This is a genomic window from Streptomyces sp. NPDC088810, assembly GCF_044750305.1.
Lineage (GTDB): Bacteria > Actinomycetota > Actinomycetes > Streptomycetales > Streptomycetaceae > Streptomyces.
On sequence record NZ_JBIVJQ010000004.1, the window covers coordinates 239,830 to 351,107 of the forward strand.

Genomic DNA, 111,278 nt, shown 5'->3' on the forward strand with positions numbered 1-111,278 from the left:
TCGCGGAGATGCTGGAGGGCCGCAGGGAGCAGTTCGTCCGGGAGGTGGCGGACGCGGAGGGCCTGTCGAAGTCGAAGGCGGCCGCGGTCGTGGACGCCACGATCGACCGCTGGGTCTGGTACGCCGGCTGGACCGACAAGATCGCCCAGGTGATCGGCGGCGCCAACCCGGTCGCGGGCCCGTACTTCAACCTTTCCTCCCCCGAGCCGACCGGCGTGGTCGCGGTCCTGGCCCCGCAGGAGTCGTCCTTCCTCGGCCTGGTGTCGGCGGTGGCGCCGGTGATCGCCACCGGCAACACGGCGGTCGTGGTCGCCTCCGAGAAGGCCCCGCTGCCGGCCCTGTCCCTGGGCGAGGTGCTGGCCACCTCCGACGTCCCGGGCGGTGTGGTCAACGTGCTGTCCGGCCGGACGGCGGAGATCGCGGCGCCGCTCGCCGCGCACCAGGACGTCAACGCGATCGACCTCGCGGGCGCGGACGAGGAGCTGGCGAAGGAGCTGGAGATCGCGGCGGCCGACAATCTGAAGCGGGTGCTGCGTCCACAGGCTGTGGATTACTTCGAGACGCCGGGGACCGAGCGGATGACGGCGTTCCTGGAGACGAAGACCGTGTGGCACCCGACGGGGTCGTTGGGCGCGTCGGGCTCTTCCTACTGACGGGATCCCGGGTGGGGAACTGCTGCGGTTCGCCGGCTGCGGGTTCGCAGCGGCTCGTCGCGCAGTTCCCCGCGCCCCTCCGGGGGCGCTGTCAGTGGCCCAGGGCCTCGAGGGCCTGTCCCAGCACCGGCATGCTGCCCACGGACGGCGCTTGGGCCACGGGGCGGGTCAGCGTCTGGGAGCCGACCGGCTTGAAGTCGGCCAGCTGGGTGCCCACCCCGTTGTCCAGCGGGTCCACGCCCGTGCCCGCGAGCGGGTTGGGCTTGAGGGCGGCGACCGGGCCGGTGACGTAGTGGACCATGCCCGTCGTGGCGCGCAGGCCCGACTGCGGGTCGATGCGGCCGACGTCCATGGGGCGGTGGTTGACGCCCAGACCGGCGGGGATCGAGTCGGCGGACGCCGTGGCCGCGCCCGCGCCCAGGGCCGCTCCGGCGGCCACCAGGGTGATCAGGGCGCGCTGCGCGGCGGGGTGCTCGGGAGAGGTGTGTCGGGCCATCGCTGGTGCCACCTTCTGGTGCGCAGGGTAAGAGGATCGACACACAGGGTAGTTGAGGTGAGACTCACGCTCAAAAGCCGACCCGCGGGGTCGGCAGGGCGCCCCCGATGCGTCAAACTGGTGTTCCGTGAGCCTTCATCCTCCGGTCCCCGCCCGTGTCGTGCTGCTGTGCGGCCCTTCGGGCTCGGGCAAGTCACTCGTCGCCGCCCGCTCCGGGCTCCCCGTGCTGCGCCTGGACGACTTCTACAAGGAGGGTGACGACCCGACTCTGCCCCTGGTGCAGGGGAGTTCGGACATCGACTGGGACCACCCGGAGTCGTGGGACGCGGACGTCGCGGTCGAGGCCATCACCCGGCTGTGCGCGACGGGTTCGACCCCGGTGCCGGTGTACGACCTCTCGCTGAGCGCCCGCACCGGCGAGGAGACCCTGCACATCGGCCGTACCCCGCTCTTCATCGCGGAGGGCATCTTCGCCGCGGAGATCGTCGAGCGCTGCCGGGACCTGGGCGTGCTGGCGGACGCGCTGTGTCTGACCCGCGGCCCGGTCACCACCTTCCGGCGGCGCTTCCTGCGCGATCTGAAGGAGGGCCGCAAGTCGGTGCCGTTCCTGCTGCGCCGCGGCTGGCGGCTGATGCGGGCCGAGCGCGCGATCGTCGCCCGCCAGGTGTCCCTCGGCGCGCATCCGTGCGACCGGGACGAGGCGCTGGGCCGGCTGGCGGCAGCGGCGACGGGCCGGCGGGTACGGCAGGAGACGGCGGCGTAACGCCCGTACGCACGGCAACGGGACCGGCAGGGCCCCCCGGCCTGCCAGTCCCGTTCCCGTTCTTCCCCCGTTCCCCCGTTCCCCCGAAGGCCCACCCCCCAGTGGTCCCCCGTGTTTCCCCCGTTGCTCCCCCGTTTCCCCCCGGCCTTCAGGCGACGAGCTCGCCGAAGGCGTCCTCCTGGTCACGGCCGAAGCTGAGGACCTCGTCCTCGCGCAGCCGGCGCAGCGAACGCCAGATGCTCGACTTCACCGTGCCGACACTGATGCCGAGGATGTCCGCGATCTCCGGGTCCGTGCGGCCCTCGTAGTAGCGCAGGACCAGCATGGTGCGCTGGAGTTCGGGCAGCCGGGCCAGCGCCTGCCACAGGACCGCGCGCAGCTCGGTGCCGCGCATCGCGTCCGTCTCTCCGGGCGTCTCCGGCAGTTCCTCGGTCGGGTACTCGTTGAGCTTGCGGCGCCGCCAGGCGCTGATGTGCAGGTTGGTCATGGTGCGGCGGAGGTATCCGCCGACCGCCGCCTTGTCGCTGATCCGGTCCCACGCCTTGTACGTCGAGAACAGCGCGCTCTGCAGCAGGTCCTCGGCCTCGAAGCGGTCACCGGTCAGGTGGTAGGCGGTGGCGTACAGGGAGGCGCGGCGCTCCTGGACGTAGGCGGTGAACTCCGCCTCGGTCAGCGAACGACGCTCCCCCGGGTCCTCCCCGTACGCGGCTCCCCCGTGAGTTTCCCCCCGTGCGTCAACCACCGTCATGTAGGCGGTGTGCTGACGCCCGGTGCCGCGAGCGCACCCCCGCCCGCTCACGGCACCGGACTTCTCGGATCCCCGGTGCACGTCGTGCAGACGCGTGACCACTGCGCTGGTGCTGATGCTGTGCAGCGTGTTCATCTCGCGCTCCCCGTCGTGGACTTCCGGTGATTCGGTCTTGCCGGGCCGGTCTCCGGCTCCCCCGTCCGGCCCGTGCCCAAAAGACTGCCGGGGTGACTTCATCGCCGTGTCCGCCGACTGTCACAGACCTGTCACAGGGGTCCGGCCCAGGCGCGTCACAGACGGTGCACAGGTGACGACGGTAGGGACGGCCTGGTGCCGGCAGGTCGTACGGCGGCCCCTCCATGGGCCAGAATGAGCCCGTGCCTTCCCTGTTGCTGATCGAGGACGACGACGCCATCCGTACGGCCCTGGAGCTCTCCCTGACGCGCCAGGGACACCGGGTGGCCACCGCTGCCAGCGGCGAGGACGGTCTGAAGCTGCTGCGCGAACAGCGGCCGGACCTGATCGTGCTGGACGTGATGCTGCCCGGCATCGACGGGTTCGAGGTGTGCCGGCGCATCCGGCGCACGGACCAGTTGCCGATCATCCTGCTGACCGCGCGCAGCGACGACATCGACGTCGTGGTCGGCCTGGAGTCGGGCGCCGACGACTATGTCGTCAAGCCGGTGCAGGGACGGGTGCTGGACGCCCGGATCCGGGCCGTGCTGCGGCGCGGCGAGCGCGAGTCCAGCGACTCGGCGGCCTTCGGCAACCTCGTCATCGACCGGTCGGCCATGACCGTCACGAAGAACGGCGAGGACCTCCAGCTGACCCCGACCGAGCTGCGGCTGCTGCTGGAGCTGAGCCGGCGGCCCGGTCAGGCGCTGTCCCGGCAGCAGCTGCTGCGGCTGGTGTGGGAGCACGACTACCTCGGTGACTCGCGCCTGGTCGACGCCTGTGTGCAGCGGCTGCGCGCCAAGGTCGAGGACGTGCCGTCGTCCCCGACGCTGATCCGTACCGTCCGTGGTGTCGGCTACCGCCTGGACGCGCCTCAGTGACCGATACGCAAGGGGGGCTGCGCGGCTGGGCCGCGGGGCGCAAGGGAAGTCTGTCGCGGCTGCGGTTCACCAGCCTCCGGCTGCGCCTGGTGGTGGTCTTCGCGCTGGTCGCGCTCACCGCCGCGGTGTCGGCGTCGGGCATCGCCTACTGGCTCAACCGGGAGGCGGTGCTCACCCGCGCCCAGGACGCGGTGCTGCGCGACTTCCGGCAGGAGATGCAGAACCGCGCCGGCGCGCTGCCTGAGCATCCGACACAGGACCAGTTGCAGCGTGCCGCGGGCCAGATGGCCGCCAGCAGCCAGCGTTTCAGCGTGCTGCTGGTCGCCGAGGACGCCGACGGCAAGACGGTGTACGGCAACTCGGGCGGCATCAACGGCTTCGCCCTGGAGGACGTGCCCGAGTCGCTGCGCGCCGCCGTGACCAAGCGGCAGAAGGTGACCGGCACCAACAAGGAGCCGTACCACCTGTACTGGCAGCGGGTCGTGGACCACGGCACGCCCTACCTGGTGGCCGGTACGCGCGTGATCGGCGGCGGTCCCACGGGCTACATGGCGAAGTCCCTGGAGCCGGAGGCCAAGGACCTCAACTCGCTGGCCTGGTCGCTGGGCATCGCCACCGGGCTCGCGCTGATCGGGGCCGCGCTGCTCGCGCAGGCCGCCGCCACAACCGTGCTGAAGCCGGTGCACCGGCTCGGGGTGGCCGCGCGGCGGCTCGGCGAGGGCAGGCTGGACACCCGGCTTCGGGTCTCCGGCACCGATGAACTCGCCGACCTGTCCCGGACGTTCAACAACGCGGCCGAGGCGCTGGAGCAGCGGGTCGCGGAGATGGCCGCGCGGGACGAGGCGTCCCGCCGGTTCGTCGCCGACATGTCGCACGAGCTGCGCACGCCGCTCACCGCCATCACCGCCGTCACGGAGGTGCTGGAGGAGGAGCTGGAGGCGGAGACCGGGAGCATGGACCCGATGATCGAGCCGGCCGTCCGGCTGGTGGTCAGCGAGACCCGGCGGCTGAACGACCTCGTCGAGAACCTGATGGAGGTCACCCGCTTCGACGCGGGCACCGCCCGGCTGGTCCTGGACGACGTCGACATCGCCGACCAGATCACCGCCTGCATCGACGCCCGCGCCTGGCTGGACGCGGTCGAGCTGGACGCCGAGCGCGGCATCCACGCCCAGCTGGACCCGCGCCGCCTGGACGTCATCCTCGCCAACCTGATCGGCAACGCGCTCAAGCACGGCGGCTCGCCGGTGCGGGTGTCGGTCCGGGAGACGGACGACTCGATCGAGATCCAGGTCCGCGACCACGGCCCCGGCATCCCGGAGGACGTCCTCCCGCACGTCTTCGACCGCTTCTACAAGGCGAGCGCCTCCCGGCCGCGCTCCGAGGGCAGCGGGCTCGGCCTGTCCATCGCCCTGGAGAACGCCCACATCCACGGCGGCGAGATCACCGCGGCCAACTCCCCGGAGGGCGGCGCGGTGTTCACGCTGCGGCTGCCACGGGACGCCTCACGGCTCACCGAGGAGGGCGGCGGGGACGCCGAGGACAGCAGGACCGACACGGACAGTTCAGGAGAGGAGGGGTCATGACCGTACGACGGCTGCTGGCGCTGCCCCTCCTGGGCGTGCTGCTCACCGGCTGCGGCATCCGGGCCACGGAGGTGCCGACCGACTTCGGGGCGGCGCCCTCCCGGGTGCCGTGTTCGCTGGCCGGGCCCGACGAGTCCGTGCAGTCCGCGCACGGGGTGCCGGTTCAGGTCTTCCTGCTGTGCGGGGCGTCCCTGGTGGCCGTCGACCGGACCGTGCCGGTCCCGGAGGGCACCGCGGACGCCCGGCGCCGGGTGATCGTGGCGCAGGGGCTGCTGGACCAGCTCGCCAAGCAGCCCTCGCCCGCGGAGCGCTCCGCGGGCTATACGACGTACGTACCGGGCGGCCTCGGGGTGACCGGACCCCGCCCGAAGGACCCCGAGGAGACCCTGCGCCTGAGCACGGCGCCCTCGCGTCTCACCTCCTACGCGCTGGCCCAGCTGGTGTGCACCCTGTCCGACTCGGCGGCGACCGAGGACGACGGCTCGGTCATCCTGGGCGGCCCCGCCCCGGACCCCCTGCGCCGCTACGAGTGCACGGACGAGCTCCGCGACCACCCGGGCAGCACCCAGCCACCGTCCAGCGAGGTGACCACCTAGCTGCGGGCGGTCGTGCCGCTCCGCCGCGGCACGGGGCCCAGGGCAAAAGCTTCCGTGGCGGAACCAATCACGCCGGCCCCCGCGTCTAGGGGGTCGTGCAGCGTCAAGGCTCCATCGGCGGCAGCGCCGCGATCAACGTCCGTGTGACAGGGGGTGTCCTCCTCGTCGCACACCTCGCCCTCGTCGCCTGGCTGATGCTGCGCCCGCTGGACGTCCCCTGGGTCACGCCCCCGAACCTGCGCCCGCTGGCCGGTATCCGGGCCGACCTGGCGCTGGGCTGGCCGCACGCGGTCAGACCCCTCGGCGAGGGACTCGCGCTGCTCGCGCCGCTGGGCGTGCTGCTGCCGGCGGCGCACGGCAGGCTCTGCGTCTCCCCGCTGGCGTCCCTGCTCCGTACGGCCGCGGCCGGCGCCCTGATCTCCCTCGGCATCGCGCTGCTGCAGACCGGCGTACCCGGCCGCGTCGTGGACGTCGACTCGCTGCTGCTGAACACGGCGGGCGTCATCCTGGCCCACCTGGCCGTCGTACCGGCGGGCCGGGCCTGGCTGCGGCGGCGGGAAGCGCGGGAACCCGGGGCGGCCGGGCCGGCGGTCACCGTCCAGGAGGAGCTGTCTCAGGGCCGTACCCCGACGATTCCCAGGGTCGGGATCGCCCCGTAGAGGGACGCTTCGTCCTCTTCGTCTCCGTACTGTGGAAGACAAGTGAGGGGTCCCACCGGGGCCCCGCCACCGGCTCGGACGAGCCGACGACCACGGAGGAGCCGACATGAGCGCCCTTACCCGCCCCACCCACGGCCGCATGATCGGCGGAGTCTGCGCAGGACTGGCCCGGCGCTTCGGCACCTCGGCCACCACGATGCGAGTGATCTTCCTGGTGTCCTGCCTGCTGCCGGGCCCGCAGTTCCTGCTCTACATAGCGCTGTGGCTGCTGATGCCGTCCGAGGACAAGGCCCGTACGGCCTGGTGAACGCGGGCGTGGACACGCCACGGGGGCGCATCCGGACATACCGGAGCGCCCCGCGCAGTAGGGAGGACCGGGGTCAGCCGACCGGGATCCCGTTGATCGGCACGCCGTGCGTGGGCAGGCCCTTCAGCGGCAGCCCGCCCAGCAGGCCGGCCACCGGCTTGGTCGGGCCCTTGGCGACGACGCTCTCGGCGACAGGCCGCGCGGCGGACGCCCCCTTGCCGACGGCCGGCATCGCCGTGGCGACACCGCGCTTGGCCACGGGCTTCAGCGTCTTCACGGCGCCGCTGTCCGGCAGTGCCTCGATGACCTGCTCGGGCGGCAGCGTCCTGGTGACGGTGTCCAGCGTCTGGCCGGCGTTGGGGCTGGCCGGGGCCGCGCTGGCCGCGCCCGCACCGGCGGCGGCGAAGGCGGCGCCGAGGGCGGCGACACCGAGGGTCTTGGCAGCAGACTGCTTCATGGTGAATGCGTCCTTGCATGCGGAGACGGGAGATCACGAACGATCTGAGCGGTCCACGACCGTAAACATCCCAGGCCACCCGCCGCAAACAGCGAAATGCGGGCGCCTTGTGAAAGTGCGTCCGTTTTCCGGGCCGGGAAACGCCGGGTGACTACGCCTCCGAACCCCCGGAACCGCTGGTAGACGCGGTCTGCCGGAACAGCCATTCGGATTTCAGCTCGGCGTATCCGGGCTTGACGACGTCATTGATCATCGCGAGTCGTTCATCGAAAGGAATGAACGCTGATTTCATCGCATTGACGGAGAACCACTGGAGATCGTCGAGCGTGTAACCGAACGCCTCGACGAGGTGCTCGAATTCGCGGCTCATGGTGGTGTGCGACATCAACCGGTTGTCGGTGTTCACGGTGGCCCGGAAGTGCAGCCGGCGCAGCAGTCCGATGGGGTGCTCGGCGTAGGAGGGCGCGGCCCCGGTCTGCAGGTTGGAGCTGGGGCACAGTTCCAGCGGGATCCGCTTGTCCCGCACGTAGGAGGCGAGCCGGCCCAGCTTGACCGAGCCGTCCTCGCGGACCTCGATGTCGTCGATGATCCGCACCCCGTGGCCGAGCCGGTCGGCGCCGCACCACTGCAGCGCCTGCCAGATGGACGGCAGCCCGAAGGCCTCCCCGGCGTGGATGGTGAAGTGGTTGTTCTCCCGCTTGAGGTACTCGAAGGCGTCCAGGTGCCGGGTGGGCGGGTAGCCGGCCTCGGCGCCCGCGATGTCGAAGCCGACCACGCCCGCGTCCCGGTAGCGGTTGGCGAGTTCGGCGATCTCCAGGGAGCGGGCCGCGTGCCGCATGGCGGTCAGCAGGGCGCCGACCCGGATCCGCCGGCCGTTCTCCCGGGCCAGCCGCTCCCCCTGCCGGAACCCCTCGTTGACGGCCTCGACCACCTCTTCCAGGGTCAGGCCCCCGTCGAGGTGCTGCTCGGGCGCGTAGCGCACCTCGGCGTAGACGACGCCGTCCTCGGCGAGGTCCTCGGCGCACTCCCGGGCGACCCGGACCAGGGCATGGCGGGTCTGCATGACACCGACGGTGTGCCGGAAGGTCTCCAGATATCGTTCCAGCGAGCCGGAGTCGGCGGCCTCCTGGAACCAGATCCCCAGCTTGTCCGGGTCGGTCTCGGGAAGCTCGGCGTAGCCGCTCTCGCGGGCGAGATCGACGACGGTGCCGGGGCGCAGTCCGCCGTCGAGATGATCGTGCAGCAGTACCTTGGGCGCCCGGCGGATCTGGTCCGTGGTGGGGGCGTTCCCGGTCGGTGCGGTCTGGCTCGTCATTTCCGCACTCTAACGCCTACGCGCGTAGAAGGCCCGGTGTGCGCGGCGGCTGTTTTCCGGCGCTTTTCCGTCGATACGCAAAGGTGACCCCCCGGACGGGTTTCGTACACCGCGCCTTCTGAGACTGTTCTGTCATGGGACAGCAAGCGACGCCGGTCCGAACGGCCAGGCTGGGGAAGGCAGTCGGCCCGGAGCCGACGTCGGTGAGCGGAGCGGTGCTGCTGCTCCCCGGCGGAGAGGAGGTCTCCGCCCGCCGGCCGTCCCCCGTCCGGTCGATGAGCCTGCTGCGCTCCCTGGGCCGCGCCCTGGCGCGCGCGGGCCGGTCCGAGGGGCTGGCCGTGCATCCCGTCCACTACCGCTACCGCGGCTGGAACGGCACCCAGGCCCATCTCGCGGCGGACGCCGAGTGGGCCGCCGACGAGGTGGTACGACGGTACGGGGACGTTCCCGTCTGCCTGGCCGGCGTCGGCATGGGCGGCCGCGCGGCGCTCCGGTCCGGCGGCCACGAGGCCGTCAACTCCGTCGTGGCCCTCGCCCCCTGGCTGCCGGAGGAGGACGTCGCCGCGCCCGCCGAGCCGGTGAAGCACCTCGTGGGACGCCGCGTGCTGATCGCCCACGGCACGAACGACGAACGGACCGATCCCGAGCTGTCCTTCCGCTTCGCGGCACGGGCGAAGAAGGTGAACCGGGAGGTGTGCCGGTTCGAAGTGCACTCCGACGGACACGGGTTGCAGGGCTACCGGGACGAGGTGGTGTGCCTGGCGGTGGATTTCGCCATGGGCGCGCTGTTCGGGCACTGCGTGTCCCGCCCCGTGGAGGACGCGCTGGCCGCGCCGCCGCCGATCGGGCTCCGGATGCCGTTGGCCGCGGGGTTCGGAAAGTCGTTGAAGCGGTAGGGCCCGGGACCCCTAGGCGGGCAGCAGGTTGCCCCTCCTGGAGAGCAGGAACTTCTTGAACGCGGCCACCGGGGGTGTGTCCGGGCGGTCGGCCAGCCAGGCCACGCCGATCTCGCGGGCCGCTCTCGGGGCCGTGACCGTCAGTTCCACCACGCCCGGGCGGGGGACGGTCGGGGGTGGCAGGAGGGCCACCCCGAGACCCGCCGCCACCAGGCCGCGCAGGGTCTCCGCCTCCTCGCCCTCGAAGGCGATGCGGGGTTTGAAGCCGGCCTCGCGGCACAGGTCGTCGGTGATGCGGCGCAGGCCGTAGCCGGGTTCGAGGGTGACGAAGGTTTCCTCGGCCGCCTCGGCCAGGCGGATGCGCCGGCGGGCGGCCAGTCGGTGGTCGGCGGGCACGACCAGGCGGAGCTTCTGCTCGTCGAGGCGGCGGGCGACCAGGTCGGGGGCGTCGGGAACGGGTGAGGTGAGGCAGAGGTCCAGCTCGCCGGCGCGCAGCCGCTCGAGCATCGCCTCGCCGTAGTTCTGCACCAGGCTGAAGCGGACGCGCGGGTGGTCGGCGCGGAAGGCGTGCAGCAGGCCGGGTACGGTCTCGGCGCCCATGGTGTGCAGGAAGCCGAAGGCGACCTTGCCGGTGGCCGGGTCGGCGTCCGCGCGGACCTCCTCGGCGGCCCGCTCGATCTCGCCGAGGGCCCGCTCGACGGAGGCGAGGAAGGTGCGGCCGGCGGTGGTCAGGGAGACCGTGCGGCCGTGCCGGGCGAAGAGGTCGACGCCCAGGTCCCGCTCCAGGCGGGCCATCGCGCGGGACAGGGTGGACTGCGGCACGTTCAGCTCCTGCGCGGCCCGGGTGACGTGCTCCGTGCGGGCCACGCCGGCGAAGTACGCGAGCCGCGGCGCGAGCAACAGCGCCATGTCTTCTGTGTCACCGGACGGTGACAGACGAGCCTGTGAGCTTTGCTGATGCGCCATGGGAACGATTATCGCCGTTCCATGCATTGGACGCATGAAAGAGGTCGTACGTACGGTCGAGGCATGTCTCCCGCCAGTACCGGGGCGTCCACCCGCGTGGGCGCCGCCTCGCCCGTCCCTGCTCCCGACTCCGACTCCCGGCTGACCCCGGGCGGCCCCGGCTACCGCCGGATGAGCCTCGCCCTCTTCCTCGCCGGAGTCGCGACCTTCGCCCTGCTCTACTCCACCCAGGCCCTGCTGCCGCTGATCTCCGGGGAGTTCGGGGTCGCGGCGAGCGAGGCGAGCTGGACCGTGGCCGCCGCGACCGGTGGGCTGGCGCTGTTCGTCCTGCCGATGAGCGCGCTGTCGGAGCGGTTCGGCCGCCGTACGGTGATGACCGCCTCGCTGGCCGTCGCCGTCACGGTCGGCATGCTCGTGCCCTTCGCGCCGTCGCTCGGCGCGCTGGTGGTGCTGCGGGCGGTGCAGGGTGCCGCGCTGGCCGGGCTGCCGGCCTCGGCGCAGGCCTACCTGGCCGAGGAGGTGCGGCCGAAGGCGCTGGTCACGGCGATCGGGCTGTTCGTGGCCGGCAACAGCGTCGGCGGCATGAGCGGCCGGGTGATCACCGGCTGGGTCGCGCAGGAGTGGGGCTGGCGGATCTCGGTCGGAGTGATCGGCGCGCTCGCGGTCGCGTGCGCGGTGGCGTTCCGGCTGCTGCTGCCGGCGCCGAAGCACTTCGCGGCGGGTTCGCTGCGCCCGCGGGTCCTGCTCGGTACCGTCCGCGGTCACCTCGCCGACCCGCTGCTGCGCCGCCTGTACGCGATCGGCGCGCTGTTCATGACGGTGTTCGGCGGTGTCTACACGGTGATCGGCTACCGGCTGACGTCCGCGCCGTTCGGGCTGCCGCAGGGCATCGTGGGCTCGATCTTCCTGGTCTACCTGGTGGGTACGGTGTCCGCGTCCACGGCGGGCCGGCTGGTGGGCCGGTTCGGCCGCCGGGGCTCGCTGTACCTGGCGGGCGGTACGACGGCGGGCGGGCTGCTGCTGTCCCTGACGCCCTCGCTGCCGCTGGTCCTGCTGGGCCTGGTGCTGATCACGGCGGGCTTCTTCGCCGGGCACGCGGTGGCGTCCTCCGCGGTCAGCAAGACGGCCACGCGCGGCCGCGCCCAGGCGTCGGCGCTGTACCAGTCGGCGTACTACATCGGCTCCAGCGTCGGCAGCACGGTCGGCGCGCTGGCCTTCCACGCGGACGGCTGGACCGGCACGGTCGGCGTCGGCCTCCTCGCGATCCTGGGTGTCGTCACGATCACCGTCCTCGGTTCCCGGGCGGCCCGGGTGGCGGCCCGGCGGGGGCCGGTGGCCGCGCACTGAACCGGCGCACGCCGCTCATTCCCGTACAGCAACCGCTCTGAGCTGGGCTTTTTCAGACTCCGGGGGCCATTGTCAGTGGGCTGCGGTAGCTTCCAAGGTGCTGGGCGCGAAGGCGCGCCAACAGGGACGGCCACAGGGGTGGGTGGACGATGGGCAACAGCACGGCGACGCCGGATCTCGACGTCGCACTGGAGAAGCACCGGACCGAGCTGACCGGGTACTGCTACCGGATGCTCGGCTCCTCCTTCGAGGCCGAGGACGCGGTGCAGGACACCCTGGTGCGGGCCTGGCGGAGCTACGACAAGTTCGAGGGCCGCTCCAGCCTGCGCTCGTGGCTGTACCGGATCGCGACGAACGTGTGCCTGGACATGCTGACGGCGGGCAACAAGCGGGCGCGGCCCATGGACCTGACGGACTCCACCCCGCTCGCGCAGGCGGCGCTCTCGCCGCGCCCGGACAACACCTGGCTGGAGCCGATGCCGGACGCGCGCGTGCTGCCGACCGTGGAGGACCCGGCGGAGGCGGCGGTCGCCAAGGAGTCGATCCGGCTGGCCTTCATGGCGGCGCTCCAGCAGCTGCCGCCCAGGCAGCGGGCGGTGCTGATCCTGCGCGAGGTGCTCGCGTGGAAGGCGAGCGAGGTGGCCGAGCTGCTGGACACCACCGTCGCGTCGGTGAACAGCGCCCTGCAGCGGGCCCGGGCCACGCTCGCGGAGCGCGGGGACACGGGCGCCGAGGGGGCGGTGTCCGACCCGCTGGACGAGGAGCAGCAGAAGCTGCTGGAGCGGTACGTCAAGGCCTTCGAGGGCTACGACATGACGGCGCTGACGGCGCTGCTGCACGAGGACGCCGTCATGACGATGCCGCCGTTCGACCTGTGGCTGCGTGGCACCGCCGACATCACCGGCTTCATGACCACCCTCGGTGCCTCCTGCGCCGGCTCCCGGCTGCTGCCGGTCCGGGCCAACGGCCTGCCGGGCTTCGCGCACTACAAGCCGGACCCGGAGAACGGCGGGTTCACCCCGTGGGCGGTGCAGGTGCTGGAGATCTCAGACGGCCGGATCACCGGTTTCCACTGCTTCCTCGACACCCAGCGGTGGTTCCCGCTCTTCGACCTGCCCCTCCACCTGGAAGCGGAGCCCGACGAGATCGAGAAGGGCGTGTAGCGCGGGGTCGGCGTCCCGCAGCCGGATCCGCCCGCCGGCCCGGCGGGCGGTCAGCTCCAGCCCGGCCAGCAGGTCGACGGCCACCAGCCCCGGCGGCCCGAGCCCGCCCACGTCGCAGACGACCACCCCGGCTCCGCCGCCCTCCAGCAGGGCCCGCACCCGGGCACACAGCCCGGGCACCTCGTCCCGGCGAACGGGCCCGGGCAGCACCAGCACGGCGGGGGTCTCGGCATCCACGTGCGGTAGACCGGCGGGGCGGGCGGAACTCATCGCGGGCGCGGGCTCACCGTGTCTCCGGGCGCCGGAGATCACATTGACCGGTGCCCCTGCTTCCTCGCAGGGTTGGCCCTGTGGCGGGGGTGCTGAGCGGGTTCGCGGTGATCGCGGTCGTCATCGGGGTGGGCTATGTGCTCGGGCGGCGCGGGACGCTCGGCGCGCAGGGCGGGGAGGTGCTGACGCGGCTGGCCTTCACGCTGGCGGGCCCGGCTCTGCTGTTCACCACGCTCGCCCGGGCCGACCTGTCGGTCCTCTTCTCCAGCCGGCTGCTGGTGACGGCGCTCAGTACGGCCGTCGTCGCGGGGGTCTTCGTCGCGGTCGGTGCGGTGCGGCAGTGGGGCGTGGGCCGTACGACGATCGGCGCGCTGTGCTCGGGGTACGTCAACTCGGGCAACCTCGGCATCCCGATCGCCGCGTACGTCCTGGGCGACGCGTCCCTGGTGGCGCCGGTGCTGCTCTTCCAGGTCGTCCTGGTCACACCGGTCGCGCTCACCGTGCTGGACCTGTCCGGGACGGGCGAGAAGGGGACGGTGGGGCGGCGCCTGCTGACTCCGCTGCGGAACCCGATCGCGGTGGGCTCACTGTCGGGGGTGCTGGTGTCGGCGGCGGGCTGGCAGCTGCCCGGTCCGCTCCTGAATCCGCTGACCGCGCTCGCCGGCATGTCCGTCCCGGCGGCCCTGCTGGCCTTCGGCATGTCCCTGCACGGCAACCCGGCACCCGGCCGGGGGCGGGACAGCCGGCTGGTCCTGCTGTCCGTCACACTGAAGTCGCTGGGCCAGCCGCTGGTGGCCTGGGTGCTGGCGCGGGGCGTCTTCGGCCTGCACGGCGCCACACTCCTGGACGTGGTGGTGACCGCGGCCCTGCCCGGCGCCCAGAACCTCTTCACCTACGCCAGCCGCTACCGGGTCGCCGAGTCCCTGGCCCGCGAGTCGGTGCTCCTGTCGACAGCGGTGTCGGTTCCGGTGCTGGTGGGGGTGGCGGCGGTGCTGGGCTGACGCCGGGTCACTCGACGGGGAACTCGCTCGTGTCGATGGTGAGGCTGAACGGCTCCGGCAGCCTGATCGGGTCACCGAACTTCACTGCGGAGAGCACGCGGTAGACCTCGCCCTTGGGCTCGCCGTAGAGCGTTGCGGTGGGTCCGCCGGGCGCCCAGCGGTCGACCAGGAGGTACAGCGGGATGCCGGCGGTGGCGTAAGCAGCGGGCTTGCTGACGCGGTCGTGGCCGGCATTGGACCTGGAGGTGACCTCGACGACGAGTTCGGCGAGGGCGGCGGGGATGTGGGAGTCGGCCTCGGCGCATTCCCGCACGGGTGCCACCAACAGATCCGGGATGAGCATGCCCAGACGCGATGGCACGGCGATGGCCAGTGTCTGGAAGATCCCCCAGTCTTCGGGGATCACGGAGTAGAGGCGACGCTGGATACGTTCCGCGATCACGTTGTGACGGGACGCGGGAGCAGGTGACACGGTGATGATCCCCTCGATGATCTCCACCTTGCTGCCCTCGGGCCATTCCATCTCCTCCCAGTACCGGACGAGGTCGTCCCAGTTCTGGTCGGAGTCCTGGCTGACGGTGAGTGCGCTCATGGCGGTCTCCTATCGGTGCGTCACCGATCCCAGCATGCCGAACGGGACCGGTGGCGGTCCACCGATCCCGTTCACCCGAAAGAGGAAACCGCAGGTCAGGCGATTCGTTCCAGCACCACCGGCGTGGCCTGGAAGGCCGTGCCCGGGGCCGCGATGTCGTACGAGTCCGCCACCGCCTGGAGCGCGTAGTCGAAGCGCTCGGGCGTGTCGGTGTGCAGGGTCAGCAGCGGCTGGCCCTCGGTCACCGTGTCGCCCGGCTTGGCGTGCAGCTCGATGCCCGCGCCCGCCTGCACCGGGTCCTCCTTGCGGGCACGGCCGGCGCCGAGACGCCAGGCGCCGACCCCGATGCCGTACGCGTCGAGACGGGTCAGGACGCCGGAGGCCGGGGCCTTGACGACGTGCTGCTCCTTTGCGGTGGGCAGCGGCGCGTCCGGGTCGCCGCCCTGCGCCGCGATCATCCGGCGCCAGACGTCCATCGCCGAGCCGTCGGCGAGGGCCTTCGCCGGGTCGGCGTCCTTCACCCCGGCCGCGTCGAGCATCTCGCGGGCCAGGGCGATGGTCAGTTCCACGACGTCCGCGGGGCCGCCGCCGGCCAGGACCTCGACCGACTCGCGGACCTCCAGGGCGTTGCCCGCGGTCAGGCCGAGCGGGGTGGACATGTCCGTCAGCAGGGCGACCGTCTTCACGCCGTGGTCGGTGCCGAGGCCCACCATCGTGGACGCCAGCTCCCGGGCGTCCTCGATGGTCTTCATGAAGGCGCCCGTGCCCACCTTCACGTCCAGGACCAGGGAGCCGGTGCCTTCGGCGATCTTCTTCGACATGATCGAGGAGGCGATCAGCGGGATCGCCTCGACCGTGCCGGTGACGTCCCGCAGGGCGTACAGCTTCTTGTCCGCGGGGGCCAGGCCGTCGCCCGCCGCGCAGATCACCGCGCCCGTGGTGTCCAGCACGTGCAGCATCTCCTCGTTGGAGAGCAGGGCGCGCCAGCCGGGGATCGACTCCAGCTTGTCCAGGGTGCCGCCGGTGTGGCCGAGACCCCGGCCGGAGAGCTGGGGGACGGCCGCGCCGCAGGCCGCGACGAGCGGGGCCAGGGGCAGCGTGATCTTGTCGCCGACGCCGCCCGTGGAGTGCTTGTCGGCCGTCGGGCGGGACAGCGAGGAGAATTCCATGCGCTCGCCGGAGGCGATCATGGCCGCCGTCCAGCGGGCGATCTCGCGGCGGTTCATGCCGTTCAGCAGGATCGCCATGGCGAGCGCGGACATCTGCTCGTCGGCGACCTCGCCGCGGGTGTACGCGTCGATGACCCAGTCGATCTGCTCGTCGGTCAGCTCGCCGCGGTCCCGCTTGGTGCGGATGACGGAGATGGCGTCCATGGCCATGGCTGAGGGCTTCCTTCCGGGAGGTGCGAAGTGTGCGGCCCCCCTGCGAGCGGGGCAGGGGGGCCGTACGGCGTTACGTGGTGAGATGGTCCGGGCCGAAGGCCTGGGGCAGCATCTCGGAGAGCGGGAGAACGCCCGCGGGGGTGTCCAGGAGCAGGTCCGGGCCGCCGAACTCGTAGAGCAGCTGGCGGCACCGGCCGCACGGGACCAGCAGGGCGCCGGTGCCGTCGACGCAGGTGAAGTGCGTCAGCCGGCCGCCGCCCGTGCGCTGCAGGTGGGAGACCAGGCCGCACTCGGCGCACAGGCCGAGGCCGTACGAGGCGTTCTCGACGTTGCAGCCGGTGACGGTGCGGCCGTCGTCGACCAGGGCGGCCACGCCGACCGGGTAGCCCGAGTAGGGGGCGTAGGCGTGGGACATGGCCTCCCGTGCCTCGGCGCGCAACGCCTCCCAGTCGAACTCGGCTTCCGGCGTCACTTGCCCTGGCCCTTCCGGTACCGCATGCCGTCGGCCTTCGGCATCCGCAGGCGCTGCGCGGACAGCGACAGCACGAGCAGCGTGACGACGTACGGGGTGGCGCCCACGAAGTCGCTCGGGACCTCGTCGGTGAGCAGGTACCAGACCAGGACGAGCGCGGCCATGACGGCGCTGACCACGCCCTGCAGCAGGGCCTTCTTGTACAGCTTCCAGCCGGCCAGCAGCGCGAGCAGCACGACCAGGAGCAGCAGCAGGGCGTGGACCGTCACACCGCCGTTGCGCAGCTGGAGCGCGTCGGAGTAGCCGAACAGGCCCGCGCCCATGGCCAGCCCGCCGGGGCGCCAGTTACCGAAGATCATCGCGGCGAGACCGATGTAGCCGCGGCCGCCGGTCTGGCCCTCCAGGTAGGTGTGCGAGGTGACCAGCGCGAGGAACGCGCCGCCGAGGCCGGCGAGGCCGCCGGAGATGGCCACGGCCGCGTACTTGTACTGGTAGACGTTGACGCCCAGGGACTCCGCGGCGACCGGGTTCTCACCGCAGGAGCGCAGCCGCAGCCCGAACGGGGTGCGCCACAGCAGCCACCAGCTGCCGATGAACAGCAGCACGGCCAGGATGGTCACCACGGACAGGTTGGTGATCAGACCGCCGATGATGCCGGCGAGGTCGGAGACCAGGAACCAGTGGTGCTTCTCGATCGAGGCGAGGCCGTCCGAGAGGCCGGGGACGGTGACGTCCGGCAGCGTGTCCGCGGGCGGGGACTGCTTGGGGTTGCCGCCCGCCTCCGCGGCCTTGCCGTCGGCGAAGAACAGCTTGGCCAGGTACTGGGTGGCGCCGAGCGCGAGCAGGTTGACGGCGACACCGGAGACGATGTGGTCGACGCCGAAGGTGACGGTGGCGACGGCGTGCACCAGGCCGCCGATGACACCGAAGCCGATGCCGCACAGCAGGCCGAGCCAGGGGCTGGACTGCCAGCCGATCCAGCCGGCGCCGAAGGTGCCGAGGATCATCATGCCTTCGAGGCCGATGTTGACCACGCCGGCCCGCTCGGACCACAGGCCGGCGAGGCCGGCGAGGCCGATCGGTACGGCGAGGCCGAGCGCGGCGGCGACCTGTCCGGCGGAGTCGAGCTGGTTCGCGCCGGTGATGACGCGGACCGCGGCCACGAGCAGCAGTGCGCCCGCGACGATCATGAGGATCAGGCCGAGGGAGCGGCCGGAGCGCTGCGGCGCGCCCGCCGCCTTGGGGGCCGCCGGCGGCGGCGCGTCGGTCATCGTGGCAGTCATCACGCCACCTCCTGCTTCTTCGTCGGGGCGGCGGCCTGGGCGGCGAGTTCGGCACCGACGCGCTGCTGCTGGCGCTTGAGGCCGTAGCGGCGTACGACCTCGTAGGCGATGACGACGCACAGCACGATGACGCCCTGGATGACGCCGAGGATTTCCTTGTCGTAGCCCTGGAATTCCAGGTGGTTGGTGGTGCGCTCCAGGAAGCCCCAGAGCAGGGCGCCGAGCGCGATGCCGATCGGGTGGTTGCGGCCGAGCAGCGCGATGGCGATGCCGGTGAAGCCGATGCCGGCCGGGAAGTCGTTGCTGAACTGGTGGCTGTCGTTCAGCAGGGTCGGCATGCCGATCAGACCGGCCACCGCACCCGAGATGATCATGCTGGTGGCGACCATCTTCTTCACCGAGACGCCGCTGGCGCCGGCCGCGCTCTCGGACTGGCCGACGGTGCGCAGGTCGAAGCCGAACCGGGTGCGGCCGAGCACGAACCAGTACGCGATGCCGACGATCACCGCGATGACGATGAATCCCCACAGGACACCGGCCGGGCCGGTGTCGAAGCTGAAGAAGTACGAGGAGGACGGCAGCGGCTTGGTGGAGACCAGGGTGCCGGCCTGGTCCAGCTGGCCGAGCTTTCCGGGCTGGAGCAGGTAGGCGATGATCGCGGTGGCGATCGAGTTCAGCATGATGGTCGCGATGACCTCGCTGACGCCCCGGGTCACCTTGAGGATGCCGGCGATGGCCGCCCACAGGGCACCGGTCGCCATGGCGCAGAGGATGATCAGCGGGATGGCGATCCAGCCGGGCACGGTGAGCGCCCCGCCGAGGACGGCGGCGATGAACGCGGCGAGCCGGTACTGGCCGTCGACACCGATGTTGAACAGGTTCATGCGGAAGCCGATGGCCACCGCGACGCCCGCGAGGTAGTACGTCGTCGCCTTGTTCAGGATGTAGACCTGGCTGTCGCTGGCGAAGCCGTAGGTCACCATGTCGCTGAAGGCGTCGCCGGGGTTCTTGCCGGTCGCGAGGATCACCAGGGTGGTGACGAGGAGCGCGGCCACGACCGCCAGCAGGGGGGCTGCGATCCCGAGGAGCAGCCGCTCCTTGTCGATCCGTGAGGTCAGCTTGTTCATCGCTCGTCGTCCTCTGTGTGCTCCAGGTGGCCGGTGGCCGCACCCGTCATGGCGGAGCCCAGCTCCTCGGGGGTGATCGTGGCGGGGTCGGCGTCGGCGACCAGGCGGCCGCGGTACATCACCCGCAGGGTGTCGGAGAGCCCGATCAGCTCGTCCAGGTCGGCGGAGATCAGCAGCACGGCCAGGCCCTCGCGGCGGGCCTCGCGGATGTAGTCCCAGATGGCCGCCTGCGCGCCGACGTCCACACCGCGGGTGGGGTGGGCGGCGATGAGCAGCTTGGGGTTGTGGCTCATCTCCCGGCCGACGATCAGCTTCTGCTGGTTGCCGCCCGACAGGGAGGCGGCGGTGACGTCGATGCCGGGGGTGCGGACGTCGTAGGCCTCGACGATCCGCTGGGTGTCGGCGCGGGCCGCCTTGAGGTCGAGCAGTCCGCCGCGCGAGTTGGGCTTCTCGGTGACGTGGCCGAGGATGCGGTTCTCCCACAGCGGTGCTTCGAGCAGCAGGCCGTGGCGGTGGCGGTCCTCGGGGATGTAGCCGATGCCGGACTCGCGGCGGTCGCGGGTCGGGGCGTGGGAGATGTCGGTGCCGTCGAGCGTGATGACGCCGGCGTCCGGGTGCCGCATGCCCATGATGGCCTCGACCAGCTCGGACTGGCCGTTGCCCTCCACGCCGGCGATGCCGAGGACCTCGCCCTTGTGGATGGTGAAGGAGATCTCGTCCAGGATGATCCGCTCGACGCCGTCGAGGTCGGTCTGCGTGAGGTGCAGGCCGTCCACCTTCAGCATCGGGACGTCCGTGACGGTGGACTCCTGGGTCTCCGGGGTGGGCAGTTCGCTGCCGACCATCAGCTCGGCGAGCTGCTTGGGAGTGGTGCCGCGCGGATCGACCGTGCCGACGGTGGTGCCGCGCCGGATGACGGTGATCTCGTCGGCGACGGAGAGCACCTCGCCCAGCTTGTGCGAGATGAAGATGACGGTGAGGCCCTCGGCCTTGAGTTCGCGCAGGTTGTCGAAGAGGGCGTCGACCTCCTGCGGCACGAGGACGGCGGTGGGCTCGTCCAGGATGAGGGTCTTGGCGCCGCGGTAGAGGACCTTGAGGATCTCCACGCGCTGGCGGTCGGCGACACCGAGCTCCTCGACGAGGGCGTCGGGCCGCACGCCCAGGCCGTAGGCGTCGGAGATCTCCTTGATCTTGGCGCGTGCCTTGCCCCCGATGCCGTACAGCTTCTCCGCGCCGAGGACGACGTTCTCGAGGACGGTGAGGTTGTCGGCGAGCATGAAGTGCTGGTGCACCATGCCGATGCCGCGGGCGATGGCGTCGCCGGGGTTGTGGAAGACGACCTGTTCACCACTGACGGTGATGGTGCCCTCGTCCGGCTGCTGCATGCCGTAGAGGATCTTCATCAGGGTGGACTTGCCGGCGCCGTTCTCGCCGCACAGGGCGTGGACGGTGCCCGTGCGGACCGTGATGTCGATGTCTCGGTTGGCGACGACGCCGGGGAAACGCTTGGTGATGCCGCGCAGTTCGACGGCAGCGGGAGGGCTGGACGCGTTGATGGCGCACTCTCCTCGGGGAAAGGGGCTGCGGGGAGGGGGCAGGCGTCGGCGACGCTAGCGCGGCAACTCCGCGCTACACGCGTAGAGTTGACACATTGTTATGGCTCGGCGGGGGCTCCGGGAGGTGCCCCGCGCCGAGCCTGGGTCCGACGGGACCCGTCAGGTCACGGGGTGGTCTTGACCTTGATCGAGCCGTCGACGATCTTCTTCTTCGCGGCGTCCAGCTTGGCCTGGATGTCGTCGATGAAGCCGCCGCTCTTGGACAGCGAGACGCCGTCCTTGGCGAGGGAGTAGGAGTTGGTGCCGGTCAGCGGCTTGCCGTCGTGGACCGACTTGACGAAGTCGTAGACACCGACGTCGACGTTCTTGACCATCGAGGTCAGGATCGCGTTCTTGTACTTGCTCAGACCCGGGATGTTGTACTGGTCCGAGTCCACGCCGATCGCCCAGGCGCCCTTCTTGCCCGCGACGGCCTCGATCGCGCCGTTGCCGGAGGAGCCGGCCGCCGTGTAGATGACGTCCGCGCCGTTGTCGAGCATGCCCTGCGCGGCCTCCTTGCCCTTGTCGGGGCTGGCGAAGCCGGAGGTGTCCGAGCCGTGCGACAGGTACTGCGTGTCGACCTTGACCTTCTTGTTGGTGTCCTTGACGCCCTGGACGAAGCCCGCCTCGAACTTCTTGATCAGCGGGACGTCGACACCGCCGATGAAGCCGACGTGGTTCGACTTGGTCTTCAGGGCGGCGGCGACACCGGCCAGGTAGGAGCCCTGCTCCTCGGTGAAGGTGATGCTGTCGACGTTCTTGCCGTTCACCACCGAGTCGACGATGCCGAAGCTGGTCTTGGGGTACTTCGCGGCGACCTTGGTCATGGAGGCGGCGTAGGCGTAGCCGACACCGATGACGGGGTTGTAGCCCGCGTCGGCCAGGTCGGACAGGCGCTGCTCGCGGTCGGCCTCGGTGTCCGAGGTCTTCGCGGTCAGCTCCTTGATCTCGCCGCCGAACTCCTTCTTGGCCTGGTCGGCGCCGCGCGCGGCGGAGTCGTTGAACGAGCGGTCGCCACGGCCGCCGACGTCGAAGGCGAGACCGACCTTGACGCCCTTGCCGTCACCGGACGAGGACGAGCCGGTGTTGTTGTCGGAGGAGGTGCTGCCACAGGCTGTGGCAGTCAGTGCGAGAGCTGCGGAGGCGATACACGCAGCGGAAAGCTTGGCTACCCGGCGCACGGGAAGGCTCCTTCACCTGACCTGAGCGCCTTGGCGGCGCTTGATGTGAGCACCTTGGCAGTGCTCCGGCCGAGACGCCCCTTCGGCGTCGGCTTCGCGGCATCGTAACGCGCGTAGATGTCGCAAAAAACCCTCTCGCGAAGCCGTTATCGATTCGAGGCAAACAGTGTCTGAACTCGGGCTCTCGGCCCTCTCACGCCGGTGTTGCGCACCGTGCACGAATGGCTTGCATCCGTGTTGCGCCGGTCAGGGGAACGGCCCCCGAGGGGGCCGCCGGCTCAGCCGCGGGCCCCGTTGGCGTCCAGGAAGGCCACGGCGGTGAACAACTCCACACCGACAGTGATCGCGTGCTCGTCGGCGTCGAAGTCGCCCTGGTGGAGATCGCGCACGGTCCGCTCGCCGGGCCGGCGCACCCCGAGGCGGGCCATCGCGCCGGGCACGCGCTCCAGGTACCAGGAGAAGTCCTCGCCGCCCAGGCTCTGCTCGGTGCTCTCCACGGACTTCATGCCCCGCCGGGCGACCATGGCCCGGCGCAGCAGCTCGGTGGACTCCCGGTCGTTGACGACCGGCGGCACCCCGCGCACGTAGGTGATCTCGGACTTGGCCCGGTGCAGGGTGGCCACCTCGTCGATGGCCGCGTGCACGATGTCGGGGGCCTGCCGCCAGGCCTCCAGGTCCAGGCAGCGCACGGTCCCGGACAGCTCGGCGTGCTGCGGGATCACGTTCGGCGCGTGGCCCGTCTCGATCCGGCCCCAGGTGAGGGCGAGACCGGCGCGGGTGTCGACCCGGCGGGCGATCAGCGCGGGGACGTCGACGGCGACCCGGGCGGCGGCGGTGACCAGGTCGGTGGTCAGGTGCGGGCGGGCGGTGTGCCCGCCGGGGCCGTCCAGCGCGATCTCCAGCCGGTCGCAGGCGCTGGTGATCGGCCCGTGCCGCAGCCCGACCTTCCCGGCCTCCACCCTGGGGTCGCAGTGCAGGGCGAGGATCCGGCCGACCCCGGCGAGCGCGCCGTCCTCGAGGGCGTCCAGGGCGCCGCCGGGCAGCACCTCCTCGGCGGGCTGGAAGAGCAGCCGCACCGGGCGGGGCAGCAGGCCCTTGGCGTGCAGGTCGGCGAGGACCAGGCCGGCGCCGAGGACGACGGTGGTGTGCACGTCGTGACCGCAGGCGTGGGCCCGGTCCGGCACGGTCGACCGGTACGAGCAGTCGGTCTTGGTGTCCGGGATGGGCAGGGCGTCGATGTCGGCGCGCAGCGCGAGCAGCGGTACCGACGGGCGCTCACCCTCCGCGAGGCCGATGTCACAGACGAGTCCCGTTCCGGTGCTCAGGACGCGGGGCTTGAGCCCGGCCTGTTCCAGCCGCTCCTTGATCGCGGCGGTGGTACGGAACTCCTGGTTGCCCAGCTCTGGGTGCATGTGCAAGTCGCGCCGGAAGGCGACGAGTTCGGCGTGCAGGGACTCGCTCAGCACGCCGGGGAGCACATCACCCGGGAGGCCGGCCTCGGACTCTAGGGACATCAATTGCTTCACCCTCTGCAGGGTAGGACGCCCGGCTGGTCGACTACCCCTCGATCAACAAAACTTCAGCCCGTTAGGGGAAGAAAATCTGACCGGCGGACGCATGGCGGCGGACTTTGGTGGGTAAAACCCATGTTTCCTCTTCCACGGATACCACGGCTCGGCCGGGTCACGCGCGCGGTGTCCACGAACCGGACCCCCCGCCGGGCCCCCCGATGGACCCTCCGCCTGACGGGTGTACCCGGCGTCGTCAGCCTGTCGTGCCGTCGGGCTCGCTCCGGAAGCAGTCGGACACCACGGTGACTTCGATCATGGACGAGCGCTCGCTGTCGGCGGGCTCCCGCCACAGGCGCAGGTCGGCGGACAGATGGCCGTCGGACGAGTTGGCCACGATCTGCGGAAGCTTCGCCCGGCTCTTGTCGGGACCGTCCTTCACGATCTTCCACCCCTTGGCCGGCAACTGCTTGCGCAGGCGGTCCATGGCCCTTTCGAGATCGTCCCCCGGCACACCGTAGACGCTCCACGGGTGCCGCATGCGGTGCACCTCGCTCTCCTCCGGGTACGACGAGCACGGGGCGGCCACGGCACCCGACCGGGTCACCTTGCCCTTCACCGCCAGGATGTCGAGGATCTCGCTGGACGCCCGCTCGACGCTCTGCTTGACGGCTCGCTCGTCGCGGATGTCGGCCTTCTTCTCGTCCTTCTCGTCGCTCACCTGAGAGCAGCCTCCCAAGAGGATGGCGGTCAATGCCGCGCTGACAGCGGTCGCGTATTTCTTATTCAAGGGTCACCTTGTCGTACTGGCCTGCCATCACGAGGGCCTGGTTGCGCAGGCTCGTCGAGCCCTCGTCCCAGAAGGCGCCATGGTCCTCGGCGTCCGACTCCATGATGTTGGCGCCGAACTCCGGGTCGGTCGGAATCGTCCAGTCGTCACCGAGGCCGGCCAGGTACTTCCCGCCGATCCGCACCGCCGAGTCGTTGCCGCCGCCCTGCTCGGCCCACATGTGCCCCTGCGGGATGCCCAGGTCCGCGGCGTGCTTCGCCTGCATGCCGGGGCTGCCCACCGCGATGACGTCGTCCACCGGCAGCGCGCCCTCGGGCCACACCCGCGACTTCGCCGCGTCGCCGATGAGCGTGGTGCCGTAGCTGTGGCCCATCAAGGTGGTGTGCCCCGGGTGGGCGTTGCCGGACGCCATGCGGTGCGCTTCGAGGTTGCCGTCGAGGAAGTGCGACAGCCCCGGTCCGCCCTTGGCCGCCCACTCGTCCGACATCGCCTCCGGGAACAGGCCACCGCCCTTCTCGAACGGCTTCGCCTGCAGTGGCGCGTCGTAGTCGAACCAGGTGATGGTGGAGACCTTCTGCCCCTGTGCGTACCGGTTGGTCTCGTGCCACAGGATCTCACCGCGGCCCATGTCCTTCTCGATGTCCTGCAGGAGGGTGCCCGTGCCGGGGACGTAGATACCGGTGTGGTCGGCGGTGTCCGGGTTCCCGTTGGCGATGACGACCTTGCCGTCATGGCCCTTGCCTTCGGGGTCGAAGCCGAGCAGGTAGGCCTCGGGCAGGCCGTCGGTTCCGGTTCTGTCGAAGCGCGACTGGATGGCGTCCATGCCCCGGATACGGCCCTCCAGCTCCTGCTTCTTCTTGTTCCACTCCTTCCATTCCTCGGTCTCGATCTGAGCGCCCTTCACCTCACGGCCGGTGATCGGGCTGATGTAGGGGGTGTAGCGATCGGGCTCCTTCTGCAGCCAGGCGTCCAGCTTGTCCTGGTACGCGGCCCGGCTCTCGGCCAGCACCAGACGGTTGGCCTCGTCCCGCACGGTGGCGGGGAGGCCGTCCATGGCGCCGATGGAGTCGGGGTGCAGGGAGACGTAGGCCGTCTTCTGCTCGTCCGTCAGGTCCGCCCACCAGTGGGCGACCAGCTCCGGATCACCGTCCTTGGGCGGCTTCGGAAGGGAGCGGGCGTAGGCGTCGGCACCCTGCACGACGCCGTCCGTGTCGCTCTTGACGTCGGTCCAGTCCCGGCCGGACACCACCAGGTCGTCGTCGGCCTTCAGCGCCCGCAGCTTGGGCGCCCACTTGGCGTCCGCGTCCGCCGCTTCCTTCAGCGCGTCCCCGATGCGGTTCGCCAGTTCCACGGCCTTGCCGAAGTGGGGGTTCGGGTGCATGTTCACGGCCTGGCGCTCCATCGCCGCCGCCGTCGGGTCGGTCGCGCTGGTACCGGCCGACACGGTGCCGCCCTCGGGCACCTTGCCGTCGGTCTCCTTGCCGCCGGCCGGGAAGGTGACCGAGCCGTCCGCGCCGACCGTGCAGCCGGCCGCCTCGGCGTCCGCCAGGGCCGCCTCCAGCTTCCGCTTGGCCGCGGCCATGTCGTACGCGAACGCGTTCAGCGCGGTACCGGCCAGCGCGCACTCGGTCTGGACGTAGTGGAAGTCCTTGCCCAGCTCCTTCAGCTCCCGCAGCGCGGCGTCCGCCGTCTCGCCCTTGAGCTGGTCCCGGATGCCGGCGGAGATCTGGTTCTCGACGGTGTCCTTGGCGGTGCTCGCCATGTCGCTCGTGGCCCGGAACCCGTCGGCCGCCTGCTCGAACTCGGCGGGCTTGAGGGCCTTCAGCGTCGCGATGTCCATGCCACCGTCACCGGCCCTTGGCCTGGCCACCGACGGCCTCGGTGTCGTGGTACTTGGACCTGATCTTGTCCAGCTCCGCCTTGACCTCGGCGTCCGACATGGCCAGGTCGCGCCCGGAGCGCTCCAGTAACCCGCCCAGCTCACCGCAGCGGCCGTTGACGTCCGTGACGTACTTCTTCCAGGACTCGTACAGCTCCTGCTGCGCCGCCGCCGACTGCACGCCGGACATCTCGCCGAGTCCGCTCTGCCCGTCGTCCAGCTTGCCCAGCGCCTTGCCGACGGCGTCCTGTAAGCCCTTGGTGTCCTCGCCGGCCTTCGCCCAGACCTTCTTGTCCGACTTCAGGTCGCCGGCCCCGCCGCCGCCCGGCTCCGACGGCACGTGGTTCAACTGCATCCCCGTGGACCCGCGCGCCGCGGCGTCCGCCTTCAACTGCTCCCACTCGTCCCAGGACATGGGTGTGGTCCTCCCCGTTTCCCCGTTGCCGGCAACCCCCGCCGGCCGAGCCATGCTCCCCACGGCTCGGGCAAGAAATCAAGCAGAGGAGGGCAATTGCCCCTAATTTACTTTTAGTCCGCCCTTCGAGTGACGGTCTATCTCGTATCGCGCGTATTTAATCGGGCGCACCCCGGCCTGGATAACCTGCGAGCCCATCCGCACGCCACACAGGGGAAGAAAAGATGTGGAATATGCTCGTCTGGACCATGATCACCTGCACCTCCCTCTGCACCGCGGGGTCCATTTTCCTACGACCGCACCAGTGCCGAATGCGGCAGACCGACACCATTGAATTGCGACGCCGGCGCCGCATGGTGGAAGTGCTGCAGCGTGAGGTGCGGGCCATGAGTGACGCACCGGGCTGCTCCGATGGCAGGAAATCCTAACAATCGCTCCAGGGGCTGCCGTCGGGGGAGGAACAGCCCCTACGCTGTGGAGAAACTTTTTTTCAGACCGCGCCCCCATCGCGTACCACCTGTTTTTCCATTTCTCATACAGGATGGGCATAGGGCCGAACGACACCGGGAAAAGGTGTTTGTCCGGCTACTTTCTTCACTCGTTTGCCGCACACCCATCGCCGCATGGTGCCGTTAGTTGCAGCATGACGAAGGCTCTGAGGGGTCAGGTACTCGATTCTGTTGCGGAGCGGTCCCACTCGACCGCCAGGCGACCCGTGCGACTGGGTTCTTACACCTACCTGCCGGCGCCCGCCGAAACGCACAGCGCCAAAGGAGTTCTGATGAGGGGTGGCCTCCCTGTCACACTGGAGGCGACCGAGGAGATCCTCCAGGAATTCATGGACAGAATGAACTCACTGGAGAGTGACATCTCCCAACGCTGGGTGGGCGCGGACACCTGGTTCCGTCTTTCACCGGCGGAATGACATCACCCATGCAGCACGAGACAATGGGATCGTACCCGGATTTCCCCGCCGGCTATGCGGACGACTATCACCGCGGCAGGGGGCGGCACCGGTCGCCCACCGAGGATTTCTCCTATCCTCTGGTCCCCCCGGACTCGGGCTGGGACCCTGCGGAAGAGCTGGCCTACATGCTCCGGGACACCATGGAGCAGCAGGCGAGGATCCCGGGCGCGCGCAACGAGGACCACCCCGTGGATCCGGAGCCGAAGACGCCCCGCGAAGCCCTGGTGGAACTCACGGCGGAGCTGCCCCCGGTGAAGGCGGCTCCACGGGGCCACCGCAAGGACCGCCGGAGGCAGCGTCCCGGCAGGATCCGGATCGTCAGCTACCTCATCGCCGCCGCCGTGACCGTCATCGCTTCCGGCGTGAGCATCTTCGGCGGCCTGATCGCGTACGACCCGCTGCGCTTCGTGGCGGCGGCCCGGACGGACAGCGGCGTGGTCTCCTGGTGGCCGCTGCTGGTGTTCGGCCCCTGGCTGGTGGCGTCGCTGTCCATCCTCCGCGCGGCGCTGCACCAGCGCCGGGCCTTCCACTCCTGGTCCGTGCTGCTGGTGTTCTCCGCCATCGCCATGGCGCTGTGTGTGGCGCAGGCACCGAAGAACATCGTGGACACGGTGGCCGCCGCCCTGCCGAGCCTCGCCTCCCTGGCCAGCTTCCAGCAGGTGGTGCGCCAGGTCACCCTGACCAGACCGCCCCGGCGGACCTTCCCCCGACACCGGTCCCAGCCTTCCGAGAAGGCGGCCGCCGAGGAAGCGGCGGCGCCCCAGGAGGGCACGCTGTACGCGAGCGGCAGCCTGCCACGGGAGGGCTTCGCGACGCCGGCGGCAAAGGCGGGTGCCGGCGGTCCGGCGGCCCATGAGCGGCTCTCCGACCATCCGCGTCGCTTCGGGTGGCCCGGCGACCGTCCCTGACCGTTCACGGCGGCGTCACTCGGCCGGAATCCGGTTCCGCCTGGCACAGCTGGAGGTTCCACATCGATGAGCAGTTTCCGTACGCCGGTTCAGGCAGCCGCCGTCCGGCCCGCCCGGGGCCGGACGGTCGGGGGCGACACGTGAACACCCTTGTCTCGGCGCCCCCGCTCCTGCCCGATGTCGCCCGGCTCCGGCCCCGCCAGCAGATGGGCATCGACTGTGCCGTCTGCGGCCTCCCGCTGGGACCGAGCGGCCGGGTGCTGGGCGAGGTGCGCTACCGCGGACTGCCGTTCCGGCTCTGGGTCTGCACGGCCGGCTGCGACACCGCCTCGTCCGCCCCCGACATCTAGCCCGGGCCGTCCGTCACGCCGGGGCGACCGCCGTCAGCCGGTGGACGTCGCGGGCGGTGCCGGTCACGCCGGAGAGGAAGCCCTGGGCTCGGGGGGAGGCCGTGTCGGTGAGCCAGGTGGGGTCGATGTCGCAGACCGCGACGCGGACACCCGTGCCGGCCAGGGCCAGCGGGAGGGTGTGGACGACCGTGGAGGGGAAGCTGAGGATCGTACGGCCGATGGGGCCGCGCCGGGCGATCAGCTCCAGGGGCAGGTCCGGGCGGACTATCTCCAGGCCGGTCTCGCCCGCCAGGCGGTGCAGTTTCCCGGTGCTCTCGCGGCGGTGGGCGAAGTAGCGGGTGACGCCGTGGGCCTTGGCCAGGTTGCGGACGGCCTCCAGGTAGCGGTCGCCGTCCACCACCCCCGTCTCCACCAGCGAGGTGCCGACCATGTCCGCGCCGTTGGTGAGGCGCGGCGGCCCGAAGCGGGCCCGGGTCCAGGCGAAGTCGTTCGCGGCGACCGTGACGCCCTCCGGGGTCTCCGTCACCGGCATGGAGGAGAACACCTCGACCCGCCGGCGCGCGCTGGGCGTCAGCCTGCGGCGGGCGGAGGAGGACACCGGCGCGAAGAGCAGGTCCCGGGCGCCGGGCCGGCCGCCCTTGCGGTGCCAGCGGACCAGGCGTTCGCCGCGGGCCAGCTGGGCGACGAACTCCATCGTCGCCGTGCCGTCGTCCACGACCACCAGGTCGCGGGCGCGGGTGATGGTCAGCAGGAGCTGTACGTATCGGGAGAACGGGTCGCCCATGACGACCCGGTCGGCCCGGCGCAGGGAGCCGGCCAGCCCGCCGATGGTGTGGAAGGGCGCGGTCGTACCGCCCCGTGCCTCCTCCCAGCGCACCCGGTACCCCTCGTCCCGGGCGAGGTCGGCCATGCGCCGCAGCTGGCCCCGGGTCATGGGGTCGGTCGGGGCGAGCACGACGACGGTCAGCTCCGCGCCGGCCGCCGCACCGGCCGGCAACCGCCGGACCTGCGCGGGCACGGCGGGCGGGGGCTGCGTGGGCAGAGCCGGCAGGGGCACGGAGGGCATGACCGGCCCCGCGTCGCCGGCGCCGAACGGCACCTCCCCCTCCGCGCCGCCCGGGACGGCCGACCGCACGTCCGGCCCGGCGCCGCCGAAGCCCGGCGACGCGATCCGTTCGGCGTCGTTCCCGGGCGGCGGGACGGCCGGGCCTCGGACGGGCGGGGCCGACGGCGCGGCCGAGTGGGCCGGTGTGGCGTCGGGCAGGCCGTGCAGGTGTGCCCACTCCAGTACGTTCAGCAGCTGTACCGGGCTCTCCACGAAGGCGAGCGTGCGGGCGGGGTGGCCGGCCTGGCCGGCGCGGGGGCTCATCGGCGTACGACCGTCCCGTCGTCAGTGACCTGGATTCACACCGCGACCGGCTCGCCCGCCGCCGCGGCGATCTCCGCCTCGGCGACGACGCCGGCGACGCGGCGCAGCTTCTTCATCGGGCCCAGCTCGGAGTCGTAGACCTTCTTGACGCCGTCGCCGAGGGAGGCCTCGATGGTGCGGATGTCGCGGACCAGGCGCGTGAGGCCCTGCGGTTCCACCGACGCGGCCTGGTCGGAGCCCCACATGGCGCGGTCGAGGGTGATGTGGCGCTCGACGAACGTGGCGCCCAGCGCGACCGCGGCCAGCGTGGTCTGCAGGCCCGTCTCGTGGCCGGAGTAGCCGATCGGGACGTTCGGGTACTCCTTCTCCAGCGTGTTGATCACGCGGAGGTTCAGCTCCTCGGCCTTCGCCGGGTACGTCGAGGTCGCGTGGCACATCAGGATGTTGTCGCTGCCCAGGACCTCGACCGCGTGCCGGATCTGCCGCGCGGTGGACATGCCGGTGGAGAGGATGACCGTACGGCCCGTGGCGCGCAGGGCGCGCAGCAGTTCGTCGTCGGTCAGGGAGGCGCTCGCCACCTTGTGGGCGGGGACGTCGAACTTCTCCAGGAAGGCGACGGCCTCGGTGTCCCACGGGGAGGCGAACCAGGCGATCCCCTTCTCCTTGCAGTACTCGTCGATCCGGCGGTACTCGTCCTCCCCGAACTCCACCCGGTGGCGGTAGTCGATGTACGTCATCCGGCCCCAGGGGGTGTCGCGCTCGATGTCCCACTGGTCGCGCGGGGTGCAGATCTCGGGGGTGCGCTTCTGGAACTTGACGGCGTCGCAGCCGGCCTCGGCGGCCACGTCGATCAGCTTGAAGGCGTTCTCCAGCTCACCGTTGTGGTTGATGCCGATCTCGCCGCAGATGTAGACGGGCCTGCCGGGGCCGACCTCGCGCGAACCGAACGTACGCAGACGGGAGTTGGTGCTCATCAGGGGGTGTCCTTACTTGGGGAGGGAATCGAGAGAGGGGCCGAGGATCCAGCTGGCGATCTCTCGGATCGCGCCGTCACCGCCGGGGACGGTGGTGACCGCGCGTGCGGCGCCGCGTACGACGTCGTGAGCGCTCGCGACCGCCACGGGCCAGCCGACGAGGGCGAAGCACGGCAGGTCGTTGACGTCGTTGCCGACGTAGAGCACGCGCTCCGGCGCGATGCCCTGCTCCTCGCACCACTGCTTCAGCGCGAGGTCTTTCCGGTCGATGCCGTGCAGCGCGGGGATCTGCAGCTTCCGTGCGCGGGCGGCGACGACCGGGTTCTGTTCCGTGGACAGGACCAGCAGCTTCAGGCCGCTCCTGCGGAGGGCCGCGACGCCGAGTCCGTCGCCGCGGTGCACGGCGACGAACTCCCGTCCGTCGGAGTCGATCAGCACCCGGTCGTCGGTCTGGGTGCCGTCGAAGTCCAGTACGACCGCGTCCACGTCGTCGGCGGTCGGCAGCGAACCGGGGCGGTCCGCGTCGAAGAGGGGCGCGAGGGCCCGGGCCCGCGCGAGGTCGTGCGGGTCGTCGATCTCCAGCACCCGGGCCGGGTCGGTGCGGACCAGCTCGGTGTGGCCGAAGAAGCGGTGGCGGTGCTCGCGGAAGCCGGCCGCGTCCATCGCGTAGGCGGCGCCGGTCTCCAGGAAGTCCTGGGGGCGGTCCTGGCGGCGCGGTCGGTAGGACTTGTCGTGGTTGACGCCGTAGCCTCCGGCGGTCGGCGCGGGAACGGCGTGGCCGCCGCCGGTCACCGCTCCGGTGGCTGACGGCACGCCGTGCGCGGTGAGTTCGTCGGCCGCTTCCCGCCAGACGAAACCGTGGAAGGGCGCGACCGTCAGCGCGGTGTCCGCACCCTCTTCGATCACCGCCGACGCGACACCGTCGATGTCCTCGCGGACGACGAAGGGGCTGGTGCACTGCACGAGCAGCACCACGTCGACGGCGGAGCCGTGCAGTGTCTCGTGGGTGTCCATGGCGTGCAGGACCGCGGCCTCGGAGGTGGCGGTGTCCCCGGCGATGGCGGCGGGCCGCAGCACGACCTCGGCGCCGGCCTCCCGGGCGGCGGCGGCGATGGCCTGGTCGTCGGTGGAGACGACGACGTCGGTCACCAGCCGGGCCGCCCGGCACTCGCGCACCGCGCGGGCCACCAGCGGGACACCGCCCACGGGGGCGAGGTTCTTCGCGGGCACGCCCTTGGAGCCGCCGCGCGCGGGAATCACCGCGAGCACCCGGCGGACCGAGGCGCCCGGGCCCGCTTGCGAGTGGGACATGGGGTCTACTCCTTGGAGTGAGGTCACAGCTCGCCCATCCGCCGGATCACGGGGGCGACCCGCTGGACGCCGTGCCGGTAGGCGCCGCGCGCGGCCCGGCGCACGATCTGCCGGACGGGACCGGGCGCCTTGTCGGCGGCGGGCGCGCCGGGCAGCGGGACGCCGTCGGGGCCGAGGTGGTGGCGGGCGAGGATGCCGGGCAGATAGCCGGGCGCGGTCTCGGGTGTGTAGTAGGGGTTCAGGGGCGGCAGACCGCCCGGCCGGCCGAGCAGCCGGGCGATGCGCTCGCGGGCGCTGTCGAACGCCGTGTCGTAGGTTCCGTCGGCGGACACGCCCTGCCGGGCCACCCACTCCTCGTCCGGCACCGGCCGGTGCCCGGCGTCGAGCTGGTCCCAGGAGGCGAGGCAGCCGGAACCGGTGAAGTGGTGGTTGCCGAGCACCTCGCGCACCCCGAGGTCGGTGAGGACCGCAGTGGGGACACGGCGGTGCAGGGCCTCCAGGGCGGCCGTGGAGCTGACCGTGACCAGCAGGTCGGTGCGGTCCAGCACCTCGCCCATGTGCCCGTACACCAGGCGGAAGTTGGCCGGCAGGTCCTGGTTCTGGACCAGTTTCTGGTACGGCAGTTCCTCGATGTGGGTGGTGTGCTCGCCGGGCTTGGAGCGCAGCTTGAGCAGCACCTCGCGCTCGGGGTGCTTGCGGGCGTGCTCGATGAGCCGGCCCAGCAGGTAGGTGCGGTCCCGGCGGTTGTCCGGTACCGACGGCTGGGCCGCGAACACCACGGTGTAGGGCTCGTGTCCGCCGGTGTAGGGCGCACCGCCGAGGAAGGGCAGTGCGACCTCGGTGACCGCGGAGGCGTCGGCGCCGACGCCCTCGTACACGGCCCGGAACCGGTCCGCGTCGTGCCGGGAGTTGGCGAGGACGAGGTCCGCGCCGTGCCGCAGCAGCAGCCCGTCGGCGAGCTTCTCGTAGACGACTCCGACATAGCCGGTGACGACCACGGGACGCGGCCCGGAGCCCCAGGCGGCGCGCAGCCCATGCAGCATCGCCTGGACGCCGCCGCCGACCAGGGCGAGGACGAGGACGTCGTACGACTCCTCGGTCACCGCGCGCAGGAACTCGACGCCGGTGACCTCGCGCAGGGAGTCCGCCCGGACGCCGACCTCCCGCAGCTGGCGGGCGGTGGGGGTGGCGCGTCCCCGCAGGAGGTAGCCGTCGAGCCGGACCCCGGCAGCCGTGGGAGTGAGCCGCTGCGCGGTGAGCGCGCCCCACTTCCACCGGGTGTCCGAGTCGGCGAGGACGGCAACTCGCAGGGAATTCGTTGCACTTGCTGGCACGCGGAAGACGCTAGGAAGCGATTCCGAGGTTCCGCCCAACCTGAACGCAACAAACGGTTAACAGCACATCGCCGAATGGCGAATCGGGCCCCGATCGCCTTGTGAAACAGCCTGGTTCACGGCTTCGCCATGTGTCGTTCACCCGGCATCAAGCAGGCCGTCAAGACGAATGGCGGGCCACGCCCTAACGTCCTTGACGTGGTCAAGCTCTCCGTCATCGTGCCGTTCTACAACGTGCAGCAATACGCGCCCGACACTCTCAGGAGCCTGAAGTCGAACGCGCGTGAGGACTTCGAATTCATTCTCGTCGACGACTGTTCCCGCGACGGGACGCCAGAGATTCTCGCGCGTGCGGAGCGCGAGCTGCCGGGTGCGGTCCTGGTCCGGCACGAGCGGAACGGAGGGCTGGCGACCGCGCGCAACACCGGTATCGACCGGGCGCGCGGCACGTACCTGACGTTCCTGGACGGCGACGACTGGCTCGCCCCCGGCTACCTCCCGCGGCTGCTCGCCGCGATCGAGCAGCTGGGCTGCGACTTCCTGCGCACCGACCATGTGCAGTGCACCGGCCGGTCGCGCAGCGTGCACCGGGTGCCGGTGGGCCGGCGCAACACCGTGCTGAACCCGCGGGAGGCGATCCTGCCCGCCGACCGGTCCACCTCGGTGGACTACGCGTACGCGTGGGCCGGCGTCTACCACCGGCGGCTGGTGGACCAGGGGGTGCTGCACTTCACCGACGGGCTGCGCACGGCCGAGGACCGGCCGTGGATCTGGAAGCTGCACCGGGAGGCGGAGTCCTTCGCCGCGGTGAGCCTGCTCGGGGTGTTCTACCGGCGCGGGGTCGCGTCGTCCCTCACCCAGATCGGCGATGTGCGGCAGCTGGACTTCATCCGGGCGTTCGACCAGGTCGTCGCGGAGACCGCGGCGGACCGGGAGGCCGGGGTCCTGCTGCCGAAGGCCGTCCGCACCTATTGCGCGATCATCTCCCATCACCTGGGATCCATCGAAAGGTTCGAGCCGGCGGTGGCGAGGAAACTGAAATCCCTGAGCGCCGCCGCGCTGCGGCGCATGCCGCAGGACGTGCTGGACGAGGCGCTGGACTCCATGGACCTCCAGCGCGCCACCCGGCTGCGCCGGCTGCGCCGCCGTCCCGCCCCCGCGGGAGCCGCCGCGTGACCACCCAGATCTTCCAGGCGTCGACGCTGTACGGCACGGCCACGCTCGCCGCCGCCCTGGACTCCGGCTGCTTCCGCCCGGCCGACCGGCGGATCCTGCTGGTCTGCAACAACGCGGCCACGCCCGAGACCTCGCCGGCGCTGGACACGGTGCCGGGCTTCGAGCGGCTGCGGGACCGGTTCGACGACGTGGTGTCGTACAACGCGGCGATCTTCCCGTTCCACCCGGGCGGCTGGGCGCCGCGCGGGGACGATCTGCCGCTGTGGGAGCGGTACCTGCGCCACGAGTGGCAGCTCGGCACCGACGACGTCGAGCTGGCCGTCGAGTCGATCCAGGTGAACCCCTCGCTGGCGCTCGCGCAGATCTTCACCGGCGCGCCGGTCACCGTCTACGCCGACGGCCTGATGAGCTACGGCCCCACCCGCAACAAGATCGACCCGTTGGTCGGCACCCGGGTGGACCGGGTCCTGCACCTGGACCTGGTGCCGGGTCTGAGGCCGCTGCTGCTCACCGAGTTCGGGGTGCCCGGCGAGCTGGTGCCGACGCCCGCCTTCACCAAGGTTCTCGCCGAACTCGCTGCGCCGGGAGAGGAGTTGCCGGTGGTGGACGAGCCGGCTCTGCTGCTCGGCCAGTACCTGTCCGCGCTGGACATCCTCACCGCCGAGCAGGAGGAGGACCTGCATGTGCGGATGCTGAGGGGCGCTGCCGCCCTCGGCCACACCACGGTGGTGTTCAAGCCGCACCCGTCCGCGCCGGCCGGCTTCACCCGATCCCTGGAGCAGGAGGCGGAGCGGCTGGGGGTCGAGCTGACCGTGCTGGCCACGCCGGTGCTCGCGGAGGTGCTGTACCAGCGGATGCGTCCCGCGCTGGTCGTCGGCTGCTTCTCCACCGCCCTGCTCACCGCCTCCGCCCTGTACGGCCTCCCGGTCGCCCGGGTGGGCACCGAACTGCTGCTGGAGCGGCTGACGCCCTACGAGAACAGCAACCGGATCCCGGTGACGATCGTGGACGCGCTGCTGCCCGAGCTGGCCGACCAGCGGGCCGTCACCGAGCAGCGGCAGGGCATGGACGTCGAGGCGCTCGGCGCGCTGATCCGCACGGTGGGCTTCGCGATGCAGCCGAAGATCCACCCGAGGCTGCGTCCGCAGGCCGAGACCTGGCTGGCGCGGCACCTGGACCAGCACACCGTGCGCTACTTCAAGCGCCGGCGCCTGTCCTCGCTGGCGCTGCCCGGCGGGGTGCCCGCCCAGCTGGCGTTCATCCCGCGCAACGCCACGGTCCGCCGGGTGGCCCGCAAGGCGCGCAGCCTGCGCCGGGGCGCGCGCGGTTGACCACGGACCAGGAAGGACACCGCACATGGCCGCTTCCCCCGCCGGCGTCGCGCCGGCGCCTGACCCCCTCATAGGCCGGGCGGCCGGAGTCCCGGCCGCCCGGACCCCGCGCCGGGGCCGCCTGCTCGCCCTGGACGGTCTGCGGCTCGTCGCCGCGCTGATGGTCTGCGTCTACCACTACACCGGCCGCGGCGGCGCGGTCTCCGCGTCCTGGCACGCGAGCCCGGACCACCTCTTCCCGTCTCTGTCCCGGGCAGCCGTGTACGGCAACCTCGGCGTGCAGTTCTTCTTCGTCATCAGCGGTTTCGTGATCTGCATGAGCAGTTGGGGCCGCACCCTCGGCGACTTCTTCCGCTCCCGGGTCGCCCGCCTGTATCCCGCGTACTGGGTCGCGCTGGCCCTGGTCACGGCGGCGTCCCTCGCGCTCCCGGTCGTCGTCCGCCCGGTCCGCCTGGACGAGTTCCTGGTGAACCTCACCATGCTGCAGCAGCCGATGGGCGCCACGCGGGTCCTCGGTGTGTGCTGGACGCTCTGGGTGGAGGTGCGCTTCTACGTCCTGTTCGCCCTGTTCGTCGTGGTGCGGGGGGTCACCTACCGCCGGGTCGTGCTGTTCGCCTGCGTCTGGACGCCGGCGGCCGTCCTGTGCCAGTCGTCCGGCAACGAGCTGCTGCGCCAGGTGGTCATGCCCGAATACGCGCCCTTCTTCGTCGGCGGTCTGGCGCTGTACCTGATCCACCGCTTCGGCAGTGACCTGCTCGCGTGGGGCATCGTCGCGATGTCCTGGCTGCTCGCCCAGAGCGAGGCCACCCGCGGACTGTGGGGCCCGCACCCGCACCGCGACCCGTACGTCGTCATCCTGGTCGTCACCGTCGCCTACGGGGCCGTCGCCGCCGTGGCGCTGGGCTGGACCCGCTGGGCCTCCTGGTCCTGGCTGGTCACGGCCGGCGCGCTGACGTACCCGTTCTACCTGGTCCACGAGCACCTGGGCTGGTTCGTCATCCGGGTGCTGCACCGGGGGCTCGGCCTGCCCCCGTGGCCGACGCTCGCCGTGACCGTGCCGGCCATGCTGGCGCTGGCCTGGCTGATCCACCGATTCGTGGAGAAACCGTTCGGCCCCCGGCTGAAGAGGGCGCTGAAGAAGGCCGGTACGCCGGGGACGACCGCCCTCAGCTGATCCCGTACCGCGCCCCGATGCCGGCGACGACCAGCGCCAGCCCCTCCTCGAACTGCCGGTCGTAGTCGTCGAAGAGCAGCGCCCCGGCCTCGGCCGCGAGCGGGAAGCCGGCCATGCGCCGGGCGCGCTCCCCGACGTCGTACCCCTCCCGGCGCTCCCCCGGGAGGGGCCGTACGCCCTGCTCCTCGGTGACGAAGCCGAGGGTGTACGCGTGCGCCGTGCGCCCCGCGTCCACCGCCTGCGCGAGGCTGAGCCCGGCGCCGGTGAGCACCCGCAGGTTCGCCTCCATCTCCGAGGCGTGGTCGATGCCGGTGAAGCGTGAGCCGCTGAACACCTTGGCGCCGTCGCGGTAGCCGAGCAGCGCGGCCCGCAGCCCGCGCTGGGTCCTCAACAGCCGCTCCCGCCAGGTGTCGGCGGGGTCGAGGGTGGTGCCGGCGACCATCCGCCGGTACATCTCCGTCGCCATCTCGTCGAGCAGCGCCTGCTTGTCCTTGAAGTGCCAGTACAGGGCGGGCGCCTTGACGTCCAGCTCGCGGGCGATGGCGCGCAGGGTCAGCCCGTCGAGACCGACCTCGTTCAGCAGCCGCAGCGCGGTGTCGGCGACTCGTGCGCGATCCAGGGGCGCGCGCTTCTCGGAACTCACGCTTGACAGCTTAACACCGTTAAGGGCACGCTCGTCGGCGACGGAGCTTAACGACGTTAAGGAGACTGGCGATGGATGTGGTGATCGTGGGCGCGGGCCCGACGGGTCTGACACTGGGCATCGATCTCGCGCGGCGCGGGGTTCAGGCGCTGGTGGTGGAGCGGTCGGAGGCGCTCTTCCCCGGCTCGCGGGGCAAGGGGATCCAGCCCCGCACCCAGGAGGTCTTCGCCGACCTGGGCGTCCTGGACCCGATCCGGGCGGCCGGCGGCCCCTACCCGCCCCGGCTGCTGTGGCAGAACGGCGAGCGGCTCGGCACGCAGCCGATGTTCGAGGAGATCCCGGCGGACGAGGGCACGCCGTACACCGAGCCGCTGATGGTCGCGCAGTGGCGGACCCAGGAGGTGCTGTACGCGCGGCTGACCGAGCTGGGAGGCCGGGTCGTCTTCGGCCGCGAGGTGACGGGCCTGACGCAGGACACGGACGGTGTGACGGTGGTCTTCGCGGACGGTACGACCCTCCGCGCGGCGTACGCGGTCGCGGCCGACGGCGGACGCTCGGCGGTCCGGCGGGCCCTGGGCGTCGGCATGACCGGCGAGACGGTCGACCCGGTGCCCTTCCTGGTGGCGGACGTACGGCTGACGGGGCTGGACCGGGACCACTGGCACACGTTCCCGGGGCCCGACGGCACCGGCCTCGCCCTGTGCCCGCTCGCCGGCACCGACGACTTCCAACTGCAGGCGCGGCTGCCGGAGTCCGCCCGGGTCGACCCGTCCCTGGACGGCATCCGCACCCTGGTCGCCACGTACACGCACCTCGACGCCGCGGACGTGACGGAGCTGCGCTGGGCCTCCGGCTTCCGCCCGCGCGCCGCCCTGGCGGACCGGTTCCGGGCGGGCCGGGTCCTCCTCGCCGGGGACGCGGCCCACGTGCACTCCCCGGCGGGCGGCCAGGGCCTGAACACCAGCGTGCAGGACGCCTACAACCTGGGCTGGAAGCTGGCCGCGGTACTCCGGGGCGCCGCACCGGAGGCCCTCTTGGACACCTACGAGGAGGAACGCCGCGCGAACGCCGCCGCCATGCTGGACCTGACGACGGGGGTCCACCGCGGGGAGGTACGACGGGGCAGGGCGACGGTGCAGCTCGGCCTGGACTACCGGGACTCGTCCCTCAGCGTGGACACGCGAGGCGAGCCCGAGGGCCTCCGCGCAGGCGACCGCGCCCCGGACGGCACGGTGACGGGCGTCCGCCTCTTCGACGCATTCCGGGGCCCCCACTGGACCCTCCTGGGAGCGACGACGCCGGGGCTCCGCTCGCTCCGCACGGCCCCCGAGTCGTACGGCGAGGGCGTCTTCCTGATCCGCCCGGACGGGTACGTGGGCTGGGCGGGAGAGACAACGGAGGGCCTGCGGGAGTACGCGGAACGAACGGGAGCCTTCGTGACCACCTAGGGCGCAATGAGCGACAGCTTCACCGCGAACCCCAGGAACAGCGCCCCCGCTGCCGAAGTGGCCATGGCCGACAGCCGCTTGCGGCGACGGAACGCGGCGGCCAGGCGCGTGCCGCCGAATATCAGCGCGCTGAGATAGAGGCAGCTGGCGAGCTGGGCGAACGCGCCGAGCACGACGAAGGAGAGGGCGGGGTAGGCGTAACCGGGGTCCACGAACTGCACGAAGAAGGCGACGAAGAAGAGGATCGCCTTGGGATTGAAGAGGCTGACGACGAGCGCACGGCGGAAGGGCCGCTCATCGGCGCCCTGGGCGGCCGCGGCCTCCTCGGCGGAGGGCTCCCGCCGGGTCCGCCACATCTGCCAGGCGGCCCGCAGCATCCCGATCGCCAGCCAGCTCAGATATCCGGCCCCGGCGTACTTCACGATCCCGAACAGCAGCGCCTTCCCCTGGAGCAGCGAGGCGACCCCGGCGGCGGACAGCGTCATCAACACGGTGTCCCCGCACCAGACCCCGGCGGCGGCGGTGTACCCGGCCCGCACGCCACGGCGGGCGGCCACGGAAAGGACGTAGAGCGAGTTGGGTCCGGGCAGCAGGACGATCAGGGTCAGGCCCGCGAGATAGGTGGGGAGGTCGATGACGCCGAACATGCCAGGGAGTGTCGCACGGGGGCACTACAGTCGGTCTTCGCCGTCCGGAACCGCCCCGCTCAGAACGCATCCGCCGGCACATGACTCCCCCAGACCTCGCGGAGCGCCCCGCACACCTCGCCCACCGTCGCCCGCGCCCGCAGCGCCTCCTTCATCGGGTACAGGACGTTGTCCTCCCCCTCCGCCGCCTTGCGCAAGGCGTCCAGCGCCGCGGTCACCGCGCCCTGGTCGCGCTCGGCCCGCAGCCGGGCGAGGCGCTCGGCCTGCCGGGCCTCGATCGCCGGGTCCACGCGGAGCGGCTCGTACGGCTCCTCCTCGTCCAGCCGGAAGCGGTTGACCCCGACGACCACCCGCTCCCCGCAGTCCGTCTCCTGCGCGATGCGGTACGCGTTCCGCTCGATCTCGGCCTTCTGGAAACCCTGTTCGATCGCCGCCACCGCCCCGCCGAGGTCCGCCACCCGCCGCATCAGGGCGACGGCGGCCTCCTCCACCTCGTCCGTCAGCCGCTCGACCGCGTAGGAACCGGCGAAGGGGTCCACCGTGGCCGTCACGTCCGTCTCGTGCGCCAGCACCTGCTGCGTCCGCAGCGCCAGCCGCGCGCTCTTGTCCGTCGGCAGGGCGATCGCCTCGTCGAAGGAGTTGGTGTGCAGGGACTGCGTGCCGCCGAACACCGCGGCCAGGGCCTGCACGGCGACCCGGACGAGGTTCACCTCCGGCTGCTGCGCCGTGAGTTGCACCCCTGCCGTCTGGGTGTGGAAGCGCAGCATCAGCGACTTGGGGTTCTTCGCGCCGAACTCCTCCTTCATCACCCGGGCCCAGATCCTGCGCGCGGCACGGAACTTGGCGACCTCCTCCAGCAGTGTCGTACGGGCCACGAAGAAGAACGACAGGCGCGGGGCGAAGTCGTCGACGTCCATGCCGGCCGCGATCGCCGTGCGGACGTACTCGATGCCGTCGGCGAGGGTGAAGGCGATCTCCTGCACCGGGGAGGCGCCCGCCTCGGCCATGTGGTAGCCGGAGATCGAGATCGTGTTCCACTTCGGGATCTCGGCGGTGCAGTACCGGAAGATGTCCGCGGTCAGCCGCAGGGAGGGCTTCGGCGGGAAGATGTACGTGCCGCGCGCGATGTACTCCTTCAGCACGTCGTTCTGGATCGTGCCCGTCAGCCGGTCGGCGGCCACGCCCTGCTCCTCCGCCACCAGCTGGTACAGCAGCAGGAGCAGAGCGGCGGGCGCGTTGATCGTCATGGACGTCGAGACCTGGTCCAGCGGGATGCCGTCGAACAGCAGCCGCATGTCCTCGATCGAGTCGACGGCCACGCCGACCTTTCCGACCTCGCCGTGCGCGAGGGGCGCGTCGGAGTCGTGGCCCATCTGGGTGGGCAGGTCGAAGGCGACGGACAGGCCGGTGGTGCCGTGGGCGATCAGCTGCCGGTAGCGGGCGTTGGACTCCGCCGCCGTGCCGAAGCCGGCGTACTGGCGCATGGTCCAGGGGCGGCCGGTGTACATGGTGGGGTACACCCCGCGGGTGAACGGGTACGTGCCCGGTTCGCCCAGCTTGCGGTCCGGGTCCCAGCCGGCCAGGCCGGCCGGGCCGTACACCGGTTCGATCGGCAGGCCCGACTCGGACCGACGTGCCGACTCCTGTGCCATGGCTGCCTCCGCGGTACGACCGGTACACCGGTACTCCTCACCATGCCCCGTAGTTCGGCGCGGGTCACGCGGGGAAGCATCCCGGGCATGAGGATCCCGGGGAGACCTGCCGTCCTGCTCGCCTCGGCCGCCGTGCTCGCCGCGCTCTGCGGGTGCACCGTGCAGCCCACGGACGCCGACGGGAAGCGCGGCCTGCCGGTCCAGGTGCCGGGCGGCCGCAGTGCCGGGCCCGCCCGGCCGGCACCGGCCGCCACGCCGACGAGGCCGGCCGTCACGCCGGCCGCGCCCGCGCCGCGGGTGCTGTGGTCACGCGGGGACAGCGGGCCCCGCGTGCGGGAACTCCAGGCGCGGCTGCGCCAGGTGGGCTGGCTGCCCGTCGGGCCGACGGGGTCGTACGGCGAGCTGACCGAGCGGGCTGTCAGGGGCTTCCAGGGCAAGCGCGGGCTGCCGCGGACCGGCGCGACGGACGCCGTCACCTGGCAGCGGCTGGTGGCGATGACGCGTCCGCCGGGCACGTGGGAGCTGTACCCGATGGGCGGTCAGCCGGCCGCCGCGCCGGACCCGCGCTGTCTGACCGGGCGGGTGCTGTGCATCGACAAGACCAGCCGGACGCTGCGCTGGATGGTGGACGGGCGGACCCTGTCCACGATGGCGGTGCGCTTCGGCGCGCAGTACACCCCCACCCGCGAGGGTGTGTTCCGCGTCTACTGGAAGTCACGGCACCATGTGTCCACCCTCTATGACTCGCCGATGCCGTACGCGATGTTCTTCAGCGGTGGCCAGGCGGTGCACTACTCGTACGACTTCGCGGCGCGCGGGTACGCGGGCGGCTCGCACGGATGCGTGAACGTGCGGGACGAGACGGCGATCGCCCGGCTGTTCGCTCAGGTGCGGGTGGGCGACAAGGTGGTCGTCTCCTGGTGAGGATGCGGGGCGCGGGCGGGACCGGGGGAACGTGTCCCGCCCGCGCCAGGTGCACGAGCCGTGGGTACGGGGGGAACCCCGGCTCAGTGCGACGGCCGATGACCAGTCGGCTCACTCAGTACTGCGCCGCGGGCTCCAGAAACGTCACACCTCGCGCCGAAAATTTTTCGGCGAGTTGAAAAGCGCAGGTCAGACGGGGTGTCCTCGGGTCAGAACGCGGTGTACGTCGGGGACGGTGACGGGGACGCGGGGGCGTTGCCCGGTGCGCCGGGGTGCGCCGGGGCGAAGGCGGAGGGAGCGGGGGCGGCGCCGCCGCGGTGCCGGACGCCGCCCGGGCCGTGGTCATCCTTGCGCCCGTCCCGGTCCTTCCCTCCGCCCCCGTCCCCGTCACCGTCCCCGTCCTTGCCCTTGTCCTTGTCTTTTCCCTGGTCGTTGCCCTTGCCCTGGTCCGTGTTCTTGCCCTTGTCCTCGTCCTGCCCGTTGCCGGTGGTGCCGCCGTTCGCGGTGCCGGAGGCGGCGTCGCCGGTGGCCAGCAGGACCTTGCAGTACTGGGTGACGCGGGCGGGGCCACCCGCCAGGTGCTCCAGCGTGCGCTTGCGGCCGGTGTCCAGTTCCCTGCCGTCGCGCAGGGCCCGGCAGGCCGAGGCGGCGCCGAGCCGCCCGGTGCCGGACGTGGGGGCTCCGGAACCCGGCGCGGTGGTGCGGCCGGTGCCGTCGTCCGTCCCGGCGGCCTCGTCGCCGGTGCCGCCGCGCCGCCCGTCCGGACTGCCCTCCGGCGTGCCCGTGCCGAGGCCCGGGGTGGCCGCCCCGGAGCCGGAGACGAGCGGCTGTCCGGCGGTCGTGCCGGCGGAGACGGAGGCGGCGGGGCGGGGGTGGTCGTTGTCGAACGGCGTGGGCAGCACCCCGCTGCCGGCGGCCACGGCGACCCCGCCGAGTGTGCCGACGGCTGCGGCGGCGGCGAGCGCCAGGCGCACCGGGCGGCCCCAGCGGGGGCGCGGGGTGCGGATTCCGGTACGGGTCGGGGCACCGATGCGGACCAGGCCGGCGTCGGTTCCGGGTGCCGGGGTGCGGGCGGCGGCGGCGGTGTGGGCGGCGGCCGTGCGCTCCGCCTCGGCGGCCTCACGGGCCTTGCGGAACGCGGCCAGGGCGGCCTGCTCGCCGGGGAGTTCGCCGGGCGCGGGTGCCGCCTCCGCGGACAGCGCGCCGAGCGCCCGGGAGAGGCGTTCGGCCTGGTCACGTGCGGAGGGGTCGACGGCTTCCAGCGACTCACCGCGCAGCAGGCGTTCCGCCGTCTCACGGTTCAGCCACTTGTACTGCTCGTCGGCCATCACATGTCCTTCTGCGTCCGCGCACGCGTATGCGTCACAGTTGCGGACGTCACCGCGCGGTGCCGCGGTTCTCGCTGAGGCGGGAGCGCGTCGAGTCCGCCCGCCGATTCCGGATCGGCGCCGATCAGCTCCGCGAGCCGCTTCAGACCGCGGTGCGCGGCGGTACGGACGGCACCCGCGCGTTTGCCGAGGGTCTCGGCGGCGGTCTTGGCGTCCAGGCCGACGACCACGCGCAGGACGACCGCCTCGGCCTGGTCCTGCGGGAGCCGGGCGATCAGGGAGAGGGCGCTGTCGGTGGCCAGGGCCTCGATGGCCTCGCCGGCCGTGTCGGACTCGGCGGCCCGGCCGGTCAGCTCCGTCTCGTCGCCGCCTATGGCGGGGCGGCGGCCGCGCATGCGTATGTGGTCCAGGGCGCGGTTGCGGGCGATCCGGGCGGCCCAGCCGCGGAACCGGTCGGCGTCGCCGCTGAACCGGTCCAGGTCGCGTGCGATCTGCAGCCAGGCCTCGGACGCGACGTCCTCGGCGTCCGGATCGCCGACCAGTGTGCGGACGTATCCGAGCAGGCGGGGATGGACCGCGCGGTACACCGTACGGAACGCGGTCTCGTCTCCGTCCTGTGCCGCACACACCGCGGCGGTCAGCTCCGCGTCGTCCCCCAGCACCGTACTCCCTTTACGCCTGTCTTCGGTCGGCGCGAAAGGCACGTTACGGCGTGAAACCACTGCTCGTCCATGTCCGTAGAAGATGCAACTAACTCGTGACCGGGTTCGGATGTGCGCAGGGTGAGATTCGGGGGTGGCCGGGTGTGACAGAAACCGCACGCACGGCGCTGAGGAAAGTACGGGCCGTGCGCGGCCCGTCCGCGCGACGGCCGGGGCCTCTCCTGTGGGGGGTGGCGGCCCCGGCCGTTGCCTCGGCTTTACGGCTCCGACCTGGGACGTTGTGCGCGATCGGTGACCAAAGTGGCCAACGCGTCACCAACCGGCCAGACGCCTCGTGTGATCCTATCCAGCACGATGCCATGGCGCAGCCCGGTGAGTGGTGCCTCAGTCGATCCCCGGACGGTGGCGGCGTCAGGGCCCGCCACCACCGCAGCGACTGCCGCTCGCCGAGTGGCGGCATCAACTACGCTGACGCCAGGTACAAGGTCCGCGTCCCCGATCCGGGATCAAGGCCCCTGCCCGCTCCCTTTGCAGTGCATGGAGGAAGCCGTGACCGCCGAGCTCCCCGACTGGATGATCCCGCCCAGGCCCAGCGGCTGGGAAGCCGACGACCTCGACCACCTCCCCCAAGCACCGCGGCATACCGAGCTGATCGACGGAGCCCTGATCTTCAGGATGGCGCCGCAGCGGTCATGGCACTCCCGTCTCGTGGAGAACATGACCTTCGCCCTACGGCAGGCGGCCCCCACGGGGTTTGAGGTCGAGCGCGAGATGACGGTACGCCTCGACAACAAGAGCCGCCCCGAACCCGACATCCTGGTCACCACCGCCGCATACGACCCCGACCGCACCTGGTACGCACCCGGCGACGTCACTCTCGTCATCGAGGTCGTCTCGGAGGAATCAGCCGATCGCGACCGGTCCCTCAAACCTTTCAAGTACGCCCAGGCCAAGATCACCCACTTCTGGCGCATCGAGGACGAGACCGGGTCCCCCGCCGTCCACGCCTACGAGCTCGACACCATGACCAGCACCTACGTACCCACCGGCATCTACCGAGACCGGCTGAAGACCTCCGTGCCTTTCCCGCTCGACATCGATCTCAACGCCCTCGTGCCCGCAACCTGAGCGACGGCCACCGGATACTCCCCAGCTGCGCCGAACCTGCGGGTTGTCCTCCCCGGTAAGGTAACGGGCCGCCTGCCCCCCGGCGGTGCAGCAGCCGGCCGGACAAGGCCGCTGTCCGGCACCGGGCCGCGCCAGCGCCACGGTCGACCTGGCCCACGCCGGTCACCCTGCGTGCGAGCTGGCACAGCCGTCCCGTGCGGTCCCGCGCGTTGATCCCGATGATCCGCTCGCCCCTGTCCGACTAGGGGCGACTCCAGCGGGCCGCTTCCGCAGGTCAAAGACCACTACGTGGGCGTGTGGGCGGCCGGAGTGTCCGGCGGCCGTGGCCGAGCATCACGCGCGGGCGGTGCTGATACGGGCTCGCCGCAGTGGCGCTCCTGCTCGGTGGAGGCTGGCGAGTGCCTGCCGGTAGGAGGCGATCAGCCCGGTTTCCAGGTAGTCCACTCCCAGGTCCTGGCAGTAGCGGCGGACGATGGGCCGGGCCTTGCGCAGATGAGGGCTGGGCATGCTGGGGAACAGGTGGTGTTCGATCTGGTGGTTCAGTCCGCCCAGGGCGAGATCGGTGAACCAGCTGCCGCGTACGTTGCGTGCGGTCAGGACCTGGCGGCGCAGGAAGTCGGGGCGGTCGTCGCCGGTCAGGATCGGCATGCCTTTGTGGTTGGGCGCGAAGAGGCAGCCGAGGTAGAGGCCGAACAGGCACTGGTGGACGGCCAGGAACGCGATCGCCATGCCCGCGGGCAGGACGAGGAACAGTGCGGCCAGGTAGGCCGCGATGTGCCCGTAGAGCAGCAAGCCGTCCAGGGTGCGGTTCTTCAGGGCACGGTTGCCCAGTGCCCGCGCGCTCGAGACGTGAACGTTGACCCCCTCGAGCAGGAGCAGGGGGAAGAAGAGGAACGCCTGCCAGCGGCCGATGAGCCTCGGCAGTCCGGTGGCGACGCGGGCCTGTCCCTGGGACCAGACCAGTAGGTCGGGGGCGATGTCGGGGTCGCGGCCCTCGTGATTGGGGTTGGCGTGATGGCGGGTGTGCTTGTCCTGCCACCATCCATAGCCCATCCCGATCGCGGCCCCGGCGATACGGCCGGACGTCTCGCTGGGCCGGCGACGGCGGAACACCTGGCGGTGCGCGACATCGTGGGCGAGCAGAGCGACCTGCCCGAAGATCAGGGCGAGGAACGCGGCGACCGCCAGGGTCCACCAGCCGGCGCCGACGAGGACGAACGCGCTCCAGCCACCGGCGTAGGCGACGGCCACCGCGATGGACCGGACGGTGTAGTAGCCGGGGCGCCTGTTCATCAGGCCGGCATCGGTGATCTTCTTGGACAGGCGGGCGAAGTCACTGCCGCCCACGGGCGGCGGGCGACGGGGTGCGGTATGCATGGTCATGCTGTCGATCTGTCCTTCCCGGCTGACGGGCCGCGTCCGGCCGGGCGGTGTGCCGGATGCGAGGCGGCAGCCGGGTACCCACATCCCTCCCGTCGGCACGGCAGCCGGGGTGCTTGTCAGAGTTCGCGGGTGTCGCGGGGCTCGACGTAGGGCCCTTCATGGCGATGTTGGAGATCCACATCCAGACCAGGAAGATGATCACGGCGGCCATGCTGCCGTAGGTCTTGTCGTAGCTGCTGAAGGTCGCCAGGTGGAAGGCGAACGCAGCGGAGGCGATCAGTTTTCAGGCCGGTGCAGGTGGCGTGTCGCTGCCCGTATCGATGAGGATCTGTCTGGCCTCGGTGACGTTGTCGGCCCGTACGGCCCTGGCCATGGCGGCGCGTGCCGCGTCGGGCGACGTGTCCGGCGGGACCAGCAACAGGGAGAAAAGGTCCCGCTCGCCCCGGGTGATGAGGACGGTGTCGTCACCGACCGGGAAGGAATCGATGTGCACGACTCGCTCGTCCACCATCACCCGGGTCGGCAGTCCGTTCCAGGCACTGCCGTCCAGGCCGACCCGGGTGACAGGCCCGAGATGCTCGCTCAACGCGGAGATCAGCGAGGGGAGCTCGGCACCGATGTCCCGTGACCGCGGCCACCACGCACCGTCCAGGATTCCCTCGCGTGCGTGTGTCGTCTCCAGCCTCAGCAGGGCCGTCCCGGGTTTCACCGACCGGTGGACGGCGTCCGGCAGGAGCCCGGGGAGGTCGGGGGTGTCGGAGTCGGCCATGGTGTCCGCCCGTCCGCAGAGAGCAGTGCGACCGCAGGGCATGCGACCGCCGCACGAAGTGACCCTGCCACCTCACCGTACTCCGCACGACGCTCGCGCGAGCGCTTCGTCCGCAGACAGACAACGGCTCCGGCGTATAGCGGCTCAGCCACGCCCTTCCTCTTCTGTCTCCATCCGCCGGATCCCCTCGTGCGTCAGCGTGATCATCGCGGGCGTGTTGCCCCTTTCCCAGTCCACGACGACCCAGCCTTCGCCCGCCAGGTACATACAGGCAGCCGCCATGTCCTGCTCAGGGATACCGAGGTCGTTGCGGAGCTTCGCCCCATCGACGCCCAGGAGGCGATTGCCTTCGGCGGCTTGGTACAGAGCCTGCATGATCCTCTCGCGGTACGTTTTCCGGTCTCGCAATATCGCCATGACGCGCCTTCCTCTACCGCCCACGGTCGGGCCGGCGTCGATGTCGTACGCGGTGGCCGTCGCGGTGGGACGCGTCGGAACGGCCGTGTCCACCGCCGACCGGCGGTGCCTCCGGGGCCGACGCCCGATCCCCGGCAGAACATCGCTGTAGTGGAAGGCAGCGATCCGTTCGTCGTGCTGACCGTTGAGCCGGTGGATCAGAACGACTCCGACGGCGATCAGAAGGAGCAGCAAGGCCACGGCGATGACAGTCATGGTTCTCTCACCTCCGCCGACCAGCGGGCGAAGGCCCTGTCGAGCCGATTGTCTGCTGCTTCCTCCCGGGCCGGGGCACCGATGCCGTCGCCGGCCATCAGCCGTGCGGCGGCATCCGCACCGGTTTCCGGCGGAATCACCAGCACGTCCCGGCGGCCGTCGGCGGAGAAGAGAGTGAGTCTGTGCGGATCCTGTTCCTCGGTGGACCAGCCCACCTGCACGGTGCGCCCGACGTCAGACACCCAATGCGGCAGGACGGGCCAGTAGGCCGGGTGCACCGTGACACCCGTGATACGACCCCAGAGATCGCCCAACGCGGCCGTCAAGGACGGCAGCTCACGGGTGAGGGCACGGGAGCGAGGCCACCACATGCCGTCCAGCCCGCCCGGCGTGGGTGTCAGGGACAGCCGAGCCGGCTGCGGCGGCGTGCGTCTGCTCGATGCCGTACGGTCAATGGTCACGGCCATGGCGCGGACCCGTCCCCGGGCGCGTGGGTGCGGCCCGGCGCTGTCGATCACCGGAAACGGCACCCGCAGCGGAGCCGGTGCGCGAAGAACTCCCGGTGTCTTCACACTACTCCGCTCACCGGCCCGAAAAGCCGGGGATATCCAGGTAGTTTCCTGCCTTCGGTGCTGTCGTCCAGTTGCCTGTGCGTCTCCTGTTTCGTATTTCGTACGTGCGCTCTCCGGAGGTGCGTGATGCAGCAACCCGGCATTGACGAGGCAGAGGTCGATGTGACCAACAGCGGCCACGAACAGCCGGAAACACCTAGACGAGGGCCGATCCAGGAAGGAAGCGAGAACCTGCGCCCGGACGACAAGTGCCTGGTCAGCTCCCCTTTGCGGCTCAATCAGGCCAGGGGTGGCGGCCCCGGCCGTTGCCTTCGCGGAACCGGCCCGCCCCGGAAAGGGGCCCTAGCGCTTGCCGCCGGCCGGCTTCCCGCGGCCGCCGCCCTTGCTCTCGCCCTTGGCGTTGCCCGTGTCGCCGAAGTTGCCGGGCTCGTCCGCCTTGCCGGTGTCCTTGCCCTGCGTACGGGCCGCCCGGGCGGCGCAGTAGGCCGCGACCTCGTCCCGGCCGCCCGCCGCTGCGACCAGCCGCTGCCACGCCGCCGCCTCCAGGGCGCCGCCCCGCTCCCCCGCCCGCGCGTAGGCACGGCAGTGGGCCAGGGTGTCCCCGGCGGTCGTCGGACGCGCGGGCGTCCCGGAGGGCGCCGCGGTGCCGGTGTCCCCCGGCCCGGTCGCCGTACCGCCGGGCGTGGCGTCGGCCGCCGGGGCGGAGGGGGCGCTCGGCGACGGGCGCACCGAGCGCGGGGCCTGCCGGCCGCCGTCGTCCGGCCCGGAGTGCGCCGAGCCGATCGCCGCGACGGCGACTCCGCCCAGCGTGAGACTCGCCAGCGCCAGCGCGAGCGTGGTCCGCAGGGCGCGGCGGGGTCGCCCGGGCCGCCAGTCGTCCCGGGCGCGGGTCCTGGTGTCGGGCGCGCCCGCCTCGCGCGCGGCCCGGAACGCGGCCACGGCGCTGCGCTCGGCCTCGGCGTCGACGGCTCCTGCGCGCAGCGCGGCACCGAACCGCGTCTCCAGTTCCGGGAGGCCCGCGGAGATGCCGGCCGGCTCGGGCGCGGCGACGGTGCCGTGAGGGTGCGCGCGCCGGCGGCCGGACAGCCCGTCGCCGCAGTGCCGTTCACCCATGCCCGTTCCCGTCCTCATCCGGTCCGCCCGGAACTCCGTACACCGACCCGCCCACACCCCGAGCACCCGCACCGGCAGGGCCGGCCCCGGGCGCACGCCTGCCCACCGCGGCAGCCCCACGCCGGAAGCCACCGATCAGCACAGGCGCATCACGACGGACGTCTGTACATACGTCCCGCGCCCGCCGTCGTTCATCCCGACTCACCCAGCGTCGGCGGATCGGCATCCGTCACACCGTCGGTGCCGAGTTGGCGGGCCAGGCGGCGCAGCCCCCGGTAGGCGGCGGTACGGACGGCGCCGGGGCGTTTGCCGAGGACGCGGGCGGCGGCGGGGCCGTCGAGGCCGACGACCACCCGCAGCAGCACCGCCTCGGCCTGGTCCCGGGGCAGCCCGCGCACCAGGTCCAGCGCGCGTTCTGTGGACAGCGACTCCAGGGCCTGGTCGTGGGTGCTGTGCCGGCCGGGCAGCTCCAGCGCGTCCTGTTCGAGCTGTGCCGCCCGGGGCCGTACCCGCTGCCGGCGCAGATGGTCCAGCGCGCGGTGCCGGGCGATGGTCGCGGTCCAGCCGCGGAAGCCGGCGCCGTCGCCCCGGAACCGGCCGAGGTCGCGGGCGATCTCCAGCCAGGCGTCGGAGGCGACGTCCTCCGCGTCGTCGCCGACCAGGCCCCGCAGGTAGCCGAGCAGTCCGGGCTGCACGATGCGGTAGGCCACCGCGAAGGCGGTCTCGTCACCGTCCTGGGCCCGCGCGACGGCGGCGCCCAGCTCCCCGTCCCGCGGCTGCGGGCGGCGGGGTTCCCCTCCCTGGCCCAAGACCGTCCTCGTTCGTGCCGAGTTCCTGGCCACTGCGTGGCGCTTCCGTCACGGTGCGACACGCTCCGGCCGTGTCTGTCGCCCTCCACGATCATCAGCGTCGGCCCCGACGGAAGTGTCACAGCCAGGTCAGCCGGAGGCGCTCGCGGTGGCGTCCCGGCACAGCAGCCGGAGCGAGCCGTGGCCGCCGTAGCAGCGGCGCGCCTCGTCGATGGGGTCCCACAGCCTGCCGTCGGGGGTGCGCAGCCAGTGCTCGCCGCCGGTCGCCCACCACTCGGCGCCGGTCTGCCGGACGATCACCTCGCCGGCGTAGGCGCCGAAGCCGCGCAGCACGCTTTCGACGGCCGCGTAGGGCGGGCCCTCGCGGCGTATCTCCTCGATCGTCCGGTCCACCCGCCACAGGCTCTGCGCCGAGTAGTCGAGCCGGACCCGCGCGCCCTCGCGCATGGTCGCCACCGCGTCCGCCGCCCACCGCACGGGCTTCACCGCGGCGTGCGGCCTGCTCTCCTGCTGCGCTGTCCCGTACCGGGCCGTCACATGAGCTGTCACATCGGCTGTCACATAGGGAACAGCGAGCCGGGGCGAGGTTCCGTCACCGGGTTCCGGGGCGTTTCTCGAAACGTTCCGCCAACCGTCGCAGGACCGCCCCAGGTCCGCCGCACGAAGGTCACAGGCCCCCGTCACGCCCCCGGTTCCACGGCGCTGCGCGCCCGGCGGGAGACCACCGCGCGCAGGACCCGGCGGCCCTCCACCGACACCTCCAGCGCCCGCCGCAGGCCCTGCGCCCCGTGCCCCGCGAGGAGTTCCAGCACCGCGGCCTGGCGGCGCAGCTCGGCGGCGACGAGCGGCGGCAGGTCCGCGGTGTCGCCCGCGCGACCGGCGTCGAGGCCGTCCGCGCCGTCCGGGTCCGAGCCGTCGGCCGTGGCGGGGTCGAGCAGCCGGTGGATGCGCAACGAGGCGACGGAGCAGGCGTCGGCCCAGGGCCGTACGGCGTCGGCGGTGCGCTCGGCCGGGGCCGACCGGAGCATCCGGCGGGCGAGCCGCGCGGCCTCGTCGGCGGGCTCCGCGGGGCCGAGCGCCTCGCGGGCCCGGGTCAGCTCGCCGGCCCAGTCGGAGTTGTCGGCGAGGCATGCCCACAGCGGGCGCAGCAGCTCGTCGTCGCCGCCGAGCAGCGGCAGACACCGATCCAAACAAGCCAATCCGCCGGCGGCCAGTCCGCGTTCGTCGGCCTGTGCGATCAGGTCCACCAGGCTCATGAATGCCTCCCTCGCCAGGGCGCCGACCGGTACGGAGCCCGCACTTCCCCTTACTGCGTGCGACGGAGCGGGAGTGTCACAGCCATGGTTTTTCAGCCAAGTGCGGGGACCGGCAGCTCGCCGGAGAGGACCTTGCGTTCCTGCATCCGGGTCAGGTGGACGACCACCACGATGGCGAGGACGGCGGCCGCGATGTCGAGGCCGTCGGACAACAGCATCGCCCTGGCGGCCTCGCTCAGTTCGTCCGCCGTCTCGGCCCGCCGGGAGCTGCGGTCGGCGAACCGGCCCACGAAGATGCTGACGAGCCACAGCGTCCACCAGGCGTTGACCGGCGTGTGCCCGGACCGCGAGCCCCAGGGGGCGCTGGCGTCCCAGCTGTCCGCGACGATCCGGCGCGGGAACCACAGGTTCACGACCGGGCAGAACCAGGCACCGATGGTCCAGCCGCGCTTCATGCGGTGCCGGGAGGCGTCGAACACCTCGGCGTTCACCCGGATCCGCCACAGCCAGCACAGGTAGACGACGGCCGTGGCCACCAGCGCGACGCCCTGCGAGATGCCGGCGACGCCGTAGAGGGCGTCCGCGCGGTCCGCCCGGTCGATCACGTCGGCGCCGGTGACGCCGTCGGCGATGTCGCCGGTGACGTCCATCTCCAGCAGGTCCGCGTAGCAGGCGAACAGGTCGGTGGCGATGACGAGGCCGAGCAGCAGGGCGGTGGCCCGGCCGAGCGCGGCCGGTGAGCGCAGCCAGGCGCCGGGCGGGGCCGGGTAGGACGGCGCGGGCATGGGCGTGGTCATGGCGAAGTTCCCCCGAGAAGAAACGAGATCCGAGACGGCGCGCGGCTCTCCCCGAACCGGCGCAAGCACTGGTGCCGGCGCGCGTGCGAAGACGCGCGCGGACACCGGAACATACGGTCGGACGCCGTCGTACGTCCACTCGGTTCTCAGCCCAGCCGGTCCGCCAGCTTCCTGAAGTCGGCCCAGGAAAGCGCCGGTTTGCCCGGGTCCCACAGCTTCTGCGCGGTGGCCCGCAGCGGCATCCGGATGCCCGCGGCGACCTGGCCCTCCGTCTGCGCGTTCGGGCGGTCGGACCAGACCGCGAACGATCCGCCGAGGATCTGCCCGTCGTAGCGCGCCGGGACGGCCGTCGTGCCGCGCAGCACCCGGGGGTTCCACTGCTCGTAGATGCGCTGTCCGGTCGGGTAGACGAAGGTCTGCGGCTGGCCGAGCACGTAGTAGAGGTACTCGTCGTTGTAGTTGAGCACCGTGCGGCCGGCGCTCAGGTACTCCGCCGGCGGCCGGGCGCCGATCTCCTTGCCGGTCCAGTAGGCGACCTGGAGATCCTTCGCGGGCTGCACGGAGGTGCCGCGGAAGAAGCCGTCGTTCCAGGCGCGCATGGTCCGGTCGTGTGCGCGGACGGTGGTGGCGCGGTCGTCGAGCCAGCCGGTGGCGAGGTCGGCGACGGTCCCGCCGGCGCCGTACTTCCGCCGGGCGGCGGCCGCCAGCTGCGGGTAGGAGGCCTGCGGGTCGCGCACGGTGAGCGCCTGGTACTCGTCGCCGCCCAGGTGCCACCGGTCGCCGGTGAAGAGCCCGGCGTACTCGTTCAGCAGGTCGTCGACGATCCGCGCGGAGGCCTCCTTGGAGATGTCGATCGCACCCCTGGTCGCCACCCCGTTCACGTTGCGCAGCTGCAGGTCCGGGTGGGCGGCGATGACGGCCCCCAGGTGCCCGGGCGAGTCGATCTCGGGCACGACGGTGATGTGCCGGCTGTCCGCCAGCGCGACGATCCGCTTGACCTGCGCCTTGGTCAGATGGTCCCGGGAGACGATCTCCGGGTGGCTGCTGGACTCGATCCGGAAGGCCTGGTCGTCGGAGAAGTGCAGCCCCAGCTCGTTGTACTTCAGGTCCCCCAGCTCGCGTATCCGGTCCTCGATCCAGGCCTCGGAGTACGGTTTGCGCGCGATGTCCAGCATGAACCCGCGCACCGGCTTGGCCGGCTGGTCGCGTACGACGCCCTCGGGGGCCGTACCGCCGCCGTGGACCTCCTGCTTCAGGGTGCGGGTGCCGTAGAAGACGCCCGCCTCGCCGGGCCCGCTGATGTCGACCCGCCCGTCCCGGACGGTCAGGGTGTACGACTCCTGGTTCCCGCCCCCGCCGCCGAGCGCGAGCCGCACATCGCCCGCCCGGGCGTCGCTCTTCTCCCCCGCGTACGCCAGCCCCAGCTCCCCGGCTACCAGCCGGCCCTCGTCGGCCAGCTCGGGGTCGCTCACCACCACCCGCTCGCCGCGCTGCGGCTTCCAGCCGGGACCGCGGGCCGGGGTGTGGGAGCGGACCGCGGGTATCGTGCGCGGCGCCCGCGAGAGCGGGTACGACCGGCTCGGGCTGGGACTGGCCGACGTGGTCGCCGGCTGCCCCGGGCCGGCCCCGGTGCCGGCCACCCGGCCGGGGGACGTCTGCCGCGCGCCGCTCTCGGGCCCGCCGCCGCCCCCGTCCGCCGAGGCCCACACGCCGACGCCCGTGCCGAGCGCGACCGTCCCGACGACCGCGGCGGCCACGACCGCCCGCTTGCGTATCACCTGTCGCGCCGAGCCCCGGCGCCTGAGCCTGTGCTGGGTCACCCTGCCAACGTACGACCGATCGTCGGCCCATCCGTCACCCAAGTGGTCTCAAACTCTTCCGTTCGGGTGAAATTCAGGTATCCCTCGGACACAGCGTGACCACTCTCGATAACCTGACGACACACCTTTCACAGCATCCCCTGCCACGCCACATGTGACGCGAGGACCCACGCTGCCCGCCCACCGCCTGCCGTATCTCCCCACGCCCCTCGACGCCTTCAACACAGCCCGCGCCGACGAGGCCCGCACCCTGCTCCTGCACTGCCTGCACAGCCTGCGCTGGTCCGACCGGATCGCCGACCACCGTCCCTATCCCGACCTGGACGCCCTGCTGGCAGCGGCGGACGAGGCGGCGTACGACCTCTCCCCGGCCGACCTGGCCGAGGCCCTGGCCGGCGAGACCCTCCCGGAGCTGCCCGAGGACACGTACTCGGCGGCCCACACGGCCCTGGGCGCCGCGCGCGCCGCCTACGAGGCCCGATTCGGACACGCGTTCGTCATCTATCTGGGCGACGTCCCCCCGGACGAGGTCATCGACCACATCCTCGAAGCGATCCGGTCACGATTGGCAAACGATCCGGAGGAGGAGCGGGTGACAGCGGCGGAGGAGCTGCGGCGTCTGGCCCGAGGACGGCTGCACGACCTGCTCAGCGGCGCCGAGCCGTTTTCGATTTGTGGCTACCGCCACGCGGGCGCGACCAGCCCAAACGCACCCGCACCCGGCAAATGACCGCCGAATCCGCCGCGGCGACCACCCCCGCTAGCCCAACCGCGTGCCACTTTGATCACACCGGTAGGCCCCCCGTAAGCACCACGGCGGCACGTGGATACCATGCAGAGGGCCGGTGGACCGTACCCGGCCGGGCCCGACCGACAGTGAAGCCGGCGCGGCCCTAATCCCCGCTCCCGGAGGGTTCTTCCGTGCCGGCTGGAACGCTGTACCGCGGCCGGGAAGGAATGTGGTCCTGGGTGGCTCACCGAGTCACCGGCGTCCTCATTTTCTTCTTCCTGTTCGTTCACGTGCTGGACACCGCTCTCGTGCGTGTCTCCCCCGAGGACTACGACAAGGTCGTAGCCACGTACAAGACGCCGATCGTCGCGCTGCTGGAGTACGGCCTCGTCGCCGCCATCCTCTTCCACGCGCTCAACGGCCTGCGCGTCATCGCCGTCGACTTCTGGTCGAAGGGCCCGCGCTACCAGAAGCAGATGTTCTGGACCGTGATGGGTGTCTGGATCGTGCTGATGCTCGGTGCGATCTACCCGGTCCTCGGCCACGCCTACCGTGTCCTGTTTGGGAGCTGACGCCGATGTCCACGACTGAAACCGCGGCCTCCGGAGTCGGCCCCGTCGAGGGCGCCCCCGTCTACACCGTCGACAACCCGGCCCCGTTCATCGAGGCGCCGCGCAAGCGCACCAAGAAGACCCCGAAGTCGACCCGGGGCAACTTCGAGCTGGCGGCCTGGCTGTTCATGCGCCTGTCCGGCATCGTGCTGGTCGTCCTCGTCCTCGGCCACCTGCTGATCCAGCTGGTGCTGGACGGCGGTGTCTCCAAGATCGGCTTCGCCTTCGTGGCCGGCCGCTGGGCGTCCCCGTTCTGGCAGGTCTGGGACCTGCTGATGCTGTGGCTGGCCATGCTGCACGGCGCCAACGGCCTGCGCACGGTCATCAACGACTACGCCGAGCGGCCCAACACCCGGCTGTGGCTCAAGGGCCTGCTCTACACCGCCACGGTGTTCACCATCCTGCTGGGCACGCTGGTGATCTTCACCTTCGACCCGAACATCCGCTAGGCACGGGGCTGCGAGAATCATGAAGATCCACAAGTACGACACCGTCATCGTCGGCGCCGGCGGCGCGGGCATGCGCGCCGCCATCGAGGCGACGAAGCGCAGCCGCACCGCGGTCCTGACCAAGCTCTACCCCACCCGTTCCCACACGGGCGCCGCGCAGGGCGGCATGGCCGCCGCGCTCGCCAACGTGGAGGAGGACAACTGGGAGTGGCACACCTTCGACACGGTCAAGGGCGGTGACTACCTGGTCGACCAGGACGCCGCCGAGATCCTGGCGAAGGAGGCCATCGACGCCGTCCTCGACCTGGAGAAGATGGGCCTGCCGTTCAACCGGACGCCGGGCGGCACCATCGACCAGCGGCGCTTCGGCGGTCACTCCCGCAACCACGGCGAGGCCCCGGTCCGCCGGTCCTGCTACGCCGCGGACCGCACCGGCCACATGATCCTCCAGACGCTGTACCAGAACTGCGTCAAGGAGGGCGTGGAGTTCTTCAACGAGTTCTACGTCCTGGACCAGCTGATCACCGAGGTCGACGGCGTCAAGAAGTCGGCCGGTGTCGTGGCGTACGAGCTGGCGACCGGTGAGATCCACGTCTTCCAGGCGAAGGCCGTGATCTACGCCTCCGGCGGCTGCGGCAAGTTCTTCAAGGTGACCTCCAACGCGCACACCCTGACCGGTGACGGCCAGGCGGCGGTCTACCGCCGCGGCCTGCCCCTGGAGGACATGGAGTTCTTCCAGTTCCACCCGACGGGCATCTGGCGCATGGGCATCCTGCTGACGGAGGGCGCCCGTGGTGAGGGCGGCATCCTCCGCAACAAGGACGGCGAGCGCTTCATGGAGAAGTACGCGCCGGTCATGAAGGACCTCGCGTCCCGTGACGTCGTGTCCCGCTCCATCTACACGGAGATCCGCGAGGGCCGCGGCTGCGGTCCCGAGGGCGACCACGTCTACCTGGACCTGACCCACCTGCCGCCGGAGCAGCTGGACGCCAAGCTCCCGGACATCACCGAGTTCGCGCGCACCTACCTCGGCATCGAGCCGTACACGGACCCGATCCCGATCCAGCCGACCGCGCACTACGCGATGGGCGGCATCCCGACCAACGTCGAGGGTGAGGTCCTCGCGGACAACACCACCGTCGTCCCGGGCCTGTACGCGGCCGGCGAGGTCGCCTGCGTGTCGGTCCACGGTGCCAACCGCCTGGGCACCAACTCGCTGCTGGACATCAACGTCTTCGGCCGCCGCGCGGGCATCGCCGCCGCCGAGTACTCGGCCAAGGCCGACTACGTCGAGCTGCCGGAGGCCCCGGAGTCCTTCGTCGTCGAGCAGATCGAGCGGCTGCGCACCTCCACCGGCAGCGAGCGGGTGGCGACCCTGCGCCGCGAGCTGCAGGAGACCATGGACGCCAACGTCATGGTGTTCCGCACCGAGCAGACGATCAAGACGGCGGTCGAGAAGATCGCCGAGCTCAAGGAGCGCTACCAGAACGTGGCGATCCAGGACAAGGGCAAGCGGTTCAACACCGACCTGCTGGAGGCCATCGAGCTGGGCAACCTGCTGGACCTGGCCGAGGTCATGGCCGTCTCGGCGCTGGCCCGCAAGGAGTCCCGCGGCGGTCACTACCGCGAGGACTACCCGAACCGCGACGACGTCAACTTCATGCGCCACACCATGGCGTACCGCGAGGTCGGCGCCGACGGCTCGGAAACCGTCCGTCTCGACTACAAGCCGGTCGTCCAGACCCGCTACCAGCCGATGGAGCGTAAGTACTGATGGCTACCCCTGTTCTGGACAAGGCGGACGCGGCCGGCCAGCCCGAGCCCGGCTTCGCCGACTCCCCCTACATCACGGTCACCTTCCGCATCCGCCGGTTCAACCCGGAGGTCGCGGCGGAGGCCACCTGGGAAGACTTCCAGCTGGAGATCGACCCGAAGGAGCGCGTCCTCGACGGCCTCCACAAGATCAAGTGGGACGTCGACGGCACCCTCACCTTCCGCCGCTCGTGCGCGCACGGCATCTGCGGCTCGGACGCGATGCGGATCAACGGCAAGAACCGCCTTGCCTGCAAGACGCTGATCAAGGACATCAACCCCGAGAAGCCGATCACGATCGAGCCCATCAAGGGCCTGACGGTCCTGAAGGACCTGGTCGTGGACATGGAGCCGTTCTTCCAGGCGTACCGGGACGTCATGCCCTTCCTCATCACGAAGGACACGAACGAGCCCACGCGTGAGCGGCTGCAGTCCGCCGAGGACCGCGAGCGCTTCGACGACACCACGAAGTGCATCCTCTGCGCGGCCTGCACCTCCTCCTGCCCGGTGTTCTGGAACGACGGCCAGTACTTCGGCCCGGCCGCGATCGTGAACGCCCACCGCTTCATCTTCGACTCGCGTGACGAGGCCGGGGAGCAGCGGCTGGAGATCCTCAACGACCGCGACGGCGTGTGGCGCTGCCGCACGACCTTCAACTGCACGGACGCCTGCCCGCGCGGCATCGAGGTCACCAAGGCGATCCAGGAAGTGAAGCGCGCCCTGATCACGCGCCGCTACTGATCCGCGGTACGCCTACGGCGTGGGCCCCGTCTCCCGGAGCGATGTTCCGGGAGACGGGGCCCTCGTCATGGCGGCCGGCCGACGCGGCCCTTGGTCCGGCAGCACCACCCAGGATGTCGCAGTCGACGGTCGCCGGCACCACGACCCTCTTCGCCGCCCTGGAGGTCGCCACAGGCAAGGTCATCGGCTCCCTGCACCGCCGCCACCGGGCGGCGGATTTCAAGCCTGGGCTGCACGAAGAGTCCGGCCGCACGACGCGCTACGCGTACGACGCCCGGGGCTACCGCCGGCGTCGGTGTACTGGTACTCCCGGACCGGAGTGGAGGTGGCGGAGCCCTCCCGGACGTAGCGCACCCGGCCGAGCGGATCGTATTCGGTGAAGGTGTCCTGTACGTCAAGCACCGCTACGAAGACGCGCATCGCCGTCGGGTGAGAGCGCTCGGCCCGGGCCCCGTGCGGTGGTCTCGCCCGGGCGGGGCCCTCGTCGTACAACTCTCCTTCCTCCCGGTGGGTCTTCCGGGTACACGATCAAGGAGGGACATGCGCACGCACAGGAAGCTGGCCGTGGCCACGGTCACGGCGCTCTCGCTCACCGGCGGGCTGACGGCCGTCACGGCCGGGACGGCGGCCGCGGCCACGCCGGCCGGGTACGCCGACGACTTCGACGGGGACGGCTACCGGGACTACGCGACCGGCGGGAACGGCAAGGTCACCGTCGTCTACGGCACGAGAACCGGGCCGGGCCCGAAGACGGTCCGGTTCACGCAGGACAGCCCGCACATCCCGGGCGAGGCCGGCGAGGCCGGGGGCTACGCCGACCGCTTCGGCGACCAGCTCGCCAACGCCGACCTCAACCGCGACGGGTACGCCGACCTGGTCGTCGGCGACCGCAGCGAGCAGGTCGGTACGACCGCCGGGGCCGGTGCGGTCACCGTCTTGTGGGGCTCCAGGGCGGGCCTGGGCGCCAAGGCCACCCGGCTGCCCGTCCCGGCCGGCGCCGGCCTCGGACTCGGCGCCGCCCTCGCCTCCGGCGACTTCGACGGCGACGGCAGGGCGGACCTGGCCGTCGCCGACGGCGGCAGCGTGTACATCTACCGGGGCGGGTTCTCCCCGTCCGGTACGACGGGCAGGGTCACGCGGAACACACCGCCCGGCACGCTGGAGCCGGCCGCCCTCGTCGCCGGAAAGGTCGACAAGGACCGGGCGACCGACCTGTTCGTCCTGGGGCAGGGCCAGGAGAGCGGCGGCAAGCCGACGCAGGTCTACTGGTACCTGCACGGCGGCAGTGCGGTCACCTCGGGCAGGTTCATCACGCACAACCAGTTCCTGCCCAGCTCCCACCCGGCCGGTGTCATCGCCGACTTCGACAGGAACGGCTACGGGGACCTGGCTTTCGGCGACATCCGCTACAACAAGGACTCGGGTAGCGTCGTCGTCATCCCCGGCAAGGCCGGCGGCTTCGGCTACGCGTACATGGTGACCCAGTCCAGCCCCGGTGTGGTGACCGCGGCGAGCAAGGGCGACGGCTTCGGCTACTCCCTCTCCGCCGGGGACACCAACCGCGACGGCTACCCGGACCTCGCGGTCGGCGTGCCCGGCGAGGACGTCGGCTCCGTGCGCGACGCGGGCGGGGTGCACATCCTGCGGGGCAGCAGGACGGGCCTCGTCGGCACCCCCGGCCGGGCCGGCGTGTCCCAGTGGTTCAGCCGGGCCGGGACCGGCGTGCCGGGCAACGCCACCCAGGACGAGCGGCTCGGCCTCTTCGTCCGCCTGCGTGACTTCGACCGGGACGGCGACGCGGACCTGCTGGTGTCGGGCGACCTGAACCGCAGGAGCGTGCTGCTGCGCGCGACCGCCTCGGGCATCACCACCAGCCGTGCCTCGGAGACCGGCCTGGACCCGGACTTCCCGCAGTAGTCACGCTGCCGGGTCTGTCGCAGAGCCCCACCGGGGTCCGCTCCGGTGGGGCTCCTCGCTTCCGCGGAGAAGGAATCCTAATGTGACGACATGTCAGACGAAGAGTCGTACGAACTGCTCGGTTTCGACAACGTGCTGCTCCCCGTCGGCGACCTGGGCGAGGCGGTCGCCTTCTACGAGCGGGCCGGGTTCGCCGTGGGATTCCGGTTCGACGAGGCCGGGATCGCCCTGCTGAAGGTCGGCGCGGAGACGCCGGGCATCCTGCTGCGCGCCGAGGAGGGGCTGCGGCACCGGCCGCCGCACTGGCCCTCGCCGCGGATCTGGCTGGAGGTGCCGGACGCGCGGGCGGCGGCGCGGAGGCTGGCGGCCCTGGGCATCGCACCCCTGGACGAGGTGTTCCAGGGGGCCACCGGCTGGACCGTGGAGCTCGCCGATCCGTGGGGGAACGTCCTCGGCCTCACGGACTACACCAAACGCCCGGCGCTGGCCCGCAGAAGCTGACCCCCACCCCGCCGTTGAACGTGTTCAAAAACAGGTCTACAGTCTTCCCTGTCAGCGTTTTTTGAACGCGTTCAAGAAGGGGTGGGGCATGGACCGCACCGTCATCGCCTACGTCATCTACCTGGTCGTCAGCATCTCGTTGACCGTCTGGGTGGCCCGCACGCTCAGCCGCAACGGCCGGATCTTCCTGGCCGACGTCCTGCGCGGCAACGAGAAGCTCGCGGACGCCGTCAACCACCTCCTGGTGGTCGGCTTCTACCTGGTCAACCTCGGCTTCGTCGCGCTGTACCTGGGGGACGACGAGACGATCGAGGACACCCGCGGCATCTTCGAGGCCCTGTCGACCAAGCTCGGCGTGGTGCTGCTGGTGCTCGGCGTGATGCACCTGGGCAATGTGTACGTGCTCAACCGGATCCGCCGGCGCGGGGTCATGGAGCGGGAGCAGCGGCCCCCGGTCGGCCCGCAGGAGTGGATCGCGCCGACGGCCGGGGCGTGACCGGCATGACCGCCGTGACCACCACGGACGGCCGGGGCGCCGCGGGTGCCCCGGTCCGCGCCCTCACCGTCCTGTACGACGCCGAGTGCGTCCTGTGCACCCATCTGCGCGGCTGGCTGGCCCGCCGGCCCCAGCTGGTGCCGCTGGAGCTGCTGCCGGCCGGCTCCGCCGCGGCCCGCGCCCGCTTCCCGGGGCTGGACCACGTGGCCACCCTGGAGGAGGTCACCGTCGTCGGTGACTCGGGGCAGGTCTACCGGGGCTCGCGCGCCTGGATCGTCATCCTGTGGGCGCTGCGCGAGCACCGCCCGCTCGCCCACAAGCTCGCCACCCCGGCGGGCGCCGGGCTCGCCCGGGGGGCCGTGCTCGCCGCCGCGAAGTGGCGGGAGGCACAGGGGCGGGGCCAGCGGCAGGACGGGCGGTGGGGCGGGCAGGTGTACCAGCGGGCCGACGGCTGGTCCTACCACCCCCGTACGGGCTGGAGCTACTCCCCGCCGTCCTGCGCCGGGGCCGCTCCCGCCAGTCGTTAGGCTCTTCTACCGTGCCCGCGAAGAACGACGGCCCCGACGCGGCCGGCCCCCACAGCAGCAAGTCCGAGCAGACCCGTGCGCTGATCCTGGAGACCGCGATGCGGTTGTTCCAGGAGCGCGGGTACGACAAGACGACCATGCGGGCCATCGCCAACGAGGCCGGGGTCTCGGTCGGCAACGCCTACTACTACTTCGAGGGCAAGGAACACCTCATCCAGGGGTTCTACGACCGGATCGCCGCCGAGCACCGGGCGGCGGTCCGGGAGGTGCTGGACCGGGAGACCGACCTGGAGGCGCGGCTCGCGGGCGTGCTGACCGCGTGGCTGGACATCGCCCGGCCGTACCACGAGTTCGCGGTCCAGTTCTTCAAGAACGCCGCCGACCCCGACAGCCCGCTCAGCCCCTTCTCGCCGGAGAGCGAGCACGCCCGCGAGCAGGCCATCAGCGTGCACCGGGAGGTGCTGGCCGGCTCGAAGTCCAAGGTGGCGCCCGAACTGCGGGAGGTGCTCCCGGAGTTGATGTGGCTCTCCCAGATGGGCCTGGTCCTGTACTGGATCTTCGACCGCACGGAGGGGCGGGAGCGCAGCTACCGGCTGGCACGGCGGGGGGCCCGCCTGACCGCCCGCGGCGTATCCCTGGCCCGCTTCCGGGTCCTGCGGCCCCTGGTCCTGGAGGTCCACGAGCTGTTCACGGACTTCCTGCCGGGCATGACGAAGGTGCTGCCGGATCCGGGGCGGGGGCGGGCCGAGTGATCACTTCCGGGTGAACGCGCGGGAACGGGACCTGGGGTTCCGGCTGCCTACGATGATGCTCTCGACACCAGCCCACAGGAGGCACGTGATGTCCGCAGCATCCGTCGAGCGGCCCCATGAGTACCGACCGCTGATCGCGGAAGCCAATCGGCTCATGGAGCGCAATCCGGGCAACCGCGTCGAGATCATCGGAGGCCAGATCCTCGTGTCCCCCCGTCCCGACGGCGCCCACGGCGTGACGCTGACCGAGCTGATGGTCCCTTTCCTGGCCGCCGGCCTCCACGGGGACGAGTCGGCGGTGGTCCAAGGCGTCGGCCTTTGGCTGCCCACCGGTGTCGAGGACTACGCGATCCCGGACCTTTCTCTGGTCGACGCCGACTTCGAGGACCACCACGTCGAGAACAACTGCTACGACCCCGTCGCCTTCCGTCTGGTGCTTGAGGTCACCTCCAGCAACTGGAAGACCGACCTGCGCGACAAGGTCAGGGCATACGCCGGTGCGAAGGTCCCGGTCTACGCGATCGTCGACCGCAAGCACCAGCGCCTCCACGTCCTGACCGATCCCGCAGGGGACGCGTACGACAGTCACCGCCCCTACCCGCCGGGCGAAACCGTCACCCTGCCCGCGGTCATCGGAGCCGAGGTCGCCCTCGACGTCACCCGGATCCTCAGGGCCGGTCAGCCGCATTCCGGTTGATCAGATCCAGGTCAGGCGCCACAGGCGGAACACGCCCGTGCCGTCCGTCAGGTACTGGCCGCCGCCCACGTCCTCGGTGCTGACCACGTACTCCTTGCGCTGCCACAGCGGGATCAGCGGGACGTCCTCCGCCACGTCCGCCTGGATGTCCTTGAAGTCCTTCGCGGCCCGGCTGCGGTCGGCGAACTGCTGGCTGTCCAGGACGAGATGGTCGACCAGCTTGTTGCTGTACCCGGTGCTCATGGTGGAGCCGGTGCCGACGAGCGCGGCGCCGAAGGTGTCCGGGTCGGGGTAGTCGGCCACCCAGCCGACCGCCCAGGCGTCCATCTTCCCGGCGGCCCAGCGCTGCTGGAAGTCGGTCCACTCGTAGCCCTTGACGTCCACCCTGAACAGGCCGCTCGCCTCCAGCTGCTTCTTCAGCTCCGCGGCCTCCTCCGCGCCCGCGCCCCGGCCGGCGCCGTAGCCCAGGGTGAAACGCACCGGCAGGCTCACCCCGGCCTCGGTGAGCAGCTCGCGGGCCTTGCGGGCGCTCCGGGCCGGGTAGTTGTCGAAGAACGACGTGGTGTGGCCGGTGATGCCGGTCGGGATCAGCGAGTACAGCGGGTCGACCGTGCCCTGGTAGACCGTCGCGGCCAGCTGCTCGCGGTCGACCAGCCAGGCCATCGCCCGGCGCACCCGCGGGTCGTGCAGCGGGGAGCCGGAGCGGGTGTTCAGGTACAGGTTGCGGGTCTCGGCGCTGTCGGACTCGGTGACCCGCTGATCGGGGTCGCTCGGGTTCAGCGCGGAGAGCACCCGCGGCGGCAGGGTCCGGGTGGCTACGTCGATCCGCCGGTCCTTCCAGGCCTGGTCGAGCTTGGCCGAGTCGGCGTAGTAGCGCAGCTCGATCGGGCGGCCGGTGCCGCTCAGGTACCCCTCGTAGTGCCCGTTCGGCGCGAGGACGGCCTTCTCGCCCTTGGTGTACGCCGTGAGGGTGTACGGCCCGGTGCCGTCGACGGCGGCGTCCGTGCGCAGGGCACCGGCCGGGTACTTCTCCCGGTCCACGATCGACCCGGCGCCGGTGGCGGCCTTCAGCGGGAAGGTGGCGTCGGCGGACGAGAGGTGGAAGGTGACGGTGTGCGCGTCGTCGGCGGTCACCGAGGCGAGCGTGGCGAACAGGGACGCCGGCCCGACAGCGGAGTTGATCTTCTTGACCCGGTCGAAGGAGTACTTGACGTCCTCGGCCGTCATGGTGCGCCCGCTCGGGAAGGTGATCCCGGTGCGCAGGGTGCACCGGTACGTCTTCAGGCCGCTGCCCTCGAACCCGCAGCTCCTCGCCGCGTCCGGGACCGGCTCGACGCCGCCCGGCTCGAAGGTCAGCAGCGTCTGGAACACGTTGCTGAACAGCGCCCAGGATCCGGCGTCGTAGGCGCCGGCCGGGTCGAGTGCGGTGACCGCGTCCGTCGTGCCGACGGTGATGGTCCGGTCCTTGTTCCCCTGCGACGACAGCAGTTGCCGGCCGCCGATCCCCACGACGGCGAGCACGAGCAGCGTCACGAGAATCCGCATGCGAAGAGATCGCACGGTGGTGCCCTCCCCAGCCACTTCCCCTTGAGTGACGCGGCTCACCTAATCACACGGGTTTCACCGTGGGGAAGGGCTTTCTGACGAGTGGTGGGGGAACGTTGGGTGCGGTTCCGGTCACGCGCGGGTGGCGGCCAGCTCGATCACCGTGACGTCCGACGGCGCACCCACGCGCGTGGGCGGGCCCCAGGCTCCCGCGCCCCGGCTGACGTACAGCTGGGTGTCGCCGTAGCGGTCGAGCCCGGCGACGGTCGGGTTGGCCGCGGCGGCGAGCAGGTTGCCGGGCCACAGCTGGCCGCCGTGGGTGTGCCCGGAGAGCTGGAGGTCGACGCCGTACCGGACGGCCTCGTGGATCTGCACCGGCTGGTGGGCGAGCAGCACGCACGCGCGTGCCCGGTCCCGGTCGCCGAGCGCCCTGCCGAAGTCCGGGCCCTGCCCCTCGCTCTCGCCCTGTACGTCGTTCACCCCGGCCAGGTCGAAGAAGGGCAGCTCGGTACGGGCGTTCTGCAACGGGTGCAGGCCGAGGTGCCGGACCTCCTCGACCCACTGTTCGGCGCCGGAGAAGTACTCGTGGTTGCCGGTGACGAAGTAGGCGCCGTGCCGGGCGTGGAGCTGGGCGAGGGGGGCCGCGGCGGGGCCGAGGTCCTTGACGCTGCCGTCGACCAGGTCGCCGACGACCGCGATCAGGTCGGGCCGGGTGGCGTTGACCGTGTCGACGACGCGCTGTGCGAAGCCGCGGCCGAGGACCGGGCCGAGGTGGATGTCGCTGACCACGGCGATGCGGAAGCCGTGGGCTGCGCGGGGGAGTTTGGCCAGGGGTACGGTGACGCGTTTGACGCGGGGGCCGCGGAGGACTCCGTAGGTGCCGTGGCCGACGGTTGCCACGGCGGCGCTTGCCGCTGCGCCGGCCAGGAGGCGGGATACGACCAGGCGCCGAGTGGGCTCTTGGGCGGCCGGTGCCGCGCTGGGCGTACCAGGGGGCTCCGCCCCCTGGACCCCCGGCCTGTGCCCACCCGCCACCCGACTCGGTCGGCCGAGAGGTGACCCCACGGGGCTGCGGCTCGGTCGGTCGAGAGACGAGCCCACGGGGCTATCGCTCGGGTGGTCGAGAGGTGAGCCCGAGGGGTTTGCGTCGGGGCGGCTTCGGTGGTGGAGCGCTCGGCGTAGCAGCGGGCGGATCACCTCACCCGCCAATACCCCGAGCAGCAGGTACAGCGCCAGCGCCATCCACAGGAAGCCCGGCCAGGACAAGGTGCGCTGGAGCAGGAAAGGGGCGCCCGTGCGTTCCGACACCAGGGCCGCGATCATCAGGAGCGGGCCGGTGACGAAGAGTGCGGTGCCGGCGCGGCGGGCCGGGCCCGGGCCGCGGGTGGTGTCGCGGACCAGGCGCCGCCACACGTACCAGTGCAGGCCCGCCACGGCGGCCAGGACGGCCAGGGCGACGAGCACGACGACGATGACCACCCCGACCGGTCCCCCGCTATGAGTTCCGGCGCAGTGCGCGCAGCCCGCGCAACCCGATGACCCCGATGACCGTCCCCAATACGAAGGACACGACCGCCAGCAGCAGATGCACCCAGAAGTACGCGGTCGGGTGGCCGTCGTCGAAGGCGAGTCCGCTGCTGTCCTTGATCAGGTTCTTGACGAAAGTGACCCAGATGACCCAGGACCACACCCCGAAGGCGAGCAGGAACCAGGAGACCGGGCGGCTGAGCTTCATGAGTCCAGTATCGCCGTCCGGTGTCCGGCTCCGTGTCGGGGGTGGGGCGGGAGGCGGGACTTCGCGGTCGGGTGCGGGTACGTTGCCGACCGTGCCCGCACCGAAGACGACCGGCCGGCGATCCCTGCTGGTCACCTCCGCCACCCTGCTGTCGCTGTCCGTCACCGCGCCCGCCGCGCTCGCCGCGCCGACCCCTTCCCCGAGCCCGACGGCCACTCCCCCGGCTCGGATGTCCACGCTGGGCGGTGCCCGGCTCGGGCAGCCGGGCACCCAGGTCAACCTCGCCCCCGGCGTCCCCGTGCTGCCCAAGGACCTCACCGCCCGGTCCTGGATCGTGTCCGACGCCGAGTCGGGCGAGGTCCTCGCCGCGCACAACGCGCACTGGCGGCTGCCCCCGGCGAGCACGCTGAAGATGCTGTTCGCGGACACCGTGCTGCCCCGGTTCCCGAAGGGCACCGTGCACAAGGTCGCGCCGTCGGACCTCAAGGGCGTGGGCGTCGGTTCCAGCGTGGTCGGGATAAAGGAGGGCAGCACCTACTCCGTGCACGACCTGTGGCTCGGGGTGTTCCTGCGCTCGGGCAACGACGCCGTGCACGTGCTGTCCGCGATGAACGGCGGTGTCGGGCAGACCGTCAAGGACATGCAGGACCACGCCGAGGAACTGCAGGCCCTGGACACCCACGTGGTCTCCCCCGACGGCTACGACGCTCCGGAACAGGTGTCGTCGGCGTACGACCTGACGCTGTTCGCCCGCTCCGGGCTGCAGAAGAAGGACTTCCGCGACTACTGCTCGACGGTGAGCGCGAAGTTCGGCTCCGCCGAGATCCGCAACACCAACCGGCTGCTGAGCGGCGACAGCGACGTCCCCGTCTACCCGGGCATCGCGGGCGTGAAGAACGGCAACACCACGCACGCCGGCGCCACCTTCACCGGGGTCGCCGAACGGGGCGGCAAGGTGCTGCTGGTCACGGTGATGAACCCGGAGAAGCACGAGCACAACGAGGTCTACAAGGAGACCGCGAAGCTGTTCGACTGGGGTTTCCAGGCGGTCGGCAAGGTGGAGCCGGTGGGCGAGCTGGTGCCGCCGAAGAGCGCCGCCACCGCGCAGCCGGACCCGAGCGCGTCCGCCGGGCCGGACGCGGCGCAGGCGGCGGGCAAGGCGGCGGGACAGGGTTCCGGGACCGGCGGGGCGGGTGCGAAGCCGGCGGTGAGCGCCACCGCCGCGTCCGGCGCCGGCGGGGCCGGGATCGCCCTGGCCGTCGCGGGCGGGCTGCTGGTGCTGCTCGGGGGCGCGGCGTTCCTGGTCAACCGCCGGTGGCCGCTGCCGGACCTGATGCGCCGTCGGGCGCGGCCGTGAGTTCGGCCTCCTTGCTGCGGGTCGCCGTCCAGGAGGCGCAGAACAGGACCAGTTTGGCGGTGAAGTTGATCCACAGCAGCAGTGCCACGGGGACGCCGAACGCGCCGTACATGCTCTTCGCGGCGACGCCCTGGATGTAGCCGCTGAGCAGCAGTTTGAGCAGTTCGAAGCCGACCGCGCCGAGCAGCGCGGCGACCAGCAGGCGGCGGCGCGGCGGCTCGACCCCGGGCAGCAGGGTCAGCACGTAGAGCAGGACGAGGAAGTCGGCGAGCACGGCGACGGCGAACGCGGCGATCTGCAGCAGGACGCTGCCCCAGCCGTGCTCGTCCAGGCCGATCTGCCGGGAGACCAGGCCGACGGCGGCCGAGGCGAGGGTGGACGCGGCGAGGGTGACCAGCAGGGCGCCGCCGAAGCCGAGCAGGATGCCGGCGTCCTTGGCCTTGGTGACGACCGGGTTCTCCTCGCGGTCCGGCAGCTCCCACACCACGCGCAGGCAGTCCCGTACCTGGCCGACCCAGCCGATGCCCGTGAACAGCAGGACCGCGCCCGCGATGACACCGACCGTGCCGGCGTTCTGCACCAGGGAGGTGAGGTCCAGCTGGTCGGACAGGCCCGGGAACTGGTCGGCGATCCGGTGTTCCACGGTCTTCTGGCGGGCCGGGCTGAGCGTGGCGGCGGTGATCGCGGCGGCCACGGTCAGCAGCGGGAACAGTGCCACGAAGCTGACGAACGTCATGGCGGCGGCCAGCCGGGTCCACTTCACCCGGTCCAGCCGCTCGTAGGACCGCCACGCGTGGGTGGCGGTCAGCCGGGTGACGATCGGCCCGATGCCGGGCAGCTTCTTCAGCCAGTCCATGATCCGACTGTGCCCGGTCCACGGGAACGTCAACACCGCGTTTCTGCGCCCGAACGGGCATATGGGGGCGATACGGTCAACTGTCATGAAGGATGCCACCGAACTGCCCCGGTCCCTGCTCGTCCTCGGCGGCACGTCCGAGATCGCGCTGGCCACCGCGCGCCGGCTGATCGCCCGCCGCACCCGCACGGTGTGGCTCGCCGGCCGCCCCTCCCTCGCGCTGGAGAACGCCGCCGGGAGCCTGCGGGCGCTCGGCGCGGACGTGCACACCGTCGCCTTCGACGCGCTCGACCCCGAGTCCCACCAGACCGTCCTCGGCAAGGTCTTCGCCGAGGGGCCCGTCGACCTGGTGCTGCTCGCCTTCGGCATCCTCGGCGACCAGGCGCACGACGAACGCGACCCGGCCCGGGCCGTGCAGGTCGCCCGGACCAACTACACCGGGGCCGTCTCGGCGGGCCTGGTCGCCGGCGGCGCCCTCCAGGCCCAGGGCCACGGCTCCCTCGTCGTGCTGTCCGCCGCCGCGGCCGAACGCGCCCGCCGCGCCGACTTCATCTACGGCTCCAGCAAGGCCGGCCTCGACGCCTTCGCCCAGGGTCTCGGCGACGCCCTGCACGGCACCGGCGCGCACGTCATGGTCGTACGCCCCGGCTTCGTCCGGACGCGGCGGACGGCGGGCCGGCCGCGGACCCCGTTCGCCACCACCCCGGAGGCGGTGGCCACGGCCATCGAACTCGGCCTGCGCCGCGGCTCGGAGACGGTGTGGGTGCCGGGCGCGCTCCGGTTCGTGATGTCGGCGCTGCGCCACACCCCGCGGTCACTGTTCCGCAGACTGGGGGTCTAGTGCCCCGGAAGGGGGCGCTTCACTGGGCGACCCGCGGGGCGCACACGTCCGCGTGGCCCGGCTGGGGCGGTACGACGGATCCGCCGAAGGTGTACTCGCGCAGCTTGCGCCAGACGCCGTCGGCGCCCTGCTCGTACAGCGCGAAGCCGGTGCACGGCCATTCGGCCTCGAAGTCCGCCAGTTCCTCGAACGCGCGGTCCATCGCCGCGTCGTCGATGCCGTGCGCGACGGTGACGTGCGGGTGGTACGGGAACTGCAGTTCGCGCGCCACCGGCCCGGAGGCGTCCCGGACCCGCTGCTGCAGCCAGGTGCAGGCCTCGGCGCCCTGGACGACCCGGACGTAGACCACCGGCGACAGGGGCCGGAAGGTGCCGGTGCCGGACAGCCGCATCGGGAACGGCCGGCCGGCCGTGGCGACCCGGGCGAGGTGCGCGTCGACCGCCGGCAGGTCGGCCTGGTCGACCTCGGTCGGCGGCAACAGCGTGACGTGGGTGGGGATGCCGTGAGCCGCGGCGTCGCCGAAGCCCGCGCGCCGCTCCTGGAGCAGGCTGCCGTGAGGCTCCGGGACCGCGATCGAGACGCCGATCGTTACGGTCCCCACGTCGTCTCCTGTCGTCGTGTCTGTTTTCTGCTCAGCCGTCGGCTATGACTGTACGGCCATGAGTGTTCTGTGGGCAGGCGCAGCGGAAGTGATGTGCAGCGCTCCCCCAGGCGGGCCCGTGCGGTCGTACGCCTCAGTGCTTGGCCGGGAGGAAGCCCACGCGGTCGTACGCCTGCGCGAGGGTCTCGGCGGCGACGGCGCGCGCCTTCTCGGCGCCCTTGGCGAGGATCGAGTCGAGCGTCTCGGCGTCGTCCAGGTACTGCCGGGTGCGCTCGCGGAACGGCGTCACGAACTCGACCATGACCTCGGCGAGGTCGGTCTTGAGCGCGCCGTACATCTTGCCCTCGTAGTCCTGCTCCAGCTCGGCGACCGACCGGCCGGTGAGCGTGGAGTAGATGGTGAGGAGGTTGGAGACGCCCGGCTTGTTCTCGACGTCGTAGCGGATCACCGTGTCCGTGTCGGTGACCGCGCTCCTGACCTTCTTGGCCGTGGCCTTCGGCTCGTCGAGCAGGTTGATGAGGCCCTTCGGCGTGGACGCCGACTTGCTCATCTTGACCGTCGGGTCCTGCAGGTCGTAGATCTTCGCCGTCTCCTTGAGGATGTACGGCTTCGGGATCGTGAAGGTCTCGCCGAAGCGGCCGTTGAAGCGCTCGGCGAGGTCGCGGGTCAGCTCGATGTGCTGGCGCTGGTCCTCGCCGACCGGCACCTCGTTGGCCTGGTACAGCAGGATGTCGGCGACCTGGAGGACCGGGTACGTGAACAGGCCGACGGAGGCCCGGTCGGCGCCCTGCTTGGCGGACTTGTCCTTGAACTGGGTCATGCGGCTGGCCTCGCCGAAGCCGGTGAGGCAGTTCATGACCCAGGCCAGCTGGGCGTGCTCGGGGACGTGGCTCTGCACGAAGAGGGTGCAGCGGTCCGGGTCCAGGCCGGCGGCCAGCAGCTGCGCGGCGGCGAGCCGGGTGTTGGCCCGCAGCTCCTTCGGGTCCTGCGGGACCGTGATCGCGTGCAGGTCGACGACCATGTAGAAGGCGTCGTGGGACTCCTGCAGGGCCACCCACTGGCGGACGGCGCCGAGGTAGTTGCCGAGGTGGAACGAGCCGGCGGTGGGCTGGATGCCGGAGAGCACGCGGGGTCGGTCATTCGCCATGCTCTCTATTCTCTCAGAGAGCCCGGGGGGTTCGGTGCGTGGGGAACCGCGGACCGTGGGGTTGGCCGCGCAGTTCCCCGCGCCCCTCCGGGAGCGCTTCAGCCCAGGTCGACCTGCGGGTACAGCGGGAAGCCCGCCACCAGGTCCGTCGCTCGCCGGGAGATCTCCTCGGCGACCTTCTCGTCCAGGACGTGGGCCGCCTTGGACGGGGCGCCCGACTTGGTGGTGCCCGGCTCGGTGGTGGTGAGGACGCGGTCGATCAGGGCGGCCACCTCGTCCATCTCCGCCGTGCCGAGGCCGCGGGTGGTGAGCGCGGGGGTGCCGACACGGATGCCGGAGGTGTACCAGGCGCCGTTCGGGTCGGCCGGGATGGCGTTGCGGTTGGTGACGATGCCCGACTCCAGCAGGGCCGCCTCGGCCTGGCGGCCGGTGAGGCCGTAGGAGGTGGCGACGTCGATCAGGCTGAGGTGGTTGTCCGTGCCGCCGGTGACCAGGGTCGCGCCACGGCGGATCAGGCCCTCGGCGAGGGCGCGGGAGTTGTCGACGATGCGCTGGGCGTAGTCCTGGAAGGCGGGCTGCCGGGCCTCGGCCAGGGCGACGGCCTTGGCGGCCATGACGTGCGGGAGCGGACCGCCGAGGACCATCGGGCAGCCGCGGTCGACCTGGTCCTTGAGGGAGTCGTCGCACAGGACCATGCCGCCGCGCGGGCCGCGCAGGGACTTGTGGGTGGTCGTGGTGACGATCTGGGCGTGCGGGACCGGGTCGAAGTCGCCGGTGAGGACCTTGCCCGCGACCAGGCCGGCGAAGTGCGCCATGTCGACCATGAGGGTGGCACCGACCTCGTCGGCGATCTCGCGCATGATCCGGAAGTTCACCAGACGGGGGTACGCGGAGTAACCGGCGACGATGATCAGCGGCTTGAACTCGCGGGCCTGGGCGCGCAGGGCGTCGTAGTCGACGAGGCCGGTGGCCGGGTCGGTGCCGTAGGAGCGCTGGTCGAACATCTTGCCGGAGATGTTCGGGCGGAAGCCGTGGGTGAGGTGGCCGCCGGCGTCCAGGGACATGCCGAGCATGCGCTGGTTGCCGAAGGCCTGGCGCAGCTCGGCCCAGTCGGCGTCGCTGAGGTCGTTGATCTGACGGACGCCGGCCTTCTCCAGGAACGGCACCTCGACGCGGTCGGCGAGGACGGCCCAGAAGGCGACGAGGTTGGCGTCGATGCCGGAGTGCGGCTGGACGTAGGCGTGGCGGGCGCCGAAGAGTTCGCGGGCGTGCTCGGCGGCGAGGGCCTCGACGGTGTCGACGTTGCGGCAGCCGGCGTAGAAGCGGCGGCCGATGGTCCCTTCGGCGTACTTGTCGCTGAACCAGTTCCCCATGGCGAGCAGGGTCGCCGGGGAGGCGTAGTTCTCGGACGCGATCAGCTTGAGCATCCCGCGCTGGTCGGTGACCTCCTGGCCGATGGCGTCGGCGACGCGCGGCTCGACTGCGCGGATGACGTCGAGGGCGGCGCGGAAGGCCGTGGTCTCGGTGGAGAGGGAGGCGGAATTCTCGGGCATCAGGGACCTCCGGACGGTGTGCGTACAGCGTTCACGTTCGGCCCAGGCGCACGGCACTCTTCCCGCTCGGGCCGCTCCCTGATGGTCCGTCCCATCCCAGCGCGCCAGTCACGGCCCGTTCGTCAGACTACCGGGCGCGCCGCGCGGCGCAGGTCCCGCGTCCACCATGCGAGCGAGGATATGAAGGGGGTCGCCGTCGTTTTCCGGACGTACTCGGGAGAGGCCGTGACCGCTGCAGAAGACCTGATCGCCGCCGCCGACGCACACTGCGCGCCCACCTACCGCCCGCTGCCCGTGGTGATCGCCACCGGTGAGGGGGCGTGGCTGACGGATGTGGCGGGGCGGCGGTACCTGGATCTGCTGGCCGGTTACTCGGCGCTGAACTTCGGGCACGGCAACCGGCGGCTGGCCGAGGCTGCCCGGCGGCAGCTGGACCGGGTGACGCTGACCTCCCGTGCCTTCTACCACGACCGGTTCGCGGCGTTCTGCACCGAGCTGGCCCGGCTGTGCGGGATGGAGATGGTGCTGCCCATGAACACGGGCACGGAGGCGGTGGAGAGCGCGATCAAGACGGCCCGGAAGTGGGGGTACCGGGTGAAGGGGGTGCCCGCGGAGATGGCGAAGGTCGTCGTGGCGGGCGGCAACTTCCACGGCCGTACGACGACGGTGATCAGCTTCTCCACGGATCCGGAGGCGCGGGCGGACTACGGGCCGTACACGCCGGGGTTCGAGATCGTGCCGTACGGCGATCTGACCGCGATGCGGGCGGCGCTCACCGAGAACACCGTGGCCGTGCTGCTGGAGCCGATCCAGGGCGAGTCCGGGGTGATCGTGCCGCCGGCCGGTTATCTGGCGGGGGTGCGGGAGCTGACGCGCGAGCGGAACGTGCTGTTCGTCGCCGACGAGATCCAATCGGGTCTGGGCCGGACCGGGCGGACCTTCGCGTGCGAGCACGAGGGGGTCGTACCGGACGTGTACGTGCTGGGCAAGGCGCTGGGCGGCGGGATCCTGCCGGTGTCGGCGGTGGTGTCGAGCGCGGCGGTGCTCGGGGTGTTCCGGCCGGGTGAGCACGGGTCGACGTTCGGCGGGAATCCGCTGGCCTGCGCGGTGGCGCTGGAGGTGATCGCGATGCTGCGGACCGGGGAGTACCAGGAGCGGGCGGCCCGGCTGGGCGAGCGGCTGCACCGGGTGCTGGGCGAGCTGCGGGGCACGGGCCGGGTGACGGCGGTGCGCGGGCGCGGGCTGTGGGCCGGGGTGGACGTCTCGCCGGCGCTCGGCACCGGGCGGCAGATCTCGGAGCGGCTGCTGGCCCGTGGGGTCCTGGTCAAGGACACCCACGGGTCGACCGTCCGGATCGCGCCGCCGCTGGTGATCGGCGAGGAGGACCTGGACTGGGGGCTGGAGCAGCTGCGGGCGGTGCTGGCGGGTGCCTAGCGGGTGTCAGTGCAGCGGGATGCCGGTGCCGTGCTCGTCGGCCGGCCGGGGCCCGAGGATGCGCCGTTCGGCCTCGTCGATGGGCACGTCGTGGATGCCGGCCTCGCGGCGGCGCATCAGGCCGCGCTCGTCGAACTCCCACAGTTCGTTGCCGTAGGAGCGCCACCACTGGCCGTCGGCGTCACGGCACTCGTACTGGAAGCGGACGGCGATGCGGTTGCCGTGGAAGCTCCACAGGCTCTTGCGCAGGGCGTAGTCCCGTTCGCGCTGCCACTTCTCGGTCAGGAAGGCGACGATCTCGTCCCGGCCGGCGAGGAACCGGTCCCGGTTCCGCCAGACGGAGTCCGGGGTGTAGGCGAGGGCGACCCGGTGGGGGTCGCGGGTGTTCCAGGCGTCCTCGGCGGCCTGCACCTTCCGGCGGGCGGTCTCCAGGGTGAAGGGCGGGTACGGCGGGCGGTCTTCGGGCACGGCGGCCTCCTCCGGTCGAGAACGAGCGTTCTCCACTCGTTGCGCCTAAAGTAGAGAACGGCCGTTCTCGACGTCAAGGAGCCCGGATGCCCGCCCCGATCACCGAGGAACAGACCCGCCTGGACCGCGAGGCGCTCCTGGACGCGGCGGAGGCGCTCTTCTACGCCCACGGCATCCAGGCGGTGGGGATGGACCGGGTCCGCGAGGCGTCCGGCCTGCCGCTGAAGCGGATCTACCGGCTCTTCGCGACCAAGGAGGACCTCGTGGTCGCCATGCTCCGGCGCCGCGACCGGCGCTGGCGCGCGAGCCTGGCCGCCCACGTGGAGAGCGTCCCGGACCCCCGCGCCCGGGTGCTCGCGGTCTTCGACTGGCTCGCCGGCTGGTTCGCCGAGCCCGGCTTCCGCGGCTGCGCCTGGATCAACGCCCACGGCGAACTCGGCTCCTCCTCCGAGCCCGTCCTGGCCGAGGTCCGCGCCCACAAACAGGCCTTCCACGACCAGCTCGCCGCCTGGGTGCACGCCACCGGCACACCGCTGGCCGAGCCGGTCTTCCTGCTCGCCGAGGGAGCCGTCGTCACCGCGGGCATCACCGGCGATCCGGCCCCGGCGCGGCATGCGCGGGCCACGGTGGAGAGGCTGCTCGGGGGCTGGGGAGTCCCGTCCGGATCAGCCCGGGTCCGCCCTGATCCGGACGAAACCCGCTAGAGGATCACATGGGGCAGGAAGCGGGCGTACTCGTCGGTGATCAGGCCGGTGGACTCGCGGATGCCGAGGCCCGCAGGTTCGTCCCGGACCACCCAGGCGCCCAGCACCACGTGGTTGCCGTCGAAGGTGGGCAGGGGGGCCAACTGCTGGTAGCAGCAGGGCTCGTCGCGCAGGACGGCCGGCGTGCCCGGGGGGTGGACGGTGACGCCCTCGCCCTCCCGGCCGAGGAGGGGCTTGGCGACGTAGCCGGTGGTGTCGGGCAGGTCGCGGGGGCCGTCCAGGTAGGCGGGGAGGAGGTTCGGGTGGCCGGGGTACAGCTCCCAGAGGATCGGCAGCAGGGCCTTGTTGCTCAGCAGCATCTTCCAGGCCGGTTCGATCCACAGGGTGCTGCCGGTGCCGCCGCCGTTGTCCAGGGTCTCCAGGACGTGCCCGCCGAAGGCGTCGGTGGTGAGCCACTCCCACGGGTAGAGCTTGAAGATGCTGCGGATGAAGCGGAGCCGGTTGTCGACGAAGCGGCCGGAGAGGCTGTCCCAGCCGATCTCCTCCATGGCCAGCCAGTCGGTGGTGAGGCCGGCCTGCTCGGCGGTCTCCTTGAGGTAGGCGACCGTCATCAGGTCCTCGCCGAGTTCGTCGGCCGAGGAGTGCGCGAAGTGCAGCGGGCTGCCGGGCGGCAGCAGGGCCGACTGGGAGCGCCAGGCGTCCACCAGGCGTTCGTGCAGGGAGTTCCACTGGTCGGCGCCGGGGAAGCGGTCCTCCATCCAGAACCACTGCGGGGAGGCGGCCTCGACCAGGGAGGTCGGGGTGTCCGCGTTGTACTCCAGCAGCTTCGCCGGTCCGGTGCCGTCGTAGCGGAGGTCGAAACGGCCGTAGACGGACGGGAGTTCCGCACGGCGGTGCCAGGCCTCGGTGACCGCGGCGGCCACCCGCGGGTCGGTGATGCCGAGATCGGCGAGGCGGTCCTCGGCCACGATGTGCCCGGCCGCCGCGAGGCACATGCGGTGGAGTTCCTCGACGGTCTCCTCCAGCGCCTCGACCTCCTCCAGGGAGAAGACGTAGCAGGCGCTCTCGTCCCAGTACGGGCGCAGCGAGCCGTCTGGGTGGCGGGTGAGCGGGTAGACCAGGCCCTGGGCCTCGACGGTCTGCTGCCAGCCGGGGCGGGGGGTGAGGGTACGGCGTTCCATGCGCGTGTTCCGGTCAGCCGCCGGAGCTGCCCTTGCCGCCGCCGAAGCCCCCGCGGTGGACTCCGCCGCCCCCGCTGTGGTGGTCGTCGTCATCGTCGTACGAGCCGCTGCCGGAGCCCCCGCCGGGCTTGGTGAAGGAACCGCCGTCGACCCAGCCGCCCTTCTCCTTGCCCTCGTAGTACCAGGCGGCGTCGGCCGGCTTCTTGAGCTTCTTCTTGCCGGTCTTGCCCGTCGTCCCGCCGGGCGTGCCCGTCGTCTTGCAGTTCTTGTCGGAGACGACCTTGTACCCCTTGGCGAGGTTGTAGCTGTCGCGGTCGACGCAGCGCTTGTCCGGTTCGGACGAGCAGGCGGTGAGCGCGGCGGCCAACAGGCCCACGCCGCCCAGGACGACCGTGCCGGAACGGAGTGGCCGGTGTGTGCGCTCCATGGTGGTGTCTCCCCCGTCGGATGTCGTGTTCGGCGGCCAGCCTAGAGATCGGTGTGAGGACCCGCACGAGGGGGTCCGCCATCTCCCGTTCGCCTAGAGTCGCTTCGTGTTGTTCGGAATGGTGTGCGCCCTTGGCGCGGCGGTCTGCTTCGGAACCGCGACGGTGTTGCAGGCGGTGGCCGCGCGGGCGGCGAGCGCGGGGGAGAGCGGCGGCGGGGACGCGGCGCTGCTGCTGCGGGCGTTGCGGCAGTGGCGGTACCTCGCCGGGCTGGCGCTGGACGGGCTCGGTTTCCTGCTGCAGATCGCGGCCCTGCGGTCGGTGCCGATCTACGCGGTGGGCGCGGCCCTGGCGGCGAGCCTCGCGGTGACCGCCGTGGTGGCGGCGCGGCTGCTGGGGGTCCGGCTGAACGGCCTGGAGTGGGGCGCCGTCGGGGTGGTGTGCGCCGGGCTGGCCCTGCTGGGGCTGGCCTCGGGCACCGAGGGCGACCGGACCGGCCCGGACTGGCTGCGGTACGCGTTGGCAGCGGCCGCGGTGGCCGTGCTGCTGCTCGGCGGGATCGGGGGGCGCCTGTCCGGCCGGACCCGGGCGCTGCTGCTGGGGCTCGGCGCCGGGTGCGGGTTCGGGGTCGTGGAGGTGGCGGTACGGCTGATCGACTCGCTGCGGCCGGGCGATCTGCTGGTCAATCCGGCGGCGTACGCGCTGCTGCTCGGCGGCGGCGCCGCGTTCGTCCTGCTCACCTCGGCCCTTCAGCGGGGCTCGGTGACGACCGCGACGGCGGGCATAGTGATCGGGGAGACGATCGGTCCGGCCGCGGTGGGGGTGGTCTGGCTCGGTGACCGGACGCGGGAGGGAATGGCCGGGGTGGCGGCGCTGGGCTTCGCGGTGGCGGTGGCGGGGGCGTTGCTGCTGGCACGGTTCGGGGAGGCGCCGGCGGAGGAGGGGGCGGCCGAGCGCGCTTGAGTGCAGCGTCCAGCCCAATCAGGTTCTTTCGCGCGGTGGTGCAAAACAGTCACAGGCCTTATGCCCAGATGTGGTAAGTGCGCTAGGACTTGACCGTTTCACCACCGGAACCCCTGATCGGACGTTTAGCGCAGGGCCGCCAGGGGATGATGTCGCCGCGACCAGTAACCGATCCCCAGATCGAGACGTTTCCTGCATGGGTGAGCGACCATATTCGTGTCACGCAACGCCCTGAAAGACACGATCACCGTCTCTAGGAGCCAGAATGACGCGCTGGGGCATCGTCGGTACGGGAAAAATCGCAGTTGCGTTCGCCGAAGCGCTGCGGGTAACCGAAGGCTCGCGACTGGTGGCCGTCGGCACGCGTGACATCAGGAACGCGGCACGACTCACGCGTTCGGCGCCCGAGGTCCGGGTGCACTGCGGTTACCAGGCACTGATGCGGGATCCCGAGGTCGATGCCGTGTATGTCGCCACCCCGCACACGGAACACCGATCGGCGTCTCTCCTCGCGCTTGAGCACGGAAAGCCCGTACTGTGCGAAAAGCCGTTCGCGATCAATCATTCCGAGGCAGCGGACATGGTGAGGGCGGCACGCGAGCGAGGCGTCTTCCTGATGGAAGCCATGTGGACGAGATTCACTCCTGCGATGAGGGAAGTCATGCGCATGGTCGCCGACGGCACGATCGGCGAGCCGCGTGCCCTCGTGGCCGAACTGGGTTGGTACAGCGATCCGGATCCGACGCATCGCCTGCGGAACCTGGAGCTCGGCGGCGGCGCCCTGATGGATATCGGCATCTACCCGGTGTCCCTGGCCCACCAGCTCTTCGGGCCTCCCGTCGGCATTGCGGCGACCAGTACGCGCGCATCGACGGGCGCGGACGAACAGACCGGGGCCGTCCTCACGCACGAAGGCGGTCAGCTGACCAGCCTGATGTGCAGCATCCAGGTCGACTCTCCCGCGCATGCCGTGATCCTGGGCACCGGCGGACGCATCGAAATGGACCGCTGGTACAACCCCACCGCCTTCGACCTGCTGTTGAGCGACGGGAGCAGGGTTCACCACCCGTTCCCGCACCGCGGCAACGGAATGGAGCACGAGGCGGAGGAGGTCAGCCGATGCCTTGCGGCCGGCCGGCTGGAGAGTCCGCTCATGCCGCTGGACGAGACCTTGGCAATCATGGAAACGATGGATGCGATCCGGTCCAAGATCGACTTGCGTTTCCCGGCCGACGCGATTTTCGCCGGCTGATTTCGTCGGCCGAGGCGCTTCACAGGACCTCGTGCAAGGCCACCTCGTAATCGTAGTTGTACGGGTCGTGATCGACGAAAGACACCCGCAGCAAGGCGACCGAGTCCTCGGGATCGTCAGGCAGGTGCCGGTAGTTCATCAGGTCCGACAGGTACTGGGAGATGGCGTGCGTCCCGATGGCGTAGATTCCGGCGAACAAGTAGATGTGCTTGCTCGGATTCCAGGGGTTGCGGTACCGGGCGATGACACAGTAGTCCGACATCTCGGCATTCCCGGACGGTTGCGACGGATCGTCCGCGATGTATTCCCTGGCCGTTTTCAGGTCCTGGATGTAGCGCTTCCCGTCCGTATGGCAGAAGCGAACACAGATGTTCCCGGGCCCCAGCTCTTCGAAGACCCGACGAGTGAATTTGTTGCCGAAGGGTGAGCAGATCAGGACGACGTTGTCCCCCATGTACGTGTCCGCCTCCTCCAAGGCCACCTGATCGGCCACCCAGCGGGTCGACACCCCCATGCGCTCCAGCGCACGTTCGACTTGCTGGGCGACACGGACGTCACAGTCCGGGTAGAAGACGAACTGCTCACCGGCGTTCAGCGTCGAGCTGATGACCAGCGGAACCCGGTCTCCGTTCCGCAGCCCTTTGAAGAACCTCTCGATGTGAACCAGATCGCTCGTGGCGTTGGCAAGGTCCGACAGGAACGATTTGAGCTGCTCGCTGGGGTTCGCCCCGGGCCAGCCCGACAGGTCGATCGTCTTGATGCCCCGGCGTGCGAGATCGTCGATCTCCATCGCCGAGGCGTGCGGCACGCACAGGTAGTGCGTCTGCGCCATGTTCCCCATGTTGTACAGGACGTTGTCGTAGATGTTGTTGAAGTCGGGATCGCTGAGGCTGTACCCCACGAACAGGAACATGTGGTGGATCAGGTCGCTCTGGAGCGTGTTGATCGTCACGCTGTTCGCGTTGACGAACCTCGCGTAGTCGTCCCTCGTGATGATCAGTGTCTGCGGCTGGGAGAGCGTTCCATGGATCTTCCTGACCACGTGTCCGTGGATGTCGGAAGAAGCCCGTGCCGCCTCCTCGCTCGCGACGACGCTGAACCGCTGCCTCTGGTCCCGGAGAGCGTCCTCCAGCAGCTCGTCGTAGTTGGTGGTGTAGAAGGTGGTGCAGGGCAGTCGGGCCAGGAGGCGGTGCACCTCCGACCCCACGTTCCGCCGGTCGCCCAGCAGCTCCTGCACTGCGGAGAGCAACGACCGGCGATTGAACCGGTTCTCGTAGTACTGCGGGATCTTGTTCAGTTCGGCCGTGGGGAAGCCCCCGCCGGGGCCCGGGACGATGTCCAGTTCCGTGGCGAGCCGGGTGACGAACTGCTGCCAGGTCGGCAGGCCCGCGTCGACCGAGGCGCCGGCACCCACGAAGACTGCGCCGCGTCCGCCGCGGAACGCCGATACCAGGTCGCTGGGCAGGTGCACGGGTACCTCCGAGGTGATGTCACGCGGTCGCGTTGCAGGCGGTCACAGACTCGAGGACGTGGCCCTGGCCTGTCCGACGGCCAGTGCCATGGTGGTCAGCGAGGGATTCGCCGCACCGGATCGGGGGAAGGCGGCCGGGCCCGCCACGCGGACGGCCGGCAGGCACCGCAGGGCTCCGTAGTCATCGGCGATCGAGGACCCGAGCGGCAGCGTGCCGGACTCGTGGTCCACGCTGCCGAGGGGGTAGACGTAGGGGAAGAAGGCGATGCCGTCGGCGTCGTCCCGATGAGCGCGGGCCCGCATGCGGGCCGGGAGATACTCCGGTGAGCCCGCGGCGAAGTGCCACTCGCCGGCGAGCACCGCCTTCCCCGCCAACCGATCGGCCAGCTCCCTGAGTTGCCGCGTCTGATGCCTGATCACGCGGTGATCGCGCTCGCTGAACCGAACGTCCACGACTGCCGGGGAACCGGGGTCCTTGGGCACTCGTACCGCCGAGTCGCCGCCCACCTGCTCGCCCATGGTCCACGCGGTGAGCAGCACCCGATCGGGATCGGAGGTGTCCGTGACGTCCAGGAAGAGGTTCGATTCCGTGGGATCGGTCCTGGGGACGTAGCAGAGCGCCTCACCGGGCAGGCGCGGCAGACCCAGCACGCGGCGCGGCAGAGAGACGGTGAACCCCTGCACGATGTGGTCGTTCAGGCCTTCCAGACGGCACTCGTCCGTCCCCGCCACCCGCATCATCAAGCGTCCCGCCAGTACGGTGGTCGGCAGCGTGCCCGCCGCGAGGCACACGCGTTGCGCGACGAGGACCCGGCGGCTCCCGCCGAAGTCCAGTGTCAGGGCCACCTGACCGGAGGCCGTCGGGGTCATCTCCAGGACCTCGCACCGCGCGTGCACGGGAGGCAGTCCCGCCGGGTCTTGCCTGAGCCAGTGCTCGACCGGGGAGTACGGGACACGGATGCCGGTGACGCGGTCGAACCGGGCCGCCTGGGGCACCGTCCGTGCGAAGTAGCCCTGGGAGAGCAGCCATTTGAGCACAGCGGCCTCCAGGGGCCCCCGGGAGGAGTCCAGCGGCTCGCCGAGCCAGTCCTCCAGTCGTCGCGCCATGTCGGCGTACAACCCGCTGCCGCTGACGGAGCCCAGGGCCTCGACGACCGACGGGGGCCATGCCCCGGCGCGCAGCACGTCGTTCTCGATCGGAATGCACACACCGTGCCAGTAGAGCGAGCGGCCGCCGACCCGGCGCCGGATACCGGAGGCCCGGTGGAAGTGGGGTGGCCGGTTGCTGGACCAGGACCGGGCGAAGTACGGATCCGCAGCGGCCGTGTGCCACAGGCGCAGGCCGATGTCCCCGGGAAGGCTGTTCTTGTGACGGAGATCGCCGGCCGGTCCCGCTTCGAGAACCACACAGGAACGAACACCCGACAGAGCGAGTTCCCGCGCCACGGTCAGCCCGGCGATGCCGGATCCGACGACGGCCACCTGGCAGCTCTCCGGTAAGTGCATCATCGCATCGCCCCCCGGGTTTCACTGATCGGCTGTCACATCGCGCCAGAGTGGCTGGGCACCTCGGAAATCGAGGTACTGGACTTTCGTGGGTGTTCCGGAAGAACTGTGGTGCGGGTCCCGGCCCTCTGCCGGCAGGGAGTGTCGCTGTCTCGGTACCAATGCGCCGTCTCGGCGCATGATCGGGTATTCGACCTCCATCACCCGGCAGAGCAATGCCGACACATTCGCCTGGACGTTCCTGCCGGTCGTGGGGACGGGGCTGTGGAAGTTGCGCTCCGGGTCGGCGCGCATGACGTGCAGAATTTCAGCGAGGGCGTGGACGCTTCCCGCTGTGGCGACCGAAGTGAGTCCTGCAACGAACGTGCACCAATGAGACTTTCCCAGCGCGGCGGCGAACGGATTTCGGCAGGCAAGAATCATTCCATACGCAGGATACAGGCGGTCATCGATGTCGTATGTATCGGATTCAGCCAAGGGAAAAACGCCGGCAAGCCCGTCGAGATTCACGTGCACGTAGGTCGATCCATAGTTCGCCACACCTTTTCGTTCGCTCCGCATGCCCATCGCCAGCGGGACGCTGCTGGTGGGCGTGGCGAAAGAAGCGAACACCGTCTCGTACAGGGCGGCGTGCCAGAAATTGACGTCGGGCCCGCCGACCACGACGACGTCGTGGTCCGCGAGTTGGCGGGCGTCGACACAGTGTTCCGGCATGAGCAGCGGAACCGCATGTCCGGGTTCCGTCAGAGCTGCGGCCAACTGCGCGGCGAAGGTGAGATCGCGAACGGCACCCGAGTGGTCACCGTCCGGAGCGCCGGCCGGCAGTTCCCTGCTGAAGGTGACGTCGGGGACGGGAACACCCAGTGCGGACCGGTCCAGTTGCACGAAGGAGTAGCCCTTGCGGTTGGCACGAATCGGAACCGGTAATTCACCCGGATCGGGCAGGTCCCGCGAGCCACTCGGGACGACGATCAATGGCGCATCCGAGGGCAGCAGGGCTCGCAGGCCCCCCAGATACACCGGATCGTCCACTGCGGCCGACGCCACACGCCGTACCGGTGCTCCGGGCGTGACTTCCCGCATGGATGACCGTCGCGGAGCCAATTGGGAATCGGTGTAACTGGCGGCGAGCAGCACGTACCGCAACTGTGCGGGTGGCACGGCGAACGCGCCGAGGAAGACGAGTGCGCCCGCGATGCACAGGGCCACATACGACCACAGGGGCCACACCACGCCGGCCGCCGACAGAAATCCTGCCAGTACGGCGACGGAACTGACCGAACTGACCAGAGCGCGCGAAAGGTGAGTTCGAACATGCCTACGGACACGTTCGGTTCTTGTGGTGAGAAAGTTGCGCCCCATACCCTCCCCCGCGAAAAATCACGCTGCCCCCGAGGGCGCCAAATGAATATGCTCCTGTTTGGTCCTCCTTTACAACCCCTCTGCAGTTGGCATGTGCCGGCTTCCGCGAGCCCTAGGGCAACACCCGGCACAACGCCTCCAGCGCCCCCGCCCACGCGCTGTCCGGAGGCGTTCCGTAGCCGACGACCAGGGCGTCCAACCGCTCCGTGACGGCCTGCGGGTGGCGGTGGAAGGAGAGGCCGTGGAGGGCCAGGCCCTGCCAGGCCGCGGCCTGGACCACCGATTCCTCGGTGCCCGGGGGGAGGCACAGGACCGCGTGCAGTCCGGCGGCGATGCCGGTGACCCGGACCTCGGGGGCCCGGGCGGTCACGGCCGCGGTGAGGGCGTCGCGGCGGCGGCGGTAGCGCAGGCGGGAGGAGCGGACGTGGCGGTCGTACGCGCCGGAGGTGAGGAACTCCGCGAGGGTGAGCTGCTCCAGCGCGCCGACGGTGTCCGCACGGCCCTTGGCCGAGGTCACCTCCGCGGCCAGGGCCGGCGGCAGCACCATCCAGCCCAGCCGCAGTCCGGGCGCGAGTGACTTGCTGGCCGTACCGAGGTAGACGACCCGGTCGGGGGCGAGCCCCTGCAGGGCGCCGACGGGCTGGCGGTCGTAGCGGAACTCGCCGTCGTAGTCGTCCTCCAGGATCAGCCCGCCGGTGCGGCGCGCCCAGGCGACGACGGCGGCCCGCCGGTCTGGGTGCAGGGGCACGCCCATCGGGAACTGGTGGGCGGGGGTGAGCAGGACCGCTCCGGCCTCGCCCGGCTCGCCGGGGTCCGTGCCGAGGTCGTCGTAGGGCAGCGGGGGCGTGGCGAGGCCCGCCTTGCGCAGCAGCGCCCAGTGGACGTCGAGGCCGTACGACTCCACGGCCACCGTGTGCACTCCGCGGGCCCGCAGGACCTTGCCGAGGAGGGTCAGGGCGTGCGAGAAGCCCGCGGTGATCACGAGGGTGTCGGGGTCGGTACGCACACCGCGGGCGCGGGCGAGGTAGCCGGCGAGGGCGGTGCGCAGTTCGGGGCGGCCACGCGGGTCGCCGTAGCCGAGGGCGTGGAAGGGGGCCGTGGCCAGGGCCCGGCGGGCGGCCTTGAGCCACTCGGTGCGCGGGAAGGCGGCCAGGTCGGGGGTGCCGGGGACGAGGTCGTGGCGCGGGAGGGCGGGGGTGCGGTGGGGTGGCGCGGGGGCGGAGGGTGCCGTGGGGCCGTGGGGGACGCCGGCCGCCACCCGGGTGCCGGAGCCCTGCCGGGCGGTGAGCCAGCCCTCCGCGACCAGGTCGGCGTAGGCCTCGGCGACGGTGTTGCGGGCGATGCCGAGGTCGGCGGCGAGGGAGCGGGAGGACGGCAGCCGGGTGCCGGGGGCGAGCCGGCCGGAGCGGACCGCGTCGCGCAGGGCGTCGGTCAGGCCCCGGCGCACACCGCCCGTCCCGCTCGGTTCGAGGTGCAGGTCGACGCCCAAAGTGGCCCAGGAACTCGCCATGGAAATGGACCATACTCCTGGGCTGCCTCGCTCCTAGGGTCGAGGGCATGAGCACTGCACAGGAAACCGTCGCATACGCCGCCGAAGAGGCCCCGCGTCTGGGCTGGGCCGAGCACGCCCCCGACGTCTACAAGGCGATGATCCGCCTGGACAGCGTCGCCAAGCGGGGCCTGGACCCCAAGCTCTACGAGCTGGTGAAGATCCGTGCCTCGCAGCTCAACCACTGCGCGTTCTGCCTCGACATGCACACCAAGGACGCCCTCGCGGCCGGTGAGAGCGTCGAGCGGGTCGTGCAGCTGAGCGCATGGCAGGAGTCGCGGCACTTCTACACCGAGAAGGAGCTGGCGGCGATCGAGCTGACCGAGGCGGTCACCGTGCTGACCGACGGGTTCGTGCCGGACGAGGTGTACGCCAGGGCCGCCGAGCACTTCGAGGAGGGCGAGCTGGCCCAGCTGGTCGCCGCGATCACGGTGATCAACGCCTGGAACCGGTTCGGTGTGACCTTCCGGATGACCCCGGGGCACTACCAGCCCGGGCAGCACGGATGAGCAAGGCGAACGAGTTCCGCGCATTGCACCAGGGGCGCGCCCCAGGTGATCCTCTGGTCCTGCCGGGGCCCTGGGACGCGGCGAGCGCGCGGGTGTTCGCCGACGCCGGGTTCCCCGCGCTGGCCACGCCCAGCGCGGGGGTGGCCGCTTCGCTCGGGTACCCGGACGGGGCCACCCCGGCCGACGAGATGTTCGCGGCGGTCGCCCGGATCACCCGGGCCGTGGACGTGCCGGTGTCGGCGGACGTCGAGGCAGGGTACGGGCTCGCGCCCAAGGAGCTGGTGGAGCGGCTGCTGGAGGCGGGGGCCGTCGGGTGCAACCTCGAGGACTCCGACGGGGGTGTCCTCAAGGATCCGCACGCGCACGCGGAGTTCCTCGCCGAGGTACGGGCTGCCGCCGAAGGCCGGTTGTTCGTGAACGCCCGCGTGGACATCTTCGTGCACGGCGACGGCGATCCCGAACGGGCCATCGAGCGGGCCGCGTTGTACGTCGCGGCGGGCGCGGACTGCATCTATCCGCTCTTCGCCCCGCCCGCCGTACTGCCCCTGCTGCGGGCCGGGATCCAGGGCCCGCTGAACGCCATCGCCCTGCCGGACGCGGACGGCCCCTCGCCCGCCGCGCTCGGCGGGCTCGGGGCCACCCGGATCACCTTCGGGCCGGCCCTCCAGCTGCGGGCCGCGGCCGCGCTGCGGGAGATCGCCGACGGGATCACGCCGTAAGCAGGATCAGGACAGCCACTTCTTCCACACGTCGGGGTGGCTGTCCACCCACTTCTTCGCCGCCTCCTGCGGGTCCGTCTTCTGCTCGGCGATCATCAGGGAGACCTCGTTCTGGTCCTCCGTCGTCCACCGGAACTTCTTCAGGAAGGCCGCCGCCTTGCCGCCGGTCTTGGCGAAGTCCGCGTTCAGGTACTTCTGCAGCGGGGTGTGCGGGTAGGAGCAGGCGACCTTCGCCGGGTCCGCGTCGCAGCCCTCCTTGTACGGCGGCAGCTTCACCTCCGTCATGGGCACCTTCCTGAACAGCCACTGGGGCGAGTACCAGTAGGTCAGGAAGGGCTTCTTCTCCTTGGCGAACTGCTTCATCTGGGTGATCTGCGCCGCCTCGGAACCGGCGAAGACGACCTGGTAGTCCAGCTTCAGGTTCTTCACCAGCGCCTTGTCGTTGGTGACGTAGGACGGGGAGCCGTCCATCAGCTGGCCCTTGCCGCCGCTCTCCGCGGTGCGGAAGAGCGAGGCGTACTTGTTCAGGTTCCGCCAGTCGGTGATGTCCGGGTGCTGCTTGGCCAGGTACGTCGGCACGAACCAGCCGATGTGCCCGGTCACCCCGAGGTCGCCGCCGGGCGTGATCGTCTTCTTGTCGGTGACGTACCGCTTCTCCTGGTCCGGGTGGCCCCAGTCCTCCAGGAGGGCGTCGACGCGGCCCTGGCTGAGCGCGTCCCACGCGGGCACCTCGTCGACCTGGACGGTGTCGACGCGGTAGCCGAGCTTGTGCTCCAGGATGTACTGGGCGACGGCCACGTTGGACTGCGCGCCCACCCAGGACTGCACGGACAGGGTGACCGACTTGGCGCCGCCGGCGTTCGCGAAGGGCGAGGCCTGCTTGGTCATGTCGGCGGCGCCACAGCCGCTGGCCAGGCCCAGCACGGCGAGGGCGGCCGGGAGGGTCGTACGAAGGCGCATGTCAGGCTCCCTTCCCCGGTCGGCGCTCCGTCGGCTGGGTCACCCGGTCGAGCATCAGGCCCAGGCAGACGATGGCGGCACCGGCGACCAGGCCGGTCGCCAGGTCGCCCTGGGCGAGGCCGAAGGCGACGTCGTAGCCGAGGGCGCCGCCGCCGACCAGGCCGCCGATGATGACCACGGCCAGCACCAGGACCACGCCCTGGTTGACGGCGAGCAGCAGGGCGCGCCGGGCCAGCGGGAGCTGCACCTGCCACAGCTGCTGGCGGCCGGTCGCGCCGAGCGAGCGCGCCGACTCCAGCGCGGCCTGGTCGACCTGGCGCAGGCCCTGCGTGGTGATCCGGACGACGGCCGGGAGGGCGTAGACGACGGCCGCGGCGACGGCGGGGGCGCGGCCGACGCCGAACAGGGCGACGACCGGGATCAGGTACACGAACTGCGGCATGGTCTGGAAGACGTCCAGGACCGGGCGCAGCGCGCGTTCGACCCGGTCGCTGCGGGCCGCGGCGATGCCGGTCGCGAAGCCGAGGACGAGGGTGACGGCGACGGCGGCCAGCACCTGGGAGAGGGTGTCGAGCGACGGCTCCCACACGCCGAGCACGCCGATCGCGGCCATGGCGAGGACGGCGGTCAGCGCGGTGCGCCAGGTGCCGATCAGCCAGGCCAGCGCGGCGACGATCAGCAGCAGCGACCACCAGGGCAGCCACTGCAGGCCGTCCCGGACCGGGTCCAGGATCCAGGTGGTGAAGTGGCCCGCCCAGTCCGCGGTGCCGCCGATCACGGGGACGCCGGAGTAGAGGTGGGCGGTCATCCAGTCGACGGCGCGGTTGACCGGTTCGGCGATGTTCAGGGACCAGCCGGCGGGCCAGTCGAGGGCGCCGAGCAGGCGGGTGGCGAGGGCGACGGCCACGGTGACGGCGAGGGCGTACGGCCAGCCGACGGTCCGGGTGCGCGCCACCCCGTCCCCGGCGGCGGCGGTCACGCGGTCCAGGACCACCGCGAGCAGCACGATCGGGATCCCGGCCGCGAGGGCCGCGCCGACGTCGACCGAGGCGAGCGCCTGGTAGACGCGGTCGCCGAGGCCGCCGGCGCCGATGACGGCGGCGATCACGGCCATGGACAGCGCCATCATGATCGTCTGGTTGAGCCCGAGGAGGAGTTCCTTGCGGGCCAGCGGGATGCGCGCGGTCAGCAGCCGCTGGCGGCGGGTGGCGCCGAGCGACTCCACGGCCTCCAGGACTTCGGGGTCGGCGCCGCGCAGGCCGAGCGCGGTGAGGCGGGCCATCGGCGGGGCTGCGTACACGACGGTGGCGAGGACGGCCGCGGGGACGCCGATGCCGAAGACCAGGACGACGGGGAGGAGGTAGGCGAAGGCCGGGAGCACCTGCATGGTGTCCAGGACCGGGCGCAGGGCGCGGTCGAGGCGGTCGGAGAGGCCGGCGCCGAGTCCGAGGAGCGCGCCCACGACGACGGAGGCGAGGACCGCTACGACCATGAGCGCGAGGGTCTGCATGGTCGGGAGCCACATGCCGAGCACGCCGCAGGCCAGGAACGCGGCCGCGGTGCCGGCGGCCAGGCGGACGCCGCCGAGGCGCCAGGCGGTGAGCGCGCTCAGGGCCGTGACGCCGGCCCAGCCCGCGGCGAGGAGGGTGAGGTACACCGCGCGGACGGCCAGGATGACGGCGTTGCTGATGTAGCCGAAGAAGTACAGGAACAGGGGGTGGCTGTCCCGGTGGTCGATGACCCAGTCGCTGGCGGTGGTGAGGGGTTTGTCGAGGTGGACCGTCAGCTGGTGCGGCCAGGCGGCGCCGGGCCAGTGGGTCGCTGCCCAGGGGGCCAGGACCGCGGCGAAGAGGGCGAGCAGGAGGAGCTTGCCCGCGGCACGGCTCCTGAGGACGCGGGGTTTGCCGGTGCGCAGGACCGGGACACTGAGCGTGGCCATCAGACGGCCTCCGGGGTGTTGCTCGCCGGGTGTTGGGGCGTTTGCCCGCGCCGGCGGGGTGCCGCCGCGCCCGCCTGTGCCGCCCCGGCGGCACGACTGCCCGCGGCCACGACGGCATCGTCGCCCGTCGCCACGGCGGCCTCCGTGTCCGGGTCCACGCCCGCCACCACGCCGAGCAGCTGCTCGTGGTCGACCACGCCCAGGCAGCGGCCCTGGTCCATCACGCGGGCCGGGGCGCCCGCGCGGGCCACCGCCTCGATGGCCTCGGCCACCGTGGCCTCGGGGCGTACCGCGGGGCCGTTGGCCGTCTCGCCGGCGCAGGCCGGGCGCATGGCCGTACCCACCGTCATCACCTGCTCGCGCGGAACGTCCCGGACGAACTCGCGCACGTAGTCGTCGGCCGGGGAGCCGACGATCTCCTCGGGCGTGCCGAGCTGGACGACGCGGCCGTCGCGCATGAGGGCGATGCGGTCGCCGAGCTTGAGGGCCTCGCTGAGGTCGTGGGTGATGAAGACCATCGTGCGGCCCTCCTCGCGGTGCAGGCGGACCACCTCTTCCTGCATGTCGCGCCGGATGAGCGGGTCCAACGCGCTGAACGGCTCGTCGAAGAGCAGCACCTCGGGGTCCACGGCCAGCGCGCGGGCCAGGCCGACGCGCTGGCGCTGGCCGCCGGAGAGCTGGCCGGGGCGGCGCTTCTCCATGCCTTCCAGTCCGACCTTGGCGACGAACTCGGCGGCCCGCTCGCGGCGTTCGGACCTGCCGACGCCCTGGATCTCCAGGCCGTAGGCGACGTTGTCGAGGACCGTGCGGTGCGGGAGCAGGCCGAAGTGCTGGAAGACCATCGCGGCCCGGTGCCGGCGCAGTTCGCGCAGCCGGGCCCGGTCCATCGCGCGGACGTCCTCGCCGTCGATGGAGATCGTGCCCGCGGTCGGCTCGATCAGGCGGGTCAGGCAGCGGACGAGGGTGGACTTGCCGGAGCCGGACAGGCCCATGACGACGAAGACCTCGCCCTTGCGGACGTCGAACGAGACGTCCCGGACGGCGGCCGTGCAGCCGGTGCGGGAGCGCAGTTCGGCGGGGTCGAGCGCGGCGAGCTCGGGGTCGGCGGGAATCCGCTCCGGCTTGGGTCCGAAGACCTTCCACAGGCCGGACACCGAGAAGACGGGCTCGGTTGTGGTGGGGGGCTTGCGGGTGGGGACGGTGAGAGTCATCGGGGGTCACCTCCGATCAGGTCGACGGCCTTCTCCCCGACCATGAGCACCCCGATCATCGGGTTGACGGCGGTCATGGTGGGGAAGACGGACGCGTCGGCGATGCGAATGCCGTCGAGACCGCGGATCCTCAGCTCCGGGTCGACCACGGCGAGTTCGTCGTCGGCGGCGCCCATCTTGCAGGTGCCGGCCGGGTGGTAGACGGTGTGCGCGACCTTGCGGGCGTACTCGCTCAGCTCGGCGTCGCCGAGGACCTCCGGCCCGGGGCACACCTCGCGCTTGAGCCAGCCGGCCAGTGGTTCGGTCTTGGCGATCTCGCGGGCGATGCGGATGCCGTCGACCAGGGTCCGGGCGTCGTAGTCGTCCTCGTCGGTGAAGTACCGGAAGTCCAGCGCGGGCTTCACGGACGGGTCGGCGCTGGTCAGGTAGAGGCGGCCGCGGCTCTTCGGCTTGGGGATGTTCGGGGTCATGGAGACGCCGAACTCCGGCCGCTCGTAGCCCAGCCGCTCCGGGTTGTCGGTGAACGGGATCTGGTAGAAGTGGAACATCAGGTCCGGGCCGGGGCTGTTCGGGTCACGGCGGACGAACAGGCCCGCGTCGGAGTCCATCGCGGAGTTCTCCGGGATCGGCCCGTTGGTCTCCCAGACGATGACCGACTCGGGGTGGTCGAGCAGGTTCTCGCCGACGCCCGGCAGGTCGTGCACCACGGGGATGCCGAGCGCCTGGAGGTCCTGCGCGGGGCCGATGCCCGAGTGGAGCAGCAGCCGCGGGGAGTCGACGGCGCCCGCGCACAGCACGACCTCGTTGCGGGCGCGGATCAGCAGCTCCTCGCCGTCCTTGGTGCGCACGTGCACGCCCTCGGCGCGGGTGCCGTCCAGCTCCAGCCTGTACGCCCAGGTCTCCAGCAGGATCGTCAGGTTGGGCCGCTCGTCCATCACCGGGTGCAGGTACGCCACCGACGCAGAGGACCGCTTGTTGTTCTCGGGGTGGTAGGCGAGGTCGAAGAAACCGACGCCCTCGGTGAAGGGCTTGCGATTGAAGCCCTCGACCCGGGGTACCCCGAGTGCCGACCGGGCGGCGTCGACGAAGTCGCGGGCGATGGCGTTCCGGTCCTTCTCGTCGACGGAGACGATGTTGTTCTTCAGGCGGGCGAAGTAGGCCTCCATGGGGACGGCGCCCCAGCCCTTGGCGCCGGCCTCTTCCCACTCGTCCCAGTCGGAGGGCAGGGGCTTGAAGGAGATGAGGGTGTTGTGCGAGGAGCAGCCGCCGAGGACGCGGGCGCGGCTGTGCCGGATGTGGGAGTTGCCGCGGGGCTGCTCCACCGTGGGGTAGTCGTAGTCGAGTTCGCCGCCGAGCAGGCCCATCCAGCGGCGCAGGGTGAGGACGTCGTCGCGGCCGACGTCGCTCGGGCCGCCCTCGATGACGGCGACGGTGACGTCCGGGTTCTCGGTGAGGCGGGAGGCGATGACGGATCCCGCGGTGCCGCCGCCGATGACGACGTAGTCGTAGACATGGGGGGTGTGGGACATGGGGGTACTACTCCGGGGGGTGTTCCAGGACGGTGGGGGGCGGGGGTCGGCCGGCTCGGGGTCAGCCGGCGAACCAGCGGACGGGCTTGGGGGCGAGGTTCTGGTAGACGTGCTTGGTCTCGCGGTACTCGGCGAGTCCGGCGGGGCCCAGCTCGCGGCCCGTGCCGCTCTTGCCGAAGCCGCCCCATTCCGCCTGCGGCAGGTAGGGGTGGAAGTCGTTGATCCAGACGGTGCCGTGGCGCAGCCGGCCGGCGACGCGGCGGGCCTTGCCGGGGTCGCTGGTCCAGACGCCGCCGGCGAGGCCGTACTCGGTGTCGTTGGCGAGGAACACCGCCTCTTCCTCGGTGCGGAAGGTCTCGACGGTGAGGACCGGGCCGAAGACCTCCTCGCGGACGACCTTCATCTCGCGGTGGCAGGCGTCGAGGACGGTCGGCTCGTAGAACCAGCCGGCCTCGGGCCGCTGCGGTGACGGTTCGGGCCGCTTGCCGCCGCAGCGCAGTACGGCGCCTTCCGCGAGCGCGGAGGCGACGTACGCCTCGACCTTCGCGCGCTGCTGCTCGGAGACGAGCGGGCCGCACTCCACGCCGTCCTCGGTGCCGCGGCCGAGGCGGATCTTCGTGGCGCGGCGGGCGAGTTCGGCGACGAAGCGCTCGCGGACCGACTCCTCGACGATGAGGCGGGCGCCGGCCGAGCAGACCTGGCCGCTGTGGATGAAGGCCGCGTTCAGGGCCTGGTCGACGGCGGTGTCGAAGCCCTCCTCGGTGGCGCAGGCGTCGGCGAAGACGACATTGGGGTTCTTGCCGCCGAGTTCGAGGGCGACCTTCTTGACGGTGGGCGCGGCGGCCTGGGCGACCTTGGTGCCGCTGACCAGGCCGCCGGTGAAGGAGACCAGGTCGACGTCGGGGTGCTCGGCGAGCCGGGCGCCGACGGTGTGGCCGGGGCCGGTGACGAGGTTGGCCACGCCGGCGGGGAGACCGGCCTCGGCCAGCAGGTCGATCAGGGCGATCGTCGTCATCGGGGTGATCTCGCTGGGTTTGATCACGAAGGTGTTGCCGGCGGCGAGTGCCGGGGCGATCTTCCAGCTGGCCTGGAGGAGGGGATAGTTCCAGGGGGTGATCAGCGCGCAGACGCCGACGGGTTCGTGGACGACCACGCTGTGGATGTCGGGCGAGCCCGCGTCGACCACCCGGCCCGGGGCCTCGGCGGCGACCAGGTCGGCGAAGTAGCGGAAGGCGTCGGCGACGCAGTCGATGTCGACGCGGCCCTCCTCGACGGTCTTGCCCGCGTCCCGGCTCTCCAGCAGGCCGAGGTCCTCGCGGTCGCGCACCAGGAGGTCGGCGACGCGGCGCAGCAGGGCGGCACGCTCGGCGGCCGGGGTGTGCGGCCACGGGCCCTGGTCGAAGGCCTGCCGGGCGGCGGCGACCGCGCGCTCCGCGTCCTTCTCGTCACCCTCGGCGACCACGGCGAAGGGGCGGGCGTCCGCGGGGTCGAGGATCTCGCGGGTGGCGCCGGAGATCGCTTCCAGCCACTCGCCGCCCGCATGGATGGTTGCCCGGGCCTGTCGTTCCGTTCTGTGCGCCATGATCGATGTCGCCTTCCGTTCCTGTTCGGTGCCCCTGCGTCACACGGGTGTCTCGCGTGGGGACCGTCGCCGCCTGCCCGGGCCTCCGCGTTGCATGCGCAATCGATGGCCGAAAGTGCGCCGCGTCACTGAAAATGCGGTCGAAAACGGGCAAAACTACGCTGTAACGGGGTGCTTGAGGCGATCACGGAGGTGCGCGGTGGCCGGAAGATCCCTGATCTGTGCGGGGGCGAGCGCGCTCCTGGTCCTCTCTCCGGCCCTCGTCACGGCGGCCACGGCCGACGACGGCGGCGACGCGGACGCCCGGGAGCTCGTCCGGGAGGCGCAGCGGAACGTGCTCGACGCGACCTCGCTCCGCCTGACGCTGACGGACCGGGCCGCGGCCGGGAACAGCGAGAAGCTCACCTCGATGGACCTGACCCTGGACCGCACCGGCAACTGCGTCGGCTCCTTCCGGATGGGCCGGGGCGGCGGCAGCTTCGACATCGTCAAGCGGGGCGACGAGGTCTGGATGAAGGCGGACCGGGCCTACTGGAAGACCCAGCTGCACGGCCAGGGGGACGAGACGGCCGACCTCGTCCGGGACCGCTACGTCCACGGCACCACGAACGAGAGCACCTTCAAGGACTTCGGCCACGCCTGCGACCTGAAGGCGCTCCAGAAGGGCCTCTCCCTGGACACGTCCTCCGACGAGTCGCTGACGAAGGACGGGCGGGCCAAGGTGGACGGCCTGGACGTGATCACGCTGCGGGGCAAGGAGGACGGCGTTCCCACCACCCTCTACATCACCGCGGACAGCCCGCACCGGCTGGTCAGGTCCGTGCAGAAGGGCGGCGGAACCGACGAGACGACGGGCGTCTCGGACTACGGCGAACCGGTGCCGTCCCGCACCCCCGCACCGGGCGACTCGGTGGACCTTTCGGACCTGGAGCACGAGTCACAGCACAGCTGACGCCTCCGTCATCAGCTCCCGCACACAGCCGCGCAGCCAGGCGTGGGCCGGGTCGGCGTCGTGGCGCGGATGCCAGGCGAAGCCCAGCCGCACCGTGGGGAGCCGCAGCGGGATCTCGAAGGTGACCAGGCCCAGGGTGTCGGCGAGCGGCCGGCCCCACTGGCTGACCAGCCCGATCAGGTCGGTCTCGCGCAGCACGAACAGCGAGGCCGGATAGGTTCCGACGCTCCCCACCACCCGGCGCTCCAGGCCGAGTTCGGCGAGGGCGTCGTCGATCGGCCCGTGCTGCCTGCCGCGCCGGGACACGATGAGGTGCCCCGCCGCCCCGGCGAACCGCTCGGGCGTCAACTCGCCCTCCAGGAGCGGGTGTCCGGGCCGTACGACACCCAGCATGCGGTCCTCGTACACCGTCTCCACCCGCACCTCGGGCGCGACCGAGTCGATCACCCCGACCTCCAGGTCGGCGGTGCCCTGGCGCAGGAACGGGGCGTCCACATGGCTCTCGCCCAGGAAGCGCAGGCGGATGCCGGGGGCCTCCCGGGCGGCGCGGGCGAACAGGGCGGCGCCGTGGGTGGCGGCGATCGCGTCGTGGCCGATGACCGTGAAGGTGCGGGTGACCGTGCGCAGGTCGGTGTCCCGGTTCGGCGCGAACAGGGCGCGGGCCCGCTCCACCACCGCGCCGACCTCGGCGCGTACCGCGAGCGCGTGCGGGGTCGGCACCATCCGGCGGCCGGCCCGGACCAGCACCGGATCACCGAGCGCCTTGCGGATCCGGCCCAGGGTACGGCTCATCGCCGGCTCGGACAGATGCAGCCGGCGGGCGGCGCCCTGCACGCTCTCCTCCTCCAGCAGCACGTCCAGCGCGACCAGCAGGTTCAGGTCCAGGCCCGTGGATTGCGTCATGTGCAGGTATCCCTTGCGAAGGTTGCACTGGAAGGCAGGTCTGCGGTGAGCCTACGGTGAGGGCGCATCCCACACCACCACCAGCTCCCGGGAGGAGCCGTGCCCGCGCACGCCCTGAAACGCCCCACTCTGCTGACGCTGTGCGCCTGCGTGCTGGTCGCGCAGAGCATGGTCGCTGCCATCAACCTGCTGATCCCCCAACTGGGTTCGTCCGCCCTGCACCCCTCGCACACCGAGATCCTGTGGACGGTCGACGCCTATGTCATCGTCTTCGCGGGTCTGCTGATCCCGGCCGGCGCGCTCGGCGACCGGTACGGCCGCAAGGGCGCCCTGCTCACCGGCCTGGCCCTGTTCGCCTCGGGCGCCGCGACCAGCGCGCTCGCCCCCGAGCCCGCGCTGCTGATCGCCGGCCGGGGTCTGTCCGGGGCCGGGGCCGCGCTGATCACCCCGGCGACGATGTCGATCCTGGTGCAGCTGGCCGGGCCCGAGCGCCGGGCCCAGGCGATGGCGTCCTGGACGCTGGCCATCGGGCTGGGCGGCATGGCGGGCAACCTGGGCGGCGGCCTGGTCGGCCAGTACCTGTCCTGGCGGGCGCTGTTCGCCGCGATGGTGCCGCTGGCGGCCGTCCTCGCCGCCGCCGTGGCGGTGACCACCCCGCGCACCGCCCGCTCCGCGCACGGCAGCCCGGACCCGGCCGGCACCCTGCTGCTCACCGCGGGCCTGGCGGCCGTGCTGTTCGGCATCATCGAGGGCCCCGAGCACGGCTGGGCATCGGCGCGCATCCTGACCGCGTTCGGCGCCGGTGCGCTGCTGCTGGCGGCCTTCACCGTCCACGCCCTGCGCTCCCGCGCACCGCTGTTCGACCCGCGTGTCTTCCGCTCCGGCGGGCTGCGCGCGACGACGCTGGGCCTGGCGACCGGCTTCTTCGGGCTGTTCGCGCTGTTCTTCGTCAACTCGCAGTACCTGCAGGAGGTCAAGGGGTTCGAGCCCGCGGTGACCGGGGTCGCGATCGTGCCGCTGATCGTCGGCATGGCCCTGGTCCCGAAGTTCGCGGCCCGCTGGTCGGCGCATCCGCGCCCGGTCGTCGGCACCGGGCTCGCGTTGATCGGCCTGGGCCTGCTGGCCGCGTCCACGGCGGACGCCCACACGCCGTACGCGCTGTACGCGTGCTGGCTGCTGGTCATCTCGGCGGGCACCGGCCTCGCCATGCCGGCCCTCACGCTGGGCGTGGTGGTGTCCCTCCCGCCGCACCGGGCGGGCCTCGGCTCCGGGCTCGGCACCTCGGCCCGGGAGATCGGCGCGGCCCTCGGCGTCGCGGTCGCCGGCACGGCTCTGGCGGGCCACCCCGACTTCGCGAGCGGGATGGGCCCGGCCCTGCGCACCGTCGGCACGGTGGTCCTGCTGGCGACGCTGCCGGTCGTGACGGGCCACCGCCCCGCCGGCCGCCCGTCCCGCACGGACTCGGGCACACCTGCGGCCAAGGAGCCGGTGGCCTGAACACGACGGCGGGTGGGGGCCGGGACGCAGAATCCGTAGCGTCGACCGCAGTTGCCCGCCGAGAGGACCCGCCGTGCGCCGTATTCCGACCTGTGTGCTGACCGAGGCGGGCCCGCCGCGGGTGACCGGCGGACACGCGGTGGACCGGTACGTCCAGATCGGGTCCCTCACGAAGGCGCTGACCGGCACGGTGCTCTCCCGGATGGCGGAGGCGGGCGTGCTCGGCCTCGGCGACCCCGTCGAGCGGTGGCTCCCGGCGCCGCCCGGCACGGGCATCACCCTGCTCCACCTGGCCCGGCACACCTCGGGACTCCCCCGGCTGCCGCCGCGCCTCGGCCGCCGGGATCCGTACGCGCCCTTCGACCGGGCGGAGTTGCTGCGGCTGGTGCGCACCCTGGACACCGTCGCCGTACGCCCGCCGGGCGAGGAGGAGTACTCCAACCTCGGGTACGCCGTCCTGGGCGCGGCCCTGGCCGCGGCGGGCGGGGCCGCCTACGAGGAACTGCTGGACGCCTACGTACTCCGCCCGTTGGACCTCACCGAGGTGACCGCCCGCCCTGCTCCCGGGCAGCGGCTGACCGCGCCCGGCCTGCTGCCGGGCGCGCGGCGCAGGCCGTGGACGATGGACGGCGCGATCCTGCCGGCGGGCGGCCTGTGGGCGACCCCGCGTGCCGTCGCCGATCTCGTCGTACGGCTGCTGGTGGAACGGCGGTTGGGCGAGCCGGCCGTCGGCTGGCAGTCGGCGGGGCCGCTGTACTGGCACAACGGCGCCACCCGGGACGCGTCCGTGTTCGCCGGGGCGATGGCGGACGGGCGCTGGGTCGTGGTCCACCGGCTGAACGGGCGGGCCGAGGACACCGACCGCGCCGGGATCGAGCTGCTCCGGGGCGCATAGGGCCGGATACGACGAGGTCCCCTTCCGCAGCTGTGGAAGGGGACCTCGTGTGTGGAGCGCCGGGCAGGCCTTGCACCTGCATCTCCCCGCAGGAAGCGGGGCGTCTTTCCTTGGACCACCAACGCATCACCTGGTGCCGGTTTCCCGGCGGCCGGTGCGTGATCAACTATAGCGCACCGGCCGCCGGGTGACACCACGTCGGATCAGATGAGGCCGAGGCCGCGGACCGCGTCGCGCTCCTCCTCGAGCTCCTTGACGGAGGCGTCGATGCGGGCGCGGGAGAACTCGTTGATGTCCAGGCCCTGGACGATCTCGTACGTGCCGTCCTTGCAGGTGACCGGGAAGGAGGAGATCAGGCCCTCCGGGACGCCGTAGGAGCCGTCCGACGGGATGCCCATGGAGGTCCAGTCGCCCTCGGCGGTGCCGTTGACCCAGGTGTGCACGTGGTCGATGGCGGCGTTCGCGGCGGAGGCGGCGGAGGACGCGCCACGGGCCTCGATGATCGCGGCACCGCGCTTGGCGACGGTCGGGATGAAGTCCTCGGCCAGCCACTTCTCGTCGTTCACGACCTCGGCGGCGTTCTTGCCGGCGACGGTGGCGTGGAAGATGTCCGGGTACTGGGTCGCGGAGTGGTTGCCCCAGATCGTCAGGCGCTTGATGTCGGCGACCGTGGAACCCGTCTTCTTCGCGAGCTGGGTCAGCGCGCGGTTGTGGTCCAGGCGGGTCATCGCGGTGAAGCGCTCGGCCGGGACGTCCGGCGCGGCGGCCTGCGCGATGAGCGCGTTGGTGTTGGCCGGGTTGCCGACGACGAGGACCTTGATGTCGTCCGCGGCGTGGTCGTTGATGGCCTTGCCCTGCGGCTTGAAGATGCCGCCGTTGGCCTCCAGCAGGTCACCGCGCTCCATGCCCTTGGTGCGCGGGCGGGCGCCGACCAGGAGGGCTACGTTGGCGCCGTCGAAGGCGACGTTCGGGTCGTCGGTGATCTCGATGCCCTGGAGCAGCGGGAAGGCGCAGTCGTCCAGCTCCATGGCCGTGCCCTCGGCGGCCTTCAGGACCGGGGTGATCTCCAGGAGGCGCAGCTTGACCGGCACGTCCGCGCCGAGCAGCTGGCCGGAGGCGATGCGGAAGAGCAGGGCGTAACCGATCTGGCCGGCCGCGCCGGTGACGGTGACGTTCACGGGAGTGCGGGTCATGGCGTTCTCCGTATGACAGCTGGCGGTGGGGCGTCACTGCCCCGGGCGGATGATCGATCTCTTGGCATCAAGACAGATCCAGCGGTCAGGCTATCGCGCATCCGGCAGGTGAGTCGTCCGGGGCCGTGTGGCTCACCCCACAAGGGGATCAGCAGGGACGTATCGCCGTGCCGGCCGCGTCAGGGGCGGGTACGAAGAGGCGGCCGCCCGTCCGGGAGAGGGGGGACGGAGACGGCCGCCGATGGGGGGTACCGGCGTACCGGACTCCCGTGGGGGTACGGTTCGCGTGCCCGGAATGCGCCCTGCTATGCCGCCCCTTCGGAGTTTCGGCCCGTCATTCGGTGCAGCCCGTCTGTCCCGTGGCGAGCGTGGCGCAGGCCCTGGCCTGCGCCGGGTTCCGTACCGCGATCATCGGGGTGTATCCGATGGTGTCCCCGGCGGCCGTGATGTCGCCCGTCTGGCGGACCTTGCCCACGAAGACCCGCACCGTGTCCCCCGGTGCGCCGCTGGTGATCCGGCCCCAGGCCGTGCCGCACGCCTTGCTGTAGCGGACCTCCAGGGTGGTCGGCCCCACGGTGGCGGTCTTGGCGGTCGTCACCAGCTCACCGCTGCACCCCATGGCCTCCGCGTCCTTCCCCGTGCAGGCGGCTCCGGCGCACTGCACACCGGGGGGCGGGCTCGGCCGTGCCGGTGCCGACGGGGAGGGCGACTTGCCACCCTCGCCCTTGCGCCCGACACCGTCCCCGTGGGTGAAGAACAAGACCCCGGCGATGAGCGCCCCCACGCCGACCAGCCCCGCGAAGAACATCACGACCTGCTGCCACCGCGCGGACCAGCGCGGGCTGTCGGGGGTGCCTGGGGCGGGCGTCCGGGCGGGTGTGTCCGGGTCCGGGGTGGCGGAGGCCGGGGTCCGGACGGCGCCGGCGGGGGTGCCGGCGGGGTCGGCCGGACCGGCGGGCGGCCTGGGGCTGGCGGGCGGCCGGGGGCCGGGTCGGGCGGTCGCCTTCGACGGACCCCGGTAACCGGCCAGCCCCCAGGAGTTCTTGGGGGGCGCGTCGGCACCGTCGGAGCCGGCACGGGAGCCCATGCCGCTGCCGGACGCCGCAGCCGAACCGCCGGACCCCCATCCGGGCGGCACGCTGTCCTGGATGTCGGTGCCCGAGTCGGCCGGCCGGGCCGGGATCGTCGGGGAGACACCGGCGGGACCGGCGATGCCCGGCACCACGGCGGCACCACCGCCGACGGACGCACCACCGGCGGCACCCCCGACGGGCTCCGGTGTCGTCACCAGGTCTCCCAGTGCCGCGCGGGCCTCCGTGATGCGGACCGCGGTCAGCGTGTGGTCGTGGCGCAGCTCCGCTCGGGTCCAGGCGCGTTCGGCCAGTTCCCACAGGGTGGTCAGGTGACCGGGGTCGGTTCCGGTGGCCTCGGCGAGGGCGATGACCGCGCCCTTGGGCGCCAGGAGCCGGCCGCCCAGATAGCGTTCCCAGGACGTCTTGCCGTAGCCCGTGCGGTCGGCCAGCGCCGCGATGCTCAGACCGCTGTCGTCCACCAGCCGACGCAACCGGCCGGTGAATTCCTTGATCTGCGGTTCCAGATCCTCCGGCAGGGCTTTCCAGCGAGGCATCGCCTACCCCCTCTTCCCCTCTTCCCCCGTGTTCCTTGCCGCGCGTTCCGCGCTGACCAAGGATCCCAGCTCCGGGAGGTGCGACGCACGGAGCGGACGGTCAGCCGCCCGGGGTCACCAGTCCCGTCTCGTACGCCAGCACCACCGCCTGCGCCCGGCTGCCCAGGTCGAGCTTGCTCATGGTGCGGTTGAGATGGGTCTTGACGGTGGCCTCGCTGATGTAGAGGCGGTCGGCGATCTCCAGGTTGGACAGGCCGCGAGCGGTGAGCTTGAGGACCTCCACCTCACGGGAGGTGAGCACGCCGAGGTCGGGCGGCGGCGCGGTGTCGGCGGGCTCCTGCTGCCGGGCGAAGGCCTCCACCAGGCGCCGGGTGACACTGGGCGCGAACAGCGCGTCACCGCCGTCGACCGCGGTGACCGCCGCGAGCAGCCGCTCGGGCCCGGAGTCCTTCAGCAGGAACCCGGAGGCGCCGGCGCGCAGTGCCCCGTACACGTACTCGTCCAGGTCGAAGGTGGTCAGCACCAGGACCCGGGGCGGGCGGTCGGCGGCCTGGCCGAGGATCCGCTCGGTGGCCTCGATGCCGTTGACGCCGGGCATCCGGATGTCCATGAGGATGACGTCGGGGCGGGTCTCGGCGGCGAGCCGTACGGCCTCCTCGCCGTCCCCCGCCTCGCCCACCACCTCGAAGCCGGGCGCGGCGTCCAGCAGGCCGACGAGTCCGGCGCGGATGAGGAACTGGTCGTCCACGACGAGCACTCTGATCATCCCGTACGGTCGTCCCCCCCGCCGTGCGCCTGCCTTACCGCTCCGCCTCCGGCGTGCCCCCGCGGCCGCGCTCGGCGGCCGACGTCGGCAGGGTCAGCCGGACCTCGTAGCCGCCCTCGGAGCGGGGGCCGACGGTGATCGTCCCCCCGTAGAGCTTGGCCCGCTCCCGCATGCCAATCAAGCCGTGGCCACTGCCTACCGGCACTCTGGCCGGATCCGCCCCCTCACCGTCGTCGGTGACTCGGACGGTCAAATCGTGGGGGCCGTACCGGAGTTCCACGCGCGCGTGTGCGGGCCCGGCGTGCTTGAGGGCGTTGGTGAGGGCCTCCTGGACGACGCGGTAGGCGCACAGTTCGACGCCGGGCGGCAGCGGGCGGGCGGTGCCCTCGACGGCGAGGTCCACGGGCAGGCCCCCGGCCCGCACCCGGTCCACCAGTTCGCCGAGCCGGGCCAGGGTGGGCATGGGGGCCCGCTCGGGCGCCTCGGGATCCTCCTCGCGCAGCACCTGGAGCATGCGCCGCAGCTCCTCCAGGGCCTCGCCGCTGGTGTCCGCTATGGTGCCGAGCGCTCCGCGCGCCTTGCCCGGGTCGGAGTCGAAGACGAACCGGGCGAGTCCGGCCTGCACGGAGATGACCGACATGTGGTGGGCGACGACGTCGTGCAGTTCGCGGGCGATCCGGCCGCGTTCCTCGGCGACCGCGCGCCGGGCACGCTCGGCCTGTTCGGCCCGCAGCCGCCGGGTGAGTTCGGCGGTACGGCGGGCCAGGTGCCCGAACCAGACGAGCACCGAGCAGTACAGCAGGGCCTGGCCGAGCACGGACGCCATGGACGGGCTGTGGCTGACCACACCGGCGTACACCCAGACCGCTGCCATGCAGCCGGCGCAGGCCAGGGCGGTGCGCACCGGGCGGACGGAGGCCACGGTGTAGAGGGCGAGCATGGCGCCGAAGGTGCACACCACCGGCCAGTAGCCGAGGGTGACGAAGCCGACCGCGGCGGCCTCGACGACGGCGAAGACGACGAGGGGGCGGCGGCTGCGCAGGGCGACCGGGAGATGGGCGAGGGCGACGAGGACGTAGGCGCGGGCGTCGAGTTCCGGCCATCCCTGCGACCGGGACTCCTGCCCGAGCAGGACGGCCACCACGGCCATGGCCACCGCGATCAGGGTGTCCACGACCAGCGGGCGGGGGGTCCTCAGTCGCATCGCCGCAGGGTAACGCGCACGGCCGCACCCCGGAGTCAACCGGATGCGGTACCGCGGAAGTTGCAGTGCCCGGCCGGCTGCACCCGGAGGCGGTAGGGCGGTTCAACCCGGGGGCGGAGGCGGTGCGCGGCGGACGGCCGTAGCGTCGGGCAAGGGGGTACGGCGGTGGCCCGCGTCCCCGGGGGAGGCGCGGGCCACCGGCCGTTGGCGGGCCGCTACTTGGTGACCGTGAAGTGCAGGATGTCCTTCAGGAACGGCATCTTCAGCAGCGGGTCGGGCTGGATCATCAGCGCCAGCAGGGAGATGACCAGGCCCAGCACGCCGTAGGTGACGATGTCGGTGAAGCGGGAGCGGACGGCGAGCATGCCGACGCCCGGCAGCGCCCAGCGCAGGACCGCGCCGGCCAGCAGGGCGGCACCGATCAGCAGGGTGCCGATGCGGAGCATGTCGAGCGCCGTCAGCAGCAGGCCGAGGGCGACCGCCGACAGCACCACGAGCATCGGCCACTGACGGGCGGGCGCCGGGGCGTCACCGCCCGCGGCCCGGCCACCGCCCTCGGGGCGTGCGGTGTCCTTGGTGAACAGCGGGAAGCGGCGGGTGACACGGCGCGGGCGCCCCTCGGCGTCAGGGGCGCTGATCGCGTCGCGCACGGTCGGTTCCGCGGACCCGCGGGCGTCCTCAGCCGGCACTGCGCTCCGCCGCCTCGACCACGTTGACCAGCAGCTGCGCCCGGGTCATCGGGCCGACGCCGCCGGGGTTCGGGGAGATCCAGCCGGCCACCTCGGTCACGTCCGGGTGGACGTCGCCGACGATCTTGCCCTCGGCGTTGCGGGAGACACCGACGTCGAGGACGGCCGCGCCCGGCTTGACGTCCTCGGCGCGGATCAGGTGCGGGAAGCCGGCCGCGGCGATGATGATGTCGGCCCGCTTCAGGTGGGCGGAGAGGTCACGGGTGCCGGTGTGGCACTGGGTGACGGTGGCGTTCTCGCTGCGCCGGGTGAGCAGCAGCGGCATCGGGCGGCCGATGGTGACACCGCGGCCGACGACCACGACCTCGGCGCCCTTGATCTCCACGCCGTGGGCCCGCAGCAGGCTGATGATGCCGTTGGGGGTGCAGGGCAGCGGGGCCGGCTCGTTCAGCACCAGGCGGCCCAGGTTCATCGGGTGCAGGCCGTCGGCGTCCTTGGCCGGGTCCATGAGTTCCAGGATGCGGTTCTCGTCGATGCCCTTGGGCAGCGGCAGCTGGACGATGTAGCCGGTGCAGGCGGGGTCCTCGTTCAACTCGCGGACGACCGCCTCGATCTCCTCCTGGGTGGCCGTGGCCGGCAGCTCGCGCTGGATGGAGGCGATGCCCACCTGGGCGCAGTCGCGGTGCTTGCCGGCGACGTACTTCTGGCTGCCGGGGTCGTCCCCGACCAGGATCGTGCCGAGGCCGGGCGTGACGCCCCGCTCCCTCAGCGCCGCCACGCGGGCGGTCAGATCGGACTTGATCGCTGCTGCGGTGGCCTTGCCATCGAGAATCTGGGCGGTCATGCTCCCATCCTCGCGGATGACCCGGTCCCGGTTCCAATCCGGGTGTCACAGCATGATCAGCGATGTTGCACTTGCACAACACCTGCCGTATCCGGCTGGACAAGTAAGAGCCCGTTAAAGAACGATGAGCACACAGTGCCGCGGGCAGTGCCGGGGGGACGGACCGCATCTGTAGAACTCTCCTCCGAACCGTGCCGCGCGTCGTCCCCGCACTTGAGCAACGGAGGAAGACCGCCATGAGCTTTGGCGACCCCAACAACCCCTACGGGCCCCCGCAGGGCCAGCAGCCCGGCTACCCGCCGCAGCCGCCGCAGGGCCAGCCCGGCTACGGCTACCCCGCCGCCCCGCAGGGCCAGCCCGGCTACGGCTACCCGGCCGCCCCGCCGCTGGGGCAGCCCGGCTACGGCGTCCCGATGGAGATGCCCGGCCTGATGAAGACCGCCCGGGTGCTGCTGTTCGTCCTGGCCGGCTTCCAGATCCTGTTCGGGCTGATCGCCGGCGTGGCCATCGGTGCCGTCCAGGACGTGTCCAACGGCGTCGGCACCGGTGACGACACCGACGGCCTGGCCGGGCTCGGGTTCCTCATCGCGGGGCTGCTGGTGGCGCTGGGCGCGCTGTCCATCTTCCTGGGCGTGAAGTTCAAGAACGGCGGCAGCGGCATCCGCATCACCACGATCGTCTACGCCGCGCTGATGATCCTCGGTGGCATCACCAACATCGCGAGCGGCCAGAACGGTTCCGGCACCTTCGGCGGGCTGATCTCGCTGGCCATGGCCGGCATCATCCTCGCGTCGATGGTCACCAGCTCGGCCTCGGCCTGGTTCAACCGCCCGCGGTACTGATCCGCCCGGCGCCTGAACACACCGGGCCGCGTCCCGTCCGTCCGGACGGGACGCGGCCCGGTGTGTTTTCCGGACCGGACGGCCGCGCTCACTGGTCCAGGTACGCGAGGACGGCCAGGACGCGGCGGTTGTCGGTGTCGGCCGGGTGCAGGCCGAGCTTGGTGAAGATGTTGCCGATGTGCTTGGCGACGGCCTTCTCGGTCACGAACAGGGCCTGCGCGATGCCCGCGTTGGAGCGGCCCTGGCGGCGGTGAACCGCCGTACACGAAGGCGTGGTCCCGCCCGTCGGCCGACGGGCGGGACCACGCGCATGCGCCGGGGGCGCCGGAATCAGTGGAAGAAGTGGCGCGTGCCCGTGAAGTACATGGTCACGCCCGCCTTCTTGGCGGCCTCCACGACCTGCTCGTCGCGGATCGAGCCGCCCGGCTGGACGATCGCCCGGACGCCGGCGCCGATGAGGATCTCCGGGCCGTCGGGGAAGGGGAAGAAGGCGTCGGAGGCCGCGTAGGAGCCGCGGGCCCGCTCCTCGCCCGCCCGCTCGACGGCCAGCTTGCAGGAGTCGACGCGGTTGACCTGGCCCATGCCGACGCCGACCGAGGCACCGTCCTTGGCGAGCAGGATCGCGTTGGACTTCACCGCGCGGCAGGCCTTCCAGGCGAAGGCGAGCTGCTGCAGTTCGTCCTCGCTCAGCGCCTCGCCGGAGGCCAGCGTCCAGTTGGCCGGGTCGTCGCCGTCGGCCTGGAGCCGGTCGGCGACCTGGAGCAGCGCGCCGCCGTCGATCGGCTTGACCTCGACCGGGTGGGACGGGCCGTCGGGGCAGCGCAGCACGCGGATGTTCTTCTTCTTGGTGAGGGCCTCCAGCGCGCCCTCCTCGTAGTCCGGGGCCACGATGACCTCGGTGAAGATCTCCGCGACCTGCTCGGCCATCTCCTTGCTGACCGGCCGGTTCACGGCGATCACACCGCCGTACGCGGAGACCGGGTCGCAGGCGTGCGCCTTGCGGTGCGCCTCGGCGACGTCCGCGCCGATCGCGATGCCGCAGGGGTTGGCGTGCTTGATGATCGCGACACAGGGCTCGGCGTGGTCGTACGCGGCACGGCGGGCGGCGTCCGTGTCCGTGTAGTTGTTGTACGACATCTCCTTGCCGTGCAGCTGCTCGGCCGCCGCCAGCCCGCCCTCGCCGGAGGCGTAGAGGGCGGCGGGCTGGTGCGGGTTCTCGCCGTAGCGCAGGGTGTGCGCGCGCTGCAGCGAGGAGGCGATGAAGTCGGGGAACTGCGACTCGTCCGCGGGGGCGTAGGAGGAGGCGAACCAGGAGGACACGGCGATGTCGTACTCCGCCGTGTGCCGGAAGGCCTCCGCGGCCAGGCGCTTGCGGGCGGCGAGGTCGAAGCCGCCGTCCTTCACCGCGGCGAGCACGTCGGCGTACCGCTCGGGGCTGGTGACCACGGCGACGGACGGGTGGTTCTTGGCGGCGGCGCGGACCATCGAGGGGCCGCCGATGTCGATCTGCTCCACGCACTCGTCGGGCGAGGCACCGGAGGCGACCGTCTCCCGGAACGGGTACAGGTTGACGACGACCAGGTCGAACGGCTCCACGCCCAGCTCCGCGAGCTGCTCGCGGTGGCTGTCCAGGCGCAGGTCGGCGAGGATGCCCGCGTGCACCCTCGGGTGCAGGGTCTTCACCCGGCCGTCCAGGCACTCGGGGAAGCCGGTCAGCTCCTCGACCTTGGTGACGGGGACGCCGGCGGCGGCGATCCGGCCGGCCGTGGACCCGGTGGAGACCAGCTCCACCCCGGCCTCGTGCAGCCCGCGGGCCAGCTCCTCGAGACCGGTCTTGTCGTAGACGCTGACGAGCGCGCGACGGATGGCCCGCTTGTTGCTCTCGGCGGTCACTGGATAACTACCTTTCGTCCCTCAATGCGATAGCCGTTGCGGGCGAGCCGCCCCACGACCTCGACGAGCAGCCTTCGCTCGACTTCCTTGATGCGCTCGTGCAGCGCGCTCTCGTCGTCCTCGTCCCGGACCTCGACCACGCCCTGGGCGATGATCGGGCCGGTGTCGACGCCGTCGTCGACGAAGTGGACGGTGCAGCCGGTGACCTTGGCGCCGTACGCGAGCGCGTCACGGACCCCGTGGGCCCCCGGAAAACTGGGCAGCAGGGCCGGGTGGGTGTTGACGAACCGTCCGCCGAAGCGGGCCAGGAACTCCTTGCCGACGATCTTCATGAAACCGGCGGAGACGACGAGGTCGGGTTCGTACGCGGCGACGGCCCCGGCGAGCGCCGCGTCCCACTCCTCGCGGGAGCCGTGGTCCTTGACCCTGCAGACGAAGGTGGGGATCCCGGCGCGCTCGGCGCGGGCCAGCCCCTCGATGCCGGCGCGGTCGGCCCCGACGGCGACGATCCGCGCGCCGTACGACTCGGCTCCGGTGCGCTCGATCTCGTCCAGGAGCGCCTGCAGGTTGGTGCCGGATCCGGAGACCAGCACGACGAGGCGCTTGACCGCTGGGCCAGGGGTGGTGGCGGCCACGGTGGGGCCCTTTCTCGGGAAACGATGTGTCCGGCCGTCGACCGGCCGGGCGGTTTGTACAGTCGTACGAATGCTTCGCGCCCCCGTATACGGGGAAGTCTACGAAGCGGCCGACCGCCAGCAACGATACCGGCACTCGGGAAGGGGCCCCCGGGACGGGTGGCCGGCCGGACGGTAGCGTTCGCAAGGAGTCACGAAGGAGCAGCCTCGGGAACGCGGTCGTCGTGCGGTGCGTTCACGGGGTGGAAGCTCATGACGGACTGCCGTAGTCACCTAGGGGAAGACGCTCTTTTGATGCCCGATCGCAGCCTGCGACTCCTCACGTTCCCGCCGCGCCCGGCCCAGGGGGGCGAGCGTGGCGCCGCGCTGCTGCGGGAGCGCCCGACCTCGCCGCCCACCGAGACGCCGGGGAGTGGCCCCGACGGCCAGGGCGGTTCCGGGTGGGGCAGCGGCTCCGGGCACGGCGGATCGGGGCAGGGTGGTTCCGGGCACGGCGGCGGGCGGCAGGACGACAATCCGTTCGCGCCGCCGCCGGAGGGGACTCCGGACCGGCCGTGGCAGCCGCGTCGTCCCGGGGGCGCGTCCGGCCCCGGGCAGGGACCCGAACAGGGACCCGGACAGGGACAGGGATACGGGCCCGGTCAGGGTCCGGGATACGGGCCCGGTCAGGGTCCGGGTGGCGGTCAGGGACCGGGTGGTGGCTCTCCCTGGGGGAGTCAGTGGAGTGACCGGCAGCCCGGCCGCTCCCCCGGCGACTTCGGGGAGCGGCCGGGCGGTGGCCCGCAGGGGCCCGGCGGACCGGCCGGCCCCGGCATGCGCTGGGACCCGACGGACCCGGCCCAGCGCCGTGCGCGGTACGCCCTGCTCTCCGGCATGTGGGCGGTCTTCTTCGCCCTGTTCAGCTGGCCTTACGTGGCGCTGCTGCTGGGCGCGCTGGCCCTGTACTGGGGCAGCAGTGCGCTGCGCGCCAAGCCGCGCCGCCCGGCCCCGGACGCCCCGGCGGCTCCGGCGGCTCCGGCGGCCCAGGCCGGCCGGCCCCACACGACGGCGGCCGTCAGCGGCCTGGTCACGGCATCCCTGGCGCTGGTCCTGGTGGCGTCCACGTTCACCGTGCAGCTCGTCTACCGCGACTACTACACCTGCGTGAACGACGCCCTCACCCATGAGGCCAAGCAGTCCTGCGACACCCTGCTGCCCCGGGAGCTGCGCGGCGTCCTGGGCGTGGACGACAGCTGACGCCTCTCACTGGGCGGCATCCGGGCGGGGGCCGGCGTCGGGCTCAGGCTCGGGCGCAGGGTCCGGAGACGCGGCGGTGCCGGCGCCGTCCTCGGGGGTGCCCGCCGCCTCCTTCAGGGCCGCCCAGCGCGAGGCCCGGGCGACGTCGTCGTGCCAGCCCGCGGGGAACGGCTCGGTGAACGACGTCGGGAAGGGACTGGGGTACGAGGTCGGGAACGGGTCGGCGGCGGGGAGGACGCCGTACGGCTCCTCCTCGTCCGCTCCGCTCGTGTCCGCCGCCTGAGCGGGCGTGCCCCCCGTGGCCGTGCCCTTGCCCCGGCCCCGGAGCCTGGGCCTGCCCGCGGCTCCGTCGGCCTCGCCCCCGCCGTCGGCGGCGTCCGCGGGTCCGTCCGGGCTGTCGCCGCCGGCGGCCACGACCGGTACCTCGTCGGCCCTGAACGTATCCGGTGCCGTGGCGGCCACCGGGCCGGTGTCATCCGTCTCTCCCGCTTCAGCGGTCTCCCCGGTCGCGGTCGCTGCCGTCGCCGCAGCCGTTGACTGGACCGCGCCGCTCTTCGCCCCGGTCACGGCCGCCGTCTCCGTGGCCTGCGCCGGAATGCCGCCGCGGTGCCGGCGCCGGCGGCGCAGCCGCCAGGCCCGGGCGGTCAGCGCCACCGGCAGCGCGAACACCAGCGTCCAGGCCCCGGCCGCGCCCCCGGTCTGCCACCACAGCGGGCCGAGGCGGGCCAGTGCGGCCACGCCCATGGGGCCGCCCGCCAGCTCGGCGAGCAGGGCGAGGGCCGCCGCGCAGACCAGGGCCGTCAGCAGGACCACCCCGGCGGTCCGGCCGGCCGACCAGCGGGCCCGCGCCGGTGCACCGGACGCGGGCCGCCGTACGGCCGCCCGCGCCACGAACCACCCCGCCGTCATCCCGGCCACCGCCGGCACCACGCCCGCCGCCCAGTTCTGCGGCGTACCGGCGCCCGGACCGGGCACCGCGGCCAGCAGCGGGAACGGCGGCAGCAGCGGGGCCGGGTGGGAGGCGAGCGGGTGGACCAGGTGCCCGGTGCCGAGGAGGAAGCCGGGGCCGAGCGCGTAGGAGGCGGCCCACACCGCCGCGTTGGGGACCAGGGCGATACCGAGCAGCAGCACCGCGAACCGGCCCGTCCAGCCCTCCGTCAGCTGCAGGAAGGAGGTCCGCGCCGGCTCGCCGTGCCAGACCAGTGACACCCCGACCAGCAGGGCGCCGCCGCCGAAGAGCACGGCCGTCGCAGCGCCGGCGGCGCGTACGGCGGCACCCAGCCGGGCCCGCGCGTCCGTGCCGAACACCAGCCGCCGCACCGGCCCCGGCACCACCACCAGCACGCTCAGCACGGGCTCGGGCGGGCGGCCGTACGCCGACCACACCCCGGCGCCGGCCGCGCTCGCCGCGACCAGCGGCAGACACACCGTCACCCAGACCCACTGGGGGC

At 71.8% G+C, this 111,278-nt stretch carries 108 protein-coding genes, 2 pseudogenes and 1 riboswitch (2 of these 111 only partly in view); of the genes and pseudogenes, 43 read left to right on the forward strand and 67 right to left on the reverse strand.

Annotation, left to right across the window (positions count from 1 at the left end; translation table 11 throughout):
• Positions 1–653, forward strand: partial view of an aldehyde dehydrogenase family protein gene (locus tag ACIP4Y_RS15655; RefSeq protein ID WP_358642158.1) — the 3' portion only. 232 nt of this gene lie to the left of the window's left edge; only the last 653 of its 885 coding nucleotides appear in the window; its start codon lies beyond the left edge, outside the window; its stop codon occupies positions 651–653.
• A gap of 91 nt (positions 654–744) precedes the next feature.
• Here ACIP4Y_RS15655 and ACIP4Y_RS15660 read toward each other — a convergent pair whose 3' ends face one another.
• A complete protein-coding gene (locus tag ACIP4Y_RS15660; RefSeq protein ID WP_358642156.1) occupies positions 745–1,149 on the reverse strand; it encodes a hypothetical protein in 405 nt (134 codons plus the stop codon).
• Between the two features lie 127 nt (positions 1,150–1,276).
• On the opposite strand from ACIP4Y_RS15660, the gene ACIP4Y_RS15665 reads away from it, so the two are divergent.
• Positions 1,277–1,912 (forward strand): uridine kinase, encoded by a 636-nt coding sequence (locus ACIP4Y_RS15665; protein ID WP_401393048.1) that lies wholly within the window; start codon positions 1,277–1,279, stop codon positions 1,910–1,912.
• Between the two features lie 148 nt (positions 1,913–2,060).
• Here the strand turns inward: ACIP4Y_RS15665 and ACIP4Y_RS15670 are convergent, their stop codons facing one another.
• Positions 2,061–2,795, reverse strand: coding sequence for a SigE family RNA polymerase sigma factor (locus ACIP4Y_RS15670; protein ID WP_401393051.1), 735 nt, complete (start codon positions 2,793–2,795; stop codon positions 2,061–2,063).
• 242 nt (positions 2,796–3,037) lie between these two features.
• On the opposite strand from ACIP4Y_RS15670, the gene afsQ1 reads away from it, so the two are divergent.
• The 5 genes from afsQ1 to ACIP4Y_RS15695 all read left to right on the forward strand — a co-directional run bounded on the left by afsQ1 (position 3,038) and on the right by ACIP4Y_RS15695 (position 6,863).
• Positions 3,038–3,715 (forward strand): two-component system response regulator AfsQ1, encoded by a 678-nt coding sequence (afsQ1, locus tag ACIP4Y_RS15675; RefSeq protein WP_189888718.1) that lies wholly within the window; start codon positions 3,038–3,040, stop codon positions 3,713–3,715.
• Positions 3,712–5,301 (forward strand): ATP-binding protein, encoded by a 1,590-nt coding sequence (locus tag ACIP4Y_RS15680; RefSeq protein ID WP_401393054.1) that lies wholly within the window; start codon positions 3,712–3,714, stop codon positions 5,299–5,301. Before afsQ1 ends, ACIP4Y_RS15680 begins: the two co-directional genes overlap by 4 nt.
• A complete protein-coding gene (locus ACIP4Y_RS15685) occupies positions 5,298–5,897 on the forward strand; it encodes a hypothetical protein (RefSeq protein ID WP_401393057.1) in 600 nt (199 codons plus the stop codon). Before ACIP4Y_RS15680 ends, ACIP4Y_RS15685 begins: the two co-directional genes overlap by 4 nt.
• A gap of 95 nt (positions 5,898–5,992) precedes the next feature.
• Positions 5,993–6,556, forward strand: coding sequence for a VanZ family protein (locus ACIP4Y_RS15690; RefSeq protein WP_401393060.1), 564 nt, complete (start codon positions 5,993–5,995; stop codon positions 6,554–6,556).
• Between the two features lie 106 nt (positions 6,557–6,662).
• The gene (locus tag ACIP4Y_RS15695; protein ID WP_358642146.1) at positions 6,663–6,863 is read left to right on the forward strand and encodes a PspC domain-containing protein; all 201 of its coding nucleotides are present in this window, start codon (positions 6,663–6,665) and stop codon (positions 6,861–6,863) included.
• Between the two features lie 73 nt (positions 6,864–6,936).
• Here ACIP4Y_RS15695 and ACIP4Y_RS15700 read toward each other — a convergent pair whose 3' ends face one another.
• Both ACIP4Y_RS15700 and ACIP4Y_RS15705 read right to left on the reverse strand, forming a co-directional pair.
• Entirely contained in the window at positions 6,937–7,320 is a 384-nt protein-coding gene (locus tag ACIP4Y_RS15700) for an ATP-binding protein (RefSeq protein ID WP_401393063.1), read from the reverse strand.
• Between the two features lie 151 nt (positions 7,321–7,471).
• On the reverse strand, positions 7,472–8,635 hold the full coding sequence (locus ACIP4Y_RS15705) for an adenosine deaminase (RefSeq protein ID WP_401393066.1): 1,164 nt from the start codon (positions 8,633–8,635) through the stop codon (positions 7,472–7,474).
• A 134-nt stretch (positions 8,636–8,769) separates the two neighbouring features.
• On the opposite strand from ACIP4Y_RS15705, the gene ACIP4Y_RS15710 reads away from it, so the two are divergent.
• Positions 8,770–9,531 carry an alpha/beta hydrolase gene (locus tag ACIP4Y_RS15710; protein ID WP_358642140.1) on the forward strand — a complete coding sequence of 254 codons (762 nt, stop codon included), beginning with the start codon at positions 8,770–8,772 and terminating at the stop codon, positions 9,529–9,531.
• Positions 9,532–9,543: 12 nt separating this feature from the next.
• Here the strand turns inward: ACIP4Y_RS15710 and ACIP4Y_RS15715 are convergent, their stop codons facing one another.
• Positions 9,544–10,497 carry a LysR family transcriptional regulator gene (locus ACIP4Y_RS15715; RefSeq protein WP_401393070.1) on the reverse strand — a complete coding sequence of 318 codons (954 nt, stop codon included), beginning with the start codon at positions 10,495–10,497 and terminating at the stop codon, positions 9,544–9,546.
• Between the two features lie 63 nt (positions 10,498–10,560).
• On the opposite strand from ACIP4Y_RS15715, the gene ACIP4Y_RS15720 reads away from it, so the two are divergent.
• Positions 10,561–11,844, forward strand: coding sequence for an MFS transporter (locus tag ACIP4Y_RS15720; protein ID WP_401393072.1), 1,284 nt, complete (start codon positions 10,561–10,563; stop codon positions 11,842–11,844).
• Between the two features lie 149 nt (positions 11,845–11,993).
• Complete coding sequence (locus ACIP4Y_RS15725) at positions 11,994–13,007, forward strand: sigma-70 family RNA polymerase sigma factor (protein WP_401393075.1); 1,014 nt, start codon at positions 11,994–11,996, stop codon at positions 13,005–13,007.
• Here the strand turns inward: ACIP4Y_RS15725 and ACIP4Y_RS15730 are convergent.
• A complete protein-coding gene (locus ACIP4Y_RS15730) occupies positions 12,891–13,277 on the reverse strand; it encodes an STAS domain-containing protein (RefSeq protein ID WP_401393078.1) in 387 nt (128 codons plus the stop codon). The two genes, ACIP4Y_RS15725 and ACIP4Y_RS15730, sit on opposite strands and share 117 nt — an antisense overlap.
• Positions 13,278–13,357: 80 nt before the next feature.
• On the opposite strand from ACIP4Y_RS15730, the gene ACIP4Y_RS15735 reads away from it, so the two are divergent.
• Positions 13,358–14,278 carry an AEC family transporter gene (locus ACIP4Y_RS15735; protein WP_401393081.1) on the forward strand — a complete coding sequence of 307 codons (921 nt, stop codon included), beginning with the start codon at positions 13,358–13,360 and terminating at the stop codon, positions 14,276–14,278.
• 7 nt (positions 14,279–14,285) lie between these two features.
• Here ACIP4Y_RS15735 and ACIP4Y_RS15740 read toward each other — a convergent pair whose 3' ends face one another.
• From ACIP4Y_RS15740 to ACIP4Y_RS15790, 11 genes are all read right to left on the reverse strand, one after another.
• Positions 14,286–14,870, reverse strand: a complete 585-nt coding sequence (locus ACIP4Y_RS15740) for a Uma2 family endonuclease (RefSeq protein ID WP_401393084.1) — start codon at positions 14,868–14,870, stop codon at positions 14,286–14,288.
• A 95-nt stretch (positions 14,871–14,965) separates the two neighbouring features.
• Positions 14,966–16,249: a thymidine phosphorylase gene (locus ACIP4Y_RS15745; protein WP_401393087.1), complete on the reverse strand. Its 1,284-nt coding sequence runs from the start codon at positions 16,247–16,249 to the stop codon at positions 14,966–14,968.
• A gap of 73 nt (positions 16,250–16,322) precedes the next feature.
• A complete protein-coding gene (locus tag ACIP4Y_RS15750) occupies positions 16,323–16,724 on the reverse strand; it encodes a cytidine deaminase (protein WP_358642127.1) in 402 nt (133 codons plus the stop codon).
• The gene (locus ACIP4Y_RS15755; protein ID WP_401393090.1) at positions 16,721–18,007 is read right to left on the reverse strand and encodes an ABC transporter permease; all 1,287 of its coding nucleotides are present in this window, start codon (positions 18,005–18,007) and stop codon (positions 16,721–16,723) included. Before ACIP4Y_RS15755 ends, ACIP4Y_RS15750 begins: the two co-directional genes overlap by 4 nt.
• Complete coding sequence (locus ACIP4Y_RS15760; protein ID WP_358642123.1) at positions 18,007–19,134, reverse strand: ABC transporter permease; 1,128 nt, start codon at positions 19,132–19,134, stop codon at positions 18,007–18,009. Before ACIP4Y_RS15760 ends, ACIP4Y_RS15755 begins: the two co-directional genes overlap by 1 nt.
• Positions 19,131–20,657, reverse strand: a complete 1,527-nt coding sequence (locus ACIP4Y_RS15765) for an ABC transporter ATP-binding protein (protein WP_401393929.1) — start codon at positions 20,655–20,657, stop codon at positions 19,131–19,133. The genes ACIP4Y_RS15760 and ACIP4Y_RS15765 overlap by 4 nt, the downstream gene beginning before the upstream one ends.
• Before the next feature lie 197 nt (positions 20,658–20,854).
• On the reverse strand, positions 20,855–21,910 hold the full coding sequence (locus ACIP4Y_RS15770; protein ID WP_401393094.1) for a BMP family protein: 1,056 nt from the start codon (positions 21,908–21,910) through the stop codon (positions 20,855–20,857).
• 278 nt (positions 21,911–22,188) lie between these two features.
• Complete coding sequence (locus tag ACIP4Y_RS15775; RefSeq protein ID WP_401393096.1) at positions 22,189–23,424, reverse strand: amidohydrolase; 1,236 nt, start codon at positions 23,422–23,424, stop codon at positions 22,189–22,191.
• Positions 23,425–23,674: 250 nt separating this feature from the next.
• Positions 23,675–24,139, reverse strand: coding sequence for a hypothetical protein (locus ACIP4Y_RS15780; protein WP_401393099.1), 465 nt, complete (start codon positions 24,137–24,139; stop codon positions 23,675–23,677).
• A 61-nt stretch (positions 24,140–24,200) separates the two neighbouring features.
• A complete protein-coding gene (locus ACIP4Y_RS15785) occupies positions 24,201–26,048 on the reverse strand; it encodes an alpha/beta hydrolase (RefSeq protein ID WP_401393102.1) in 1,848 nt (615 codons plus the stop codon).
• A 7-nt stretch (positions 26,049–26,055) separates the two neighbouring features.
• Positions 26,056–26,502: a hypothetical protein gene (locus ACIP4Y_RS15790; protein WP_401393105.1), complete on the reverse strand. Its 447-nt coding sequence runs from the start codon at positions 26,500–26,502 to the stop codon at positions 26,056–26,058.
• A 933-nt stretch (positions 26,503–27,435) separates the two neighbouring features.
• Between ACIP4Y_RS15790 and ACIP4Y_RS15795 the strand changes: the two genes are divergently transcribed.
• Entirely contained in the window at positions 27,436–28,377 is a 942-nt protein-coding gene (locus tag ACIP4Y_RS15795; protein WP_401393108.1) for a DUF2637 domain-containing protein, read from the forward strand.
• A gap of 140 nt (positions 28,378–28,517) precedes the next feature.
• Positions 28,518–28,727: a hypothetical protein gene (locus ACIP4Y_RS15800; RefSeq protein ID WP_358642110.1), complete on the forward strand. Its 210-nt coding sequence runs from the start codon at positions 28,518–28,520 to the stop codon at positions 28,725–28,727.
• A gap of 13 nt (positions 28,728–28,740) precedes the next feature.
• On the opposite strand, the gene ACIP4Y_RS15805 is transcribed toward ACIP4Y_RS15800, so the two are convergent.
• Genes ACIP4Y_RS15805 through ACIP4Y_RS15820 form a run of 4 tightly spaced genes read right to left on the reverse strand, consistent with a single transcriptional unit; the run spans position 28,741 to position 33,715 of the window.
• Positions 28,741–30,096: a hypothetical protein gene (locus tag ACIP4Y_RS15805; protein WP_401393111.1), complete on the reverse strand. Its 1,356-nt coding sequence runs from the start codon at positions 30,094–30,096 to the stop codon at positions 28,741–28,743.
• Between the two features lie 35 nt (positions 30,097–30,131).
• Entirely contained in the window at positions 30,132–31,070 is a 939-nt protein-coding gene (locus tag ACIP4Y_RS15810) for an N-acetylneuraminate synthase family protein (protein ID WP_401393114.1), read from the reverse strand.
• Positions 31,071–31,082: 12 nt separating this feature from the next.
• Complete coding sequence (locus ACIP4Y_RS15815; protein WP_401393117.1) at positions 31,083–32,381, reverse strand: cytidylyltransferase domain-containing protein; 1,299 nt, start codon at positions 32,379–32,381, stop codon at positions 31,083–31,085.
• A 23-nt stretch (positions 32,382–32,404) separates the two neighbouring features.
• Positions 32,405–33,715, reverse strand: a complete 1,311-nt coding sequence (locus ACIP4Y_RS15820; RefSeq protein WP_401393120.1) for a DUF6716 putative glycosyltransferase — start codon at positions 33,713–33,715, stop codon at positions 32,405–32,407.
• A gap of 198 nt (positions 33,716–33,913) precedes the next feature.
• Between ACIP4Y_RS15820 and ACIP4Y_RS15825 the strand changes: the two genes are divergently transcribed.
• Genes ACIP4Y_RS15825 through ACIP4Y_RS15835 form a run of 3 tightly spaced genes read left to right on the forward strand, consistent with a single transcriptional unit; the run spans position 33,914 to position 37,396 of the window.
• Complete coding sequence (locus tag ACIP4Y_RS15825; RefSeq protein ID WP_401393123.1) at positions 33,914–34,891, forward strand: glycosyltransferase family 2 protein; 978 nt, start codon at positions 33,914–33,916, stop codon at positions 34,889–34,891.
• The gene (locus ACIP4Y_RS15830) at positions 34,888–36,222 is read left to right on the forward strand and encodes a polysialyltransferase family glycosyltransferase (RefSeq protein WP_401393126.1); all 1,335 of its coding nucleotides are present in this window, start codon (positions 34,888–34,890) and stop codon (positions 36,220–36,222) included. Before ACIP4Y_RS15825 ends, ACIP4Y_RS15830 begins: the two co-directional genes overlap by 4 nt.
• 25 nt (positions 36,223–36,247) lie before the next feature.
• Positions 36,248–37,396: an acyltransferase family protein gene (locus ACIP4Y_RS15835; protein WP_401393129.1), complete on the forward strand. Its 1,149-nt coding sequence runs from the start codon at positions 36,248–36,250 to the stop codon at positions 37,394–37,396.
• On the opposite strand, the gene ACIP4Y_RS15840 is transcribed toward ACIP4Y_RS15835, so the two are convergent.
• The gene (locus ACIP4Y_RS15840; RefSeq protein ID WP_401393132.1) at positions 37,389–38,039 is read right to left on the reverse strand and encodes a TetR/AcrR family transcriptional regulator C-terminal domain-containing protein; all 651 of its coding nucleotides are present in this window, start codon (positions 38,037–38,039) and stop codon (positions 37,389–37,391) included. The two genes, ACIP4Y_RS15835 and ACIP4Y_RS15840, sit on opposite strands and share 8 nt — an antisense overlap.
• 71 nt (positions 38,040–38,110) lie before the next feature.
• Here ACIP4Y_RS15840 and ACIP4Y_RS15845 point away from each other — a divergent pair, with 71 nt between their 5' ends.
• The gene (locus tag ACIP4Y_RS15845) at positions 38,111–39,487 is read left to right on the forward strand and encodes an FAD-dependent monooxygenase (RefSeq protein ID WP_401393135.1); all 1,377 of its coding nucleotides are present in this window, start codon (positions 38,111–38,113) and stop codon (positions 39,485–39,487) included.
• On the opposite strand, the gene leuE is transcribed toward ACIP4Y_RS15845, so the two are convergent.
• Both leuE and ACIP4Y_RS15855 read right to left on the reverse strand, forming a co-directional pair.
• Positions 39,484–40,134 (reverse strand): leucine efflux protein LeuE, encoded by a 651-nt coding sequence (gene leuE / locus ACIP4Y_RS15850; protein ID WP_401393138.1) that lies wholly within the window; start codon positions 40,132–40,134, stop codon positions 39,484–39,486. The genes ACIP4Y_RS15845 and leuE overlap by 4 nt on opposite strands.
• 59 nt (positions 40,135–40,193) lie before the next feature.
• On the reverse strand, positions 40,194–41,786 hold the full coding sequence (locus ACIP4Y_RS15855) for a methylmalonyl-CoA mutase (protein WP_401393141.1): 1,593 nt from the start codon (positions 41,784–41,786) through the stop codon (positions 40,194–40,196).
• 87 nt (positions 41,787–41,873) lie between these two features.
• Here ACIP4Y_RS15855 and ACIP4Y_RS15860 point away from each other — a divergent pair, with 87 nt between their 5' ends.
• Positions 41,874–42,710 carry a L,D-transpeptidase family protein gene (locus ACIP4Y_RS15860; RefSeq protein ID WP_358642087.1) on the forward strand — a complete coding sequence of 279 codons (837 nt, stop codon included), beginning with the start codon at positions 41,874–41,876 and terminating at the stop codon, positions 42,708–42,710.
• Between the two features lie 209 nt (positions 42,711–42,919).
• Here the strand turns inward: ACIP4Y_RS15860 and ACIP4Y_RS15865 are convergent, their stop codons facing one another.
• Entirely contained in the window at positions 42,920–44,038 is a 1,119-nt protein-coding gene (locus ACIP4Y_RS15865) for a hypothetical protein (RefSeq protein WP_401393145.1), read from the reverse strand.
• Complete coding sequence (locus ACIP4Y_RS15870; RefSeq protein ID WP_358642083.1) at positions 44,038–44,700, reverse strand: RNA polymerase sigma factor; 663 nt, start codon at positions 44,698–44,700, stop codon at positions 44,038–44,040. The genes ACIP4Y_RS15865 and ACIP4Y_RS15870 overlap by 1 nt, the downstream gene beginning before the upstream one ends.
• 537 nt (positions 44,701–45,237) lie before the next feature.
• On the opposite strand from ACIP4Y_RS15870, the gene ACIP4Y_RS15875 reads away from it, so the two are divergent.
• Positions 45,238–45,828 (forward strand): Uma2 family endonuclease, encoded by a 591-nt coding sequence (locus tag ACIP4Y_RS15875; protein WP_401393148.1) that lies wholly within the window; start codon positions 45,238–45,240, stop codon positions 45,826–45,828.
• 333 nt (positions 45,829–46,161) lie between these two features.
• On the opposite strand, the gene ACIP4Y_RS15880 is transcribed toward ACIP4Y_RS15875, so the two are convergent.
• The 11 genes and pseudogenes from ACIP4Y_RS15880 to ACIP4Y_RS15930 all read right to left on the reverse strand — a co-directional run bounded on the left by ACIP4Y_RS15880 (position 46,162) and on the right by ACIP4Y_RS15930 (position 54,977).
• Entirely contained in the window at positions 46,162–47,211 is a 1,050-nt protein-coding gene (locus ACIP4Y_RS15880; protein ID WP_401393151.1) for a fatty acid desaturase family protein, read from the reverse strand.
• Between the two features lie 157 nt (positions 47,212–47,368).
• A pseudogene (locus ACIP4Y_RS15885) lies at positions 47,369–47,491 on the reverse strand (YhjD/YihY/BrkB family envelope integrity protein); the annotation flags it as partial.
• A 3-nt stretch (positions 47,492–47,494) separates the two neighbouring features.
• The gene (locus tag ACIP4Y_RS15890) at positions 47,495–47,980 is read right to left on the reverse strand and encodes a DUF5994 family protein (RefSeq protein WP_401393154.1); all 486 of its coding nucleotides are present in this window, start codon (positions 47,978–47,980) and stop codon (positions 47,495–47,497) included.
• A 144-nt stretch (positions 47,981–48,124) separates the two neighbouring features.
• Positions 48,125–48,397, reverse strand: a complete 273-nt coding sequence (locus ACIP4Y_RS15895) for a hypothetical protein (protein WP_401393932.1) — start codon at positions 48,395–48,397, stop codon at positions 48,125–48,127.
• Positions 48,398–48,648: 251 nt separating this feature from the next.
• The gene (locus ACIP4Y_RS15900; protein WP_401393157.1) at positions 48,649–49,119 is read right to left on the reverse strand and encodes a DUF5994 family protein; all 471 of its coding nucleotides are present in this window, start codon (positions 49,117–49,119) and stop codon (positions 48,649–48,651) included.
• Between the two features lie 447 nt (positions 49,120–49,566).
• Entirely contained in the window at positions 49,567–50,337 is a 771-nt protein-coding gene (locus ACIP4Y_RS15905; protein ID WP_401393160.1) for a hypothetical protein, read from the reverse strand.
• A gap of 191 nt (positions 50,338–50,528) precedes the next feature.
• Positions 50,529–51,146 (reverse strand): RNA polymerase sigma factor, encoded by a 618-nt coding sequence (locus tag ACIP4Y_RS15910; RefSeq protein ID WP_401393163.1) that lies wholly within the window; start codon positions 51,144–51,146, stop codon positions 50,529–50,531.
• 129 nt (positions 51,147–51,275) lie between these two features.
• Positions 51,276–51,623, reverse strand: a complete 348-nt coding sequence (locus tag ACIP4Y_RS15915) for a hypothetical protein (protein ID WP_401393935.1) — start codon at positions 51,621–51,623, stop codon at positions 51,276–51,278.
• A 203-nt stretch (positions 51,624–51,826) separates the two neighbouring features.
• Entirely contained in the window at positions 51,827–52,402 is a 576-nt protein-coding gene (locus tag ACIP4Y_RS15920) for a hypothetical protein (RefSeq protein ID WP_401393166.1), read from the reverse strand.
• Positions 52,403–52,494: 92 nt separating this feature from the next.
• Positions 52,495–53,199, reverse strand: coding sequence for a DUF4328 domain-containing protein (locus ACIP4Y_RS15925; RefSeq protein WP_401393169.1), 705 nt, complete (start codon positions 53,197–53,199; stop codon positions 52,495–52,497).
• A 146-nt stretch (positions 53,200–53,345) separates the two neighbouring features.
• Positions 53,346–54,977, reverse strand: a complete 1,632-nt coding sequence (locus ACIP4Y_RS15930; protein WP_401393937.1) for a glycoside hydrolase family 20 protein — start codon at positions 54,975–54,977, stop codon at positions 53,346–53,348.
• 196 nt (positions 54,978–55,173) lie between these two features.
• On the opposite strand from ACIP4Y_RS15930, the gene ACIP4Y_RS15935 reads away from it, so the two are divergent.
• From ACIP4Y_RS15935 to ACIP4Y_RS15985, 11 genes are all read left to right on the forward strand, one after another.
• Positions 55,174–55,749 carry a 2-oxo-4-hydroxy-4-carboxy-5-ureidoimidazoline decarboxylase gene (locus ACIP4Y_RS15935; RefSeq protein ID WP_358642073.1) on the forward strand — a complete coding sequence of 192 codons (576 nt, stop codon included), beginning with the start codon at positions 55,174–55,176 and terminating at the stop codon, positions 55,747–55,749.
• Between the two features lie 191 nt (positions 55,750–55,940).
• Positions 55,941–56,321, forward strand: coding sequence for a succinate dehydrogenase, cytochrome b556 subunit (sdhC, locus tag ACIP4Y_RS15940; protein ID WP_043195476.1), 381 nt, complete (start codon positions 55,941–55,943; stop codon positions 56,319–56,321).
• 5 nt (positions 56,322–56,326) lie between these two features.
• A complete protein-coding gene (locus ACIP4Y_RS15945; protein ID WP_358642071.1) occupies positions 56,327–56,809 on the forward strand; it encodes a succinate dehydrogenase hydrophobic membrane anchor subunit in 483 nt (160 codons plus the stop codon).
• Between the two features lie 19 nt (positions 56,810–56,828).
• Entirely contained in the window at positions 56,829–58,583 is a 1,755-nt protein-coding gene (gene sdhA / locus ACIP4Y_RS15950; protein ID WP_358642069.1) for a succinate dehydrogenase flavoprotein subunit, read from the forward strand.
• A complete protein-coding gene (locus ACIP4Y_RS15955; protein WP_401393174.1) occupies positions 58,583–59,362 on the forward strand; it encodes a succinate dehydrogenase iron-sulfur subunit in 780 nt (259 codons plus the stop codon). Before sdhA ends, ACIP4Y_RS15955 begins: the two co-directional genes overlap by 1 nt.
• A 540-nt stretch (positions 59,363–59,902) precedes the next feature.
• Complete coding sequence (locus ACIP4Y_RS15960) at positions 59,903–61,279, forward strand: FG-GAP and VCBS repeat-containing protein (RefSeq protein ID WP_401393177.1); 1,377 nt, start codon at positions 59,903–59,905, stop codon at positions 61,277–61,279.
• 90 nt (positions 61,280–61,369) lie between these two features.
• Positions 61,370–61,780 carry a VOC family protein gene (locus ACIP4Y_RS15965; protein WP_358642063.1) on the forward strand — a complete coding sequence of 137 codons (411 nt, stop codon included), beginning with the start codon at positions 61,370–61,372 and terminating at the stop codon, positions 61,778–61,780.
• A gap of 88 nt (positions 61,781–61,868) precedes the next feature.
• Positions 61,869–62,276, forward strand: coding sequence for a hypothetical protein (locus ACIP4Y_RS15970; protein WP_358642061.1), 408 nt, complete (start codon positions 61,869–61,871; stop codon positions 62,274–62,276).
• A 5-nt stretch (positions 62,277–62,281) separates the two neighbouring features.
• Complete coding sequence (locus ACIP4Y_RS15975) at positions 62,282–62,803, forward strand: thiol-disulfide oxidoreductase DCC family protein (protein ID WP_401393940.1); 522 nt, start codon at positions 62,282–62,284, stop codon at positions 62,801–62,803.
• Positions 62,804–62,814: 11 nt separating this feature from the next.
• Complete coding sequence (locus ACIP4Y_RS15980) at positions 62,815–63,555, forward strand: TetR/AcrR family transcriptional regulator (RefSeq protein ID WP_401393182.1); 741 nt, start codon at positions 62,815–62,817, stop codon at positions 63,553–63,555.
• Between the two features lie 88 nt (positions 63,556–63,643).
• The gene (locus ACIP4Y_RS15985) at positions 63,644–64,252 is read left to right on the forward strand and encodes a Uma2 family endonuclease (protein ID WP_401393185.1); all 609 of its coding nucleotides are present in this window, start codon (positions 63,644–63,646) and stop codon (positions 64,250–64,252) included.
• Here ACIP4Y_RS15985 and ACIP4Y_RS15990 read toward each other — a convergent pair whose 3' ends face one another.
• The 3 genes from ACIP4Y_RS15990 to ACIP4Y_RS16000 all read right to left on the reverse strand — a co-directional run bounded on the left by ACIP4Y_RS15990 (position 64,253) and on the right by ACIP4Y_RS16000 (position 67,532).
• Positions 64,253–65,797: an ABC transporter substrate-binding protein gene (locus ACIP4Y_RS15990; protein ID WP_401393188.1), complete on the reverse strand. Its 1,545-nt coding sequence runs from the start codon at positions 65,795–65,797 to the stop codon at positions 64,253–64,255.
• Between the two features lie 132 nt (positions 65,798–65,929).
• Positions 65,930–67,276, reverse strand: a complete 1,347-nt coding sequence (locus ACIP4Y_RS15995; RefSeq protein ID WP_401393191.1) for a metallophosphoesterase — start codon at positions 67,274–67,276, stop codon at positions 65,930–65,932.
• Between the two features lie 16 nt (positions 67,277–67,292).
• Entirely contained in the window at positions 67,293–67,532 is a 240-nt protein-coding gene (locus ACIP4Y_RS16000; protein ID WP_100827849.1) for an SCO4848 family membrane protein, read from the reverse strand.
• Between the two features lie 91 nt (positions 67,533–67,623).
• Between ACIP4Y_RS16000 and ACIP4Y_RS16005 the strand changes: the two genes are divergently transcribed.
• On the forward strand, positions 67,624–68,889 hold the full coding sequence (locus ACIP4Y_RS16005; RefSeq protein WP_401393195.1) for a D-alanyl-D-alanine carboxypeptidase family protein: 1,266 nt from the start codon (positions 67,624–67,626) through the stop codon (positions 68,887–68,889).
• On the opposite strand, the gene ACIP4Y_RS16010 is transcribed toward ACIP4Y_RS16005, so the two are convergent.
• The gene (locus ACIP4Y_RS16010) at positions 68,837–69,745 is read right to left on the reverse strand and encodes a YihY/virulence factor BrkB family protein (RefSeq protein WP_358642048.1); all 909 of its coding nucleotides are present in this window, start codon (positions 69,743–69,745) and stop codon (positions 68,837–68,839) included. The two genes, ACIP4Y_RS16005 and ACIP4Y_RS16010, sit on opposite strands and share 53 nt — an antisense overlap.
• 85 nt (positions 69,746–69,830) lie before the next feature.
• Between ACIP4Y_RS16010 and ACIP4Y_RS16015 the strand changes: the two genes are divergently transcribed.
• Complete coding sequence (locus ACIP4Y_RS16015) at positions 69,831–70,586, forward strand: decaprenylphospho-beta-D-erythro-pentofuranosid-2-ulose 2-reductase (protein ID WP_401393199.1); 756 nt, start codon at positions 69,831–69,833, stop codon at positions 70,584–70,586.
• A 19-nt stretch (positions 70,587–70,605) separates the two neighbouring features.
• Here the strand turns inward: ACIP4Y_RS16015 and ACIP4Y_RS16020 are convergent, their stop codons facing one another.
• The 3 genes from ACIP4Y_RS16020 to ACIP4Y_RS16030 all read right to left on the reverse strand — a co-directional run bounded on the left by ACIP4Y_RS16020 (position 70,606) and on the right by ACIP4Y_RS16030 (position 73,887).
• Positions 70,606–71,187: a 2'-5' RNA ligase family protein gene (locus tag ACIP4Y_RS16020; protein ID WP_358642044.1), complete on the reverse strand. Its 582-nt coding sequence runs from the start codon at positions 71,185–71,187 to the stop codon at positions 70,606–70,608.
• Between the two features lie 133 nt (positions 71,188–71,320).
• Positions 71,321–72,334 (reverse strand): tryptophan--tRNA ligase, encoded by a 1,014-nt coding sequence (trpS, locus tag ACIP4Y_RS16025; RefSeq protein WP_401393202.1) that lies wholly within the window; start codon positions 72,332–72,334, stop codon positions 71,321–71,323.
• Positions 72,335–72,432: 98 nt separating this feature from the next.
• Entirely contained in the window at positions 72,433–73,887 is a 1,455-nt protein-coding gene (locus tag ACIP4Y_RS16030) for a glycine hydroxymethyltransferase (protein WP_358642040.1), read from the reverse strand.
• Positions 73,888–73,920: 33 nt separating this feature from the next.
• Positions 73,921–74,009: riboswitch (ZMP/ZTP riboswitch) on the reverse strand.
• 58 nt (positions 74,010–74,067) lie between these two features.
• On the opposite strand from ACIP4Y_RS16030, the gene rocD reads away from it, so the two are divergent.
• Positions 74,068–75,321, forward strand: a complete 1,254-nt coding sequence (gene rocD / locus ACIP4Y_RS16035; protein ID WP_401393206.1) for an ornithine--oxo-acid transaminase — start codon at positions 74,068–74,070, stop codon at positions 75,319–75,321.
• A gap of 6 nt (positions 75,322–75,327) precedes the next feature.
• On the opposite strand, the gene ACIP4Y_RS16040 is transcribed toward rocD, so the two are convergent.
• A complete protein-coding gene (locus tag ACIP4Y_RS16040; protein ID WP_401393209.1) occupies positions 75,328–75,789 on the reverse strand; it encodes a nuclear transport factor 2 family protein in 462 nt (153 codons plus the stop codon).
• Positions 75,790–75,875: 86 nt separating this feature from the next.
• Between ACIP4Y_RS16040 and ACIP4Y_RS16045 the strand changes: the two genes are divergently transcribed.
• Complete coding sequence (locus ACIP4Y_RS16045) at positions 75,876–76,493, forward strand: TetR/AcrR family transcriptional regulator (RefSeq protein ID WP_401393212.1); 618 nt, start codon at positions 75,876–75,878, stop codon at positions 76,491–76,493.
• Here ACIP4Y_RS16045 and ACIP4Y_RS16050 read toward each other — a convergent pair.
• Positions 76,490–77,674: a glutathionylspermidine synthase family protein gene (locus ACIP4Y_RS16050; protein ID WP_401393215.1), complete on the reverse strand. Its 1,185-nt coding sequence runs from the start codon at positions 77,672–77,674 to the stop codon at positions 76,490–76,492. The two genes, ACIP4Y_RS16045 and ACIP4Y_RS16050, sit on opposite strands and share 4 nt — an antisense overlap.
• A gap of 13 nt (positions 77,675–77,687) precedes the next feature.
• Entirely contained in the window at positions 77,688–78,101 is a 414-nt protein-coding gene (locus ACIP4Y_RS16055) for a hypothetical protein (protein ID WP_401393218.1), read from the reverse strand.
• A gap of 118 nt (positions 78,102–78,219) precedes the next feature.
• Here ACIP4Y_RS16055 and ACIP4Y_RS16060 point away from each other — a divergent pair, with 118 nt between their 5' ends.
• Together ACIP4Y_RS16060 and ACIP4Y_RS16065 are read left to right on the forward strand one after the other, a co-directional pair.
• Positions 78,220–79,062: a hypothetical protein gene (locus ACIP4Y_RS16060; protein ID WP_401393943.1), complete on the forward strand. Its 843-nt coding sequence runs from the start codon at positions 78,220–78,222 to the stop codon at positions 79,060–79,062.
• A 265-nt stretch (positions 79,063–79,327) separates the two neighbouring features.
• Positions 79,328–80,314 (forward strand): Gfo/Idh/MocA family oxidoreductase, encoded by a 987-nt coding sequence (locus ACIP4Y_RS16065; RefSeq protein ID WP_358642029.1) that lies wholly within the window; start codon positions 79,328–79,330, stop codon positions 80,312–80,314.
• Between the two features lie 19 nt (positions 80,315–80,333).
• Here ACIP4Y_RS16065 and ACIP4Y_RS16070 read toward each other — a convergent pair whose 3' ends face one another.
• From ACIP4Y_RS16070 to ACIP4Y_RS16085, 4 genes are all read right to left on the reverse strand, one after another.
• Entirely contained in the window at positions 80,334–81,785 is a 1,452-nt protein-coding gene (locus tag ACIP4Y_RS16070) for an SIR2 family protein (RefSeq protein WP_401393221.1), read from the reverse strand.
• Between the two features lie 42 nt (positions 81,786–81,827).
• Positions 81,828–83,294 (reverse strand): GMC oxidoreductase, encoded by a 1,467-nt coding sequence (locus ACIP4Y_RS16075; protein WP_401393224.1) that lies wholly within the window; start codon positions 83,292–83,294, stop codon positions 81,828–81,830.
• A gap of 18 nt (positions 83,295–83,312) precedes the next feature.
• Positions 83,313–84,653 (reverse strand): hypothetical protein, encoded by a 1,341-nt coding sequence (locus ACIP4Y_RS16080; RefSeq protein ID WP_401393227.1) that lies wholly within the window; start codon positions 84,651–84,653, stop codon positions 83,313–83,315.
• A gap of 112 nt (positions 84,654–84,765) precedes the next feature.
• Positions 84,766–86,163, reverse strand: coding sequence for a PLP-dependent aminotransferase family protein (locus ACIP4Y_RS16085; RefSeq protein WP_401393230.1), 1,398 nt, complete (start codon positions 86,161–86,163; stop codon positions 84,766–84,768).
• A 47-nt stretch (positions 86,164–86,210) separates the two neighbouring features.
• On the opposite strand from ACIP4Y_RS16085, the gene ACIP4Y_RS16090 reads away from it, so the two are divergent.
• Positions 86,211–86,711, forward strand: a complete 501-nt coding sequence (locus tag ACIP4Y_RS16090) for a carboxymuconolactone decarboxylase family protein (RefSeq protein WP_401393233.1) — start codon at positions 86,211–86,213, stop codon at positions 86,709–86,711.
• Entirely contained in the window at positions 86,708–87,430 is a 723-nt protein-coding gene (locus tag ACIP4Y_RS16095; protein WP_401393235.1) for an isocitrate lyase/phosphoenolpyruvate mutase family protein, read from the forward strand. The genes ACIP4Y_RS16090 and ACIP4Y_RS16095 overlap by 4 nt, the downstream gene beginning before the upstream one ends.
• 6 nt (positions 87,431–87,436) lie before the next feature.
• Here ACIP4Y_RS16095 and ACIP4Y_RS16100 read toward each other — a convergent pair whose 3' ends face one another.
• The 5 genes from ACIP4Y_RS16100 to ACIP4Y_RS16120 form a co-directional block, all read right to left on the reverse strand.
• Positions 87,437–88,390: an ABC transporter substrate-binding protein gene (locus ACIP4Y_RS16100; RefSeq protein ID WP_401393238.1), complete on the reverse strand. Its 954-nt coding sequence runs from the start codon at positions 88,388–88,390 to the stop codon at positions 87,437–87,439.
• Between the two features lies 1 nt (position 88,391).
• Complete coding sequence (locus ACIP4Y_RS16105; RefSeq protein WP_401393241.1) at positions 88,392–90,329, reverse strand: ABC transporter permease; 1,938 nt, start codon at positions 90,327–90,329, stop codon at positions 88,392–88,394.
• Complete coding sequence (locus tag ACIP4Y_RS16110) at positions 90,329–91,540, reverse strand: glycine betaine/L-proline ABC transporter ATP-binding protein (protein ID WP_401393244.1); 1,212 nt, start codon at positions 91,538–91,540, stop codon at positions 90,329–90,331. Before ACIP4Y_RS16110 ends, ACIP4Y_RS16105 begins: the two co-directional genes overlap by 1 nt.
• Positions 91,537–93,069 (reverse strand): GMC family oxidoreductase, encoded by a 1,533-nt coding sequence (locus ACIP4Y_RS16115; protein WP_401393247.1) that lies wholly within the window; start codon positions 93,067–93,069, stop codon positions 91,537–91,539. The genes ACIP4Y_RS16110 and ACIP4Y_RS16115 overlap by 4 nt, the downstream gene beginning before the upstream one ends.
• Positions 93,070–93,130: 61 nt before the next feature.
• The gene (locus tag ACIP4Y_RS16120; protein ID WP_401393250.1) at positions 93,131–94,651 is read right to left on the reverse strand and encodes an aldehyde dehydrogenase family protein; all 1,521 of its coding nucleotides are present in this window, start codon (positions 94,649–94,651) and stop codon (positions 93,131–93,133) included.
• Between the two features lie 199 nt (positions 94,652–94,850).
• Between ACIP4Y_RS16120 and ACIP4Y_RS16125 the strand changes: the two genes are divergently transcribed.
• Positions 94,851–95,603: a hypothetical protein gene (locus ACIP4Y_RS16125; RefSeq protein ID WP_401393252.1), complete on the forward strand. Its 753-nt coding sequence runs from the start codon at positions 94,851–94,853 to the stop codon at positions 95,601–95,603.
• On the opposite strand, the gene ACIP4Y_RS16130 is transcribed toward ACIP4Y_RS16125, so the two are convergent.
• Positions 95,589–96,506, reverse strand: a complete 918-nt coding sequence (locus ACIP4Y_RS16130; protein WP_401393255.1) for a LysR family transcriptional regulator — start codon at positions 96,504–96,506, stop codon at positions 95,589–95,591. The two genes, ACIP4Y_RS16125 and ACIP4Y_RS16130, sit on opposite strands and share 15 nt — an antisense overlap.
• Positions 96,507–96,605: 99 nt before the next feature.
• Between ACIP4Y_RS16130 and ACIP4Y_RS16135 the strand changes: the two genes are divergently transcribed.
• Together ACIP4Y_RS16135 and ACIP4Y_RS16140 are read left to right on the forward strand one after the other, a co-directional pair.
• Positions 96,606–98,003, forward strand: coding sequence for an MFS transporter (locus ACIP4Y_RS16135; RefSeq protein WP_401393258.1), 1,398 nt, complete (start codon positions 96,606–96,608; stop codon positions 98,001–98,003).
• A 73-nt stretch (positions 98,004–98,076) separates the two neighbouring features.
• A complete protein-coding gene (locus tag ACIP4Y_RS16140; protein WP_401393261.1) occupies positions 98,077–98,898 on the forward strand; it encodes a serine hydrolase domain-containing protein in 822 nt (273 codons plus the stop codon).
• A gap of 203 nt (positions 98,899–99,101) precedes the next feature.
• On the opposite strand, the gene ACIP4Y_RS16145 is transcribed toward ACIP4Y_RS16140, so the two are convergent.
• The 6 genes from ACIP4Y_RS16145 to ACIP4Y_RS16170 form a co-directional block, all read right to left on the reverse strand.
• Positions 99,102–100,091 (reverse strand): malate dehydrogenase, encoded by a 990-nt coding sequence (locus tag ACIP4Y_RS16145; protein ID WP_401393264.1) that lies wholly within the window; start codon positions 100,089–100,091, stop codon positions 99,102–99,104.
• A gap of 334 nt (positions 100,092–100,425) precedes the next feature.
• Positions 100,426–101,718 carry a DUF2690 domain-containing protein gene (locus ACIP4Y_RS16150; RefSeq protein ID WP_401393267.1) on the reverse strand — a complete coding sequence of 431 codons (1,293 nt, stop codon included), beginning with the start codon at positions 101,716–101,718 and terminating at the stop codon, positions 100,426–100,428.
• Between the two features lie 100 nt (positions 101,719–101,818).
• Positions 101,819–102,484 carry a response regulator transcription factor gene (locus ACIP4Y_RS16155; protein ID WP_358641995.1) on the reverse strand — a complete coding sequence of 222 codons (666 nt, stop codon included), beginning with the start codon at positions 102,482–102,484 and terminating at the stop codon, positions 101,819–101,821.
• Between the two features lie 34 nt (positions 102,485–102,518).
• Positions 102,519–103,688 (reverse strand): sensor histidine kinase, encoded by a 1,170-nt coding sequence (locus tag ACIP4Y_RS16160; protein ID WP_358641993.1) that lies wholly within the window; start codon positions 103,686–103,688, stop codon positions 102,519–102,521.
• 215 nt (positions 103,689–103,903) lie between these two features.
• Positions 103,904–104,377, reverse strand: coding sequence for a DUF3017 domain-containing protein (locus tag ACIP4Y_RS16165; protein WP_358641992.1), 474 nt, complete (start codon positions 104,375–104,377; stop codon positions 103,904–103,906).
• On the reverse strand, positions 104,367–105,221 hold the full coding sequence (locus ACIP4Y_RS16170; protein WP_358641990.1) for a bifunctional methylenetetrahydrofolate dehydrogenase/methenyltetrahydrofolate cyclohydrolase: 855 nt from the start codon (positions 105,219–105,221) through the stop codon (positions 104,367–104,369). The genes ACIP4Y_RS16165 and ACIP4Y_RS16170 overlap by 11 nt, the downstream gene beginning before the upstream one ends.
• Positions 105,222–105,457: 236 nt before the next feature.
• Here ACIP4Y_RS16170 and ACIP4Y_RS16175 point away from each other — a divergent pair, with 236 nt between their 5' ends.
• Entirely contained in the window at positions 105,458–106,063 is a 606-nt protein-coding gene (locus ACIP4Y_RS16175; RefSeq protein ID WP_358641988.1) for a hypothetical protein, read from the forward strand.
• 88 nt (positions 106,064–106,151) lie between these two features.
• Here the strand turns inward: ACIP4Y_RS16175 and ACIP4Y_RS16180 are convergent.
• The 3 genes and pseudogenes from ACIP4Y_RS16180 to purN form a co-directional block, all read right to left on the reverse strand.
• Positions 106,152–106,307, reverse strand: a pseudogene (locus ACIP4Y_RS16180) (LuxR C-terminal-related transcriptional regulator); the annotation flags it as partial.
• An 86-nt stretch (positions 106,308–106,393) separates the two neighbouring features.
• Positions 106,394–107,956 (reverse strand): bifunctional phosphoribosylaminoimidazolecarboxamide formyltransferase/IMP cyclohydrolase, encoded by a 1,563-nt coding sequence (gene purH / locus ACIP4Y_RS16185; RefSeq protein ID WP_401393273.1) that lies wholly within the window; start codon positions 107,954–107,956, stop codon positions 106,394–106,396.
• A complete protein-coding gene (gene purN, locus ACIP4Y_RS16190; protein ID WP_358645759.1) occupies positions 107,953–108,591 on the reverse strand; it encodes a phosphoribosylglycinamide formyltransferase in 639 nt (212 codons plus the stop codon). Before purN ends, purH begins: the two co-directional genes overlap by 4 nt.
• Before the next feature lie 294 nt (positions 108,592–108,885).
• Between purN and ACIP4Y_RS16195 the strand changes: the two genes are divergently transcribed.
• Positions 108,886–109,827 carry a hypothetical protein gene (locus ACIP4Y_RS16195; protein ID WP_401393277.1) on the forward strand — a complete coding sequence of 314 codons (942 nt, stop codon included), beginning with the start codon at positions 108,886–108,888 and terminating at the stop codon, positions 109,825–109,827.
• Between the two features lie 6 nt (positions 109,828–109,833).
• Here the strand turns inward: ACIP4Y_RS16195 and ACIP4Y_RS16200 are convergent, their stop codons facing one another.
• Positions 109,834–111,278, reverse strand: partial view of a DUF6350 family protein gene (locus ACIP4Y_RS16200; protein WP_401393280.1) — the 3' portion only. 481 nt of this gene lie beyond the right edge of the window; only the last 1,445 of its 1,926 coding nucleotides appear in the window; its start codon lies off the right edge, out of view; it ends in the stop codon at positions 109,834–109,836.

Bases quoted from the DNA above. Each gene is read 5' to 3' on its own strand.
- ACIP4Y_RS15660 (WP_358642156.1), bottom strand. From the start codon at position 1,149: ATGGCCCGACACACCTCTCCCGAGCACCCCGCCGCGCAGCGCGCCCTG.
- ACIP4Y_RS15670 (WP_401393051.1), bottom strand. From the start codon at position 2,795: ATGAACACGCTGCACAGCATCAGCACCAGCGCAGTGGTCACGCGTCTG.
- ACIP4Y_RS15685 (WP_401393057.1), top strand. From the start codon at position 5,298: ATGACCGTACGACGGCTGCTGGCGCTGCCCCTCCTGGGCGTGCTGCTC.
- ACIP4Y_RS15695 (WP_358642146.1), top strand. From the start codon at position 6,663: ATGAGCGCCCTTACCCGCCCCACCCACGGCCGCATGATCGGCGGAGTC.
- ACIP4Y_RS15700 (WP_401393063.1), bottom strand. From the start codon at position 7,320: ATGAAGCAGTCTGCTGCCAAGACCCTCGGTGTCGCCGCCCTCGGCGCC.
- ACIP4Y_RS15705 (WP_401393066.1), bottom strand. From the start codon at position 8,635: ATGACGAGCCAGACCGCACCGACCGGGAACGCCCCCACCACGGACCAG.
- ACIP4Y_RS15710 (WP_358642140.1), top strand. From the start codon at position 8,770: ATGGGACAGCAAGCGACGCCGGTCCGAACGGCCAGGCTGGGGAAGGCA.
- ACIP4Y_RS15715 (WP_401393070.1), bottom strand. From the start codon at position 10,497: ATGGCGCATCAGCAAAGCTCACAGGCTCGTCTGTCACCGTCCGGTGAC.
- ACIP4Y_RS15720 (WP_401393072.1), top strand. From the start codon at position 10,561: ATGTCTCCCGCCAGTACCGGGGCGTCCACCCGCGTGGGCGCCGCCTCG.
- ACIP4Y_RS15725 (WP_401393075.1), top strand. From the start codon at position 11,994: ATGGGCAACAGCACGGCGACGCCGGATCTCGACGTCGCACTGGAGAAG.
- ACIP4Y_RS15730 (WP_401393078.1), bottom strand. From the start codon at position 13,277: ATGAGTTCCGCCCGCCCCGCCGGTCTACCGCACGTGGATGCCGAGACC.
- ACIP4Y_RS15740 (WP_401393084.1), bottom strand. From the start codon at position 14,870: ATGAGCGCACTCACCGTCAGCCAGGACTCCGACCAGAACTGGGACGAC.
- ACIP4Y_RS15745 (WP_401393087.1), bottom strand. From the start codon at position 16,249: ATGGCCATGGACGCCATCTCCGTCATCCGCACCAAGCGGGACCGCGGC.
- ACIP4Y_RS15755 (WP_401393090.1), bottom strand. From the start codon at position 18,007: ATGACTGCCACGATGACCGACGCGCCGCCGCCGGCGGCCCCCAAGGCG.
- ACIP4Y_RS15760 (WP_358642123.1), bottom strand. From the start codon at position 19,134: ATGAACAAGCTGACCTCACGGATCGACAAGGAGCGGCTGCTCCTCGGG.
- ACIP4Y_RS15775 (WP_401393096.1), bottom strand. From the start codon at position 23,424: ATGTCCCTAGAGTCCGAGGCCGGCCTCCCGGGTGATGTGCTCCCCGGC.
- ACIP4Y_RS15785 (WP_401393102.1), bottom strand. From the start codon at position 26,048: ATGGACATCGCGACGCTGAAGGCCCTCAAGCCCGCCGAGTTCGAGCAG.
- ACIP4Y_RS15790 (WP_401393105.1), bottom strand. From the start codon at position 26,502: ATGTCCTGGGACGAGTGGGAGCAGTTGAAGGCGGACGCCGCGGCGCGC.
- ACIP4Y_RS15795 (WP_401393108.1), top strand. From the start codon at position 27,436: ATGCAGCACGAGACAATGGGATCGTACCCGGATTTCCCCGCCGGCTAT.
- ACIP4Y_RS15805 (WP_401393111.1), bottom strand. From the start codon at position 30,096: ATGAGCCCCCGCGCCGGCCAGGCCGGCCACCCCGCCCGCACGCTCGCC.
- ACIP4Y_RS15810 (WP_401393114.1), bottom strand. From the start codon at position 31,070: ATGAGCACCAACTCCCGTCTGCGTACGTTCGGTTCGCGCGAGGTCGGC.
- ACIP4Y_RS15815 (WP_401393117.1), bottom strand. From the start codon at position 32,381: ATGTCCCACTCGCAAGCGGGCCCGGGCGCCTCGGTCCGCCGGGTGCTC.
- ACIP4Y_RS15835 (WP_401393129.1), top strand. From the start codon at position 36,248: ATGGCCGCTTCCCCCGCCGGCGTCGCGCCGGCGCCTGACCCCCTCATA.
- ACIP4Y_RS15845 (WP_401393135.1), top strand. From the start codon at position 38,111: ATGGATGTGGTGATCGTGGGCGCGGGCCCGACGGGTCTGACACTGGGC.
- leuE (WP_401393138.1), bottom strand. From the start codon at position 40,134: ATGTTCGGCGTCATCGACCTCCCCACCTATCTCGCGGGCCTGACCCTG.
- ACIP4Y_RS15855 (WP_401393141.1), bottom strand. From the start codon at position 41,786: ATGGCACAGGAGTCGGCACGTCGGTCCGAGTCGGGCCTGCCGATCGAA.
- ACIP4Y_RS15860 (WP_358642087.1), top strand. From the start codon at position 41,874: ATGAGGATCCCGGGGAGACCTGCCGTCCTGCTCGCCTCGGCCGCCGTG.
- ACIP4Y_RS15865 (WP_401393145.1), bottom strand. From the start codon at position 44,038: ATGGCCGACGAGCAGTACAAGTGGCTGAACCGTGAGACGGCGGAACGC.
- ACIP4Y_RS15875 (WP_401393148.1), top strand. From the start codon at position 45,238: ATGGAGGAAGCCGTGACCGCCGAGCTCCCCGACTGGATGATCCCGCCC.
- ACIP4Y_RS15880 (WP_401393151.1), bottom strand. From the start codon at position 47,211: ATGACCATGCATACCGCACCCCGTCGCCCGCCGCCCGTGGGCGGCAGT.
- ACIP4Y_RS15890 (WP_401393154.1), bottom strand. From the start codon at position 47,980: ATGGCCGACTCCGACACCCCCGACCTCCCCGGGCTCCTGCCGGACGCC.
- ACIP4Y_RS15895 (WP_401393932.1), bottom strand. From the start codon at position 48,397: ATGGCGATATTGCGAGACCGGAAAACGTACCGCGAGAGGATCATGCAG.
- ACIP4Y_RS15900 (WP_401393157.1), bottom strand. From the start codon at position 49,119: ATGGCCGTGACCATTGACCGTACGGCATCGAGCAGACGCACGCCGCCG.
- ACIP4Y_RS15905 (WP_401393160.1), bottom strand. From the start codon at position 50,337: ATGGGTGAACGGCACTGCGGCGACGGGCTGTCCGGCCGCCGGCGCGCG.
- ACIP4Y_RS15920 (WP_401393166.1), bottom strand. From the start codon at position 52,402: ATGAGCCTGGTGGACCTGATCGCACAGGCCGACGAACGCGGACTGGCC.
- ACIP4Y_RS15925 (WP_401393169.1), bottom strand. From the start codon at position 53,199: ATGACCACGCCCATGCCCGCGCCGTCCTACCCGGCCCCGCCCGGCGCC.
- ACIP4Y_RS15945 (WP_358642071.1), top strand. From the start codon at position 56,327: ATGTCCACGACTGAAACCGCGGCCTCCGGAGTCGGCCCCGTCGAGGGC.
- sdhA (WP_358642069.1), top strand. From the start codon at position 56,829: ATGAAGATCCACAAGTACGACACCGTCATCGTCGGCGCCGGCGGCGCG.
- ACIP4Y_RS15955 (WP_401393174.1), top strand. From the start codon at position 58,583: ATGGCTACCCCTGTTCTGGACAAGGCGGACGCGGCCGGCCAGCCCGAG.
- ACIP4Y_RS15960 (WP_401393177.1), top strand. From the start codon at position 59,903: ATGCGCACGCACAGGAAGCTGGCCGTGGCCACGGTCACGGCGCTCTCG.
- ACIP4Y_RS15965 (WP_358642063.1), top strand. From the start codon at position 61,370: ATGTCAGACGAAGAGTCGTACGAACTGCTCGGTTTCGACAACGTGCTG.
- ACIP4Y_RS15970 (WP_358642061.1), top strand. From the start codon at position 61,869: ATGGACCGCACCGTCATCGCCTACGTCATCTACCTGGTCGTCAGCATC.
- ACIP4Y_RS15975 (WP_401393940.1), top strand. From the start codon at position 62,282: ATGACCGCCGTGACCACCACGGACGGCCGGGGCGCCGCGGGTGCCCCG.
- ACIP4Y_RS15985 (WP_401393185.1), top strand. From the start codon at position 63,644: ATGTCCGCAGCATCCGTCGAGCGGCCCCATGAGTACCGACCGCTGATC.
- ACIP4Y_RS15990 (WP_401393188.1), bottom strand. From the start codon at position 65,797: ATGCGGATTCTCGTGACGCTGCTCGTGCTCGCCGTCGTGGGGATCGGC.
- ACIP4Y_RS16000 (WP_100827849.1), bottom strand. From the start codon at position 67,532: ATGAAGCTCAGCCGCCCGGTCTCCTGGTTCCTGCTCGCCTTCGGGGTG.
- ACIP4Y_RS16010 (WP_358642048.1), bottom strand. From the start codon at position 69,745: ATGGACTGGCTGAAGAAGCTGCCCGGCATCGGGCCGATCGTCACCCGG.
- ACIP4Y_RS16015 (WP_401393199.1), top strand. From the start codon at position 69,831: ATGAAGGATGCCACCGAACTGCCCCGGTCCCTGCTCGTCCTCGGCGGC.
- trpS (WP_401393202.1), bottom strand. From the start codon at position 72,334: ATGGCGAATGACCGACCCCGCGTGCTCTCCGGCATCCAGCCCACCGCC.
- ACIP4Y_RS16030 (WP_358642040.1), bottom strand. From the start codon at position 73,887: ATGCCCGAGAATTCCGCCTCCCTCTCCACCGAGACCACGGCCTTCCGC.
- rocD (WP_401393206.1), top strand. From the start codon at position 74,068: ATGAAGGGGGTCGCCGTCGTTTTCCGGACGTACTCGGGAGAGGCCGTG.
- ACIP4Y_RS16045 (WP_401393212.1), top strand. From the start codon at position 75,876: ATGCCCGCCCCGATCACCGAGGAACAGACCCGCCTGGACCGCGAGGCG.
- ACIP4Y_RS16050 (WP_401393215.1), bottom strand. From the start codon at position 77,674: ATGGAACGCCGTACCCTCACCCCCCGCCCCGGCTGGCAGCAGACCGTC.
- ACIP4Y_RS16055 (WP_401393218.1), bottom strand. From the start codon at position 78,101: ATGGAGCGCACACACCGGCCACTCCGTTCCGGCACGGTCGTCCTGGGC.
- ACIP4Y_RS16060 (WP_401393943.1), top strand. From the start codon at position 78,220: ATGGTGTGCGCCCTTGGCGCGGCGGTCTGCTTCGGAACCGCGACGGTG.
- ACIP4Y_RS16065 (WP_358642029.1), top strand. From the start codon at position 79,328: ATGACGCGCTGGGGCATCGTCGGTACGGGAAAAATCGCAGTTGCGTTC.
- ACIP4Y_RS16075 (WP_401393224.1), bottom strand. From the start codon at position 83,294: ATGATGCACTTACCGGAGAGCTGCCAGGTGGCCGTCGTCGGATCCGGC.
- ACIP4Y_RS16080 (WP_401393227.1), bottom strand. From the start codon at position 84,653: ATGGGGCGCAACTTTCTCACCACAAGAACCGAACGTGTCCGTAGGCAT.
- ACIP4Y_RS16085 (WP_401393230.1), bottom strand. From the start codon at position 86,163: ATGGCGAGTTCCTGGGCCACTTTGGGCGTCGACCTGCACCTCGAACCG.
- ACIP4Y_RS16090 (WP_401393233.1), top strand. From the start codon at position 86,211: ATGAGCACTGCACAGGAAACCGTCGCATACGCCGCCGAAGAGGCCCCG.
- ACIP4Y_RS16095 (WP_401393235.1), top strand. From the start codon at position 86,708: ATGAGCAAGGCGAACGAGTTCCGCGCATTGCACCAGGGGCGCGCCCCA.
- ACIP4Y_RS16100 (WP_401393238.1), bottom strand. From the start codon at position 88,390: ATGCGCCTTCGTACGACCCTCCCGGCCGCCCTCGCCGTGCTGGGCCTG.
- ACIP4Y_RS16105 (WP_401393241.1), bottom strand. From the start codon at position 90,329: ATGGCCACGCTCAGTGTCCCGGTCCTGCGCACCGGCAAACCCCGCGTC.
- ACIP4Y_RS16110 (WP_401393244.1), bottom strand. From the start codon at position 91,540: ATGACTCTCACCGTCCCCACCCGCAAGCCCCCCACCACAACCGAGCCC.
- ACIP4Y_RS16115 (WP_401393247.1), bottom strand. From the start codon at position 93,069: ATGTCCCACACCCCCCATGTCTACGACTACGTCGTCATCGGCGGCGGC.
- ACIP4Y_RS16120 (WP_401393250.1), bottom strand. From the start codon at position 94,651: ATGGCGCACAGAACGGAACGACAGGCCCGGGCAACCATCCATGCGGGC.
- ACIP4Y_RS16130 (WP_401393255.1), bottom strand. From the start codon at position 96,506: ATGACGCAATCCACGGGCCTGGACCTGAACCTGCTGGTCGCGCTGGAC.
- ACIP4Y_RS16145 (WP_401393264.1), bottom strand. From the start codon at position 100,091: ATGACCCGCACTCCCGTGAACGTCACCGTCACCGGCGCGGCCGGCCAG.
- ACIP4Y_RS16150 (WP_401393267.1), bottom strand. From the start codon at position 101,718: ATGCCTCGCTGGAAAGCCCTGCCGGAGGATCTGGAACCGCAGATCAAG.
- ACIP4Y_RS16155 (WP_358641995.1), bottom strand. From the start codon at position 102,484: ATGATCAGAGTGCTCGTCGTGGACGACCAGTTCCTCATCCGCGCCGGA.
- ACIP4Y_RS16160 (WP_358641993.1), bottom strand. From the start codon at position 103,688: ATGCGACTGAGGACCCCCCGCCCGCTGGTCGTGGACACCCTGATCGCG.
- ACIP4Y_RS16170 (WP_358641990.1), bottom strand. From the start codon at position 105,221: ATGACCGCCCAGATTCTCGATGGCAAGGCCACCGCAGCAGCGATCAAG.
- ACIP4Y_RS16175 (WP_358641988.1), top strand. From the start codon at position 105,458: ATGAGCTTTGGCGACCCCAACAACCCCTACGGGCCCCCGCAGGGCCAG.
- ACIP4Y_RS16195 (WP_401393277.1), top strand. From the start codon at position 108,886: ATGCCCGATCGCAGCCTGCGACTCCTCACGTTCCCGCCGCGCCCGGCC.